The sequence below is a fragment of the Chryseobacterium bernardetii genome, assembly GCF_003815975.1.
Classification (GTDB): domain Bacteria; phylum Bacteroidota; class Bacteroidia; order Flavobacteriales; family Weeksellaceae; genus Chryseobacterium; species Chryseobacterium bernardetii.
In genome coordinates this window covers 1,384,118-1,499,460 of record NZ_CP033932.1, presented here as the reverse complement: position 1 = coordinate 1,499,460, position 115,343 = coordinate 1,384,118, and the positions used below count along the sequence as shown (strand labels likewise).

The 115,343-nt window shown below is 36.1% G+C and carries 94 protein-coding genes and 1 pseudogene (2 of these 95 running past the window's edge); 43 read left to right on the top strand and 52 right to left on the bottom strand.

What is annotated here, in order from left to right; genetic code table 11:
• Positions 1–882, top strand: partial view of a cation diffusion facilitator family transporter gene (locus EG339_RS06945; protein ID WP_123869555.1) — the 3' portion only. Its footprint begins 105 nt before the window's first position; the window shows 882 of its 987 coding nt (coding positions 106–987); the start codon falls outside the window, past its left edge; its stop codon occupies positions 880–882.
• 80 nt (positions 883–962) lie between these two features.
• Here EG339_RS06945 and EG339_RS06940 read toward each other — a convergent pair whose 3' ends face one another.
• A complete protein-coding gene (locus EG339_RS06940; protein WP_123869553.1) occupies positions 963–1,394 on the bottom strand; it encodes an exosortase F system-associated membrane protein in 432 nt (143 codons plus the stop codon).
• A complete protein-coding gene (gene xrtF / locus EG339_RS06935) occupies positions 1,381–1,911 on the bottom strand; it encodes an exosortase family protein XrtF (protein WP_123869551.1) in 531 nt (176 codons plus the stop codon). The genes EG339_RS06940 and xrtF overlap by 14 nt, the downstream gene beginning before the upstream one ends.
• 224 nt (positions 1,912–2,135) lie before the next feature.
• On the opposite strand from xrtF, the gene EG339_RS06930 reads away from it, so the two are divergent.
• From EG339_RS06930 to EG339_RS06910, 5 genes are all read left to right on the top strand, one after another.
• Positions 2,136–3,152 carry an aminoglycoside phosphotransferase family protein gene (locus tag EG339_RS06930; protein WP_123869549.1) on the top strand — a complete coding sequence of 339 codons (1,017 nt, stop codon included), beginning with the start codon at positions 2,136–2,138 and terminating at the stop codon, positions 3,150–3,152.
• 66 nt (positions 3,153–3,218) lie between these two features.
• The gene (locus EG339_RS06925; protein WP_123869547.1) at positions 3,219–3,635 is read left to right on the top strand and encodes a RapZ C-terminal domain-containing protein; all 417 of its coding nucleotides are present in this window, start codon (positions 3,219–3,221) and stop codon (positions 3,633–3,635) included.
• 37 nt (positions 3,636–3,672) lie between these two features.
• A complete protein-coding gene (locus EG339_RS06920) occupies positions 3,673–4,386 on the top strand; it encodes a nucleotidyltransferase family protein (RefSeq protein WP_123869545.1) in 714 nt (237 codons plus the stop codon).
• Between the two features lie 10 nt (positions 4,387–4,396).
• Complete coding sequence (locus tag EG339_RS06915) at positions 4,397–5,149, top strand: LOG family protein (protein ID WP_378113566.1); 753 nt, start codon at positions 4,397–4,399, stop codon at positions 5,147–5,149.
• Positions 5,150–5,207: 58 nt separating this feature from the next.
• On the top strand, positions 5,208–5,678 hold the full coding sequence (locus tag EG339_RS06910; RefSeq protein ID WP_225717216.1) for a DUF6702 family protein: 471 nt from the start codon (positions 5,208–5,210) through the stop codon (positions 5,676–5,678).
• A gap of 452 nt (positions 5,679–6,130) precedes the next feature.
• Here EG339_RS06910 and EG339_RS06905 read toward each other — a convergent pair whose 3' ends face one another.
• Both EG339_RS06905 and EG339_RS06900 read right to left on the bottom strand, forming a co-directional pair.
• A complete protein-coding gene (locus EG339_RS06905) occupies positions 6,131–8,299 on the bottom strand; it encodes a DUF5689 domain-containing protein (RefSeq protein ID WP_123869542.1) in 2,169 nt (722 codons plus the stop codon).
• 11 nt (positions 8,300–8,310) lie between these two features.
• Positions 8,311–11,055 (bottom strand): TonB-dependent receptor, encoded by a 2,745-nt coding sequence (locus tag EG339_RS06900; protein WP_123869540.1) that lies wholly within the window; start codon positions 11,053–11,055, stop codon positions 8,311–8,313.
• A gap of 412 nt (positions 11,056–11,467) precedes the next feature.
• Between EG339_RS06900 and EG339_RS06895 the strand changes: the two genes are divergently transcribed.
• From EG339_RS06895 to EG339_RS06885, 3 genes are all read left to right on the top strand, one after another.
• Complete coding sequence (locus EG339_RS06895) at positions 11,468–12,667, top strand: endonuclease/exonuclease/phosphatase family protein (protein ID WP_123869538.1); 1,200 nt, start codon at positions 11,468–11,470, stop codon at positions 12,665–12,667.
• Positions 12,668–12,716: 49 nt separating this feature from the next.
• On the top strand, positions 12,717–13,139 hold the full coding sequence (locus tag EG339_RS06890; RefSeq protein WP_123869536.1) for a DUF6146 family protein: 423 nt from the start codon (positions 12,717–12,719) through the stop codon (positions 13,137–13,139).
• A 317-nt stretch (positions 13,140–13,456) separates the two neighbouring features.
• Positions 13,457–14,956, top strand: coding sequence for a T9SS type A sorting domain-containing protein (locus EG339_RS06885; RefSeq protein WP_123869535.1), 1,500 nt, complete (start codon positions 13,457–13,459; stop codon positions 14,954–14,956).
• 69 nt (positions 14,957–15,025) lie between these two features.
• On the opposite strand, the gene EG339_RS06880 is transcribed toward EG339_RS06885, so the two are convergent.
• Both EG339_RS06880 and rho read right to left on the bottom strand, forming a co-directional pair.
• Complete coding sequence (locus EG339_RS06880) at positions 15,026–15,622, bottom strand: superoxide dismutase (protein WP_123869533.1); 597 nt, start codon at positions 15,620–15,622, stop codon at positions 15,026–15,028.
• A gap of 203 nt (positions 15,623–15,825) precedes the next feature.
• Positions 15,826–17,646, bottom strand: a complete 1,821-nt coding sequence (gene rho, locus EG339_RS06875; RefSeq protein ID WP_123869531.1) for a transcription termination factor Rho — start codon at positions 17,644–17,646, stop codon at positions 15,826–15,828.
• Between the two features lie 144 nt (positions 17,647–17,790).
• On the opposite strand from rho, the gene EG339_RS06870 reads away from it, so the two are divergent.
• From EG339_RS06870 to EG339_RS06855, 4 genes are all read left to right on the top strand, one after another.
• Positions 17,791–18,180, top strand: coding sequence for a DUF4293 family protein (locus EG339_RS06870; protein WP_123869529.1), 390 nt, complete (start codon positions 17,791–17,793; stop codon positions 18,178–18,180).
• Between the two features lie 175 nt (positions 18,181–18,355).
• Complete coding sequence (locus EG339_RS06865) at positions 18,356–19,279, top strand: M28 family peptidase (RefSeq protein ID WP_123869528.1); 924 nt, start codon at positions 18,356–18,358, stop codon at positions 19,277–19,279.
• 230 nt (positions 19,280–19,509) lie between these two features.
• Complete coding sequence (locus EG339_RS06860; RefSeq protein WP_123869526.1) at positions 19,510–21,348, top strand: ABC transporter ATP-binding protein; 1,839 nt, start codon at positions 19,510–19,512, stop codon at positions 21,346–21,348.
• A 21-nt stretch (positions 21,349–21,369) separates the two neighbouring features.
• Positions 21,370–21,717 (top strand): DUF1801 domain-containing protein, encoded by a 348-nt coding sequence (locus EG339_RS06855; RefSeq protein ID WP_123869524.1) that lies wholly within the window; start codon positions 21,370–21,372, stop codon positions 21,715–21,717.
• 50 nt (positions 21,718–21,767) lie between these two features.
• Here the strand turns inward: EG339_RS06855 and EG339_RS06850 are convergent, their stop codons facing one another.
• The 4 genes from EG339_RS06850 to EG339_RS24475 form a co-directional block, all read right to left on the bottom strand.
• On the bottom strand, positions 21,768–23,582 hold the full coding sequence (locus EG339_RS06850) for a hypothetical protein (protein ID WP_123869522.1): 1,815 nt from the start codon (positions 23,580–23,582) through the stop codon (positions 21,768–21,770).
• A gap of 250 nt (positions 23,583–23,832) precedes the next feature.
• Positions 23,833–24,153, bottom strand: coding sequence for a helix-turn-helix domain-containing protein (locus tag EG339_RS06845; RefSeq protein ID WP_123869520.1), 321 nt, complete (start codon positions 24,151–24,153; stop codon positions 23,833–23,835).
• 1 nt (position 24,154) lies between these two features.
• Positions 24,155–24,568: a transposase gene (locus EG339_RS06840; RefSeq protein WP_123869519.1), complete on the bottom strand. Its 414-nt coding sequence runs from the start codon at positions 24,566–24,568 to the stop codon at positions 24,155–24,157.
• A gap of 96 nt (positions 24,569–24,664) precedes the next feature.
• Entirely contained in the window at positions 24,665–25,063 is a 399-nt protein-coding gene (locus EG339_RS24475; protein ID WP_228458832.1) for a helix-turn-helix transcriptional regulator, read from the bottom strand.
• Positions 25,064–25,394: 331 nt separating this feature from the next.
• On the opposite strand from EG339_RS24475, the gene EG339_RS24470 reads away from it, so the two are divergent.
• Positions 25,395–25,532: a hypothetical protein gene (locus EG339_RS24470; RefSeq protein WP_228458830.1), complete on the top strand. Its 138-nt coding sequence runs from the start codon at positions 25,395–25,397 to the stop codon at positions 25,530–25,532.
• Positions 25,533–26,051: 519 nt separating this feature from the next.
• On the opposite strand, the gene EG339_RS06830 is transcribed toward EG339_RS24470, so the two are convergent.
• The 5 genes from EG339_RS06830 to rsfS form a co-directional block, all read right to left on the bottom strand.
• Positions 26,052–26,708 (bottom strand): phosphatidylserine decarboxylase family protein, encoded by a 657-nt coding sequence (locus EG339_RS06830; protein WP_123869515.1) that lies wholly within the window; start codon positions 26,706–26,708, stop codon positions 26,052–26,054.
• A gap of 4 nt (positions 26,709–26,712) precedes the next feature.
• Positions 26,713–27,585, bottom strand: a complete 873-nt coding sequence (locus tag EG339_RS06825; protein WP_123869513.1) for a phosphatidate cytidylyltransferase — start codon at positions 27,583–27,585, stop codon at positions 26,713–26,715.
• Positions 27,586–27,609: 24 nt separating this feature from the next.
• Entirely contained in the window at positions 27,610–28,191 is a 582-nt protein-coding gene (locus EG339_RS06820) for an LUD domain-containing protein (protein ID WP_164465418.1), read from the bottom strand.
• Between the two features lie 135 nt (positions 28,192–28,326).
• The gene (ftsH, locus tag EG339_RS06815; RefSeq protein WP_123869509.1) at positions 28,327–30,345 is read right to left on the bottom strand and encodes an ATP-dependent zinc metalloprotease FtsH; all 2,019 of its coding nucleotides are present in this window, start codon (positions 30,343–30,345) and stop codon (positions 28,327–28,329) included.
• 21 nt (positions 30,346–30,366) lie between these two features.
• Positions 30,367–30,732, bottom strand: a complete 366-nt coding sequence (gene rsfS / locus EG339_RS06810) for a ribosome silencing factor (protein ID WP_065400154.1) — start codon at positions 30,730–30,732, stop codon at positions 30,367–30,369.
• An 87-nt stretch (positions 30,733–30,819) separates the two neighbouring features.
• Here rsfS and EG339_RS06805 point away from each other — a divergent pair, with 87 nt between their 5' ends.
• Positions 30,820–31,536, top strand: coding sequence for a biotin--[acetyl-CoA-carboxylase] ligase (locus tag EG339_RS06805; RefSeq protein ID WP_123869507.1), 717 nt, complete (start codon positions 30,820–30,822; stop codon positions 31,534–31,536).
• Here EG339_RS06805 and EG339_RS06800 read toward each other — a convergent pair.
• From EG339_RS06800 to EG339_RS06785, 4 genes are all read right to left on the bottom strand, one after another.
• Positions 31,530–32,642 carry an LptF/LptG family permease gene (locus tag EG339_RS06800; RefSeq protein WP_123869505.1) on the bottom strand — a complete coding sequence of 371 codons (1,113 nt, stop codon included), beginning with the start codon at positions 32,640–32,642 and terminating at the stop codon, positions 31,530–31,532. The genes EG339_RS06805 and EG339_RS06800 overlap by 7 nt on opposite strands.
• A gap of 8 nt (positions 32,643–32,650) precedes the next feature.
• On the bottom strand, positions 32,651–33,781 hold the full coding sequence (gene tgt, locus EG339_RS06795; RefSeq protein ID WP_002982698.1) for a tRNA guanosine(34) transglycosylase Tgt: 1,131 nt from the start codon (positions 33,779–33,781) through the stop codon (positions 32,651–32,653).
• A gap of 69 nt (positions 33,782–33,850) precedes the next feature.
• Positions 33,851–34,216 (bottom strand): DUF4296 domain-containing protein, encoded by a 366-nt coding sequence (locus EG339_RS06790; RefSeq protein WP_123869503.1) that lies wholly within the window; start codon positions 34,214–34,216, stop codon positions 33,851–33,853.
• Positions 34,217–34,263: 47 nt separating this feature from the next.
• Positions 34,264–34,980 carry a polyprenol monophosphomannose synthase gene (locus EG339_RS06785; RefSeq protein WP_123869501.1) on the bottom strand — a complete coding sequence of 239 codons (717 nt, stop codon included), beginning with the start codon at positions 34,978–34,980 and terminating at the stop codon, positions 34,264–34,266.
• 337 nt (positions 34,981–35,317) lie between these two features.
• Here EG339_RS06785 and EG339_RS06780 point away from each other — a divergent pair, with 337 nt between their 5' ends.
• The 7 genes from EG339_RS06780 (at position 35,318) to EG339_RS06750 (ending at position 42,381) form a co-directional block, all read left to right on the top strand.
• Complete coding sequence (locus EG339_RS06780) at positions 35,318–35,887, top strand: DUF4271 domain-containing protein (RefSeq protein WP_262706903.1); 570 nt, start codon at positions 35,318–35,320, stop codon at positions 35,885–35,887.
• Between the two features lie 11 nt (positions 35,888–35,898).
• On the top strand, positions 35,899–36,639 hold the full coding sequence (locus EG339_RS06775; RefSeq protein ID WP_123869497.1) for a uroporphyrinogen-III synthase: 741 nt from the start codon (positions 35,899–35,901) through the stop codon (positions 36,637–36,639).
• A gap of 141 nt (positions 36,640–36,780) precedes the next feature.
• Positions 36,781–38,826, top strand: coding sequence for a S9 family peptidase (locus tag EG339_RS06770; RefSeq protein ID WP_123869495.1), 2,046 nt, complete (start codon positions 36,781–36,783; stop codon positions 38,824–38,826).
• A gap of 111 nt (positions 38,827–38,937) precedes the next feature.
• A complete protein-coding gene (locus EG339_RS06765; protein ID WP_123869493.1) occupies positions 38,938–39,276 on the top strand; it encodes a hypothetical protein in 339 nt (112 codons plus the stop codon).
• A 547-nt stretch (positions 39,277–39,823) separates the two neighbouring features.
• Positions 39,824–40,711 (top strand): hypothetical protein, encoded by an 888-nt coding sequence (locus EG339_RS06760; RefSeq protein WP_123869491.1) that lies wholly within the window; start codon positions 39,824–39,826, stop codon positions 40,709–40,711.
• Position 40,712: 1 nt separating this feature from the next.
• On the top strand, positions 40,713–41,552 hold the full coding sequence (locus EG339_RS06755) for a hypothetical protein (RefSeq protein WP_123869489.1): 840 nt from the start codon (positions 40,713–40,715) through the stop codon (positions 41,550–41,552).
• A 1-nt stretch (position 41,553) separates the two neighbouring features.
• Entirely contained in the window at positions 41,554–42,381 is an 828-nt protein-coding gene (locus EG339_RS06750) for a hypothetical protein (protein ID WP_123869487.1), read from the top strand.
• Between the two features lie 117 nt (positions 42,382–42,498).
• Here EG339_RS06750 and EG339_RS06745 read toward each other — a convergent pair whose 3' ends face one another.
• The gene (locus EG339_RS06745) at positions 42,499–42,984 is read right to left on the bottom strand and encodes an SRPBCC family protein (RefSeq protein ID WP_123869485.1); all 486 of its coding nucleotides are present in this window, start codon (positions 42,982–42,984) and stop codon (positions 42,499–42,501) included.
• Positions 42,985–43,185: 201 nt separating this feature from the next.
• On the opposite strand from EG339_RS06745, the gene EG339_RS06740 reads away from it, so the two are divergent.
• From EG339_RS06740 to EG339_RS06720, 5 genes are all read left to right on the top strand, one after another.
• Complete coding sequence (locus EG339_RS06740; RefSeq protein ID WP_123869483.1) at positions 43,186–44,724, top strand: sensor histidine kinase; 1,539 nt, start codon at positions 43,186–43,188, stop codon at positions 44,722–44,724.
• Between the two features lie 131 nt (positions 44,725–44,855).
• Positions 44,856–45,542, top strand: a complete 687-nt coding sequence (locus tag EG339_RS06735; protein ID WP_002982671.1) for a response regulator transcription factor — start codon at positions 44,856–44,858, stop codon at positions 45,540–45,542.
• Positions 45,543–45,624: 82 nt separating this feature from the next.
• The gene (locus EG339_RS06730; protein ID WP_123869481.1) at positions 45,625–46,272 is read left to right on the top strand and encodes a hypothetical protein; all 648 of its coding nucleotides are present in this window, start codon (positions 45,625–45,627) and stop codon (positions 46,270–46,272) included.
• Between the two features lie 19 nt (positions 46,273–46,291).
• Positions 46,292–46,654 (top strand): hypothetical protein, encoded by a 363-nt coding sequence (locus EG339_RS06725; RefSeq protein ID WP_164466420.1) that lies wholly within the window; start codon positions 46,292–46,294, stop codon positions 46,652–46,654.
• Between the two features lie 67 nt (positions 46,655–46,721).
• Positions 46,722–49,418: a TonB-dependent receptor domain-containing protein gene (locus EG339_RS06720; protein WP_185147670.1), complete on the top strand. Its 2,697-nt coding sequence runs from the start codon at positions 46,722–46,724 to the stop codon at positions 49,416–49,418.
• Between the two features lie 242 nt (positions 49,419–49,660).
• Here EG339_RS06720 and EG339_RS06715 read toward each other — a convergent pair whose 3' ends face one another.
• The 11 genes from EG339_RS06715 to EG339_RS06665 form a co-directional block, all read right to left on the bottom strand.
• Complete coding sequence (locus EG339_RS06715) at positions 49,661–50,158, bottom strand: cupin domain-containing protein (RefSeq protein ID WP_123869478.1); 498 nt, start codon at positions 50,156–50,158, stop codon at positions 49,661–49,663.
• Positions 50,159–50,182: 24 nt separating this feature from the next.
• Positions 50,183–52,465 (bottom strand): GH92 family glycosyl hydrolase, encoded by a 2,283-nt coding sequence (locus EG339_RS06710; RefSeq protein ID WP_123869477.1) that lies wholly within the window; start codon positions 52,463–52,465, stop codon positions 50,183–50,185.
• 16 nt (positions 52,466–52,481) lie between these two features.
• A complete protein-coding gene (locus EG339_RS06705; protein ID WP_228459716.1) occupies positions 52,482–53,348 on the bottom strand; it encodes an ROK family protein in 867 nt (288 codons plus the stop codon).
• A 423-nt stretch (positions 53,349–53,771) separates the two neighbouring features.
• A complete protein-coding gene (locus EG339_RS06700) occupies positions 53,772–55,910 on the bottom strand; it encodes an endo-beta-N-acetylglucosaminidase H (RefSeq protein ID WP_123869475.1) in 2,139 nt (712 codons plus the stop codon).
• Between the two features lie 109 nt (positions 55,911–56,019).
• Positions 56,020–57,447 (bottom strand): glycoside hydrolase family 125 protein, encoded by a 1,428-nt coding sequence (locus EG339_RS06695; protein WP_123869473.1) that lies wholly within the window; start codon positions 57,445–57,447, stop codon positions 56,020–56,022.
• A 34-nt stretch (positions 57,448–57,481) separates the two neighbouring features.
• Positions 57,482–59,713, bottom strand: coding sequence for a GH92 family glycosyl hydrolase (locus EG339_RS06690; protein WP_123869471.1), 2,232 nt, complete (start codon positions 59,711–59,713; stop codon positions 57,482–57,484).
• 130 nt (positions 59,714–59,843) lie between these two features.
• Positions 59,844–60,815: a glycoside hydrolase family 130 protein gene (locus EG339_RS06685; protein WP_123869469.1), complete on the bottom strand. Its 972-nt coding sequence runs from the start codon at positions 60,813–60,815 to the stop codon at positions 59,844–59,846.
• A 34-nt stretch (positions 60,816–60,849) separates the two neighbouring features.
• A complete protein-coding gene (locus tag EG339_RS06680; RefSeq protein ID WP_123869467.1) occupies positions 60,850–62,148 on the bottom strand; it encodes an MFS transporter in 1,299 nt (432 codons plus the stop codon).
• A 152-nt stretch (positions 62,149–62,300) separates the two neighbouring features.
• Complete coding sequence (locus EG339_RS06675) at positions 62,301–63,938, bottom strand: SusD/RagB family nutrient-binding outer membrane lipoprotein (RefSeq protein WP_123869465.1); 1,638 nt, start codon at positions 63,936–63,938, stop codon at positions 62,301–62,303.
• A 14-nt stretch (positions 63,939–63,952) separates the two neighbouring features.
• Positions 63,953–66,916 carry a SusC/RagA family TonB-linked outer membrane protein gene (locus tag EG339_RS06670; protein WP_123869463.1) on the bottom strand — a complete coding sequence of 988 codons (2,964 nt, stop codon included), beginning with the start codon at positions 66,914–66,916 and terminating at the stop codon, positions 63,953–63,955.
• Positions 66,917–67,291: 375 nt separating this feature from the next.
• On the bottom strand, positions 67,292–68,170 hold the full coding sequence (locus tag EG339_RS06665) for an AraC family transcriptional regulator (RefSeq protein ID WP_123869461.1): 879 nt from the start codon (positions 68,168–68,170) through the stop codon (positions 67,292–67,294).
• A gap of 249 nt (positions 68,171–68,419) precedes the next feature.
• Between EG339_RS06665 and EG339_RS06660 the strand changes: the two genes are divergently transcribed.
• From EG339_RS06660 to EG339_RS06640, 5 genes are all read left to right on the top strand, one after another.
• Positions 68,420–68,836, top strand: coding sequence for an OsmC family protein (locus EG339_RS06660; RefSeq protein WP_123869459.1), 417 nt, complete (start codon positions 68,420–68,422; stop codon positions 68,834–68,836).
• A 114-nt stretch (positions 68,837–68,950) separates the two neighbouring features.
• On the top strand, positions 68,951–69,556 hold the full coding sequence (locus EG339_RS06655) for a TetR/AcrR family transcriptional regulator (RefSeq protein WP_123869457.1): 606 nt from the start codon (positions 68,951–68,953) through the stop codon (positions 69,554–69,556).
• Positions 69,557–69,566: 10 nt separating this feature from the next.
• A complete protein-coding gene (locus EG339_RS06650; protein WP_123869455.1) occupies positions 69,567–70,835 on the top strand; it encodes an acetyl-CoA C-acetyltransferase in 1,269 nt (422 codons plus the stop codon).
• A 187-nt stretch (positions 70,836–71,022) separates the two neighbouring features.
• Positions 71,023–72,264 carry a beta-ketoacyl-ACP synthase II gene (gene fabF / locus EG339_RS06645; RefSeq protein WP_123869453.1) on the top strand — a complete coding sequence of 414 codons (1,242 nt, stop codon included), beginning with the start codon at positions 71,023–71,025 and terminating at the stop codon, positions 72,262–72,264.
• 282 nt (positions 72,265–72,546) lie between these two features.
• Positions 72,547–74,178 carry a glycosyl hydrolase family 28-related protein gene (locus EG339_RS06640; RefSeq protein ID WP_164466419.1) on the top strand — a complete coding sequence of 544 codons (1,632 nt, stop codon included), beginning with the start codon at positions 72,547–72,549 and terminating at the stop codon, positions 74,176–74,178.
• 166 nt (positions 74,179–74,344) lie between these two features.
• Here the strand turns inward: EG339_RS06640 and EG339_RS06635 are convergent, their stop codons facing one another.
• Genes EG339_RS06635 through EG339_RS06625 form a run of 3 tightly spaced genes read right to left on the bottom strand, consistent with a single transcriptional unit; the run spans position 74,345 to position 76,604 of the window.
• Positions 74,345–74,824: a cupin domain-containing protein gene (locus EG339_RS06635; RefSeq protein ID WP_225717189.1), complete on the bottom strand. Its 480-nt coding sequence runs from the start codon at positions 74,822–74,824 to the stop codon at positions 74,345–74,347.
• 19 nt (positions 74,825–74,843) lie between these two features.
• A complete protein-coding gene (locus tag EG339_RS06630) occupies positions 74,844–75,263 on the bottom strand; it encodes a Dabb family protein (RefSeq protein WP_164465416.1) in 420 nt (139 codons plus the stop codon).
• A gap of 12 nt (positions 75,264–75,275) precedes the next feature.
• Positions 75,276–76,604, bottom strand: coding sequence for a hypothetical protein (locus tag EG339_RS06625; protein WP_123869448.1), 1,329 nt, complete (start codon positions 76,602–76,604; stop codon positions 75,276–75,278).
• A 239-nt stretch (positions 76,605–76,843) separates the two neighbouring features.
• On the opposite strand from EG339_RS06625, the gene EG339_RS06620 reads away from it, so the two are divergent.
• Together EG339_RS06620 and EG339_RS06615 are read left to right on the top strand one after the other, a co-directional pair.
• On the top strand, positions 76,844–77,530 hold the full coding sequence (locus EG339_RS06620) for a response regulator transcription factor (RefSeq protein ID WP_123869447.1): 687 nt from the start codon (positions 76,844–76,846) through the stop codon (positions 77,528–77,530).
• On the top strand, positions 77,527–78,894 hold the full coding sequence (locus EG339_RS06615; RefSeq protein ID WP_123869445.1) for a sensor histidine kinase: 1,368 nt from the start codon (positions 77,527–77,529) through the stop codon (positions 78,892–78,894). The genes EG339_RS06620 and EG339_RS06615 overlap by 4 nt, the downstream gene beginning before the upstream one ends.
• A 27-nt stretch (positions 78,895–78,921) precedes the next feature.
• Here EG339_RS06615 and EG339_RS06610 read toward each other — a convergent pair whose 3' ends face one another.
• Both EG339_RS06610 and msrB read right to left on the bottom strand, forming a co-directional pair.
• Positions 78,922–79,680 (bottom strand): murein L,D-transpeptidase catalytic domain family protein, encoded by a 759-nt coding sequence (locus tag EG339_RS06610; RefSeq protein ID WP_123869443.1) that lies wholly within the window; start codon positions 79,678–79,680, stop codon positions 78,922–78,924.
• 129 nt (positions 79,681–79,809) lie between these two features.
• Positions 79,810–80,337 carry a peptide-methionine (R)-S-oxide reductase MsrB gene (gene msrB, locus EG339_RS06605; RefSeq protein WP_123872625.1) on the bottom strand — a complete coding sequence of 176 codons (528 nt, stop codon included), beginning with the start codon at positions 80,335–80,337 and terminating at the stop codon, positions 79,810–79,812.
• 78 nt (positions 80,338–80,415) lie between these two features.
• On the opposite strand from msrB, the gene EG339_RS06600 reads away from it, so the two are divergent.
• Complete coding sequence (locus tag EG339_RS06600) at positions 80,416–81,660, top strand: DUF445 domain-containing protein (protein ID WP_123869441.1); 1,245 nt, start codon at positions 80,416–80,418, stop codon at positions 81,658–81,660.
• 17 nt (positions 81,661–81,677) lie between these two features.
• Positions 81,678–82,571 (top strand): hypothetical protein, encoded by an 894-nt coding sequence (locus tag EG339_RS06595; protein ID WP_123869439.1) that lies wholly within the window; start codon positions 81,678–81,680, stop codon positions 82,569–82,571.
• A gap of 34 nt (positions 82,572–82,605) precedes the next feature.
• On the opposite strand, the gene EG339_RS06590 is transcribed toward EG339_RS06595, so the two are convergent.
• Both EG339_RS06590 and EG339_RS06585 read right to left on the bottom strand, forming a co-directional pair.
• Complete coding sequence (locus EG339_RS06590; RefSeq protein WP_123869437.1) at positions 82,606–83,643, bottom strand: quinone-dependent dihydroorotate dehydrogenase; 1,038 nt, start codon at positions 83,641–83,643, stop codon at positions 82,606–82,608.
• Between the two features lie 295 nt (positions 83,644–83,938).
• Positions 83,939–84,634, bottom strand: coding sequence for a pseudouridine synthase (locus EG339_RS06585; RefSeq protein ID WP_123869435.1), 696 nt, complete (start codon positions 84,632–84,634; stop codon positions 83,939–83,941).
• 326 nt (positions 84,635–84,960) lie between these two features.
• On the opposite strand from EG339_RS06585, the gene EG339_RS06580 reads away from it, so the two are divergent.
• The 3 genes from EG339_RS06580 (at position 84,961) to EG339_RS06570 (ending at position 89,058) form a co-directional block, all read left to right on the top strand.
• On the top strand, positions 84,961–86,502 hold the full coding sequence (locus EG339_RS06580; RefSeq protein ID WP_123869433.1) for a glycine--tRNA ligase: 1,542 nt from the start codon (positions 84,961–84,963) through the stop codon (positions 86,500–86,502).
• Between the two features lie 105 nt (positions 86,503–86,607).
• Positions 86,608–87,429, top strand: a complete 822-nt coding sequence (locus tag EG339_RS06575) for a hypothetical protein (protein ID WP_123869431.1) — start codon at positions 86,608–86,610, stop codon at positions 87,427–87,429.
• Positions 87,430–87,522: 93 nt separating this feature from the next.
• Positions 87,523–89,058, top strand: a complete 1,536-nt coding sequence (locus EG339_RS06570) for a hypothetical protein (RefSeq protein WP_123869428.1) — start codon at positions 87,523–87,525, stop codon at positions 89,056–89,058.
• 131 nt (positions 89,059–89,189) lie between these two features.
• On the opposite strand, the gene EG339_RS06565 is transcribed toward EG339_RS06570, so the two are convergent.
• A complete protein-coding gene (locus EG339_RS06565) occupies positions 89,190–90,512 on the bottom strand; it encodes a M48 family metalloprotease (RefSeq protein WP_228459715.1) in 1,323 nt (440 codons plus the stop codon).
• A gap of 96 nt (positions 90,513–90,608) precedes the next feature.
• Here EG339_RS06565 and EG339_RS06560 point away from each other — a divergent pair, with 96 nt between their 5' ends.
• Complete coding sequence (locus EG339_RS06560; protein WP_123869424.1) at positions 90,609–91,742, top strand: serine hydrolase domain-containing protein; 1,134 nt, start codon at positions 90,609–90,611, stop codon at positions 91,740–91,742.
• A 4-nt stretch (positions 91,743–91,746) separates the two neighbouring features.
• Complete coding sequence (locus EG339_RS06555) at positions 91,747–92,358, top strand: YdeI/OmpD-associated family protein (protein WP_123869422.1); 612 nt, start codon at positions 91,747–91,749, stop codon at positions 92,356–92,358.
• Positions 92,359–92,376: 18 nt separating this feature from the next.
• Here the strand turns inward: EG339_RS06555 and EG339_RS06550 are convergent, their stop codons facing one another.
• The 9 genes and pseudogenes from EG339_RS06550 to EG339_RS06515 form a co-directional block, all read right to left on the bottom strand.
• The gene (locus tag EG339_RS06550; RefSeq protein WP_228459714.1) at positions 92,377–93,156 is read right to left on the bottom strand and encodes a DinB/UmuC family translesion DNA polymerase; all 780 of its coding nucleotides are present in this window, start codon (positions 93,154–93,156) and stop codon (positions 92,377–92,379) included.
• A gap of 105 nt (positions 93,157–93,261) precedes the next feature.
• A pseudogene (locus EG339_RS24620) lies at positions 93,262–93,306 on the bottom strand (hypothetical protein); the annotation flags it as partial.
• 175 nt (positions 93,307–93,481) lie between these two features.
• Positions 93,482–94,501: a tyrosine-type recombinase/integrase gene (locus EG339_RS06545; protein WP_228459713.1), complete on the bottom strand. Its 1,020-nt coding sequence runs from the start codon at positions 94,499–94,501 to the stop codon at positions 93,482–93,484.
• Positions 94,485–95,513, bottom strand: a complete 1,029-nt coding sequence (locus EG339_RS06540; protein WP_123869418.1) for a tyrosine-type recombinase/integrase — start codon at positions 95,511–95,513, stop codon at positions 94,485–94,487. Before EG339_RS06540 ends, EG339_RS06545 begins: the two co-directional genes overlap by 17 nt.
• A complete protein-coding gene (locus EG339_RS06535) occupies positions 95,510–96,751 on the bottom strand; it encodes a site-specific integrase (RefSeq protein ID WP_123869416.1) in 1,242 nt (413 codons plus the stop codon). The genes EG339_RS06540 and EG339_RS06535 overlap by 4 nt, the downstream gene beginning before the upstream one ends.
• 861 nt (positions 96,752–97,612) lie before the next feature.
• Positions 97,613–98,257, bottom strand: coding sequence for a hypothetical protein (locus EG339_RS06530; RefSeq protein ID WP_123869414.1), 645 nt, complete (start codon positions 98,255–98,257; stop codon positions 97,613–97,615).
• Between the two features lies 1 nt (position 98,258).
• The gene (locus EG339_RS06525; RefSeq protein WP_123869412.1) at positions 98,259–99,233 is read right to left on the bottom strand and encodes a hypothetical protein; all 975 of its coding nucleotides are present in this window, start codon (positions 99,231–99,233) and stop codon (positions 98,259–98,261) included.
• 4 nt (positions 99,234–99,237) lie between these two features.
• Complete coding sequence (locus tag EG339_RS06520; protein ID WP_123869410.1) at positions 99,238–100,536, bottom strand: hypothetical protein; 1,299 nt, start codon at positions 100,534–100,536, stop codon at positions 99,238–99,240.
• Positions 100,537–100,612: 76 nt separating this feature from the next.
• On the bottom strand, positions 100,613–104,515 hold the full coding sequence (locus EG339_RS06515; RefSeq protein ID WP_123869408.1) for a carboxypeptidase-like regulatory domain-containing protein: 3,903 nt from the start codon (positions 104,513–104,515) through the stop codon (positions 100,613–100,615).
• Positions 104,516–105,616: 1,101 nt separating this feature from the next.
• On the opposite strand from EG339_RS06515, the gene EG339_RS24745 reads away from it, so the two are divergent.
• On the top strand, positions 105,617–105,844 hold the full coding sequence (locus tag EG339_RS24745; RefSeq protein WP_123869406.1) for a superinfection immunity protein: 228 nt from the start codon (positions 105,617–105,619) through the stop codon (positions 105,842–105,844).
• Positions 105,845–106,289: 445 nt separating this feature from the next.
• Here EG339_RS24745 and EG339_RS06505 read toward each other — a convergent pair whose 3' ends face one another.
• Both EG339_RS06505 and dinB read right to left on the bottom strand, forming a co-directional pair.
• Positions 106,290–109,349 carry a DNA polymerase III subunit alpha gene (locus EG339_RS06505; protein ID WP_123869404.1) on the bottom strand — a complete coding sequence of 1,020 codons (3,060 nt, stop codon included), beginning with the start codon at positions 109,347–109,349 and terminating at the stop codon, positions 106,290–106,292.
• A 17-nt stretch (positions 109,350–109,366) separates the two neighbouring features.
• Positions 109,367–110,515 (bottom strand): DNA polymerase IV, encoded by a 1,149-nt coding sequence (gene dinB / locus EG339_RS06500; protein ID WP_123869402.1) that lies wholly within the window; start codon positions 110,513–110,515, stop codon positions 109,367–109,369.
• A gap of 61 nt (positions 110,516–110,576) precedes the next feature.
• On the opposite strand from dinB, the gene EG339_RS06495 reads away from it, so the two are divergent.
• Positions 110,577–111,374: an XRE family transcriptional regulator gene (locus EG339_RS06495; protein ID WP_123869401.1), complete on the top strand. Its 798-nt coding sequence runs from the start codon at positions 110,577–110,579 to the stop codon at positions 111,372–111,374.
• Between the two features lie 49 nt (positions 111,375–111,423).
• Here EG339_RS06495 and EG339_RS06490 read toward each other — a convergent pair whose 3' ends face one another.
• Both EG339_RS06490 and EG339_RS06485 read right to left on the bottom strand, forming a co-directional pair.
• Positions 111,424–112,032: a hypothetical protein gene (locus EG339_RS06490; RefSeq protein ID WP_123869400.1), complete on the bottom strand. Its 609-nt coding sequence runs from the start codon at positions 112,030–112,032 to the stop codon at positions 111,424–111,426.
• Positions 112,033–112,034: 2 nt separating this feature from the next.
• Positions 112,035–115,343, bottom strand: the 3' portion of a protein-coding gene (locus EG339_RS06485) for a DUF6443 domain-containing protein (protein WP_123869399.1). The gene runs 219 nt beyond the window's last position; 3,309 of the gene's 3,528 nt are visible here — the last part of the coding sequence; the start codon falls outside the window, past its right edge — the gene reads right to left on this strand; the stop codon is at positions 112,035–112,037.

Sequence of the window (115,343 nt, the reverse complement as noted above, 5' to 3'; positions counted from 1 at the left end):
GCTGTATTCTCAGATGCTATGGAAAGCATTGTGAATGTCATCAGTGCATTTATGGGATTATACTCACTCCACCTCGCAGCAAAGCCTAAAGATGAAGATCACCCTTATGGCCATGGAAAAGTTGAATTCGTTACTTCCGGTATTGAAGGTGCTTTAATTGCCATTGCCGGTTTAATGATTATCTACGAAGGTGTCCACAGCCTTATTGTAGGAAAGACACTGAGCAAAATTGATCTGGGAATCTGGATTATCATGGCCACTGCTGTTATCAACTATCTTTTAGGCTATATCTCTATAAAGAAAGGGCAAAAAGAGAATTCGCTTGTACTTATTTCCTCCGGGAAACACCTGCAGTCTGATACCATCACAACCCTTGGAGTGGTGGCCAGTTTGGTAATTGTTTACTTCACCAAAATATATTGGCTGGATTCAGTTGTTGCTTTGATTTTTGGGCTTTATATCATATTTGTAGGTTATAAGATCGTTCGGAAATCTTTGAGTGGCATTATGGATGAACAGGATCCGGAAATACTGCATCAGGTTATCAGAATCCTTGAAGAAAACAGAGAAACAGAATGGATTGACGTTCACAATATGAAAATTCAGCAATTTGGAGCCTCGCTCCATATTGATGCCCATATCACCCTTCCCTGGTACTATGACCTTCGGGATGCCCATAATGAAATGGAAAAAGTCATCATTCTTTTAGCTAACAATATCAAAAGAAACATTGAATTCAATTTCCATATGGATGACTGTAAACCTATTTCATGCCCAATATGCCAGATTGAAAACTGCCCGGTACGCCAAAAAGAATTCGTAAAAAGAGTGAAATGGACCGCAGAAAATGTAACGAGCGTAGATAAACACACTATAGAATAAAATAAAGACTAAAGCAATTCTGGAAAGCAAAAAAAGCAAACACATTATTCAGTATTATTCGCTTCTCCAGCCTTTCCTGATTATCTTCCCTCTGTCTGTTTCCTATAATAAAACATGGGAACAATTAAAAGTATAATTAAAGGCTGTATCACAAATCTTCTCATATAAAAGGAAAAAAGATATCCTATTCCGAATTTATTCTGAATACAGAACAGATAGATAGGAAAAGCAATCGCAAAAACAATAACCATCAATAAAGCCCCCTGCATTGTCCACTGCATATTTTTAAATAATCCATGAATGATGAGACAGGAAAAAAAAAGATTAAGCACAAATCTGAACAAATGACTTCCTATTAATTTTCCCCATTCAAACGCAGGAAAACTAATATTTTTATTGGCTTCATGGAAATAACTCAAAAACGGATCATAAAATATCCTATCTTCAGCCACCCGTACTCCTATCAGGCCGAAGATTCCTAAAATAACAAGAAGCCAGCTAAGAATTTTCATGTTTTAAAGCAAAGAATTTAATCCAGATCAACCAGAGCAAAACAACACTCCCGTAAATAATTGCCGGAAAAACAAAGTCATGGAACATTTTACCATATTCCTTATGTTCCACCATTACAATATTTAGCCCTATAATCCTCAAAAGGTTCATAATATAAAGCAGAACCAGCCCTGCCAATACAAAAACAAATGTCTTGGAGCCTTTATAAAAAGCAAAAACAAAAGATACAAAAAGGATCATAACAGAAATTGCATTACACCCTTCTACCATCCTTGTTACATATTGTTTTTTTACATAAAACCATACCTGCTCGTTCCTCACATCATTGTAAAGTTGGGAAGAGTATCCTAAAACATTTTGTACAGCACTTACCTGGTTGGCAATAATTGCAGAAAAAGGATCTAAACCGGAATCCTTATTCGCATTCAGATAAAATTGATACACAAAAAGCAACACCAGATAAACAATGATGAAGCGCAGTAAAATTCCTAACACCGGCTTAAAGTCCTTTAACATACTGCAAAGATAAAAATTAGGCTGTAATAACCTGAATAAGAAGCAGGAAAGTTTCCACTATCGAGTGATAAATCGTGGATTTATTCCTCTTAAACCTTACCAATACAGCCATAAATACGAACATCATCTGCTATTTTAGCTTTCGGAACTTCCCATTCCCAGCCACCCGCTTCCATTCTAAAAACTATTCATGTTAAATTAGTATATTTGTTTCCATATTAATTATGACTTCTGAAAACGCAAATCGATTTTTTGAAAGCCAATTAGGCAAAAAATCCACTGAATTCATTACATTAGCTCAAAGCGGTTCTGCGAGGGTCAACTTTCTGGCCATAGCCGGTACTGAAAAATATATTATCACCTATAATGAGAATATTCCGGAAAATGAAAGTTTTCTTTATTATTCCGAGGTGTTTTCTGCGCTTCATCTTAATACTCCTACTATTCTTGCCATCACAGAGGACAGGAAAATGTATGTACAGGAATTTTTAGGAGCACAAACATTGTCAGAGGTGATTACAAAAGAACATGTATCACCCCGGGTACAATCTTTGGTAAAACAAACCCTGGAAAAGCTATTCAGGCTGCAGATACAAACCCAGGGAAAAATTGACTTTTCCAAAACATTTGAATATGAAAGCTATGATGAACTTCCGGTGATTCATGATCTCTATTATTTTAAAAACTTTGTTGCTGATGTTCTGGAGCTTGAGTATAATAAATCTACTCTGCTAAAAGAATTCAAGCAAATTGCGGCATTGGTGGAGAATCTCCAACCTACAGGCATCATGATCCGAGATTTTCAAGCCAGAAACATCATGGTTAATGAAAAAGATGAAGTTTCATTTATTGATTACCAGTCAGCAATGAAGGGCCCTTTGATGTATGATGTTATTTCATTTTTGTTTCAGGCCAAGGCAGATTTCCCTGAAGACTTTAAAAATAAAATGCTGGATTTTTATATTCAACTCTTTGAAGATCAAAAAACTCAACATCAACTAAAAAACTCGGTTAAGCCAATGCAGATGATGAGATTCCTTCAGGTGCTGGGAGCATATGGCTTCAGAGGATTGATTCAAAGAAAACAGCATTTCTTGGCAAGCCTTGAAAAAGGAATTGAAAATATCACAAGGTTTGCATCTGCTTGGGAGGAGATGAAAAATTATCCGGAACTTAATAAGGTTATACAGCAGCTGACACTTGAAGAAACTCAGAAGAAAATTGATACTATTTTAAAATAAAAGACCATACAATTTACCTTAAAAACTCTCAATGGTTCAATCCAGTAAATAAAAAATAAAGAAGAAATGCTACACATAGACATCCACAGTTTTTCGTATAAAAAAGGAGGAATTCCAAAAGACAATTCAGGAAACGGGGGCGGTTTTGCCTTTGACTGCAGAGGAATTTTAAATCCGGGAAGAATTGAAGAATATAAAAGCCAGACCGGAAATGACATTGGTGTTCAGGAATACCTTGAAACCAAAACTGAAATGCCAAAATTCTTAGAGCTTGTAAAATCTCTTGTATCTATTAATATTGAAAATTATCTGGAAAGAGGATTTGAAAACCTGCAGATCAACTTCGGTTGTACAGGCGGGCAGCACAGATCCGTATATTCTGCCATAAAAATTGCTGAATTCATCAGAGAAAAGTACCCAGACGGAACGCTGATAACTATCCATCACGACGAACAGCCACAACTGAACATGAGCAATCAGTAATGAGCAATCAGTACACATCATTTATAACTCCTATTATATGAAGGCTCTTATTTTTGCTGCCGGAAAAGGCACCAGGCTTAAACCATTTACAGACCACCACCCTAAAGCCCTGGCTAAAGTGAATGGTATTCCTCTTCTTGAAAGAAACATCAATTATCTGAAAAGTTACGGAATAAAGGATTTTGTGATTAATATCCATCATTTTGGAGATCAGATTGTTGATTTCTTAAATAAAAATGATAACTTCGGCTGTAGAATTGAAATCTCCGACGAAACCAACAAACTGTTGGAAACCGGGGGCGGCTTGATTTTTGCCAGAAGATTTCTTGATCACGGAGAAGATTTTTTAATTTTAAATGCTGATATTTTAACTGATCTCAATATTAATGCATTAGTGGAGTACCACAAAAAAGTAAAAGATTTTGCTACTTTAGCAGTATCGGACCGTGAAAGCTCGAGAAAACTCCTTTTCAATGATGATATGGTGTTAAGAGGCTGGCTGAATGTACAGACAGGCGAACAGAGGCTGGCTGAATTCAATAAAGGATTTAAAGCCCTTGCCTTCAGTGGAGTTCATTGTATTAACCCAGTTATCTTTGAAAAAATAAAAAGAAAAGGCAAATTCTCTGTTATGGAAGAATATCTTGATCTGATGCAGACTGAACATATACATGGTTTTCTGCATGACAACATTCTTATAGATGTTGGAAGACCTGAATCTGTAATAGAAGCCGAAAAACATTTTAAATAATTTTTTGCAAATGGAAATGGATGGAATTAGGGATGAAAGCCTGGTAAACCCGGAATTAGATATTAACGAAACTAAACTGCACAACAGCTTCAGACAGAAAACTTGGGATGAAACTATTACCAAAGACAGCTGGATGGTCTTCAAAGTTATGGCTGAGTTTGTAGATGGTTATGAAAAACTGGTAAAAATTGGACCATGTGTATCTATATTCGGTTCAGCACGTCTGAAACCGGAAAATAAATACTATGAAATGGCTGTAGAAATTGCTGAGAAGATTACCAGACTAGGCTTCGGAATTATTACCGGCGGAGGCCCTGGAATTATGGAAGCAGGAAACAAAGGAGCTTTCAATGCAAATGGAAAATCAATAGGACTTAATATTGACCTTCCTTTTGAGCAGCATTTCAATCCATATATCAACAGGTCTTATTCTATGAACTTCGACTACTTTTTCGTGAGAAAAGTAATGTTTATAAAATATTCCCAGGGATTTGTAGTAATGCCGGGAGGTTTCGGAACATTGGATGAGCTTACTGAAGCAATAACTTTGATTCAAACCAATAAAATTGGTAAATTCCCAATTGTTTTGGTAGGAAGTGAATTCTGGGGTGGATTATTAGACTGGTTCAAAGCTACCTTGCTGAAAGAAGGAATGATTGCAGAAGATGATCTTGATCTTTACAGAGTGGTAGACACTGCTGATGAAGCCGTAGCACACATTAAAGCTTTCTATGATAAATATTCTGTGAACGTAAACTTTTAATTGGCATATTATTTGTGAACCATAACTAGCAAGAATGATTGTAAATCTATTAATTAAGATGAAAAAACTTTTATATATATCAGGAATTTTAACATTTTTTGTGTTAATGAGTTTTATGTATGTAGACTTTTTCTCTTCAATGACCAAAGTGGATTATATTGATGGAAGCAAGACATTGAAGTTTACCACAAAAATGAATACAAGCCATATCTCTGACGCTATTAAGATCAATCCTAACACAGCAGGATTTGAAGCTGAAGTGAAAAAATATGTGAACAATAATTTTGATGTGTTTGTTAATGGTGCTCCCAAAACAATTACTTTTACGGGAAGTCAGATCAGCGGAGAAACTGTATGGGTATATTTTGAAACCGGAGGGGTTTCGGATATTAATACCTTAAAGATTAAAAATACGATCCTTTTAAGCACTTTTCCGAAGCAAATCAACCTGGTAAGTATAGCCTATAAAGGCAGCCAGAAAATGATGAACTTCCAACGAGGAAAAGAAGTGAATGAGGTTTCTTTTTAGATAAATAATTTTGTAATATAAAAACCACTGCTTTTGCGGTGGTTTTTTGTTTATGCTAAAAATTCTCTTAAATATTATTTTACTTGTTGACGGAAGTAATTGAAGGTAATATTAATTTTAAGGAATTAATATAATCATCATCAAAATAAATAGCACGTATTTCTTTGTACATACATGCTTCCAACTCTAACCAAGTTGCATTAGGACTAAATATATTTTTAATAACACCAGTCATTTGGCACATTCATTAATATACCTTGAAAAAAAGTTTGGTTTTTTAATGTAATTGAGACAACGCTATTTATCAACTTTCTCTCCTCTTCTTTCCCGTGCATCCCTTGCTCTTCCTTTTTCATAAAAATATAGTAAAATAAATAATTATAATAGCTACACTTATATTTCATAAAAAAGCCAGCTCTTCCGAGCTGGCTTTTACTATGTAGAAACAATAATTATTGTCCTTTAATTTTAAAATCATCTACTTCCCACGTTGCAGCCGCCGCTGTTGTAGAAGTGTACTTGAATGCTATTCTTACATTTTTGCCTAAGAAAGCGCTTAAGTCAACATTTCCAGAGCTTACCCAATCTCCGAATGCACCGGTATTGGTATCAAGTGTTGCCGGAAGCTGGGTCCAGGTAGTAGTCGCTACATCTCCTGTATAATTGTCTGTAGCATATACCTGTAAAGCATTTCCTGCATATCTTACATCGGTAGTAAAGGTTACTACTGCTTTAGATTTTCCAGCTAAGCTTACTGCTTTAGAGATTAACCAGTCTTCATTAGCAAAGTTATTTCCAGCACCACCAGCATTACCATTCATCATAGCATAATAATTAGTACCATTTCCTTGGTTTGATGTATTCCAGAATTGATTTGGTCCTACTTTGTTAACTGTTATCCAGTCTGTACTGAATCCACCAGCAGCAAAATCGTCTTTATAAAGAACAGGAAGCGGTGTATACACACTGCCATCACATCTAGGAGCATCAAAATCAATATTAGCTAATTTGGTAATCCATAATTGATAAACTCCATTATAAACACTCAAAGCCGCATAAACATCACCTTTTCCTCCTTTTACTTCATAACTTCCTGGAGAAACAGAACCAAATTTTGCCTGTCCGCTTGTTCTTAAGACAACAGTATTTCCTGAACAGTCTTCAAGAGTTCTGCTGGTAACTGAAGTTCCGTCAGTTAACGTTTTCCCTAAATCTCCGTTTACAAACTGAACATCTTTGATTTTAATCCATCTTCCGACATCAGCCATTGATAATTGAGAAATAGTTCTTTCTGTAGGCACCACAGCTCTTGGAGCAGTATTGCTATCGAAGAAATATTTATACATATCAGCTTCTTCAATCTGCCCAAACTGAGTATTATTGTTGAATAAAGATCCTAGTTGAATTTCTCCATTTACACTTCTTACATAAAGGTTTTTAAGTTTAATATTAACATCTTTTCCTAATCTGAATCTACTGTCAAGATATAGATTGGTTTTGTTTATATTCACTCTGATTCCTCCTGTTGCATCTTCTATATATACATATTTGTAAATGTTTCCTGTCTCGTCATTAGCAACAACCTGAGCAGTAAGAGAATAATCTCCTGTAATCTGCACCCAATTTGTAGTTCCTGCAGCAAGTTGCTTAATATCTGCAACCGTTTTAGGAGTTAATTTGCTTGGGTTAAAGTCACAAGGACTTTCAGTAAGTAAGTCTAAACGAGGGAAAGTTTTCATGTTAAGATCTTCAGTCCTGTTGATATACAACTGGTAAGTAGTAGCACTAGTTCCTGATTTGAATTTACTATAAATCCCTACAAACTGACCTTTACCTGAAGGCACAAGCTGATTGGCAAATGAAGCATACCCACTGTTTCTTACTACCGCTGTTTTTGCATATTTTGTACCTGTCCATCCTTCACCAATAGTTTTATCTACTGTTACACCATTCGGTGCATAAGTAGTACATAATGCTCTTGCATCAAATTCTACATCATTTACCTGAATTAAACATCCTAAATACTGATCAGCAAGATCACTCATATCTGCTAGCTTCATCACCTTAGGAATTATTTTTCCTTTTGGGCCACAAGATCTGAAAATATATTTCCCAACAAGCTTTTCAGGAATTCTTGATACAGAACCTTTAGACTCTGATCCTAATTTTACACCAAGCTGCACAAGGGTTCCATAGTTACCAACAGCAAGTCCGTTAAGCTTAACATACACTTTAGATCCCTGAGGATACCTTGTATAAGTACTTACCGCATCTACACTGATTGTAAATCCATGGGTAGGATTTTCAAGAGCATCCTGTATGTATATTGTCTTATAAATATTTCCTGTTTCATCACTTGAAGAAACATAACCTACCATATATAAATCATCCGATTCATCATTTGGAGTCTTATCTTCAGGAAAAACGTAGGTTTCACCACCATTAGTATCATACTTTGCTTTTACTTCAGCAAATGGCACTACAATACCTTTTTTATCGGCACAGTCGTATCCATCCAGATTAGGCTGGTCGTATTTATCATCGTGCACACATCCTGTTACGACAAACAGAGAAGCAGCTACGACGAAAATATATTTTAAAATTGAATTATATTTTTTCATTATAGTTGTTATTAGAATCTTAAATAAACATTAGTAAAGAAAGTTCTTCCTCTGTCATACCAAAGTTTTGGCCCGAAATAAGGAGTTGCTCTTTGGGCATCTGTAAGGGCATCACTAAAGTTTACATTTCTTCCCTGTTCAAATCCTCCGGTTACATAGTCTCTGTTGTTCAGGATATTATTTACAGATACACTGATTCCCATTCTGTATTTTCCAAACTGGAAAGATTTACCAGCATTAGCATTCAACATGAACTGATTATCAAATTTCTTTTGTTTAGTAATTTGTTCTATCAATTCAGGAGTTACACCAGGGAATGGATCATTGGTTTGTGAGTCAGTATACATATAAGGGGTCTTATTCAATGCAGAGAAATCAAGATACTGATCCATCAAATAGTTCGCAGACGCCCCAACCCACCAATATTTTGGAGAGTTATATTTTAAGCCGAATGAGAATGCTTTTTGAGGAGTTCCTGCTACCTTATAATCTTTAACATTTGCCTTGCCCCAAACATCAGTTCCTCTAAACCCGTTAAGGTCATCAAAAGTAGAAACTTCAGGATTGTTGGTGTATTTGTATTCTCCAATACTTGCGACCCCAACAGCATTTAATGTAGGTGTTACCTTAACATCAAATCCTAATTCAAGTCCCATGTATCTCTTATTTACACCACTCATTGCTTCGTTTACTAAAGTACTAAAAGAATTTCCTAAAGTGCCGTCATTTACATCAGCATAATATCTTGAAATTTCAGTAGCGTTCTGAATAGTAGTATAATAAGCAGATAACCTTAATTTTAGAATCTGCCCTCTTAAGATATAACTTAAATCATTAGAATTGATCATCTGATTAGTAACCCCAGGTGTTAAGTAATCAACCATTCTTGGGTTGATATAAATCTCATTCAAAGTAGGTGCTAAACTAAAGAAAGCTCCATTATAAACAATAAAGTTCTTTCCATTGATCTTATAGGTAATTTTTCCTTTGATCCCTGCATCTAAAGCGTCATATATTGCGCTTTTCCCTTTTGAATTATCTCTAAATCTTGCAAGACCACTTCTGAAGTTACCTTCTCTATAAGCCTCTGAATAAGAAGAGAAGATGGAAGCAATAACATTCCACTTATTGAAATCTATTTCAGATGAAATGTTTAAAGAGTAATGATTTCTTGTCAATTCGTAAGAATATTGAGTTCTGTCTCCTTTTCTTACTGTTACGTCAGTGTTATCTGCATCATATTGGGCATCTCCGTTGAATGCATTAAGATTATAAGCAAAATTAGCTCCTAATAAATCTTTAACTCTTCTGAAGTTGTCAGACTTTAAATTCTGATAATTGAAGTTGATGTTTAGCTTCCAGTTATCTTTTAATTTAGTATCAAAGTGAGAGGTGAAATTGAACGTTTTATCTTTATTTACATCTTCTACAATAGTATACACGGCACCTCTTGCTGTCCCATCCATTTTGGTAAGGTTAAGACGGTTTGTATTGTAAAGATAATTCCAGTCGATTTGTGATTGTTGTCTGAATTCATCTTCTGTTAGAATACCGTAGCTTGGTAGTTTTCTGTAGTAAGTTGGATTGGGATCAGAAGCGTGGAACCAGTCTAATCTGCTTCTTGCGTCGCTTCCAAACTGATAAGAAACAGTATTTGTCCAGTTAGAATTTTTACCAATTTTCAGATAATCTGTTAAGATAAACATCGGTTCAAAAACATTTCTGATTCTGGAGTTTCTTTTTTCTCCATCCTGCCATCCCCAGTATGAGTTGTAGTTTTTACCCATAATGTCATAAACCTCTTGGGTATTTGGAGCATTGGAAGCTCTGTAAGTTGGAGATCCGAAAGCCGTTAAGTTAATGGAATGTCTGTCACTGAATTTTTTCTCAATAGAGGCAAAATAAGCATATGCATCCTGATAAACACCATCAAGAATAGCTCGGTCTCCCCATCTTCTGCTTCCTGAGAAGGTAAACGCCCAGCCATTCTTGCTTAATCCGGAAGAGTAAGTAGCCATTGCTCTGTGCAGATAACTTCTGTTGGTAAATGAATAGGCTAAGGAAGTCTGCTTTCTATAGCTTGAAGCTCTCGTATTATAATATACCACCCCACCTAAATTACCAAAAGTATATTCTGAAGGAGTAATATTATCTACATTTTCGTAAGGATATCTTGTAACGTCATTCAGTCCTCCCCAGTTGTTGAAGTCAATTCTTCCATCATCATTTTTAGACATGGATACTCCATTAAAAAGTACATCCTCAAATCTGTTATCTACCCCTCTTGGTCTGAACCAGTAAGCCCCCAATTCAAAAGCTGAAACATTCTGGAAAGCATCTCTTCCTGAACTTAAAAGTCCTACAGTAGGCTGCATAGATGAGCCTCCTTCTTCAGTATCATTTGCCGAGTCGTCAATAACTATTACTCCTGCATCTGATCCTAAGTTGTAATTAAGTGTAATAACACCTAAATCTTTTCTCTTCTCATCTGCAGTTACATCAAACTCTAGGATTTTAGACTCAAAATTTGGTTTTGTAACTGTAATAAGATAGTGGCCAGGTTTTAAATCCACAAACTGGAAGTATCCAATTTTATCCACAGATGTATCATCCGCGGATTGTGCCAGATCTACTTCTGCTTTCTCCAAAGGCTTACCATCCTGATCTTTAACATACGCAAATACAGTAGTTTGCGCAAAGTAAAAAGAGGCAGGCATTAAAGTAAACAAAGAGATTAGGGATAGTTTTTTAATCATAATAAACTTATTTTTAACTCCTTCTTTATTTAAAGGGCAACAAATTTAGGACTATTTTCATTAAGTTAAACATTTTTAGCTATTTATTCTATTAATTTTTCTTAACGTCTATTCATTATCCTAAAAATACAGGCTAATTTTAATCAATCACAAAAAGAAGAACAGATTTTAAGGAAAGCATACAATAATCATTAAAGAATATTTTTTAATCCAATATAAACCGCTTATTTTTAAGCATTATATAAATAACAGACATCATTAATAATATCAAAATAATGAATGATAATACATTTCTTTCAGACTTTCCGTTTCAACCTTAACCTTTTATTAAATTAAACTCAGTTTATTTTAATCTTTATTCTTATATAAAATTAGTAATTTTACCCCTCAATTTTTTGAATATACTAAGAATATGAAAAAATATTTAATCATTGCCGCCCTATTTTGCTTTGGTTCTGCTTTCTCACAACAGAGGCAGGTAAAGAGAGCTGCTGTCGCATTCCTGAACGTAGAAAACCTTTGGGACACTATTCCTTCTGCAGATTATATTGATGGAACTTTGCCACGTTCCAACCCTAAATTCCACAGAAGTGTACCCGTGGATTCTCTAAAATACCTTGAGACAACAGAAGATTATAAAGGGGAATGGAGTGATGATCTTTTAATTGGTAAGAAGGTGATCAGAAAACAGTTCTTATCTGAAGATTTTACAGCCAACAGCCCTAAAAGATGGGGAACAAAATATTACAACCAGAAATTAGCGAATGAAGCTAAGGTTATTTCTGAACTTGGAAGACAGTATACCAATGATAATCCGGCCATCTGTGGACTGATTGAGGTGGAAAACAGACAGGTAATTGAAGACCTCATCAAACAGCCGGCCTTGGCAAAAAGCAATTACGGAATTGTACATTTTAATTCTTATGACGCAAGAGGTATTGATGTGGCAATTATTTACCAGAAAGGAAGATTCGCTGTTTTAGATTCTTATAAGAAAGAAATTAAAATCTATGATGAGGATGGAAAAAGAGAATACACCAGAGATATTGTAGTAGCTATCGGATTATTGGATGGAGAAAAAGTAGGAATCTTTATGAATCACTGGCCATCCAGAAGAGGAGGTGAAGCTATTTCCCTTGCTAAAAGAAATACTGCAGCCACTGTATTGAAAGAAGAAATGGATAAAGTTACTGCAGAAAATCCTGGCATCAAATTATTCTCAATGGGTGATTATAATGATGACCCGGTAAGCCCAAGTTTGAAAAAACATTTGGCTGCTGTGGGAGATCCGAGCGAATTATCAGACAAAACTCCTTATTATAACTTAATGTACAAATTATATAAGGCTGGTGTAGCGTCTCTTGCCTATAGGGATGCTCCGAACTTGTTTGATCAGATTATTGTTTCAAGAAATCTTTATTCACCTGAAAAGATTACGCCTACTTATACTATTTTTAAAGCTGAGATCTATGCTCCTGCTTACCTGGTAAACAAAGAAGGACAATGGAAAGGATATCCTTTACGTTCTTGGGATGGTGACCGATTCACTGGTGGATACAGTGACCACTTCCCTGCGGTTTCCGTAGTTCAGAAAGAATATATTAAAAAATAATACAGAAAGGCACTCTTATTGGAGTGCTTTTTTAATAAATAATAGAGTCATGAAAAAATTTGTCCTAATACTATTTATTGCCTTTGTTCCTTTCAGCTGTCTTTCCCAACAAAATACGCCTAAAAAGGATAAGGAACAGAATGAGATGAAACCGTCTAAAAATGAGGATGGAGAATGGGACCTGACAGTTATTGACACTGAATTTGATTATTTTCTCAATGCGATAGCCAAACCCATCAGTCAATATTCAGAATCTTTTCTGAAAACAAAGAATACATTCCTTGTCAATGAATGGAACAGCTATTACAGTTCCGGAAAATACAGGAATATCATAGAATCCGGAATAGACTATAATCCTAGAGAAAACTACGGGATAAAGTTTGAATACAAACTCTACCAGGTATTTGCATATGTAAGCTGGAAGTACGGTTTAAAAATGAATGGATTATCCGCAAGTGATGCGAGAAGATAAATCCCCAAAAGAATCAAATTATATTTACAAAAACCCTATTTTCCAAATAAAAACATAATTAAATACTATAATTATCTAATTATACGAAATAATTTTAATATTCTGTTCAGGTTTTAATATATTTGTATAGTACTGAATTTTGATATCTCAGTATTTATTCACCCTAACAAAATTAAAACCATGAAAAAAACATCCTGCACTGCATGCTTTTCAGCCATGCCATGTTCTATCGTACAGACATTCCGTTCTGTAAAAGTCAAATTATCGGATAAGCAATTTATCAATTCTCAAATTAATAATGCTAAAATCAATGAAATATGAGAAATACCATTAAACTTATCCTGCTTTCAATTTTATTATCCTGGAAACCGCTCTATTCACAAACAGGAAGCGACATCATTTTCTGCCTGGATAACAGTGGTTCTATAAGTGATGTAGCCTTTAATCAAATGACTGTCTCTACCATGAAACTCATGGAACAGGTTTTAAAATGTAATCGGGACAACAGGGTTGCTGTAGTACATTATGGAACAGATTATAAGGACATGAGCCCTTCTCTTCCCAGAATCTATATAGAATCTAATTTCACCAATGATCTGGCAACCGCCCAAACATTCTCAAGAAGATTAAAAAATGGTGACCATTTTCATAATGCAGTTAATTTAATAGGATCAGCTCTTGATCACTACCCTGATCCTGATATCGTGAGCCCGCAAAAAACATTAGACAAGCACCGTGAAAGGCCGTTAGTAATTATCTTATTTTCTGATGCTGAAAGAGCTAATGGCAACCTGAGCAGTGGCTCTTATCTGGTCAACTTCGATCCTCCCAATGGATTGCACGAAGACAATGCTTTTGTAGCCTTTACAAAATTTAAAATGGACAGAAATGCTAAATTTATTGTGGTACATGTAAGTGATTATTCGCCATATATAGAAGCTGCAGCCAATATTGCAAGCCGTGGAGGTTCATATAACGGACCTATTGAGCAATACAATGACGACCCTGACCACAATCTGCTTCCAAGATTCTATCTGAATAAGACAAATTTCACCTTAACCACTACGGAAATAGCTGACCTAAGCAATAGCATCTGCAGAATGAACACCGCCTATGTTGACTTCACTTATCAGGTCCGCTCATGTAAAACTCCTACAGGCTTTCCATTACAGGTAAATGGTAACTATGCCATTCCACAAGGGGCAAGCATTGTCAACTTTCAGATATCACTTTTGGATATAGCAACAAGCACAATGTATCCGACATCTGCAACAGTTAATTTTCCTAATCCAAATGAATTTGAATTTACCATCAACCAGGCAGATCTCACCAACCCGCCTTCAGGGCAATATAAATTTATTATTGAGCTTGTTTATTCCTTAGGAGGCAATAATGATGGCGTTCATGCCGAAAACAGCATCAACTCTCCATATGACTTCATGTACTGTGAAAATCTGCGCACTAGCACAAATACGTCTAACCCTGCAGCTAAGTTTGCAAAACCAAAAGATAAAGATTATCATATAGATCTTAATGCAGATCCTAACAACTCGAAATCTATGCTTAAAGAAAAAGTTCAGCAGAAAAATATCCAGATTTCACCAAACCCTAACAATGGGGTATTTATAATATCGCTTGACAAGACACGTTCAGGATCATTACAAGTTAATGACATCAATGGTAAGGTTGTATTTGAAAAGGCTTTTAGCAACGAAAAAGATATAGCTGTGGATATTCACTCATTACCATCCAATACTTACATTGTAAAAGTAAGCTCAGGTAACGAAGTGTTCACACAGAAAATAATAAAAAGATAAATCTTACTATTTCAAATTAAAAAAGGTTCAGAAAATTTCTGAACCTTTTATTTTTATAATAGATGAAAATTATTTGTTGAATAATTCTTCTACTTTGTCCCAGTTTACAACATCAAAGAATGCAGAAACATAGTCAGGTCTTCTGTTTTGGTAGTTTAAGTAATAAGCGTGCTCCCAAACATCCAATCCTAAAACCGGAGTTCCTTTAACATCTGCAACAGGCATTAATGGGTTATCCTGGTTTGGAGTTGAAGAAACAGATACAGATCCGTCAGCATTTTTTACTAACCAAGCCCATCCAGAACCGAATCTTGTTTTAGCAGCCTCAGAAAAATCAGTTTTGAATTTTTCAAAACCACCATAGTTTTCTATGGCAGCTTTTACATTTCCTACCGGCTCTTTGCTTCCTCCGGGAGTTAAGATTTCCCAGAATAAAGAGTGGTTGAAGTGTCCTCCTCCATTGTTTCTTACAGCTGGCTTATCTGTTCCTGTCTTGCAGATTTCTTCAATAGTTTTTCCTGCTAGATCAGTTCCTTCAATTGCTTTATTTAAATTGTCAATATACGCCTGGTGGTGCTTCGTATAGTGGATTTCCATAGTTCTAGCATCGATCGTGGGTTCTAATGCATCGTATGCATATCCTAATTTTGGTAATTCAAATGACATAATCTTTATTTTTAATGTTATACTTCAAAATTAGCCAATATTTAAGGTATTATCAAAGATTGGGGATTACTTTAATAAATCTTTAACATTGATATATTGATTTAGAATGAATTAAATTCTAAAAATATTTTTTAATCCGTAAATTAATAAACTAAAAAGCACGAATCCTGAGATCCGTGCTTTCTATTTAACAATAATTAAATTTATTTATTCATAGACATTAGGAATTCCTCATTGTTAAGAGTTCCTTTAATGTTCTTATCTACAAATTCCATAGCTTCTACAGGATTCATTTCAGAAAGGTATTTTCTCAGAATCCACATTCTTTGTGAAGTTACTTCATCCAACAGAAGATCGTCTCTACGTGTGCTGGATGCAACAAGATCAATAGCAGGATAAATTCTTCTGTTAGCAATTTTTCTGTCTAACTGAAGTTCCATGTTACCTGTACCTTTGAATTCTTCAAAGATTACTTCGTCCATTTTAGAACCTGTATCAATTAATGCCGTAGCAATAATTGTTAGAGATCCTCCACCTTCAATTTTTCTTGCTGCTCCGAAGAATCTCTTCGGCCTGTGAAGTGCATTCGCATCCACCCCACCGGAAAGAACCTTCCCGGATGCCGGCGTTACAGTGTTGTAAGCTCTTGCCAATCTGGTGATAGAGTCTAACAGAATCACAACATCATGCCCACACTCTACCATTCTCTGAGCTTTAGCCAAAACCAGGTTTGCCACTTTTACATGTTTTTCAGCGGCCTCGTCAAATGTAGAAGCAATTACCTCTGCATTTACACTTCTTTCCATATCAGTAACCTCTTCCGGACGTTCGTCTATCAGAAGCACCATCATATATACTTCAGGGTGGTTAGCAGCGATAGAATTAGCAATATCCTTAAGCAACATCGTTTTACCTGTTTTAGGCTGTGCTACGATCATTGCTCTTTGCCCCTTACCAATAGGTGCAAACAGGTCAACAATTCTTGTAGAAACTGTAGATCCGCTTCCTGCCAGGTTGAATTTTTCTTCAGGGAAAAGTGGAGTGAGATATTCAAAAGCTACACGGTCTTTGATAAATGCAAGATCACGCCCGTTAACTTCCGTAGGTCTTAATAATGAAAAATATTTTTCTCCTTCTTTAGGTAATCTTACAATTCCTTTAACGGTATCTCCGGTTTTCAACCCGAAATTTCTGATCTGTGCTGTAGAAACATACACATCATCAGGAGAAGAAATATAGCTAAAGTCTGAAGAACGTAAAAATCCGTAGTTGTCTGGTAAAATCTCCAACACCCCTTCAATGCTCACCATTCCATCAAAGTTGAATTCTTTTTTATGGTCTTGCTGTTCCTCTGCCTTTTCAGAATGTCTGTTCTGATTTTGGTTAGGATTCTGGTGTTGGTGTTGATTTTGATTTTTATTTTGGTTTCCACCGTTCTGTGGATGGTTGTGTCCCTTTTGAGGTCTGTTAGCCTGAGGTTGTTGAGGGTTGTGAGGCTTTTCTTCCGCCTGGGCAGGCTCTTGAGGTTCTGTGTTTTTAGGAGCTTCTGTTTTCTCCTGGGAGGTTTCTGCATTTCCTGTACTGGCAGAAACTCTTTTCCTTTTTTTCTTAGCCGGGTTAGCTGCAGATGCGTCTTCGCTGGCTGTTGCTGCTACTGTTTCAGTCTTAGGCTCTTCTGCTTTTATTTCTTCGGCAACCGGCGTTATTTCTTCTACGTTTTCCTCTACTTTTGGTTCTGCCGGAGCTTTTGCAGTTGCCTTAGGCTTTGCCGGGGCTTTCTTTGGAGCAGCTTTCTTTATAGGAGCCTTTGCAGTTTTTTCTGCTGGAGCTTCTTCAGTATTGGCGCTGGTTTCCGTGGCGTTGAAATAATCTTTTGCTACTTTAGGGTTGGAAGCCTGAAAGTCAAGAATTGCAAAGATTTTGTCATTTTCATTGCTGTTTCTTGCAACTTTAACGCCCAAATCCTTTAAGATTTTAGTCAGTTCCGTTACGGATTTTGACCTTAACGTTTCTATGTTAAACATATTTAATGTAAAAATGTAATTAATTGTGAGTAAGAAAAGTAAGTCCGGTGACTTTGGTTTTCAAGTACATTGTATAATGCAAATCTACACTTATTTTTGAATTGTGCAAAATTTATATTATTTTTGCCAAGAATTTAATATTCAATGCTACAGAGAATACAAACTATATGGACTTTATTAGCAGTTTTAGCTGCTGTTTTCCTTTTTATAACAGGACAGGATGTTGTAATTTCAGACAGTATTCCTGTACTTAACATAGGATGTATTATCCTTGTTATTATTGGATCATTAAGTATTTTTAGTTTTAAAAACAGAAAAAGACAAATTTTGCTGAATACGATCAGCATCATTATAAACGCTTTGTTGATTGGTGTATTGGCGTACTGGCTGCTAAGTTTATCCGGAGGAATTCAGTTTCCTGAGAAGGGTATTGAGCCGATTTTCCCATTAATCGCGGTGATATGTCTGCTTATAGCAAATGTATACATCCGTAAAGATGAGAGGCTCGTGAAATCTGTAGACAGGCTTCGGTAACCTTACAACGATTTTTTGAGTAAGAACAGTTCCTTTTAGGAGCTGTTTTTTATTTATACCTGCCTGTATTCCGCTGTTCTATGGAGTAATCTACCCAGATCAATTAATTTATGTAACTTCCCTGCAACATTTTAATGTAAAAAACGACAGATCCTATAATTTTTAATTAAAGACTATGAAAAAGCTAACATATCTTACTTTATCACTATTTTCTATATCCGCTTTTGCACAGGAGGTTTCAAAAGAAAGAGTAAAAACAGTGATTTCCACCCTGGCATCTGATGAAATGAAAGGCCGTGAAATAGGAACTCCTGAAAATGAAAATGCGGCTCACTATATAGCTAGTCTTTTCAAAGAAAACAACCTTAAATACTGTACAGGAAATTCTTATCTGATTCCTTTTGATTATAAGGGGAAAACTGCCTATAATGTTTGTGGTATAAAGAAAGGTAAATCTGATAAAACTCTTGGCTTTTCAGGACATTTTGATCATATCGGTACCAAAAATAAAAGTGGGGACAATATTTATAATGGCGCTGATGATGATGCCAGCGGAATTACCACATTGGTAGGGATCGCAGATTATTTTAAAGATAAGGACCCTGAATTTTCTATGGCATTCATGGCTTTCAACGGGGAGGAAAAAGGAATGCTTGGATCAAAAGCGATCTCTGAGGATAAAAATCTTGACAAGATATATAAAAATATGACTGCCCTTTTCAATTTTGAAATGGTAGCCACTGAATCTCAATGGGGGAAAAATGCATTATATATGACCGGAGACGGCTTTTCAGATCTTGACGAACTCTTCAATACCTATGCAGTAAATGGCTTAAAGATCAATGCAGATCCATATGCAGAGCAGCAACTCTTTTATCGTTCAGATAATGTAAGTTTCGTAAAAAAGAAAATTATTGCCCATTCATTTTCAACAGTTGATATGACTAAAGCTACTCACTATCACCACGTAAATGATGATATCAGCATTGTTGATGTAGATAATATGACCCAGATCATTAATAATTTCGGACAGACATTGGATAAACTTAATCCTAAAAACTTTGCTCCAAAATATAATGATCAGGTAAATTTTAACTAATTCGATCCTCATACAGTAACCGCCTTTCTGGCGGTTTTATTTTGACTTTATCTGAAAATATACTCTTTCTGTGCTCCAGATTCTGCAGTGTTTTTCACTTGTTTTTTACTTTATTTCAATGTGTTGTAACAAAAACACTGATTTTGAAACTTATCCATTAAAGTAAAACAGGATTAAGAACGTCTTATCTTCTAATTTTACGTAATTTTGCTATCCAAATTTTTCATTGAATGAATGAGTATAAAAAAATTCTGAGGTTCGCCAGACCCCATCAAAAATATATCTACGGAAGTTTGTTTTTCAATATTCTGTATTCCTTATTTCAGATTGCTTCCTTAGGGACTATTTTACCGGTTTTGGGAATGCTTTTCGGCACTATTAAACCTGAAAAATATGAAACAGCTCCTGTTTATTCCGGTGAAATCTTAGATTTTTTCACCTATGTAAAAGAATATTCCAATTACTATATCCAGACTTTGGTAAGTGCTCATGGCGCTCTAACTGTTCTTGCCTGGCTTTGTGTAATTACTGCCTTCATGTTCTTTTTAAGAAATGCATTCCGATATTTTGGTTCTTTATTGCTTATCAATTACCGTGTGGGAGTTACCAAAGATCTTCGTGGAGCCATGTATAGAAAAATACTTTCTCTACCCGTTTCATTCTTTACAGAAAGCCGAAAAGGAGATATGATGTCCCGTATGTCTAATGACGTTGGCGATGTGGAGGGGAATATTTTGGGAAGTTTAATAGAACTTATCAATGCCCCTTTCATGCTAATCAGTACATTGATTACTCTGTTTTTCCTGAGTGCAGAAATGACTCTTTTCTCCCTGCTGGTACTTCCGGTAATGGGAACAATGATCGCCTTAATCGGGAAAAGCCTTAAAAAAGATTCTCACGAAGCACAGCATGAACTGGGTACAATCTTCTCCATAGTAGATGAAACACTTAAATCATCAAAAGTTATTAAAATCTTTAATGCGGAAAAGATTATGGATAACCGTTTCATGAAATCAATGAACAAATGGATTTCGAGCTCTATCAGCTTAGGTAAAAAGAAAGAACTGGCATCTCCAATGAGCGAATTCCTTGGGTCTATTACCTTTTTGATCATTGCATGGTATGGAGGTAAACAGATTATTGTAGAACAAAGCATATCACCTGCCGACTTCCTTGTATTCCTGGGAATGTTCTTCCAGATCCTTCCGCCTGCGAAGAGCTTATCAACCTCTATTTCCAACGTACAGAAAGGAGAAGCTTCTTTGAAAAGGGTGCTTGAAATCCTTGATGCCGATGTGAAAATTGAAGAAATTGCTGAACCGGTTTCTATTTCAACCCTTAACAGAAATATAGAATTTAAGAATATCGGATTTTATTATGATAAGGCCAATCTGATTCTTAAAAACTTTGATCTGACAATTCCTAAAGGAAAAACAGTTGCTTTGGTAGGACAGAGCGGAAGTGGAAAAACAACTATTGCCAATCTTTTAGCAAGATTCTATGATGTTTCTGAAGGGCAAATTCTAATTGATGGTGTGGATATCAAACATTTGAAGCTACAGGAATACCGACAGCTTTTGGGAATGGTCACTCAGGAATCTGTATTGTTCAATGACACTGTTTACAACAACATCCTGATGGGTAAACCTGATGCTACCAGAGACGAGGTAATTGCAGCGGCTAAAATAGCTAATGCAGATGCATTCATTACAGGGCTTTCTGAAGGATATGATACTAACATCGGGGATGACGGGAACAAACTTTCCGGAGGACAAAAACAAAGGGTATCCATTGCAAGAGCCGTACTGAAAAATCCACCGATCATGATCCTGGATGAAGCTACTTCAGCTTTAGACACGGAATCTGAAAGATTTGTACAGGATGCTCTGGAAAAAATGATGGAGAACAGAACTTCCCTTGTGATTGCCCACAGACTTTCAACCATCCAAAAAGCAGACTGGATTGTAGTGATGGAAAAAGGAACCATCGTTGAACAGGGAACCCACCATGAGCTTATTGCAAAAAAAGGAATGTACAACAAACTCGTTGAACTTCAAAACTTTGATTAATTATTCTTAACTCAATATAAAATGAATCCCATACAAGAGTATTTCTACAGAATCGAAGAGCCTGAAAGAAGTACTCTTCTTTTTTTAAGGGATACTATTCTGGCTTCAGACCCAGAAAATATTACAGAAACTTTCAGCTTTGGTCTTCCCTTTATCAAGTACAGAAAGAAAATGCTGTGCTATTTTTATTACAGCAAAAAATATAAAAAACATTACCTCAGTTTTTATCACGGGGATAAACTGAATTATCCGGAACTGACACAGGACGGAAGGAAGAAGTTTAAAATCTTGTTAATTGATGTGAATAAGGATTTGCCGGTAGAATTCATATTAGATCTTCTGGAAGAAATCAAAACATATATTAAATAAAAAACTCCGGCACAAATAAATGTGCCGGAGCCTTCTTTAAAACTTTTTTATCATTGTGTGTTTATTCCGTTGAATTCTGCCTGCTGAATTGCCCAGGCCAGCATATTAGCAAAAAGGATTGAATTCTGAACCTGCATTGATCCTGCAGTATATCCGTTTCCAGCATATCCGTAGGCAGATTTCTGAACTGGTAAATATCCTCCTGTACTTGGAGCTACAAAAGGCTCTATTGTATTACTAGGATACTGATTTCCATTAGCGTTTTCATTACTTAAAAAACCACCATCACCAAACCAAACCAAATTTAAATTGCTATGTCTAAATCCAGTAATTCCTGAGTAGGTTGTAGTATTATTTATTGGCTGTGCATAGCTGTAAGGTATAACTCCATTGACATTAGAAGTAATAGCTACAGTTGTGGAAGCATCTTCTCCCCAGTTTTTTCCCCTCACATCCCCAAAAGGTCCGTTCAAAATCGGGTCATTAGCATTAGCCAGCGGATATACTGCACCCGCTCCGCCTCCAACATACCCAACCGTCAATGCCGGATTTGAAAACACGGCTCTAAGGAAGTTGAGAGAAACATTGCTATCAGTTCTGTCCTGGAATGCAATCACAACACCTTTTTTATTCATATAGTCTACCAGATAACCAGACTGGGTTGCATTCAAAGAACTGTTATCAAATCCGATGATTACAATATCAGGTTTATTATTCAAAGCTGTAAGTAGAGCAGCATCTGTTGGGTTAGCATTTAATGACGTGTGGGTATACCCTTCAGCTTTCACTTTACTTGAAGCCGTGGTTCCGAAATTTGTCGGAGAATCCATCAGACTTCTTGAAGGTCCTGTAAATGCACTATAACCATACATAGTTTCATTACCAATATGCAAAATTTTCTTTATAGGAATAACAACAATTACCTGAACAGTACAAGTTGTAGATACCCCGCCCTGGCTGTCGGAAGTAATAGTAAGTGTTTTCACACTTGTAGAAGCAGGTGTTCCGGTACCGTTTAACGTAACATTCTGATTTCCTGTAGAAGTAAATGTTCCTGACCCGCTGAATGAAATTCCATCTACAGTATTGGTAGTAATAGTATAGCTTCCCAGTGCTGTAACATTAACAGGAAGAGTAATTGTATTGGCTGCTGTTAAAGCTGTTCCTACTTTATAAACTCCGTTTACCGTAGCACTTCCACAACTCATTGTATAAGACCCTGCCGGACTTAATACATTCACTGTAACAGCAGGTGTACATGTAACATCTGTCCCGTTGGCATTAAGTCCTACAGTATCCACCTGTATCGCAGCAGGCACTCCCTGCCCCGGAACTTGGATAGTTTGCGTTCCTGTATTAAGAAAAACACCTGTTCCGTAGAAATTATATCCATTTGTTGTAGTCCCTGTAATTGTATAACTTCCAACTTTAGTTACGTTTACAGATACACTTAAATAATTGGATGCTGTAAGCTCTTTGGTCTGAACATAGGTTCCCATTGCTTTTGTGTTGGAACAGTCTACCGTAAAAACAGCTTTGCCCATTTGTCCGCAGACACTTTTCCATTCGTTGTCAGCAAGACTCCAGTAATTAATACAGTCCTCAGTAATATTATAAATTGTCAAACCATCATCCTTGGCAGTGTTAATTACAATAGCATTTCTTTGGGTTTCAGTAAGCCTGGGAATAAGAACTCCTTTATTATTGCTGGCTGAAACGACATCCAATACAGAATTGGCATTAGGTGTTGTGGTATTAATCCCAACAGCACCATTGGTACCTTGCGAATAAAACTTGCCAAAAGCGAAAAGTAGCGCTATCAGCAATACCTTGATCGGGGGAATTGTAAATTTTGTAGTCATCATCTTAAATTATAATTGTTTATGATTAAATTTTTAATAAAGTCATAAGCTTTATACAAATTTATCAATTGCAAGGGTTTCATTAATCAGTCTGATGTACGCAATACTACTCATGCGTAGCTAAACTCACAAAAAATCAATTATGTATATAAATAACAACAATTAATAATAATAACCCCGGTAGATTTTATAAAAATATAAGAGCTGATACATTACAGCCTATCAAACAAGGTATGCTAAGAACAAAAGCTTTTTATACCTTAAAAATAGCTTTCCATTTGGTAATCGTATTCCTGCTTATTTTAAAATGATGGCTAAGCTGAATGTTATTAAGTCCGTTCTTTTTCTGGTACCTGAGAATTTCCAGAACGGAGTCTTCATCATAGGAACGCAGCCTTTGATTATTAAACCCGACAGCATAATCAGGTTCTCCAAAAATCAGTTGGTTAAACTTCAGTACTTCAATCGCAGAATTCAACCTTTCAAGTTTATGCCTGATTGCAGTGTCTGTTAATTTTTCAGGAAAGCGTTCCTGAATAATGTCAGTATAAATTTGCTTGTAATCCGGAATCATACTATATTTTTTTCATCCATTTGTATAAAGTGGTTTTTGGAATCTTATACTTTACCACAACTTCATTGGCTGTCATTTTTCCAGTATTTATTTTTTCCAGAACAAAATCCTTCACTTCCTGGGTATAAATACTCTTTCTGAAAACCATGGTTTCTCCTTTTTGCCGGAATGTATTATCAATTCTTGATCCGGGTGAGTATAAAATCAGATGCCCGGTATAAAATCTAAAGAAATCAAATTTCAAAAGCTTACACCATTTCAACAGAATATCAGTATCAATACTTTTCTGTTCATACATCTTTTCAATCTCATCTTCTGTTTTGCCTAAAAATCTGGAGATCCTTTCTATTGAGATCTGGTGTTCTTCTACTTTTGATCTGATTACATCTCCAATATCAATATTCTTAATATTCATCCACTGTATTTTTGCAAAAATATTAACAATAAAGGCTAAAAGGTGCGCCGTATGCTACTCAACACTACGCATAAGTAGTAAAAATCAGAATATGTTTTAAATTTTAATAAGAAAACTGTTAATGTTGATCTCGGACGGAATATTAAGTTTCTTTCTTATTCTGTATTTTTTACTTTCTACAGCACGAATACTGTTATTTGTACATTGTGCTATTTTCTTGGTATCAAAATCAAGTTTCATTAATGCACAGAAATACAATTCAGAATGAATAAGATCCGGGTTTATTTTTAAAATACCTGAAACAAAATGGGGGAAAAACACCTGAAACTTTTCAAAAAAAAGAGGAGAATTTTTTTCGGCCAATTTAAAAATTTCCTGAATATTTTCTTCTGAAAGATGATTGATAAGCATCTGTTGCTTCATCAGCTCGCTATTCGTTTTTTCCAGTTCCTTAATAGTAGACTCTTTTACATTTCTATCGCTAATTAGTCCCATAATCCGTTCATCTTTATGAGTAATAAAAACAATATCCATGAAAAAATAGGCAATAGAAAACAAAATATTCAACAATTTTAAGGTTTTAAAATCATCTTTTTCTAAAAATCTGCTTCTGGGAAGAAAGTCAAAATCAAAATAAAGACATGCAATAAAGTTAATGCTGATTATGAGAGTGACGAAAATGATAGAAAATGGTTCCTTCTTATAATTGAGAAAGAATGGAACTGCAAATAAGAGACAAAAATAAAAATATTCTACACCACCGCTCTTATAAGTATAAATATTAAAAAAACTCACTATAAAAGTCAACAACACAAAAACAAGGATAATGAAAAGTTTCAAAATCTTTTTAAATCTTCTTGTTTTACCTTTTATAGCCATCAGAAGCAACCAGAAAAAAGTAATAGCAGTAAGAAATATTGAAATCAGCATATCCCCGAAAAAAGCTATGATGAAAACAGAATAAAAGAAAAATATGAAAAACAACGAAAACAGATACCGGTTAATAATATCCAGATAATTGCGGTCAGCATCAGCTTCCAATTTGTCTGGCTCACCATTAAGCGTTTTAAATAAAAAATTATAAATCATCTTATTGTTGTTTTTATATAGACCAAATAGGGATTTGAACAAATTAATGTGAAAATCTTCTATATTTTTTAATCAAATAAAATATACAAAGAAATCTCTCAGTAATTTTACTGTTAAAAAAATCAGGTAATTTTCTTTCTAAATTTACTAAAATTCCAATATTGAAATATTAAAACTGAAAAAAAATCATATGACAAAAATATTAACAGTGATCAACTTGCCTAAAATTAATGGGTTATATTTTTAAGCCGGCAAAATTATTGTTCTCTATAAAAGAAAACCCACGCATCACTACGCAATACTACTCACGAGTAGTTAAACTCACCCATCAGCAATACCCCTCAAATGAAAAAGAGGACCACATGGCCCTCTTAATATTTATGTTGTAATGATTTTAATTTTCTTTGAGTTTGGCGATAACATCCAAACCTCCTTTTGTAATATCCCCGATCTTACAGATGATCTCTGTATCCAAAGGCAGAAACACGTCCATTCTTGACCCGAATTTGATAAATCCGAACTCATGTCCGGCTTTTGCCGGATCTCCTTCATTACAGTAGAATACGATCCTTCTGGCTACATATCCTGCAATCTGTCTGAAAACTACTTTATGGTTGGTTTCAGTTTCAATCGCTACAGTTGTTCTTTCATTTTCTGTGGATGATTTTTCATGCCATGCCACCAGATATTTCCCCGGATGGTATTTTTTATAGATTACTTTTCCGCTTACCGGATATCTACAGATGTGTACATTCAATGGAGACATGAAAATAGAAACCTGGATGGCTTTTCCTTTAATGAATTCATTTTCTTCCACTTCTTTGATCATTACCACTTTTCCGTCCACCGGAGCGATTACATTCTCTCTGTGGTCAAGAATAGTTCGGTTCGGAACTCTGAAAAACCAGAATATAAGACAGTAAATAATCAACAAAGGTGCAATGATCAGTAAAGACCATATTTTAAGGAAATAGATGGCTAAAGCTCCCAATACCAGAAAAAGTATTGTTGCTACCGTAATGGTTCCTTTTGATTCTCTATGTAATTTCATGAGATTAAATAAATTTTTCTAAAATAAAGTACAAATATACGACAGGAACGCAGATAATAAAACTATCCAGCCTATCTAATACTCCACCGTGCCCCGGAATGATGTTTCCACTGTCTTTCACACCGAAATTTCTCTTTAACTGGCTTTCTACCAAATCTCCGAGAGGAGCAAAGGCAGCTACCAAAAATCCAACAAATATCCAGTTCCCTCTCAGTTCAGGCTGATAGTGCTCTACAAAATAAGACAGTACCAACGTCAGAACAACCCCGCCTATATAACCTTCCCATGTCTTTTTAGGAGAAATTTTAGGCGCCATTTTGTGTTTCCCGAAGAATTTCCCTACCAGATATGCAAATGTATCACTACTCCAGATCAGAATGAAGAGAAAAAGAACTTCTAAAGAGAAACTATCACTATAACTGGAGAATTTTGGTAATCCTAATGCAAAACTGAAGGGCAGGGCAACATAAATGACTGTAAAAATCAGTTTTCCGCTATCAAAGTATAATTCGTTAGGAAATTTAAATAAAGTAACTACAGCAATACCAATAAGGGCAAGTGCTAATATCTCACTCAATCTGAAATCGAAAAAGAAGTCGTGATGGAAGTATCTTTTTGAAAAAATGTAAAATATAAAAATAACCAATGGATACACTACCCATTTCTCATATCCTTTTCCGAACTTCATTATTTTTACACACTCCCAAGTCCCCACAATCAGTAAAAGACTTATCAAACCATGATAAAGATATTGTTGCTGAATAAGACCGGGAAAAATGCTGTTGATAAGTTGCGCCCCTAAAGGAGTCGAACAAAGAATGATAATAGCTACATAAACGAGACCTGAAATGGTTCTTTGAATGAGATTTTTGTCCAAAATTTAAAATTTAGTAGTGGGTGCTTAATCTTCAAGCAGCAATAAAAACAGTTTTGTATTGGAATTGGAAGAACTGTCCATTTTAGACTGGCTTCCACTGATGGAAGTAAGGTTCTTAATATTTCCGTTTCTTTTTATTTTCCCCATGGCATCATTCAGGTTGTTTACAATCTGTGAAACATTGGCGATGATGATAATTCTATCGGGTAGCCTTGAAGAATGATAGTGAAGAATGTTATTATGGGAAAGCATAATTCTGCCGTCATATGCAATCAGATATTCACAAGTGATAAATGCTGCATCATTGGATGGCTGTAATTCTGAAGTATAAGGAGATTTTACAACATTTAAGAAGTTCTGAAGTTCCTTATCCCAACAGAAAAGGTTCTTAATACCTTCTATTTTGATAATTTGATTTAAAGTTTGTAGAGCCTCCGCTTCATCTGCACAATAATTAAAAAATCCCCCTGAATGCGTAAATAATTGCGCAAACTTGTAATCGAGATCCGCATTTTTCAGCGAATCCCCAAGTTTCTCCAGGCTCTGTTTTTCCTCTTCTTCAGGCTGGTTGGTAAGTTTGCTTACAATCCTCTTGAATAAATTCAACTTAATCTATTTTTAGTCAACTTTATACAAAAATAGAAAATAAATTACAATAGATTCCAAAATATCTCCTTAAATATGAAAAAACCTGACAATTTTAAAGTTGTCAGGTTTTATATTTCCTATTTTGTAAGGGTTTTAAAGCTGTGTTGGGCTTTCTGGAGCCTGTATTTCGCTTTCTTCTTCTTTTTCTTTAATCTGAGGGGTATCCAACACATCCGGCTGATCTTTCTCAGGAATGGTATTGGTAACCGGCTTTTCTGTCAACTCAGGATCCCAGGCTCTCTTACCAAAGATTTCCTCAAGGTCTTCACGGAAGATCACTTCTTTTTCTAAAAGCTTATTGGCAAGAGCATCCAGCTTATCTTTATTTTCTGCGAGAATTCTTACCGCTCTTTCGTACTGATTTTCGATGATCGATTTGATCTCTGCATCAATCTTGGTAGCTGTTTCTTCAGAGTAAGGTTTTCCGAATGAATATTCAGACTGGCCTGAACTGTCATAGTAAGAAATGTTACCGATATTCGGGCTTAATCCGTAGATCGTTACCATTGCCTGTGCTCTCTTCGTTACTGTTTCAAGATCGGAAAGTGCACCTGTTGATATATTGTTGAAGATCACCTGCTCAGCAGCTCTCCCTCCTAATGTTGCACACATTTCATCCAACATCTGTTCTGTAGTGGTAAGCTGTCTTTCTTCAGGAAGATACCACGCTGCACCTAATGAACGTCCTCTTGGAACAATAGTTACTTTTAAAAGAGGTGAGGCATGTTCTACCAACCATGAGATAGTTGCGTGCCCAGCTTCGTGGTAAGCCACTCTCTTCTTTTCAGAAGGTTTAATAGCCTTATTTTTCTTCTCAAGACCTCCGATGATTCTGTCTACCGCATCAAGGAAATCCTGTTTTGTTACTGAAGTATGGTTATTTCTTGCTGCAATAAGTGCTGCTTCGTTACAAACATTGGCGATATCCGCACCGCTGAATCCAGGGGTCTGCTTAGCAAGGAATTCTCTGTCTACAGTATCATCAAGCTTGATCTTTTTCAGGTGAACATCAAAGATCTGCCTTCTTTCATGAAGTTCCGGCAGGTCTACGTAAATAGAACGGTCAAAACGTCCTGCTCTCATCAAAGCTTTATCAAGGATATCCGCTCTGTTGGTTGCTGCCATTACAATCACATTCGTATCTGTTCCGAAACCATCCATTTCAGTAAGAAGCTGGTTCAGTGTATTTTCTCTTTCGTCGTTTCCGCCTGAGAAATTATTTTTTCCTCTTGCACGTCCGATAGCATCAATTTCATCGATAAAGATGATTGCCGGAGATTTGGCTTTAGCCTGAGCAAAAAGGTCTCTTACTCTTGAAGCTCCTACTCCAACAAACATTTCCACGAAATCAGATCCTGAAAGGGAGAAGAAAGGAACTTTAGCTTCCCCTGCAACAGCTTTTGCCAATAAGGTTTTACCTGTTCCCGGAGGGCCTACCAATAGTACTCCTTTGGGAATCTTACCTCCTAATTTTGTATATTTTTCAGAGTTTTTCAAGAAGTCTACTACTTCCTGTACTTCTTCTTTAGCTCCTTCTAATCCAGCAACATCTTTGAATGTTACCTGAATTCTTTCTTTTTCGTCGAAAAGCTTCGCTTTAGATTTCCCGATTGAGAAGATCTGTCCCCCAGGGCCTCCGCCACCGCCCATCTTTCTGAAAAGAAGGAAGTAAAATAATCCCAGAATCGCAATCCAGATTAATGCAGATATAAGAATATCCGTAAAAGGACTCTTACCTGTTCCGTAATCTTTAGCTGTTTTAATCGCCGGGTTTGTTGCTTTAATCTGTTCAAATTTCTGAAGGAAAAGCTGAAGGTCACCATATTTCACAGAATAATCTGCTTTTGGCGCCATATCTAAAGCTGAAAAAGGGTTATTTTCCTTTCCTGATTTAACCATTGCTGATTTCGCTTCTTTGGTAAGGAAAACATCAGCTTTCTCTATGTCTTTGTATATAATAATATTCTGGACTTTCCCCGCCTGCATTTCTCTAAAGAAACCATCTTCATCAATAGTTTTTGCTGTATCGCCACCAAGGAAATTGGAACCGAAGAAAAGCAAAAGAGCTATGATTACAATAGGAAAGAACCAGTTGAATCCTTTGTTATTCATTTAGACTTTTTAAAATTTTTATTATTCATTTTCAATTCTGGTAATGACTGCGTCACCCCAAAGTTCTTCAATATCGTAATATTCACGTACATCTTTCTGGAAAATGTGAACCACTACTGAAACGTAATCTACCAATACCCACATTGCATTTTCTGTACCTTCTACATGCCAGGGTCTGTCTTTCAGGTCGTTTCTCACTTTTTTCTCTACACTTCCAGCTAATGCAGCAACCTGTGTATTTGAGTTTCCGCTACATATTACGAACGTCTCCGCTACTGAGTTTTCAATGTTTGAAAGATCGAAGATCATGATATCTTCTCCTTTTACATCCTGAAGTGCTTCAACGATTTTATCTATTAGTGCTTGTTTTTCTGCTGTTTTATTCATTAAAAAAATACTATAATCTGCAAATTTATTGTTTTTTCTTTACTTTAACCTTACTTTTACCTCCATAATGTCTTAAAGTTTTCTTAAATGAGCCAACTCTTCTACCTGAAAGAATGTTCTTCTACTAATGACGAAATATCAAAGTTTTTACTTTACGGAAATTCAGATTTTATAGGATTGCATACTTTTAATCAAACTAAAGGCCGTGGTCAGTATGGAAATGTCTGGACTCCTACCGCCGGAAAAAACCTGGCTTATACGCTGGCAGTGAATACTCAAAACATCCTGTGTTCCGACTTTATATTCAATTATTATACCGCAATTCTTGTCAGGGATTTTCTGGCCAATTTGGCTGATAATGACGTAAAAATCAAATGGCCGAATGATATTATCCTTAAAGGTAAAAAAATCGTCGGAATTTTAATTGAAAAGAAAAAAATTAATCAAAATAATTATTTCATTATCGGAACCGGAATTAACATCCTTCAGGAGAAATTTGATGAAATTTCGAATGCAGGCTCGCTCCTGACGCAAACAGGCAGGGAATTCAAACTTGAAGACCTTAGCTTAAGCTTTCATGAATTTCTTTCGGAAAAACTGAAAAATATTCCTTCTGACCAGGAAATCCTGGACCGTTTTAATACAAATTTATTCCGTAAAGATGAAATCTCAGTCTTTGAAATTGAAAAAGAGAGACAAAATGGCATCATTCGCCATGCAGATGAAAAAGGAGAACTCTGGATTGAACTGGAAAATGACGGCTTGTGTTCTTTCTACCACAAAGAAGTAAAACTCCTTTACTGATTAGCTCTTTTGATGTAAAGATAAAGGGTAAGCGGAAGGAATACCAGATTAGGCAGCCACATTGCTAAAGCCGGAGATAAACTTTTATTCTCTGAAACTACCTTTAAAGCTTCAAATGAAAAGACAAAAAGGAAGGCCAATGAAATCCCAATGGCAAGGTTAATACCCAAACCTCCTCTCTTTTTTTGAGAAGACAGGGAAAGCGCAAGAAAAGTCAGAATAACAATAGAGACAGGCATTGAAGTTCTCTGATGAAGTTCATTAAGATAAGAATTCAGGTTGCTGTTTCCTCTTGCTTTTTCTCTTTCTATAAATTTTAAAAGTTCGGGTGTGGTTTTATTCTGTCCCAAAAGCTCATTCGGGAAGAGTTCTTCAGGAGAATGACTATAATTCTTCCTGAGTTCAATTCCATTATTCAGCTTCTCCGTATTGTCTTTATTAATGGTTTTTTCTAGATAATTATTTAAAACAAACTGCTTTTTATCCTGGTCCCAATATACTTCACTTGCTTTTAATTCGTACACCATCTTTCTGTGGGTATCAAATTTTTGGTACACAAAGCTGGATCCTCTCTTTTCCCTTTTATTCCAAGAGTCTACGAAGATATATTCTGTTTTACTTAACTGTGAAGAAGCTGGAGCAGTTCCCAGGATCTTTTCTTTATTGGCAGCATTATAGGTATAAGCTTCCAACTGGTTTTTCTTGATATTCGCCCAAGGAAGTACCAAATGATACACCACCAAAGCTATTAAGGCAAGAAGGATTGAAGTATACAGATAAGGTTTTGAAAACCTGTGAAAACTTGCACCACTACTGATAATAGCTACAATTTCAGTATTATTGGCCATTCTGGAAGTGAAATAGATTACAGTAATGAATACCAGAATGGAAAGGAATGTTACCACCAGGTTGATGATCCAGAAGGGATAAAAATGAATCAGAAAATACCCAAGATCCAGTTTAGGATCAAGAGCCTTTGCATTTTCTATCCTTGGGATCTTCTGCTGAACATCAATAACAAGTACTACTATAGACAACAGCACCAGCATGAAACTGAAAGTTCCAAGGTATTTTTTAATGATATATCTGTCTACTATCTTAAGCATATGTCTTTTTACAGTCTTTGTCTAAGAACCGGTACTACAGAGTTTTTCCACTCATAGAAATCTCCTGCTATGATGTGCTCCCTTGCCACTTTCACCAGATCCAGATAAAAAGCAAGGTTATGGATGGAAGCAATCTGTTTTGCCAGATATTCTTTGGACACAAACAGGTGACGAAGATACGCTTTTGAATATTCACGGTCTACAAAGCTGGTTCCAAATTCATCCAGAGGCGAGAAATCCCGCTTCCATTTTTCGTTTTTAAGATTCATTACGCCTTGCCAAGTGAAAAGCATTGCATTTCTGGCATTTCTTGTAGGCATAACGCAATCCATCATATCAATTCCCAATCCAATAGATTCAAGGATATTCCAAGGAGTCCCAACTCCCATCAGGTATCTTGGCTTTTCTTTTGGAAGGATATCTGTTACTTCATCTGTAATTCTGTACATTTCTTCTTCCGGTTCTCCTACAGAAAGGCCTCCGATAGCGTTTCCTTCAGCACCTGCTTCAGAAATTACTTCTGCAGATATTTTTCTTAAATCTGAATAGGTAGATCCCTGAACAATCGGGAAGAGTCTTTGCTTATGTCCATATAATTCAGGGTTATTATTGGTCCATTCAATGCATCTTTTCAGCCAACGGTGGGTAAGCTCCATAGATGATTTTGCCTGGTTGTAATCACAAGGATAAGGAGTACATTCGTCAAAAGCCATAAAAATATCGGCCCCGATCTGTCTTTGGATCTCCATAGATCTTTCCGGAGAGAACATATGATAGCTTCCGTCTATATGAGACTTGAACCTTGCTCCTTCTTCCGTCATTTTTCTGTTGCTTGCCAACGAGAACACCTGAAAACCTCCTGAATCGGTAAGAATAGGAAGGTCCCAGTTCATGAATTTATGTAAACCACCGGCATCCTGCATTGTTTCCATTCCTGGACGAAGATAAAGATGGTAAGTATTTCCCAGAATAATCTGGGCTTTAATGTCTTCTTTTAATTCTCTCTGATGAACTGTTTTTACACTTGCAACAGTTCCTACCGGCATAAAAATCGGCGTCTGGATCTTTCCGTGGTCTGTAGTAATCTCCCCTGCCCTGGCTTTTCCTTCAGAGGTTTTTTCGATATTAAAAAATTTCATCTGTACACTTTTTTAGCTCGCTGCGATCAGCGATTATCATTGTCCGGGCAAAACCCGCTTCATCATTATTTATTTTTGAGGCATTCCCAATTCAGCCTGCTTCAGCTTATCTTTTACATATTTTTCCGCTTTAGGATCTTTTTCAAGTAAAATCTGCTGTGCATCATTTGCTATGCCTTCCATTTCTTCTTTAATTACGTAATATTTGAAACTTTCAACAAAGTCATCAGGTTTTATATTATGGGATTTTAAAATAAACCTTGTCCCTGCTTCCATATTCCTGTTCTGATACATAAAGTTAGCCTGATCATTCATCACAAGATCTGCAATAACTTCTGCCATCACATTCTGATCAACCAGATTTTTAGGCTTATCAATATAGTCACTACATGAAAACAGCCCCATAAAAACAAAAAAAAGGATCAGCTTTTTCATCAGCTTATTTTTATATTTTGTATTGGAAGAATTAGTCATGCTTTATTTTATAATCTATTGATAATTGACTTCCATTTTAAGTTTAAAACACCAAAAACAGCTTCATGGATAATTCCGCCGTTCATTTTGCTTTCTCCTAAAATCCTGTTGGTAAATATAATAGGAACTTCCACAATTCTGAAACCTTTTTTAAAAGCTCTGAATTTCATTTCTATCTGGAATCCATATCCTTTCAGCCTTACATTATCTAATCCGATTTCTTCCAATACTTTTCGTGAAAAACAGACAAAACCAGCGGTGGTATCATGGATAGGAAGTCCTAAAATGAATCTAACATATTTAGATGCAAAATAAGACAAGAGAACCCTTCCCATAGGCCAATTGACTACATTCACTCCTTTTGAGTAACGGGAACCGATGGCCATATCTGCATTGAGACAAGCTTCGAAAAGTTTAGGCAGATCATTAGGATTATGCGAAAAATCGGCATCCATTTCAAAAATATAATCGTATTTATTTTCAATGGCCCATTTAAAACCATGAATATAGGCTTTCCCTAAACCATCTTTAATATGTCTTATTGAAAGATGCAGGTAATGGGGATATTTCTTCTGTAATTCTTTTACTACATCCGCTGTTCCGTCTGGAGAAGAATCATCTACTACTAAGATATGAAAGCCGTCCTCCAATGCAAAAACCGCGGAAATAATATTTTCAATATTTTCCTTTTCGTTATACGTTGGGATGATGACGAGTTTTTTCATTTCAGTTTGCAAAGATAGTTTATTTAACCTTTTTATTTTATACAAAATAATCTATAATTTTGCAAAAATAATTTCCAAAGATTCCGGGATCATACAAAAATTGTTTTCAGCAGTTTTGAATACCCAATGTATCAATGGAAAATATGGTGTAAGATAGATTTAACAGATGAAGCAATAAAGAAATTCTATGCCAAGTTGTGTTATTTATAGTTAAATAAAAAAATAAAAAACTTAAAATTTGCCGTCATCACCAAACTACATCAATCATGTAAGAATACCTGAGAATAATGATTGGGTAATTTTTATACTTATAGGCTGTATTTTTTTATATGTTTTTATGATGAACATAATAGAAAGAGACGCAAGTCTTAAAGATTTTCTGCTTCAAAAATATTTTGATGCAAGCAATAACCTTCCAAGCTGGATTATTACGTCCTGCGTGATTGCTCTTACTTTATCGGTACTGATCTCTCAGTATATTCCGGTTGTTCCTAAATTTATTGCAGATCTGCAGGTTTTCGGATACCAACTCAACAAGTTTGGGTATACCTTACTGGCAGTGATGTTTTTTTATCTGATAAAATCAACATTAGGTTTTTTATTTTATCAGAGTATAGGGGATGGTAAAAAATGGACTATTTTTTATTTCACCGCCACCAAATTTTATTTTATCCTGTCTTTTTTACTGATAATTTTGTGTGTTACCCACTATTACTTCCCTATAGACAGAAATAAAATCTTTTTATATTATTTCTCCTTCTTTTCTTTTGTGTTCATTTTCAAGGTATTTTTCTATTTATTTCACAAGAACAAGATTCTTCCGGAGAAATGGTATTATAAATTTTTGTATATTTGCACGCTCCAAATTGCACCATTGTTACTGCTTTGGAAGTTGTTATTTTTTTAATAAAGTCAAAGATGAGAATAAAGTCTATATTGGTTTCTCAACCAGCGCCTAGTGAGTCTTCTCCATATCTGGATATAGCGAAGAAGGAAAAAATAAAGATTGATTTCCGTCCATTTATCCACGTCGAAGGGGTAGACAATAAAGAGCTCAGAACTCAGAAAATAGATCTGACGCAGTACACCGGTATCATTTTTACCAGTAAAAATGCTATTGACCATTACTTCAGACTTGCTGAAGAATTACGTTTTGCTGTTCCAGATACAATGAGATATATCTGCCAGTCGGAAGCAATTGCCAACTATCTTCAGAAGCACATTGTGTACAGAAAAAGAAAGATCAGCTTCGGAGAGAAAAACTTTTCAGACCTTCTTCCCCTGTTCAAGAAGTTTCCTACTGAAAAATATTTGTTGCCATCTTCAGATGTTTTAAGCCCGGATATTGTAAAAACTTTAGATTCTGCCAACATAGAATGGACAAGAGCAATTATGTACCGTACTGTATGCAGTGACCTGACAGATATCAACATCCAAGATTATGATATGCTGATCTTCTTCAGCCCGCAAGGAATTAAGTCTCTGCAACAGAATTTCCCAGACTTCAAGCAGGATGAAACAAAGATCGGAGTTTTTGGAAACACCACTTTGGCTGCAGCAGAAGAGGCGGGATTAAAAGTAGACCTAATGGCTCCTACGAAGGAAACACCTTCCATGACCATGGCCCTTGAAAAATATATTAAAGCACTGCACAAATAGTGTTTGATACAAAAAATACACTCAACCATCTTTTCAGTAAAGGAAAGATGGTTTTTTTTTAACTACATTTGAACAAAAATTAACATTGAATAGTATGTTGTGATAAAGCATATCAGGACGTACAAAAAATAAAATATTCTGATGAAAGCTCCACAGGCAAAAAAAATAGAAAAAATATTAGAAACACACGGTGACAAAAGAATTGATAATTACTTCTGGCTTAATGAAAGGGAAAACCCGGAAGTTATCCAATATCTTGAAGAAGAAAATGCTTACGAAGAGTTTATCATGAAAGATACCGAAGAGCTCCAGGAAGAGCTTTTTGAAGAGATGAAAGCGCGTTATAAAAAGGATGATGAATCACTTCCCTATTTCTTTAATGAATATTGGTACATTGTACGCTATGAAGAAGGAAAGGAATACCCTATCTTCTGCCGGAAATATAAGACGCTGGACAATGAAGAGGAGATTATCCTTGATGTTAATATTCTTGCAGAAGGAGAAGATTTCTTTGAGGTTGGAAGTGTTGCAGTAAGTCCTAATAATGAACTGGCTTCTTTTTCTTCAGACAATGTAGGAAGAAGGATTTACAGCCTTAACTTCAAAAATTTAAAGACCGGAGAAATTCTTTCGGATAAAATTCTGAACACTACAGGAAAGGTGGTTTGGGCTAATGATAATGAGCATATATTTTATATCAGAAAAGATAAAAGCCTTAGAGCATTCCAGGTGTACAGACATAAACTGGGAACCGATCCCTCTGAAGATGTTCTTATCTTCCATGAGAAGGATGACACTTTTGATGTGAATGTCTTTAAAACAAAATCTTTACAGTATATTTTTATCGCAAGCTCAAGTACTATTTCTGATGAACATCATTTTATTCCTGCTGACAATGTTTTTGCAGACTGGAAAGTTATTCAGCCAAGAATAGATGATCTGGAATATTCTGTAGAACATTACGAAGATGAATTCTATATTATCACCAACGCAGATGGTGCCACCAACTTCAAAATTGTAAAAACAAAGATTGATAACTGTGGTATGGAAAACTGGGTAGATGTTATCCCTCACCGTGCCGAAGTATTACTGGAAGGCTTTGAAATTTTCAAAGATTATCTTGTTCTTGAGGAAAGAGAAAAAGGGCTGTTACAAATTAAGATTATTGATGAAAAAACTCAGGAATCTTATTATCTTCCTTTCTCTGATCCTACTTATACAGCTTATATTGGGATCAACCTGGAATTTGACACTGAAGTTCTCCGATATGGTTACACTTCTCTTACCCAACCAGGCTCTACCTACGAATACAACATGAAAGATAAAACCACAAAACTTCTGAAACAGCAGGAAGTTCTAGGTGGAAAGTTCTTCCCGGAAAACTATATTTCTGAAAGAATATGGGCAGATTCCAGAGATGGCAAAACAAAAATCCCTATCTCTCTTGTTTACCATAAGAACACAAAGAAATCTGCAGATACACCTCTTTTACTATATGGATATGGCAGCTATGGACATACCGTGGATGCAAGTTTTTCAAATGTAAGGCTCTCCATTCTTGACCGTGGTTTTATTTACGCCATTGCTCATATCCGCGGCGGAGAATACCTGGGAAGAGAATGGTATGAAGACGGAAAAATGCTCTTCAAGAAAAATACCTTTTTCGATTTTATTGATGCAGGAAAATATCTGATTAAAGAAAACTACACTTCATCCAGACATATGTATGCAATGGGAGGAAGTGCAGGAGGACTTCTTGTAGGTGCTGTTGTTAATTATGAACCTCAATTATTCAACGGTATTGTGGCCCAGGTACCTTTTGTAGATGTTGTCACTACCATGTTAGATGATACCATCCCGCTAACAACGGGAGAATATGATGAATGGGGAAATCCTAATGATGAAGAATATTATCATTACATGAAAGAGTATTCTCCTTATGACAATGTAGAAGCCAAGGATTATCCACACATCCTTATCACCACAGGATTCCATGATTCTCAGGTACAGTATTGGGAACCTGCAAAATGGACAGCTAAACTTAGAGAATTGAAAACTGATAACAATATTCTGATCTTTAAAACAGATATGAGCTCAGGCCATGGAGGTGCCAGCGGAAGATTTGAGTCCCTGAAAGAAGATGCGTTAGAGTATGCGTTTTTATTGAAGATTGATAATAAAAGATAAAAAGAGTTAATCTTACTCCATAGGGTCTGAAGACAGCTTCTCTTTTAAAGGAACCAGAAGAAGAAATTAAACGTTAACAACATCAATTATTAATTATCATTTATCAATTATATGAACGAGTCTGAATATTGGAAAAAAATAGAACAGTTCTTCGAAGATAATTTCCAGACGGAGAAGAACCCTCCTATTGAGACTTTACTGTTTTTAATAGGACTACAGGAACTGGGCAGCGGGCAGCAGAAATACACAAAAGAGGATAAGGTAAATCTCATTCATATTGCAGTATGCAGGCTACTTGAGCCTTTTGGATATTATAAATTCACCCATTACGAAGATGGATGGCCACAGTTTGAAAAATTGGAAGATCTTCCAGAATTAAAGCCTAATGAGCAGACTTTGCTTATGAAAAAGGCGATTATCCAGTATTTCCAGGAAGAAGAGCTGATTTAAGTTCAAAACGCGGTTATTTAGAAATTTGATAATGAAAACACACCATCATTAACAAAAACTGTCTAAAATACCACATACCCTATACACATAGAGACAAGTTTTTAGCTTGTCTCTATTTTTTTTAAACAAAAACAACACTGACATTTAAAAATATTTCATTTTTTTACTTTTAATTAAAATTTTAAACTTTTTCATTCCCAAGCTATTACCCTGCATTTTTATGGAATTCATATTCATATCTTATAAATTCCCTGGATTTGTCAGGTATATTCCATATTAGATTTGTAATTTAGGAACTCCGAGACCACGTTCTTTTGATCTGTTACTACGGTCAATTTCCCTCAGAATATTATGGTCAGTTTCTTCAGAATGACACCCTGCGTGCAGTACTGAAAAAAGACACAGCAAAATGACATCCCGACTCGTTTATGAGCCGGGCAGGATAAAATTTGAAAAAAAATACAAACAAAAACTAAGGACTGAAAAACTATGTATTTCAAAAAAATTCTTCTGAATAACAGATTAAAATTTAAATAGAAATCAAACCATGAAAAAAATTAGCACTTCTTTAATGTTGCTTATTGTCAGCATGGCCTTTTCACAAGTAGGCATTACAAAAAATACTACTTTTGAACTCCACAACAAGGCCATTTTACAGGTAGACGGAAAGTATGAAGGAAAGAATTACGGTATGATGCTTCCTGAAGTATCCGCTCCTGAAAACCTTCCACTGTACAGCTCCGCTACTCCAGACAGTAAAATGACAGGAATGATGATGTTCGAAAAAACACACGCTACATTCTATTCCTATGACGGAGAAAAATGGAATAATGAGCCCACTGCCGCTGATTTTAAACTAAAACAATCCAGATTCCTGTCCACTGCAGATGAGGAAACCAGTGTAGTATGTGTACTTCTTGGATGCGGCCGGCATGTAGGGCTTGGCTTCAGCGCACCTGTTGATGGGAAACAATCCTACAACAGCCTTAATATCACAAGGGAAGCCGCAGTAGTGGCCGGAGGTGGAATTTATGGCGACAGAAGCTTTGATAATGCCAAATTCATTATTAATGAAGCCGGAGTTTATGACATTTACCTGAATGTCCCCTCCAAAACAGGTGGAGCCGTATCCCTAACCAGCGGGCCTCAGTATCAGCTGAGAGCCTATCTTAAACAAAGTAACGGAAGCTATAATGAAGTGAAGCTGACTACATTTTTCCCGGATTATTATGGCATTCTCGGAATTGGCGGAGATACCAATACCGCTGCTTTCACCACCACAAGAATCCGGCTGAATCCTGGAGATTATATTGTTTCGAGAATACATTCTCCATTGGCAACAGTATCTGTAGTGGTTACTCTTACTGCTGCAGCCAACGCCAATATCGCCAAATATTATCCACGAGAAATAATGTTCACCAAAGTAAGTGATTAGAATGACCAGAAAAACAATTACGCTCAAAGTTTTTATTATTGCAGCCATAAGCCCATTGGGATCTGCCCAGGTAAAAATGGGTAACAGACCTGAAACAGTTCACCCAAGAGCAGCATTAGAGGCAGAACACAATTCAAAAGGGATAATGCTTCCTGTTGTTGAGAACCACACTGAATTACCTAATTATAATGCAGCACACCCGGACCTGTATGAAAACAAACCTGAAGATAACGGTTTGGTATTTTATAACAAGGAGATTAAAGATGTAGTAAAATATGATGGTTACAGATGGATCGCTGCTACAGAAAGGAGTATCAAAAATTATAAGAATGTAAGCATCCTGGGATCTAATGCCAGTGATGTGTCTGTTGCCAATGTACTGGGAATTACAGGACGCCCTACCCTCCCCTTCAATATTTTAAATGATTTTGACAGAAATAATATAAATAATTTAGGAGTTACAGTAAACGCTAATGGAGAAATTACGATTCCGGCAGACGGGTTTTACAGAATTAACCCGTCTGTAAAAACAAGCAGTGCGGGAGGACTTTCTGTAGGAAATGCTGCCACCATTATTTCACTACAGGCTCTGTATGTAAATGCAGCCGGAGACGGATGGCAAAAAATTCATGAAAACAGCTTTCTGCTTTACGGACTTTTGGTAACAGCCGGCAGCGCAAATTCCGTAAACAATTTTTCCACTACAAAATACCTGCATGCCGGAGATCAGATCCGCCTGAGGGCAGGTATCCAGGCTGACACCGGATTAAATGTGGGAGCCGGTGTAAATTTTAAAATGAATGATAGAGATACTTTCATCTATATAGAAAAACTTAACTAAAATGAGAAAGAATATATATATCGCAGTCCTTCTAGTGACAGTCCAAATGGCATTTTCTCAGGTTACTATCGGGAGCGCTGCCAGCCCAAGCCCCAATTCGATGTTCAGTGTTGTGAATAAAGAAGACAATGCTGCGCAATCTAAAGGCATGATGATCCCAACAGTAAACAATGAAACTGAATTGCCACTATACAACGCCAGCCAGCCCACTCGCTTTGATAAGGACCCTTCTATGCAGGGAATGATTATGTACAGAAAAGATATTCAGCGTGTTGTAGTGTATGATGGAGAACAATGGAAACCAACATTTTATGAATCCGGCGGAAGAACTACCCGCGCCAGCATGAACCCGGCAACCCCTGAAAGTGATCTCCCATCTGTAGGATGTATTCTTATCGGATGTGGAGAAAAAGATGTTCCTTTTGGATTCTACAACAATATATTGGATGGAGATAAACTGGGGATCATTGATCCTCATGGAACTGTAAATAGTGACTTCAGTAATTTTACATTTAAGGAATCTGGATTTTATAAGATCCTTATCAGTTTAAAGGTAAAAACTTCAGGTCTCCACGTGAGTCCGCCTGTGATCTCTTTCAGAGCCTTAAAAAATGGAGCAATACTTGCACGAAACGATGTTCCTTTGAATGAAGCCATCCTGATAACAGCCGGAGCTAACAGAGTGGGAACAATGGAGTTTCTGGCAATGTTCGACAAAGGAGACAAACTTAAAGTTCAGGTTTCGGGCGGGGTTTCTATCCTGACTGTTGCTGATGTCTACAAAATTGTTCCTACAGACGGAACCTTCATCAGCATAGAAAAGCTATAAGCCTTAAATACAAAGAACATTTTTATTCCATATTTCATTAAATAGGGTACTTCAATTGAGGTACCCTATTTTCATATCATCAATTTAATGATCTTTCATCATTCTTTTATTCTCCTATCATCCGATGATTTCTTTAAGCTGGCTTAGGCCCATTTTAAAACCTTCTTCAAATCCCATATCCAGCATTTTTTTCATTACTTCTTCAGATTGATAATGAATGTTAACCGTTACTTTTGTGCCTTCTTCCACTCCTGTGAAACCAATCAGCCATTTTGATTTGGGAGCATCTTCATTCACTTCTCCTTTTTCATTACAGAAAGCGCTTGTCCAGTCAAAGCTTCTGTGTTCTATAATTTCTCCATACTGAGATTGCGAATATCCTTTTTCACCATTAGGCCCTGCCATAGCATACAGCCAAATGCCTCCTTCTTTAAAATCCTGTTTTACCGTTTCGCATTTCCAGGGTCTTGGGCCCCACCACTGATCCAATAATTCGGACTGGGTAAAATAGTTCCACACTTTTGAAACATCTGCCTTGTAAATATTCATTACATAAACACTCTTCGAGTCAAAATCTTTGTTGAAAATGATATTAGATTCCATACAGTAATAATTTTGATTAAAGGTAGCTCTTTATTTATAGAAAGGACTTTTCCTATGACAAGTAAACAATAATTCATAAATAATTGTTAAAAAAGAGTCTTTTAAGAAAAAAAACATAATTTTTTGGCTCGTTTTTTGTTTACGTAGTCTTAAAACAATTAATTTTAACATTCATTTTTCCAAAACATATATAATTAAATAATGAATAATAAATTCATCCCAATAATTTCGGTGTTTATGACGATCTCACTGATTGTCTTTGTTACGCTCCAATTTTATTGGCTGAAAGGCTATTACGGTGTACTGGAACAGGATTTCTCAAATAAAGTTTACTCCGTTTTGGAAAATACTGCAAAAACAATTGAAGAAATTGAAGCTGACAAATACCTGACTAAAGATAACAGAAGTACCATTCTTGCCAACAGCAAAAATCCATCACTTACTACTATTCAACAGGTAGAAGATTCCGGAACACAGAGACAGATTATCTATTCCAAGAATATTATTTCCAACGCGCAGCTGCCTATTTCCAAACAGGGAGATTCTGTAAAGCTTACTACTTTATATACTGATGAGGCAGCTTACAAAATAAAAAGAGACACTACCAACCGCGAAATTTTAACTTCGGATATTAATCAGGATATTGAAACCGGGGATTATGCCGTAAAAGAATTCGTAAAGGTATATGGCAACAATTTACCCATTGCACAGAGGGTAAACCCTGCAACGCTTGATTCGGTTATCACCAAAGAACTGAAGATCAGAGGAATTACAGCAAAATTCGGATATGGAATTGTGGATAAAGATAATAAGCTAACCAGTATTGCCAATAAAGCTTACAAAGAAAAAAAAGACAGCAATACCTATAGTTATCCTCTTTTCACCGATAAAAAGTATAATACTTTATATAATCTGGCTTTAGTTTTTCCTAAAAAAGAGTATGCTCTGGCAATGAATAACTGGCCGATGCTTCTGGGAACTTTCCTTTCACTGCTTACGATTCTTGGGATCTATATTATTTCCATTAATTATATGATGAGGCAGAAAAAGCTTGCTGAAGTGAAAACGGATTTCATCAACAATATGTCTCACGAATTCAAAACCCCTCTGGCAACTATTTCCGTGGCAACTGACTCATTGGCGAATGATAAAATTGCCACTAATCCGGATAAAGTAAAGTATTATTCAGAATTGATTAAACAGGAAAACCTGAGAATGAAAAAGCAGGTGGAAAATGTTCTGAACATGTCTAAACTTGAAAGAAATGAGGTAGAGCTATTCCTGAAAGAAACCAATGTAAGGGAACTGATTAAAAAAACAACAGAATCCTTCAACCTGATTGTACAGCAAAGAAACGGTACCCTTACCCAACAGTTCAATGCCACTCATTATAATTTTAAAATTGATGAATTCCACATCTCAAATATGCTGGTGAACTTATTGGATAATGCTAATAAATACTCCCCGGAAGCTCCGGAGATTCATGTAGAAACCAGGAATGAAGGGCATTGGTATGTTATCGAGATTTCAGATAAAGGAATGGGAATGGAAACCCAGAATAAAACAAAGATTTTTGAGAAATTCTTTAGAGAAGAAACAGGAAATATTCACAATGTAAAAGGACAGGGATTAGGACTTTCCTATGTAAAAAAAATTGTAGAGCTGCATAAAGGACAGATTATAGTAGATTCCCACAAAGGAAAAGGCAGTACATTTACTATTAAACTGCCAATGGATTAAATGATAATATATTGAAGATTAAAAGACGGATTCATCATTATCAATAATAAAATAGAAACCAAAAAACAAAATATAAGAAGAGAGAGTGAGACAGTTCATTCTTAATTGTTAATTATTAATTAGTAAAAGTTATGAGCAACAGAATATTATTAGTAGAGGACGATCAGAGTTTCGGGGCGGTGCTTAAAGATTATTTAACGATCAATAATTTTGAAGTAACCCTTGCTACTGATGGAGAACAGGGATTGAAAGAATTTACAGAAAATGAATTCGACATCTGTATATTTGATGTAATGATGCCTAAAAAAGATGGGTTTTCATTGGCCGAAGATGTAAAAAAGATTGATAAAAACACACCAATCATATTCCTTACAGCAAGAAATATGAGAGAAGACATCCTTAAAGGGTACCAGCTGGGAGCTGATGACTATATCACAAAACCATTTGATACGGAACTTCTTTTATACAAGATCAAGGCTATTCTTCAAAGAAGTTCTACCCTTGAAAATGAAGAGCAGGAACAGTTCAAGATCAGCAATATTTTCTTCGACTCTATGCTGAGACAGCTGAAGGTAGGGGATAAAGAATACAAACTTTCTCCGAAAGAAAATGAGTTATTGAAGCTTCTTTGCATTCACAGAAACGATTTCATGCCGAGAGACCTTGCGCTGAGAAAGATCTGGAAAAAGGAAAATTACTTTACCGCAAGAAGTATGGACGTGTATATTGCCAAGCTTCGTAAGCTATTGAAGGATGATGAAGGATTGGAGATTATTAACGTTCACGGTGAAGGATTCAGACTTCTTGTAAAAAATTAACTTAAAAATCGTATTATAAATATAAAATTAGCAAAACAATTAAAAATGTTTTGCTAATTTTGTTTCATACCCAATCAAGGATATGAAGAATACGTTTTTAGGTCTGATCTCTGTATCAATATTAGCTGTCTCTTGTAAGAAAGATGAAAAAGCAACTTATTTGAAAGATGAAGCTGGTTCTCAACAGTCTTCTGTAGCCATAAACAATACTCCAAAGGTTTCATTAATGGACCAGGCGGGGATTCAGGCTAACGCAGCTCCCGCTGCAATGGCCACTGCCCCGGGAATGAATCCTGCACATGGACAACCGGGACACCGATGTGATATCCCTGTAGGACAGCCACTGAACAGTCAGCCAGCAACTACTCCTGCTTCCCAGAACATTAGTGTAGGAGCTAACAATACCATCCAGATTGACCCAGGCACGGCAGCTCAGGCAAAAGTAGCGATGAACAACAATGCTCAACCTGTGAAAACGGCTCCGGGAATGAACCCACCACATGGACAGCCGGGACACCGTTGTGATATTCCTGTAGGACAGCCTTTGAGCAGTAAACCAGCTGCTGCTCAGCCTTCCCAAAACAATATACAGGTTACCCCTACTCCAACACCGGCCCAGGCTCAGGCAGCTTCACAAAACCTGGCTATGGGAGAAAAACCTAAACTGAACCCTGCTCATGGAGAGCCTTGGCACAGCTGTTCTCTAAAAGTTGGTGATCCTTTGCCATAAATTTTGTATTTTTGCACCTATGAAGCTATTTCACATACTGGCAATAGTATTTTGTTTGGGAATCTTCCTGATTCCTAAGGATAGCTTTTATGCTCAATCTATGCAGGAAACCTGCTGCAAAGCAGAATCCGGAAAGAAGAGTGACTGCTGTAAAAATCACTCCTCAAAAAAAGACAGCAAAAATGATTCTAAAAAATCATGCAATGATGACTGCTGTTCATCATGTATTGCCTGCTTTACTTTTATTGAGACTCCTTTTTCAAAAAACCTGCGCCTGGAACTTTCTTATTACAAAGCGAATAAGAATCCGCAGTTTCAGTATTCAGATCCTTATCTTTCCGACCGTTTAAAGGAAATCTGGCAACCGCCTAAAATAGGTTAATTAAAACATTATGAGTTCGTTACACAATATATCGAACCGTATTTTATTTAATCTAAACTTTAAACAAATGAAATTATATATTTCCAGGTTCATACTTGGTGCATTATTCTTATTTACACAATTTATATCCGCTCAAAATCTTCAGAAAAACCAGTTCAAAGTAAAAGGGAACTGTGAAATGTGCAAAACACGGATTGAAGGAGCCGCAAAAAAAGCCGGAGCTAAAACTGCCGTTTATTCTATTGACCTCCAGATGCTGACCATAGAAACTGATAAAGTTTCTGAAGACGACATCCTGAAAAAGGTAGCAGAAGCCGGCCATGATAATGAAAAATTCAAAGCTTCAGATGATGTTTATAAAAGCCTTCCGGGATGTTGCTTATATGACAGAGATTTACAGCCTGCACAGGCAGAATCTCATCATGACCATCATGCCAATGCTACAACTCCTGCTAAAAAGGACAACGAGTTTTACGTAAGGGGAAACTGTACCTCATGCAAAGCCAGAATTGAAAAAGCGGCTAAAGATGCAGGCGCAGATTCAGCGGAATGGAATGCAGAAAAGCAAACGGTTGCTTTACATTTTGATGCTTCAAAGACCTCATCGGATAAGATCCTGAAGGCTATTGCTGATGCAGGACATGATAACGAGAAATACAGGGCTTTAGATACTACTTATATCAGTCTTCCGGGATGCTGCCTTTATGACAGAGAATTTACTTTTGGAGAGGCCAACCCAAAGGCTCATTATGAAGAAGAAACGAAACATGGAGACCATGCAGCTCCGGCTGGCAATGATTCTCCCAACCAGCATGAGAAGAGCATTGATGGGGTTGTAGTAACGGGTTCCAAAGCAGCAACCTCTTTAAGTAAAAAGGAAGCCGGGCTGGTTTTTAATATTGATAAAAAGGAACTGTTAAAAGCAGCATGCTGTAATTTATCTGAAAGTTTTGAAACCAATGCCACTGTAGATGTGTCTTTCAGCAATGCTGTTACAGGTACAAAACAGTTGAAAATGTTAGGATTGGATCAAAAATATACAAGTTTAACAAAGGAACAGCTTCCTGAGATCAGGGGATTGGCTTCTGCTTATGGATTGAACTTCATTCCGGGAAGATGGATTGAGAGTATTCAGCTGACGAAAGGCGGCAGTACAGTAACCAACGGTTACGAAAGTATTACAGGGCAAATCAATACTGAACTGTTGAAGAATGCTAAAGAGCCGGAAGCTTCCCTGAACCTTTTTTCTGATTTTAACGGAAGAGCCGAAGCGAATATCACCAGCGTATCTCCTATCAATGATAAATGGTCGCAGACTTTCCTCCTTCACGGAAATGGTACATTTGGGAATACAGATATGAATCATGACGGATTTCTTGACAGACCTAAAGGAACGCAGATCAATGCAGCATATCTCCTGAATTATAATGATCTTGAAAAATCCGGGTTCGGATCTCATTTCGGGATTAATTTTATCCGCGATGAAAGAACTGCTGGACAAACTGCTTTCGATAAGAAGCTGGCTCAGGACAAACAGCCGGCCTATGGTGTTGGAATTGACATTTCAAGATTCCAGGTATGGAATAAAACAGGATATGTTTTTAAAGGAAAACCCTATCAAAGTATCGGCTGGATGAATCAGTATGTATATCACCAGCAGGACAGCTTTTTTGGATTGAGAAATTATTCAGGGCAACAGCATACTTATTATTCCAATTTAATTTTTGAAAGTATTATTGGAAATACCAACCATAAATATAAAGCAGGAGCAAGTTTCTTATACGATGGCTATAATGAAACCTATCTGCTGGATCATTTTAAAAGAAATGAAATTGTTCCGGGAGTTTTTGCTGAATATACTTTAACAGGTTTAAAATATACTTTAGTAGCAGGAACCAGGGTGGATTTCCATAACCTAGCAGGAACTCAGTTTACGCCAAGAGTAAATTTTAAATATGATTTCACACCACAAACTATTTTAAGGCTTTCTGCAGGAAGGGGATTCAGAACTGCCAACGTGTTTGCGGAGAGCCAGCAATATTTTGCTTCCAACAGGGTAATCAATATTTTGCCTAACGGAGGAGATATCTACGGTTTAAAGCCTGAAATTGCATGGAACTATGGAGCTAGTTTGCAACAGGAGTTTAAGCTTTTCGGAAGAAAATCTACCATTATTGCTGATTTTTTCAGAACAGATTTCCAGGATCAGGTATTAGTGGATTTAGACAGATCTCCTCAGCAACTTACATTTTATAACCTTGAAGGTAAATCATTTGCCAACTCTTTCCAGACACAATGGGATTTTACTCCTTTCAAGAACTTTGATGTAAGATTGGCTTATAAGTATTATGATGTACAGGCAGATTATATCGATGGAAGAAGAGAGGTTCCTTTTATGGCTAAACACCGGGGGTTTGTAAATCTTGCCTATTCTACCAATAAGAATGATAAAGGTGGTTTCTGGAGCTTTGATACTACTTTAAACTGGGTAGGAAAACAAAGACTTCCTGATATGTCCGGTAATCCTGCTGAGTTTCAGTTACCAGGATACTCTGATTCTTATGCAGTATTGAATGCTCAGATTTCAAGAAATTTCAACAAAAAGATAAGAGCCTATGTAGGGGGAGAAAACCTTACTTCATATTACCAGAAAAATGCAATTATCGATTTTAGAAATCCTTTTGGAAATTATTTTGATGGCGGAATGGTATATGCTCCCATCATGAAAGCGAATTTCTATGTGGGGCTGGATGTAACATTTTAAAGATAGGGACTGGAAATATCCTTCGCTAAGAGACTTTTTTAGCTATGATAAATTAATATAAACAAAACGTTATAGGTTTCAGAAATCTATAACGTTTATTTTTTTATCTTTTTATTTTCTTTGAAGTATAAATCAACAGTTGAAATAGTGCTTTTGAAAGCTTTCAGCAGCTTCCTTCTTCCTGCATCCAGCTTCCATGCCACAATAAAAAAGCAGCATCAATTCTAATGCTGCTTTTTTATTTATCTTCCGAAATCATCCTGAACTCTTACGATATCATCTTCGTCTGAAGGATTGGAAGCATCGGTATGCTGCCATATTTCAGCTACAATCCCCCAGCCTGACAGCCCTATTAATCTGTGTCTTTCTCCCTGCTGAAGTTTTACCTGATCTTTTGGGTGGTATTCTGCCACTTCTCCTTCTTCATCTGTAGTGCTTCTTTTGATTCCTACCGTTCCTTCCACTACCTGCCAGATCTCTGCTCTTCTGTGGTGATACTGCCAGCTTAGTCTTGCTTCAGGAGCTACAATAAGAATTTTAGGGCTTAGTTTTCCTCCTATTCTAAGGTTTTCCACATCAATCCCGTCAAAGTACTGGTTGGCAAAGTCCTGTGCCTGTGCTTCATCAATCACAAAGAAACCACCCCAAGGTCTGGTTTCATCTTTTGCAGCAATGGTAAATCCCTGGCTTTGTAGTGTCTGTTCTACTCTCTCGAATATTTCTTTTTTTTCCGTGCTCATATATCTTATTTCTCTTAATTACAATTATTTATCTGACTTTTCTTTTGACATTGAATAGGGAAAATCTTTTTCCTGTGATCCTCTGTCTGTATTTGGCTTACTGCCCATTTTAAAATCCAGAACGGCTCCATCCATTAAATTTTTATGGCTCAACCAGTTTTGGGAGTAAGGCTGTCCGTTTACATTCAATGACTGTACATATAAATTTTCAGCACTGTTTTCCGCTGCCTTTACTTCAATTTTCTTGCCGTTTTCCAGGTGAATAGTTGCTTCTTTAAACAATGGTGCTCCCAACACATACTGATCTGTTGCCGGTGTAACCGGATAAAATCCTAATGCTGAAAAAATATACCATGCAGAAGTCTGCCCGTTATCTTCATCTCCGCAATAGCCGTCCGGAGTAGCATGATATAGCTTATTCATCACCTGTCTTGCCCAATATTGGGTTTTATAAGGCGCTCCGGCATAATTGTACAGATAGATCATATGTTGTATAGGCTGGTTCCCGTGAGCATACTGCCCCATATTCATAATCTGCATTTCTCTGATCTCATGGATTACTCCACCGTAATAACTGTCATCAAAAACCGGAGGCAATGAAAACACTTCATCCAGTTTGGCTTCAAATTTATTTTTACCCCCCATCAGTTCAGCTAAACCATCAATATCCTGAAAAACTGACCAGGTGTAATGCCAGCTGTTCCCTTCTGTAAAGGCATCCCCCCATTTGAAAGGATTGAAAGGCTTCTGAAAATTACCGTCTTTATTTTTACCTCGCATTAAGCCTGTTTCCTTATCAAACAGATTTTTGTAATTATACGCTCTTTTTTTGTAAATATCAATTTCTGAAGCAGGTTTTCCTAATGCTTTTCCTAATTGATAGATTGAAAAATCATCATAAGCGTATTCTAAAGTTCTGGCTGCATTTTCATTAATTTTCACATCATAAGGAACATAGCCTAATTCATTATAATATTTTACTCCTGCACGGCCTACAGCTTTCATAGGACCTTCATTATCGGCACCATGTTTTACAGCCTGCCAAAGGGTTTCTACATCATATCCGCGAAGGCCTTTGATATAAGCATCTGCCACTACGGAAGCGGAATTATTCCCGATCATAATATCAGAATATCCAGGACTGCTCCATTCCGGTAAGAATCCGCCTTCTTTGTAAGCATTGGCCAATCCTTCCTGCATTTCCACATTGATACTTGGATATACTAAATTCAGGAAAGGATATAAAGCCCGGAAAGTATCCCAGAAACCTGTTCCGGCAAACATCCTTCCATCTGTGATCTTCCCGTTGTACGGACTCCAGTGTTTTATTTTATTCTGAGCATCAATCTCATATAATTTCTGTGGGAAAAACAAGGTCCTGTACAGTGAGGAATAAAAGGTTCTCATCTGCTGATCTGTTCCGCCTTTTACTTCTATTTTTCCTAAGGTTTTATTCCAGATATTTTTAGCATCGGTTTTTACCTGATCAAAATTTCTGTTCCCGATTTCTCTTTTAAGATTGATCTCAGCCTGCTCAAAACTGATGAATGAAGAGGCTATTTTTGCATAGACCGTTTCTTTATTTTTCAGTTTAAAGCCTACTATGGCGCCTGTATGATCGCTGGTAATTTCCAGCTTATCATTAATCAGTTTATCATCTTTCCAGGTTCTTGTAAGCTCAAAGTCTTTATCAAACTGAACTACAAAATAGTTTTTAAAGTTCTCATATTTCCCGGTAGAATATCTGGTGGTATAACCCAGGATTTTTCTTTCTTTCGGTAAAATTTTGATGTATGATCCTTTATTCAGAGCATCAATTACCACGTAAGCGCTATCTGTTTTCGGAAAATCAAATTTGAAAAAAGAAGCTCTTTCTGTCGGGGTAAATTCTGTGGTTACATTGATATCTGCTAAATAAACGCTGTAGAAATAGGGAGTGGTAACCTCAGCTTTATGGCTGAACCAGCTCGCTCTGTCGTCTTCTTTAAATTTTAACTTCCCTACTCCCGGCATAATGGAAAATGCTCCGTAATCATTCATCCAGGGAGAAGGCTGATGGGTCTGTTTGAATCCTTTTATTTTATCTGCATCGTAAGTATAGGCCCATCCGTCCCCCATTTTTCCGGTTTGTGCCGTCCAGAGATTCATTCCCCATGGAAGCCCTACTGCCGGATAGGTATTTCCGTTGGATAATGAAGGCTTGGATTGGGTTCCCATCAAAGGATTTACATAGTCTACGGGAGATGCATTCTGACCAAAAACCAGGGCTTGTAATAAAAGAAAGCAGGTAGAAAAAATAGACTTCATTGTATTGTTTCGTTTGTTAATTTATAAGCTTTTTTAATGCATAGCTGGCGGCTCCCAAAATGGCAGCATCTTCAAAAATAGCAGAAATTCTGACCTGCAAGTTAATATTATTATCTTTTAGATTCTGCATAAATCTTTGCTCAAAATAAGGATAGGCTTTGGCAATATTCCCTCCTATAACTAAAACTTCCGGTTTATAATGATTTACATATTTCACCACAAACTCTGAGAAAGAATCTGCATATTCATCAAATATCTGTTTCTGTATTTCGACAGGTTTATCCAACAGGTCTTTGGTTCCTGAGATCTGTTCTCCGGTGAGTTCTTCATAGCGTTTAACAAACCATCGTGTAGCCAGATAGTCTTCACAGATGGATTCTTTAAAAGGCGAATCCCACAGGTCTTCATCAGTCGCCAACTCTCCGTTATAAAATGTAGTTCCTAATCCTGTTCCGAGCGTAACGCCAAAAATCTTTTTAAAGCCCTGCGCACACCCACCAAATACTTCTCCTTCCATAAAGGCGGCCGCATCATTAACAAAATGAATCTGGTTTGGAGAAACGGATAGCCTTTTGGCCAGCTCCTCTTTTATGTTGACATGAAGGATATCAATAAACTTCCCCTGCTCCATCAGCGATATTCCGTTTTCATAATCGAAAGGCCCAGGCATGGCAATTCCTATTAAAAGATCTGCTTTCACCAGATTATAAGCTCCTTTTTCAATGGCTGAAGTCCATGCGGAGAAAATTGTTTCTTTGTTGTCAAAGGAATTTACATGTTCTCTTACATATGTTGAAGTAACAATTTCACGTTTTTCCGGATCTACCTGCGCGAGGGTAATATGTGATCCGCCAATATCAATTCCTAATATATTCTGCATCATTTTTTATTTTAAATTCTGTTGGCTGAAAAGGCAGGCCAATAAAACGATACCGTCCGTCTGCCTGCTTTACAGTCTATTATCTTATTTCCAGATAAAACATTCATTCACTGGATGTTATTTCACAACAATTTTACCTGTTGAAATTACTTTATTTTTGAGAATGTGATTTTGTAAATATAAGTCCCAAAGCCCAAACCCTGCGTATTCACTGTATTATTATTTTGATTAATATTTTTGCTTTTCAATAATGTTCCTGAATATTCACTTCTACGTAATCCAATTAAGCAGCTGTGCTTTCATTTGAAGTACTGCCTGAAATATTAGTGTCTATAAAGGGAGTAAGAAAGGCGTTTTTTTTCATTGATACTAATTTTTTGAAATGGGAAAAAAGCCATTGGGCCTAAGCCCAATGGCTGATTTATATTATTTTATCATTAATTTCTCTGTCTGTTTGATACTTCCATTCTGCGATTCAAACTGAAGGATATAATTTCCGGATGAAAGCCCGGATGACTCATACTGGTTATTTCCGGCATTCAATGATTTCGTGCTCATAATTCTTCCATAAAAATCAAAGATGGTCAGTTTTCCTTTGTTGTATTCATCAGGAACTGAAACCGTAAATGATGAAGATTTGCTGATTGGATTCGGATATATTTTGATTAAGCTCTTAGTATTAACTGTGCTTTGGATAGCGGCAGTTTTTGATACCATTGAAGTTCCAGCAGCACATGGCAGATCTGTTCCCCAATTGGAAGCATCCACTCCTGTTAAACTTAGGCTAACCCCATTTCCAGAGCTGTCCTGAACGGTAGCACCGCTTCCTTCATTGAATTTCCAATACGCTGCAAGAGAAGTAGCCGGAACAGATACATTACACATATTCTGACTGATCTCCGTCTGACTTAAGGCACGCTTCCACACTCTGACCTCATCTATCTTACCATTGAAGTTTCTGGAAGTATTGTATAGATATCCTACGTTGAATGCTCCATTAGAAACTACGCTTCCGGTTTGTGCCTTACTTGCATCCAACACTCCATTGATATAAAGTTTCATAGAACTTCCATCATAAGTTGCAGCCACATGATACCAGGTATTGGCATTCAACGCTGTAGTGGAGGCCAGTTTCTGCTGTACATTATTGATGCTTAATACAAACTGAAGCTTATTATTGGCAAGGCTGGCATCACCCAATCTTAATAATGCTGAATTAGCATCACCTGCCTCTGTTCCCATAATAGATGAAATATATGGGGAAGCTGATTTGAAGGAGGAAGGCTTGATCCAGCCTTCGAAAGATAATGCTGAACCACTTAAATTCATATTTCCTGCCGCCCCAGATTCAGTGCTTCCATCCAAGGAAAGGGCATAAGAACCTGTAGGTGTTGTTCCTGATCCGCTGTTGAATCTCGGAGCGAACATATAAGTACTTTTTACACTGCAATTTGTTCTGATTCTCCAGTCGTATTCAGTGTTAGCAGTTAATCCTGAAATGGTTACTGAACTAGCGTTAATGGCTGTAGCAACACTCGTCCATGTTGTGGAAGTGGCTGGTTTATAGTCAATATCGTAGGTATTGGTTCCCACTGTAGTCCAGTTTAATTTTGCACTTGTTCCGGTAAGATTACTGGTATATAATCCGATAGGTGCATCACAGTTGGTTCCTTGCGTCCATGATTGTAAAGTACCGCTTAGAACTGTTGCTTCACCATATAATGTTTGAGTTCCTGCTGAAAGCTGTGAGGCTTGATTGGTTCCTTTAAGATCATACCAAAGATATAATCCGTAGCCTCCGTTTTTGGTTTGCGTTGCAAGGCTTGTTGTTGTAGAATTGGAAGTATTCCCCAGCCAGACTGCTGCCGGGGAGATCTGAGCTTTTGTAAGAGGCGGAACATTAGGGGCAGAGAATGTACCATACATGGCATTCCAGCTATAATTAATATTGTCCCCTACTCTGGCTCCGTTCCAGGAAAGCCTTGAAGCGGCGTCTCCATAATAGTAGAATGAAATAATTTTATCCGGCAGCAATGCTCTTAATTCCTGAACAAGCATGACGAAGGAACTGTCATTAGGCTGTCCTGTTCCGTTATTTCCATAGTCTGAATATTCATCATCAAAATCAATTCCATCTAAACCATAAGTGTTGACTGTATTGGCTAGCTGTAATGCAAAATCTTTAGCCGCCTCACGGGTAGGAAAATTACAGATCCCGGCCCCCTGATGGTTTCCAAGAATGGTTAACACCACTTTCATTCCTTTCTGTTGCAGTGGTTTTATGTAGGTATCTGCATTGGTAAGAACTTTGGTGACATTATTATTAGAATACAGATAGGCTCTTCCACGGCTGGTATCATAATTAATATTAGCCGCAAAGATATTTACCACATTGAACAGATAACTATTCGATGTTTGCAGTTTATACGCTCCTGCATTCAGGATGTTGTTGTTATTCACTTCCACGTAGCATATTCCTTTAGGATTAAGCTGTTGTGCGTTAAGGAAAGCACCGGATTGTAGCGCCATGGCCATCAGTGCAGTAAGGATTGATTTTTTTTTCATTGTATAATTTTTTAAGGTGTTTTGGTGTGTGAATTTGATATAGCACTCCCCTGATCCTTTCTTTTTTGAGGAAAGTATCTTAAGTAAATAAGCCATATAAACTAATGAGCTATGTCAGTAAATCAGGGTTTTCGTTAAAGGTTTTCCAAAGCAATTCTCCAAATAAAGTATTGGCCCATGCGAACCATTCTCTGGTGAATTTTTTGTCGTTGTCTTTATGGAAGGATTCATGCATAAAGCCTGTCCCTCCGTGCGTTTTCTGTAAGGTATCTATACACCATCTGATCTCACTTTTATCTTTTGTAGTGAGCGCTTTCATAATGATACTCATTGGCCAGATCATATCAAGCCCAATATGTGGGCCTCCTATCCCTTCTGCCAGCTTTCCTTTGAAAAAGAATGGGTTATTTTCAGACCAGACGAATTTTCTCGTATTCTGATACACAGGGTCGTCCGCTTTCACCGCATCCAGATAAGGTAATCCCAGCAAACTTGGACAGTTTGCATCATCCATCAGGTTATAACTTCCAAAGCCATTTACTTCAAAAGCGTATATTTTCCCAAATTCAGGGTGATTGTAAATTCCGTATTTTTTGATGGCTGCATCTACCTCATCAGCAAGGCTGTTCAGTTGTTGAGCCAACGTTCTTTCATTTTTAATCTGAGACACCATTTCTGCAGCCTGACGTAAGCTTACTACTGCAAATAGGTTGGAAGGAATCAGAAACCCATAAATCGTAGCATCATCACTTGGACGGAACATAGAGCTGATAAGACCTACAGGTTTTGTTGGGTAGCCGTATCCGCCCATAGGAACTCCATCTGTCGCCCATGATGTTGTACGTTCAAATTTGTAAGGTCCTAAGTCTTTTTTCCTTTGCTGCTCGATGAAAGTCTGCAAAGTAAGTTTAATTCCCTGTAACCAGTCCGCATCAAAAGGTTTGGTATCTCCTGTTGTTTTCCAGAAGTGATATGCCAAACGGATAGGGTAGCAAAGCGAGTCTATTTCCCATTTTCTTTCATGGGTTCCCGGCTTCATATTGGTATGGTCATACTCTTTCCACTTACTGATCTTTTTATCATCGTTATAAAACGCATTGGCATAAGGATCTTTAAGGATGAATGTTGTCTGTTTATGGATAACTCCGGAAATCAATTTATGAAGTTTTTCATCTTTTTTAGAGAACTGCAGATAAGGAAAAACCTGTGCAGAACTGTCTCGAAGCCACATGGCATCAATGTCTCCGGTAATTACATACGTATCCGGTGTACCGTTGGTTTCACTGTAAAAAACAGTAGTATCTAATGTATTCGGAAAGCAGTTTTCAAAAAGCCAGCTCAGCTCTTTGTTTTTTACTTTCTTTTTAAACGCTGCAATAGCACTTTCTACGGATTCGCTGGTAAAATGTCTTTTGTCTTTAGGAACACGGACAACAGGAAAATCGTCCAGCACTAAATTTTTAGCAAAAACATTTTGAGTAAACAGCAATCCGGCTCCTGCCAGCGCACTTGTCTTAATAAAATCTCTCCTTTCCATTGATACTTTTATTTCGTTTAATTTTTATTAGTCTTTATTTTACAGGCTTACTTCCCATTACAAATCTCAGTTCGCCACCGTTCATAATGTCAGAGTGATTCAGTTCCCAGCTTTTGTATTCTTTTCCGTTCAGGAACATTTTCTGTACATAGATATTTTTATCGGATATTTTGTCTGCAATTACCGTAAATGTTTTACCGTTTTCCAATTGTAATGAAGCTTTCGGAAACTGTGGTGCTCCAATGGCATATACTGGTTTCCCTGGTGTCACAGGATAGAATCCTAATGATGAGAAGATATACCATGCTGACATTTGTCCGCAGTCTTCGTTATTGACAATTCCGTCCGGTTTCGCCGCATACATGTTGTCACGGATAAATTTCACCATTTTCTGCGTCTTGTAAGGGCTTCCCGCGTAGTTGTACAAATAAGGAACATGATGGCCGGGCTCATCTCCGAATCCTAAAGACCCAATGAATCCTGAAATATCAACGTGCTGTTCTCCTTCCATATGAAGCGCTTCTGTAAAGGTTTTATCCAGTTTTTCTTCAAATCCTTTTTTTCCTCCATACAGATTCATCATTTCATCGATCTGATGCGGAACAAAGAAGTCATAGGCCCAGATATTTCCGGAAACCCAGTGTGGCTGAAGTTTCTTCCAGTCATTAAGGGCAAAGTCTGCTAAGAACTTACCGTCTTTCTGTCTTGGCCAGAAGTGATTATTTTCTTTATTAAAGGTATTCAGGAAGTTCATTGAACGTTTTCTGTACACTTCTGCTTCGTCTTTCTTCCCCAGTTTCTCTGCTAACTGCTGGATACACCAATCGTCATAAGAATATTCTAATGTTGCAGAAACAGAAGCTCCGTTCTCTGAAGGGGTATAACCTAATTTAATATAATCGTTAAGACCTCCGCCTCCATCGCTGCTGCTCATTTTATCCGTAAGAGAGGCATCTTTCATCGCAGCAAATGCTTTTTCAGCATCAATCCCCGGAACACCCTTTGAAATGGCATCCCAGATTACAGAAGCACTGTGATAACCTAACATACAGAAGTTATCATACCCACACAGTTCCCAGATCGGCATATGATCTTTACGGTCTGTGTATCTGCTGATCAGAGAATTGGCAAATTCTTTTGTATGCTTTTGATCCATAATGGTCAACAGCGGGTGGGTTGCCCTGAATCCGTCCCAGTAAGAATAGGTACTGTAGTTGGTAAACCATTTCGTATTCATATTTTCCTGAGCGGCTACATAATCTCCGTTCACATCCATATAAAGATTCGGAGCGATAAATGTGTGGTAAACACCTGTATAGAAAATTTTTCTCTGACTGTCTGTTCCTCCGGTTACCTGGAATCTTCCGATAAGATCTCTCCAGGTCTTTTGTGCGGTTTCTTTTGCTTTTGCAAAGTCTACATTTTTAGCTTCCGTATCAAAATTTTCCTGAGCATTTTCTGTGCTTACCGGAGATAGGGAAACTCTTACTTCGATACTTTCATTGGCTTCTGTAGCAAATCTTACAAAGGCTTTCGCGTCTTTTGCCAATGCAATTTTTTCGTTGTCTTTTATTTTCCCTTCAGCATACACTCCATAAGATTTAAACGGCTTGGAAAATTCCATCACGAAGTACGCAAATCTTTTTCCGCCCCAGCCGTTGCTGTAGCAATATCCTTTAATTTTGTTATTGCCTTCCACACTTACCAGTGTGTGATAAATATTTCCGAAGATTTTATTGGTAGGATCAACAATAATATTGGCCTCATCAGTCTTCGGGAAAGTATATTTATGGAATCCTACTCTCGGAGAAGCGGTAAGTTCTGCTTTAATTCCATAGCTGTCCAGCATTACGGAATAATATCCCGGTGCTGCAGTTTCTTTATCATGAGTGAATGTTGAACGGTATCCTGTTTCAGGCTTATCTTCTGATCCCGGAACCATTTTTACCTGCCCTACTGTTGGCATCACCAGAATATCTCCAAGGTCGGCCCAGCCTGTTCCGCTTAAGTGATTATGACTGAATCCCATGATCGTCTTACTGCTGTAATGGTATCCGGAACACCAGTCCCAGTCTCCGCTTTTGGTATTCTGATCCGGACTCAGCTGAATCATTCCGAATGGTGTAGTAGCTCCCGGAAACGTATGTCCATGTCCTCCTGTTCCAATGAACGGATCTACCCAGGATAAAACATCATTTTTATTTTGCTGGGCATTGGCAACAGAAATCAGGGTTGTAAAAAAGCAGATAAGCAGTTCTTTTTTCATGATAAGAGGGGTATCGGAATTTTTTATTATTAAGTTGGTTTAAAAATAGGAAAACCATTTATAAAATTCCCAGAAAATACGGGAGAAATTAAAATGATTAGCCTATTTTCCTAAACTTTATATTACTGTATTAAATTGAATTCTTTTTCATAAAATCAATAATTTCTGAGATATACCCAAAGGCAATAGCAACTACGGTATCAGCAGCACCGTAATATACTGTTACTTGATCTCCTTCCGTGAGTGCTGCGCAAGGGAAAACCACATTAGGCACGTCTCCTGTAAGTTCATACAATTCGGCCGGCGCCAATAGATAAGGCTTCGTTCTGTATAATACTTTTGTAGGATCTTCAAGATCCAGCAAGGCAGCCCCCATTGAGTATCTGAATCCTCTGCAGGTATTGATGACACCATGATAGAAAAGCAGCCATCCTTCTTCTGTTTTGATAGGAACGGGCCCACCGCCAATCTTCGTACACTGCCATGCACTGTCTTCGAAAGGGGTTACTTTCATCACGCATCGGTGTTCTCCCCAGTATTTCATATCAGGGCTGTAGCTTATATAAATATCTCCGAAAGGTGTATGCCCGTTATCACTCGGACGGCTCAGCATGGCATATTTTCCATTGATTTTTTCAGGGAACAAAACCCCGTTTCTGTTGAATGGAAGAAAGGCATTTTCACACTGAAAAAATTCTTTAAAATCAAAAGTATATCCAATTCCTATGGTTGGTCCGTTATATCCGTTGCACCATGTGATCCAGTAACGGTCTTCAATGAAAGTTACGCGGGGATCATATTTGTAATCGGATTCAATCATATTGGTATTTCCGGCCTGCATTTCAATAGGATCATGGTTGATATCCCAATTGATTCCATCTTTACTGAACCCTGCAAAAATGTTCATCTGTACGGCTTTATTGTCGCAACGGAACACTCCGGCAAACCCATCTTCAAACGGGATTACCGCACTGTTGAACACACTGTTTGAAGTAGGTATCGCATATCTGTTAATGATCGGGTTTTCGGAAAACCTCCACATGATATCATTACAATTTTCCGGGCGATCCTGCCAAGGGATCATTACTGATTGAGCTGTCATAAAGTATTTTTACTTTTTTATTTAAATTTGTTTATTAATTGATGGATTCTTCTTTCTGGTTTTCTGAATAAGGGAAGGGAACGAACAGGGTTACAAGGAATGCCGGGATTGTAGCAATCAGTACCCAGATAAAGAACATCTTATACCCGATCCAGTCGCTGATCATCCCACTGAACATGCCCGGAATCATAACTCCGAGATTCATAATTCCTGTGGCAAAAGCATAGTGGGCTGTTTTATGTTTTCCAGGAGCAATTTGCTGCATCATATAAAGCATTAATCCTACAAACCCAAATCCATAACCGAAATATTCCACTACTACCGCAACTCCTACAGGTAAAAGGTCTACAGGCTGATAATAAGCCAGTAATGCATAGACTACGAATGGAATATTGAATGCACAGCACAGCCATATCAAAGACTTCTTTAATCCTCTGGCCGAAATAAAATATCCCGCGAGAACAGACCCCAGGATGAATGCTGCAGAACCATATGTTCCATAGATAAGTCCGATATCTGATGTTGATAGCCCTAATCCGCCTGAAGTTCTTGGTGCTTTAAAAAATAAAGGCGCAATTTTGATGGCAAAACCTTCTGCGAAGCGATACAGGATAATGAACAGTATTGACCACAGAATGTTTTTTTTAGTAAAGAATGAGGTAATGACCTCCAATAATTCTTTACGTACATTTCCTGCTGTTTTCTCACCTTTCTGTTCTTCGTTATTTTCTTTAGGCAGGATCAGATAATGATAGATGGCTAATGCAAAAAACAATATTGCATAAATAGTCATAATCATCATCCAGGCATTGGTAACTCCTTTTGTTTTTTCTAAAACACCGGCCACATAAACCAAAGCTCCACTACTGATAATCTTGGCAAGGTTGTAAAATGCTCCCTGCCAGCCAATATACCTGGCTTGTTCTTTATTGGTAAGAAAACCAATATAAGTTCCGTCTGCCACCACATCATGGGTGGCTCCACAAAATGCCACTACTGCAAAAAGAGCAATGCTGTATTTGAAAAAATTATGCAGAGGAAGGCTTAATGCAATCAGGGCAAACAGAATTCCTATAGCAAACTGGGTAGTAACAACAAAGAATTTTTTGTTTTTATAGATTTCCAGAAAAGGGCTCCAGAGTGGCTTCAATGTCCATGAAAACATAATTAAAGCGGTCCAGAAGGTAATCTGTGAATCCGAAACTCCCATATCTTTATACATAATTCCTGATACCGCATTAATGGTTACAAAGGGTACACCCATTGCAAAATATAATGTGGATATCCAAAGAATTGGCTGAATCCGACGGGTTCCGGAGTTGTTTTTTCCCATATTTAAAAATAAAATTCAAAAAGAAAAGAGAGCATCTCAAGGTTCATTCCGGCTAAAAAACGAAACTATAATTTTTTTGGAGATCCTACGCCAATCTCCTGCCTGAATGATTATCCTTTATGAGATGTCTCTGTATTATTAAAGTAATTTGATTATTTTTTATCCCACCAAAGCTTTGTTGCTCCGTTATCAGGACCTCCTAATTGCTGAACTGCCTGTGCATAATTAAAAGTAGAATTCTTGGTATCATTTGTAAATGGAATTCTTCTGATCATCTGATCTGTACCAATTAATCCGCCGCTATCATTTTTTCTCACTTTGAATAAAACCGGATATCCTGTTCTTCTTTGTTCAGCCCATGCTTCAGGACCATCCGGGTAAAGAGCCAGCCATTTTTGAGTGATGATTCTTTCAAGTTTCTTTTCGTTAGAATCGCTGTTGTTCCAAGCGATTGTAATGGTACTTAATTGAGAATCTCCGGCAAGGATATTATTGGCTGCATTTTTAGGATCGATATAAGGAGCTTCTGTTGAAACGTTATCAGCAAGATAATTAGCTACATCTGGACTTTTCCCCCATTCTCCAAAAGATTGAGTAATACCTGCCTGGTAATTAGCTTGTGCATCCCCTGCACCTGAATAGCCTCTCAAAGCTGCTTCAGCTTTTAAAAACCAAGTTTCGGCAGCAGTAAATAATTTGAATTTCCCATTACTACTTGAGAAATAATCTCCACTTGCAGATCTTGCAGCAGGTTGGGAATAACCACCATAGGTTGGTTTCCCATTAATTAAATCAATTCCTTGGCGTATTCCTAGATATTGTGGTTTACCATCTATAAAAGTTGCCGGATCTGTTGTTGGATTAGCATATGAAGGAAGCCTGGGATCTTTGAAACCATTCATATAAGCTATTATTGGAGCTCCTATATAACAGTCACCCCACGAATAGATAATAAAACTTAATTCGTGCTGTCCAACACTTATCAATGCATTATCTGTATTATCAGATATTAACCCTGCGGAAGAAGCAAAGACTTCCTCTGCATATTTTTTTGATTTTACAGGATCAGCATAACTCATACGCAAAGCAAACCTTAGCTTAAGAGAGTTGGCTAATTTTGCCCATTTGGCGATGTCTCCACCATAAATCAAATCTGATTTTTTCACCACAGATTTATCTTCTACATTCTGAGTTGCGGGAGTATTTTGTACTTTTTGCAAATCAGAAATAGCAATGGTAAGGTCATTAATAAAATTGTTGTAAGCGTCTTGCTGAGAATCAAAATCTGTAATACCGTTTGCATTTGGGGTGTCATATTTACTATACACTACAGGCCCATGACGGTCTGAAACTCTTGCCGCCATAATAATTTTCAATATTTTTTTAACGGCAAAAGTGGCTGTGAAATCTATCCCGGGATAGTTGTTTTTTGCAGCGTTATCAATGATAATAGAATTATTAAAAGTATCCTGCTGTTTCGAAATGATCCTATTGTTCCAGTTATCCATCATTAGATAAGTAAGATTATTTGTACCTCCATTAAATTGTGATGCTGTACTAAACATTCCACTAAACATATCTGCATTGAGATTGGTCGCTAACTGATAATCTGCTTGAAAACCTCTTTGCATGGCTTTCATAGGATCTACAATTGCCTTAAAGTCTGCATAAAAATTTTCCGGACCACCAACTTTCTCTTGATTAAACTGCTCAAAATCTCCGGTACAACTGGAGGCAGAAAGAAGCACTGCCATTCCAAGCATATAGGTTTTTATATTAATTATTTTCATTGTAGTATTATAATTTAGAAGTTAGCTTTTAGTGATAATCCGATAGATCTGGTAATAGGTATACCAAAAGAATCCACTCCTACACCACCAGGGGTGTTTCCTGAAACCTGCTCAGGATCAAACGGCGCTTTTTTATAAAAGAAAAACAGATTTGTTCCCACGATACTTACCGTTGCATTCTTCAGGTAGCTAGAATTGATATCAAAAGTATACCCTATGGATGCCTGGCGCAGCCTTACTGTGGTTGCGCTGTAGATATAGGCTTCATCAATTCCTGCACCTTCCTGATTTGCTCCTACGGCTTTATAATAAGCTTGTGCATCAGTTAATCCAGTATAGGCTGCTCCTGCATTTGGTGTTCCTGGTGCATATATAGCATTAGGGATAGACACTCCGCCTGCATCTCTGGCAGAAGCACTGTTCTGGCTTACCCCAAGCAAATCATTTGCTTTTTCTGTAAGAGACAGAACCTGACCTCCGAATTTCCCATCAATAAGAAAAGATATTCCCAATTTTCCAATATTAAAGGAGTTATTAAACCCTAACATAAATTTAGGATTCGGATTACCCAAATAACCAATTTGTTGTTTATCTGCTATAGGCTTTCCCTGGGCATCTACTAAAATTCTTCCCTGATCATCCCTCAGGAACTTAATACCATAGATATCTCCGAAAGATCCACCCACTCTAAGTTTTGTATAAGCTCCACCACCAGTAAGCGCAAGGAGCAAATCGTCCTTAACATTTAATCGATCAGGAAATAATTCTACAATTTTGTTTTTGTTTGCAGAACCATTTAAACTAGCTGTCCAACCCAATTTTTCTGAATCTAATATTTTATAGGATAGAGAAGCTTCAAAACCTGTATTTTGTATCTTTCCAGCATTTACATAATATGAACCAGACGGCAAACCTCCTAAGTTAGAAGAAATGGTAATAGGTAAAAGCTGGTTGGTCGCATTTGAATTGTAATAGGTGATATCAAAACTTAAACGGTTTTTTAACAATCTTAATTCAGTACCCACTTCAAAAGTTTTATTGAGCTCCGGCTTTACAAATAATTCTTTGAAAGCAGGATCTGTAACAAGTGAATATTTAGGATATATAATCTGACCGGCATCAACAATATATCCGTAAGCAGTATTATATGGATCGGTTGCGGTTGTCAAATTGGGAGGCAGTCCTAATCCTACAGTAGCATAAGATCCTCTTATTTTCCAAAAGTTAATAGCTTCAGGAAGTTTAAAAATTGAAGATAATACAGCATTAGCCCCCACAGATTCATAATCATATCCATTAGTTCCTGTATAAGCCAAACTGGAATCCCAGTCATTTCTAAAAGTCATATCTACAAAGAACATATTCTTATATCCCAAAGATGCACTTGCAAAAACCGACTGGATCTGTTTTTTAGTACTATAAATTATATTATGAAAGCCATCTCCTACACCCCTGTTTACATTCCATTGCAGGTTACTTACAGTAAACAAATTTGGAGCTGCTAAATAAGCATTATCAATTTCTGTAACTGTATTTCTTGAAGTATTGATACTTCCTCCCACTGTAAAATCTAATGAAATGTCTTCACTTAATTTTGGACTCCCTACTAATAAAACGTCTCCGTAAGTAGATGTGTTTTCGTATTTGTTTTGAAGGAATCTTCCATTTTCTCCATTGCTCGTTATAAGATTTGGATCAGAATATGCCGAAACACCTCTTTGGCTATCCGTAATATTCCAGCTATAGTTACCTCTTACTCTTGCTGACAACCATGGATTGATTTGATATGCCAATGATAAGGCACTATAAGTATTTTTATTGTTAACAGTAACTTTATTTCTGTTTAATATCCAGTAAGGGTTTTGTGTTGCAGGATTTCCGTTGAATTTTCCATCTGCTCCTATAGCCCACCAATTCTGAGCAGGTAATAATCTTGTTTTATCTATAAAAGAATAGTTACTATTATTATATTGATCAAAGTCTACTCCTCTTGGCAGCCAGTATAAACTCACCAATGGTGAAAAAGAAACACCGGGAGTCTGTCTATTGATACTGTTTTGTAAAGAGCCAATAAAATTAGCATCCAAGGTTAATTTATCATTCAGATATTTACTTGAGTTTCTAAAAGAGACATTGTACTGATCGAAATAAGAAGAAGGAATAATCCCTTTATTCGTAGTATTTCCTATTGAGAAATAATTTGTTGATTTTTCGGTTCCTGACTGGAAAGAAAGGCTATTAACCCATGTTGTACCAGTTTGTAGAAAATCTTTGAGATGATCCTTAGAAGCTCCTTTCGCCCCCCAGCTTTCATTGGAAATGCCAGGAGTTTGTCCAGAGACTGCCGGATCATAAGACAGATAACTATGCTGTAATTTAGGAAGGCTATATGCCTGATCTACTGTAAAGCTAGTATTGTAACTTATAGAGCTTTTACCTACTTTTCCTTTTTTTGTAGTAATCAGAATTACACCATTCCCTCCAATAGATCCATAAAGAGCAGAAGCGGAAGCTCCTTTTAAGAAGTTGATACTTTCAATATCATCTGGATTGATGGAACTTAAAACATCTCCTGCATCTGGCATTGTAGAGTATTGGCTGGCCTCTGGAGCCTTACCAACACTATTAATAATGGGAATACCATCTATTACGTATAAAGGCTGACTACTACTGGCTGATTTATTTCCTCTCATTAAAACCCTAACCGAACTTCCTACACCGTTAGTTCTATTGATCTGTACATTGGAAACTTTTCCACTGATAGAGTTTAAAAAATTGGGCGTTTTCACTTCTGTAAGCTCATCTCCTCCAATCTGCTGACTGGAATAAGTAAGTGCGCGAGCCTGTCTTTTAATCCCCAAAGAGGTGACTACGACCTCCTCAATACTGGTTGTCTTCGTAGTGTCGGCTGATTTTTTCTCCTGTGCATTTGCAGTAAGTGAAAAAACTAACAGAACGGGTATAACTGCTTTTCTCATAAGGTATAGATTCGTTAGATTTAATTGAGAATCAATGACATCACTTTATTTTCAATACAAATTAAATTATTGTTTTTTTCAGCAAAATTTTGCTGTTTATGTATTAAATTATTTAAAGTTTTGTTAAGATTTAATTCACATTAACAAATCTAAATTTTGTAAACAGTCCGATATAATACTATTTTATCATAAAACGATATTATTTTTTCATATAATTAACAGAAACACCAATAACAAACTAAATATCAATGTATTAAATCAAAAGACAACAACCCAAAAAAGAGGAATTATTTGTAATTTTTCAAGCTTGGATAGGAAAAATATAATTGTTTTTAAAGGATTATGATTGATAAGTTTGTAAATAACTGGAAGATATTATTCTATTTTCTTCACTCCCTTAAATTGTTCTCTAAACTCGGTTGGAGTGGTCTTTTTAATAGATTTAAAAACTTTATTGAAGTTTGCAATATTATTAAATCCGGCCTCAAAAGCAATTTCAAAAACAGTAAGATTCTTTTCCATCAGCCACCGGGCAGCATAGCTTATACGGATTTCATTAAGGTAATTGATAAATGTTTTTCCTGTTCTTTTTTTAATGAATCTATTGAAGGTTACATTACTCATATTGACCAGTGAAGCTACGTTGTCCAGGGTGATTTTATTTTCAAAATGCTTATGGACAAAGTCATGGATTACCTTCATTTTATCATTATCATCAAAAGTTTCGGAATCAATACTGTAGGAAGATAAAAGTACTTTATCTTCTGCAACAGCCAGTTCATTAAGAATCTTCATAATTTCTATAAAGGATTCAAAACTGTTCATTTTTGACAGATTGAGAAACGAATCTTTTAGTTTTTCAGCGGTTTCCCTAGAAAATAAGATCCCCCTGATTGAGTCTTTAATAAGATTATTGATAGGTTTCAGGATATTTTTCTGCATCAGCGTCTGATTAAAAAAGTCCTGATTAAACTGTATGGTAATTTCGTGGGTCTTTTTATATTTACATCTATAATTTGCCCAGCAATGAGGTAAATTGGGGCCAACTAACACTAATTCTATATCTCCAATTTCACCTGTATGATCTCCGATCATTCTGCGATACCCTTTACCTTTGTACACGAAGTTAATTTCTATTTCCGGATGATAATGATAGGGAAAATCAAAAGACTCTTTAATCCTGTCAAATACCAGAAAACTATCCTCAGGAGATAGTGGAGTTATTTCTCTAAGAATATTTTCCAGGCAGTTCATACAGGCTGTTTAAAAAGTTATAATACCGGTCGCAGTACAAATATTTGTAAATTTGATAAAATAATATCAATGTAAAAACATATTTGATGTTTTTTTTACCCAGCTTTGATATGCATCTCAGAATAAAATCCGGTTTATACAATTTAATCTGCCTCAAATAAAGCTTTTTTGTATCTTTATACAGGATAATTTTCATCATGGAATTATTTTTACATCAATATCAATTAATATTAATCAAAATCCAACAGTATGAGACGTAACGCAACAGCCGTTTGGAACGGTACAATTAAAGAAGGAAAAGGACATATCACTACGCAAAGCACTACTTTAAACCAGACTCAGTATTCTTTTAACAGCCGTTTTGCAGATGGTGTGGGTACCAATCCTGAAGAATTACTGGCCGCTGCCCATGCCGGATGCTTTACCATGAAATTAAGTGCTGAACTTTCCCAGGCAGGTTACGCTCCTGAAGAATTAACCACCACTTCGGTAATTACCCTTGACCCGAGCATTGGAAAAATTACAAAGTCTGAATTAACCCTTACGGCAAAAATTCCTGGAATTTCTGAAGAAGATTTTCAGAAATATGCCAAGATCGCAGAGGAAGGATGTCCTGTAAGCGCAGCATTCAATTTTGAAATCACTTTGAATGCCACTTTAGCTTAAGGAGATATTTTATACAATAAGTCTGGGATCCTTTAAGTTCTCAGACTTAATTTTAAAATAAAATATACCGTTTGGTATATTTTTGTATATTTGCATCGTACTTAAGTATTTAAAATGTCAAAGGCAGAAAAGACAAAACAATTTATCATTGAGAAAACAGCAGCTTTGTTCAATACCAAAGGCTATAATGCTACATCCCTTTCAGATATAACTCAAGCTACCGGGCTCACCAAAGGAAGTATTTATGGAAACTTTGAGAATAAAGATGAGGTAGCCGTTGAAGTATATAAATACAATGCAGGCCTGCTGAGTAAGGTAATGAGCCATTCACTTGGTGATCAGTATCCAACCTCAACGGAAAAACTCCATGCTTTTGTAGCATTCTACAGGAAAAACTGGCGCTCAGTCTTTTCAAATGGAGGGTGCCCACTGATGAATGCTGCCACAGAAGCTGATGATTCTTTTCCTGTGCTTAAAAAGTATGTTCAGAAATCATTTACAGTATGGACGGAAAAGATAACAGCAGTCATTATTCAGGGACAGAAAAACGGTGAACTGAAATCTTCGGCGAAAGCTGATGAGTATGCTTCACTTTTTATCATGCTCATAGAAGGCGGAATTTTGCTTTCAAAAACTATGGATGATGAAAAATTTCTGAATCAGGCTTTGGATAAGGTCAAAGATATGATCGATCAGGAACTCACAATTCTTCCATCATAAATTAAATAATATGGAAACAAAAAAAGTGGCTATTGTAGGATACAACAGAATCCCGTTTGCCAGAATGAATACCGCCTATTCCGAAAAAGGGAACCAGGATCTTTTACTGGCTGCCCTGAACGGGCTAATAGACCGCTATCAATTAAAAGGTAAATTACTTGGAGAAGTTGCCGGCGGTGCGGTTATCAAACATATCTCTGAGAGTAACCTCATCAGGGAAACCGTAATGAATACCTCTCTGAACCCTGCTACTCCCGCATGCGATCTTCAGCAGGCATGTGATACAGGAATTGAAGCGGCTATCTATATCGGGAATAAAATTGCCCTTGGACAAATAGAAAGTGGTATTGCCTGTGGTGTAGAAGCAATGAGCAATATTCCTTTCGAATCTTCTCCCCGATTGAGAAGGGCGCTTCTAAAAGCCAATAAAGAGAAATCTGCATTTGGAAAACTCAAACAGCTATTAGATCCAAAACTCAAAGACTGGATGCCTGTTCCTTATAAAGGCCAGGAACCTAAAACAGGTCTTGTGATGGGAGAACATACAGAAATAACGGCCAAATTCTACAACATTTCAAGAGAAGATCAGGACCAGCTTTCTTTTAGAAGTCATCAGAATATGGCGAAAGCTTATGATGAGGGATTTTTTGAGGATATGATAACGCCTGCTTTCGGCCTTGATAATGACAATAATCTGCGTCGCGATACCAGCCTTGAAAAATTATCTCAGTTAAAACCGGCTTTTGATAAACAAAATGGAACGCTCACAGCAGGGAATTCTACACCTTTTACAGATGGTGCTTCCGCTGTTTTATTAGCCAGTGAAGAATGGGCAAAAGATAATGGTCTTCCTATCCTGGCTTATATCACATTCTCTGAACTTGCAGGAATAGAATACGTAGAAAACAAACAGAATCTACTATTGGCTCCTGTTTTTGCGGCAGAAAGAATGTTAGAAAAAGCGGGAATGAATCTTGAGGATTTTGATTATTATGAAATACATGAAGCCTTTGCCGCTCAGGTTCTGGCTACTATCAAAATCTGGGAAAATGATGATCTGGCCAAACAGTTCGGATTACAAAAGGCCCTTGGAAAGATCAACAGAGACAAATTGAACGTAAAAGGCGGAAGCCTGGCAGCTGCCCATCCTTTTGCAGCAACAGGTGGAAGGATAATAGCCACATTAGCCAAACTTCTGAACCAAAAAGGAAGCGGAAAAGGCTTTATTTCGATCTGTGCAGCTCGTGGACAAGGTATAACAATGATCTTGGAAAAGTAGTAATCAACTATTTTTACATAGAAATATTCATTATGCTATAAATAATATACCTGTTTATTCGTCTGCAGCGAAAGAAAAATGATAATATTGCAAACGGAAAACAGAATGATAAAAAAAGTAGTGAAATAAATATGGGGAAAAACCTTTTGCCTCATAAAATCTAATCAGTTTTAAACAATCAACTAATATGAAAAGAGTTGTCATTACAGGATTGGGAGCCGTGACACCCTTGGGAAATAATGTCGAAGAATTTTGGCAAAACAGTATTAACGGAGTGAGCGGAGCAGGGCTAATCACTCATTTCGATTCAGAAAAATTTAAGGTACACTTTGCCTGTGAGGTAAAAGGTTTTGATCCAAAACTACATCTTACCCACAACGAAATCAAAAGAAGTGACCTTTTCACACAATATGCAATGTACGCCTCTGCAGAAGCTATACAGGATTCCGGTTTGGACCTTGAAAATATGGATCCTTTCGATTCAGGAGTGATCTGGGGAACAGGACAGGGCGGAATGTGGACTTTTGAAAAGGAAGTAATGGATTTTGCCAATGGCGATGGTACTCCACGTTTTAATCCGTTCTTTGTTCCCAAGTTTATTGCCAATATGGCTTCAGGAATGATCTCCATGAAATATGGACTTCGGGGAATCAACTACACAACAGTTTCTGCCTGTGCAACAGGAAATACAGCATTAATGGATGCTTTCAACTACATCCGTCTCGGGAAAGCAAAAGTGATCATCAGTGGCGGCTCAGAAGCTGCAGTTACCCCGGCTTCAATTGGCGGTTTCTCTATTATGAAAGCCATGTCCACAAGAAATGATGATTTTGCAACAGCAAGCCGTCCTTATGATGCAGACAGAGATGGCTTTGTACTGGGAGAAGGCGCTGGGGCATTAGTTCTTGAAGAATACGAACATGCTGTAGCAAGAGGAGCAAAAATCTATGCTGAAATAGCCGGAGCAGCAATGACTGCAGATGCATACCATATGACAGCACCTCATCCTGATGGTATTGGAGCTATTAAAGCAATGCAGGTGGCAGTGAAAGAAGCAGGAGCCAATATGGAAGATATTGATTACATTAATCCACATGCTACTTCTACACCAATTGGAGATACAATTGAATTAGCAGCCATCAATAAAGCGTTTAAAGGAAGTAAAAATCTTGATATCAGCGCTACAAAATCCATGACCGGGCACTTATTAGGTGCTGCGGGAGCAGTGGAAGCAATTCTTTCTATTAAGGCTATTGAGAATGGGATTATTCCTCCAACCATTAATCTTCACAAGATTGATGAGAGTATTCCCAAGGATCTCAATATTGTATTTGGTGAGGCGAAAGAAAGAAACATCAATTTCGCATTGAGTAATGCCTTTGGATTTGGAGGCCACAATGCAACTGTAGTTTTCAAAAAATTCAGATAGCCCTGAAATAAAAAATAAATTATTAATCCCTGTGCTTTTGCACAGGGATTTTTATTTTGTCTTAAGAATAACCTTTAAATTAGTTTCTATCTATCATTTCCTAATTCAGAAAATCTTAAAAAATTAATTATAATACGACTTCGTTTGTCGCTATCCGTCAATACTTTTGTTTTAGTAAAATTTCTTGCAAGAATTTACAAAACAATCGTGTAAACAGAAAAAATGATATACAACTTAAACTTAACGACAACAGAAGATTTCTTTGTATCAAATTGCCCAAATTTGACCAATTACCCAGATGTAATTACATTATTGGATAGTTTTACCTATGAAATTGTTAACTATATAAAAGTTACACAATGGCTTGATAAAACAGACATATCAACCAATGAGTCCGACCTTATTGATGGAATTATTTTCAGAAAAAAAGCAGCAAATGTTTATTATGCTCGTGAATCTGTTTTTAATAAAACATCTTTGAATATAAAATGGTTTGGAGCAAAGGGAGATGGAGTAACAGATGACACCAGCGCATTTAATAAAATTTCAGATTTTGTTTTTGAACAAAGAAAAAGAAATGTTCCTATTTCTTCAATTTATATTCCCAATGGAAGATTCAAAGTTACAGATACATTCTATCTTCCTTTGCGCGGTTACTTATATGGTGAAAGTTCTCTGAATTCTATTATTATTGCTGATATAGATAAACCTTTGTTAAGGATTCTACAATCTAAAACAAATTTAGATGCCTTCCATGAACAAACAGGAAAAACAATAATCAGAGATTTATCCTTGGGAGGAAAATATTTCGATGAAGATCCTGATAAGTTTTGTGCTAAACCTAATGGTTTTAAACCAGACAAAACAGGAATACTGATTTCTAAAATGCTGAGAGTAGAACTCAATAACTTATTCATCAAAGGGTTTGAAGGATATGGAGTTTTGTATGACGGTACTTATTATCAAACGTTAAGAAGCTGTTATTTTACGACTAATGCTGTAGGTGTTGAGGCCAGAAATATGTGTACAACAATTTTGTTTGACAATTGTGAGTTCAGAAAGAATTCAAGGGGTATTCATCTTAAAAATAGTTTCAGCAACTGGATTAGGAATTGTATTTTCGAAGAAAATATCGCAAAGTATCTAAGCTCCCCAACAATTAATGATCCTTTAAATTATCTTAATACGTCATCTTCCAGTATCATTTTTGAAGGTGCAAGCTGCAAGAACAATACGATTAGTGAATCCTATTTTGAAGCAGATTTACAGAATATCATTTTTGATGATTTTGTGTCTGGGAATATCGTACGAGGGTGCTATTTTAATGGCGCTGGTATTCATCAAACAACACCTGATTTTCCATTATTCAGAGTAGCTGTATTTAAAGAATTTGCTTCTGAAAATTTATTTGAATCCAACACGTATTTAGAAGCAGATAATAAAATACCGCCAATCAGATTTAAGTTTTATCCGCAGGCAAAAAATAACGTCTTCAAATTTTTACTTGAGGGTTATTTAGAAAGATTTATTGATGATAATCACGAAGACTTTCAAAATTCATATATAAATAATGGTCTTATTTATAATATGCCTATCGGTCTAGCAGATTCTGCCAATCAAAAATTTGAAAGAAATAGACGCAATCAAATCAGACCCTATGTTCAGGAAGCACCAACTAAGGTTTTTGTAAATGATATTCTGATTAAAAATGGAAGAGTTGGATCCTGGAACGGAAGTTTCTGGTTAGAAAATGATGGATCTTTGCTTGGTATCAAAAGATTTGGAAACACTGTTGATAAAGATCCTAACGGCTCAGTGACAGGTATGGCTTATTTTGATACACAGCTTAATAAACCTATTTTCAAGAAAAATAATTTAGCAGATTGGGTAGATTCAAATGGAAATCCAGCGTAAATAAACTTGTTTCTATATTTTAATTAGTAAGATTAAATATCAAAACCAGAGCAAAATTTGTTCTGGTTTTTATTTTAATTTAAACACGTATCATAAAAAAGCAGCCAATAATTAGCTGCTTCAAAACATAACGAATCTATATACTCTTTAAGAGTTCTATTAAGAATTATTCAGCATCACGTATGAAAAAGTCATCGGCATTTTCTGAAATAGGAATGTACAACCTTTCCCATTCTTTGCTTTTCACCATATCCCAGCTATGCCCGGTTCCTTTAAGGTCTTCGGCAAGAAGTACAACTCCCGGTTTAATCATAAATGTGGAGCCGTCTGTTACTTTAAATCTGATATTTCCTTTAATGGTAATAACATACTGTCTTCTGGGAGCGGGATGGGCATTTTTTTCCCATTCTTCAGTCTTATTACTCATCCAGAAAGTAGTTGTATTCATATGTTTAAGCGTTGGAATCTTTCCTTTTTCGAAGGTACAAGAGCCATCCGGATTATTTATTAACCTTATGGCAGGAATAAACTCTGTGGAAGTTTCCGCAGTTACGCTTACATTTTTATGATCTTTATGCTGTCCATTCATAAATCCTACGGTGCTTACTACTAAAACAAGGCTAAGCCCTTTAATGATATTTTTCATTATAAATTTAATTTTATTTTTAATTATATACAGTATCGTGAACTAACATTCTCTCAAAGAATGGTTTATATTTTTGTACCAGCGCAAGATGTTCAGGAAGCTTTCCATAGGCTTCCAGTTCTTCCAGGCTATCAAATTCCATGGAAGCATTGTACGTGAATGTATTATCCAAAACATTTCGTGGGCTTGACGCTGCCGGTTTTCCGTAACGGAGGTTTTTCTGATAAGGAAGCTTTTTAAGACCTTCAAAAAAATTTTCAAATTCTTTAACCTCTGACTCTGAAAGATCTTTCCGCAGCCAGAATAATAAATAATGGAAGTACATCTTTTTCTTTTTTATGGGATTAAACATGGGTAAAGCAGATGCAAACATATTCCCGGAAATAAGTAACAAAGCTGAAGCCTGTACTGACCTGAATAAAAATTTTCTTCTTTCCATGACCATGTATTTTTAATTAAAATCAATTCTGTATTTAAGGACAAACTGCCATTTTCTGTCTGAAACAACAGCGTTATTTGAAGGGTCATTCGTATAGACAGGTCTATTTTGAGCATCAAAGGTTAGTCGTGAAGACATTCCGTTCATCAGTAGTGATATTCCTGCATCATACACTACCGCATTATCATGAAGCCCTTTCAGATCAGACAGCTGCACTCCAACAGCAGGCTGAAGCTGCAGATTTTTCTTTTCTTTATTTAAATAAGGAAGCGTTCCTCCCAGCTGTACATAATACGTATTCCCCGTCCCGATTACAGGCATTGCATTGCCGGCACCGTTGAGGCTGGCCTGGGTAACATCTACTGCTGTTGCCGGATTGTTTGTTCCTACGTAACGGATATAATTAGGGCCATAGTCATTATGCATTGCCATTCCGTAAGCACTTACTGAAGTTCCTTTCTCTTTATTTAAAGGCGCATCATAAAATAAGTCTACAGCAAAGCTCTTCATATCGTCATTCACCGTATTTTTGGCAGCATCCTGATGCCATAACGCATTGTGAATATAATCAAAACCGGCCCCTAAACTCAACACATTCTTTTTTCCCACATAAGTTCCTGAATTAAAAGGAGTTGAAATATTTTCTTTATCAAAAAAAGCATACCTGAAATAGCCTGAAAAATCTTTACCCGGAGAATTTTTGCTGAAGGTGGCTACATTAAATTTAGGATCTGAAGTTGCCATTGTGTAAGGATCTGCAACCACCAAGCGATAATCAAATCTACCCAGTTGCCCTTTAATATATGCACTGAGTTCACGCACGGTATAATCAGTAGCACCTGCGTTGGATGTTGCATAAGCCGGCAAATCATACAGTAATGTATTCAAAGGGCCTGTGGTGAATCTTGAAAGTCCTCTCCAGGTAGAGCGCCCTGCTCCAAAAGCTATTTTATCACTGAAATCATACTCTGCATAAGCATCCAATAGGTCAAAGTAATTACTCCCTTTTGCATTGGCATTCACATTGGTAGTTCCTCCCTGCAGTACAAACATTAATTTTTCAGTTGGCTTGTACGTCATTTTGACACGGACTCTTCGAAGAGAAAGGTCTGAAACATCTGATTTAGCTTCGTTATTGATAAGGCTTCCTGGATTCAGTTGAGTATATCTTGCCCACAATTCAGCATAACCACTCAGGGAAATGTATCGTGAATGTTCATCATTAAAATAATGCGTCAACCCTGGGTTATTAAAGTCATTTTTTTTCTGAGCTTCTAATTTCCCCATCATTCCCAATAGGGCAAACAAAGCGATTCCGGTTCTGAAAGATCTTGTCTTCATATTTTTCTGTTCTAATCTTTTGTTGATTTCAACAGGGCAAAATTAGATAGGGAAAGCCGGGACCATTATTAGAAATCTATTAGAAACCTTATAGAAAACTATTAAAACAGATAAACCATTGTTATAAAAAAGAAAATAAGAAATACCTTTGTAAAGGACTTAAGGCAATCTGGAAATCAATATTTTAAAAACAAAATACTGAACTGAATATCAGCCATCAAACTCCATAATATTTCCTTATGAGAATTTTAATAATAGAAGATAATTCACGTGTTTCAAGCCTGTTAAAGAGAGGCCTGGAAAGCCAGGATTATCAGGTATATATTTCAGAAGATGCAGAAGACGCTGTTGTTCTGCTTAATAAATTAACTTTTGATTTGGCTATCACAGATATTATGCTTCCTAAAATGAACGGCATAGATCTGTGTAAATTCATTAAACAAAAATATCCTGATTTACCCGTTATTATGCTTACAGCATTAGGGACAATTGATGAAAAAGTAGAAGGGTTTGATGCCGGAGCAGATGATTATATGGTGAAACCGTTTGAAATAAGAGAACTTTTTGTAAGAATAAAAGCTATTCTTCAGAGAAGCTCAAACAAAAACAGGGAAACTTACCTTTCCGATCTGGAATATCATGATCTTAAGATCAATAAAAAAATTAACCGTGTCTTCAGAAATGGTAAGGAAATAGAACTTACTCCGAAAGAATTCAAACTGTTGGTTTTTCTTGTGAGCAACGCAGAAAGAATTCTTACGCGTGAAGAAATTGCCGATAATGTCTGGGGAAATCATTTTGATACCGGAACCAACTATATTGATGTTTACATCGCTTATTTACGGAAGAAAATTGATAAGAATTTTGACACTAAACTTATTCATACCAAACCGGGAGTAGGATTTATTTTCGCTTCGCAATTATGAAAATAGCAACCAGAACAGCATTAAATTATTCTATCCTTACAGCAGGTATTCTTTTTATGTTTGCTTATCTTCTGTATGTAGTCTCTGAAAAAAACAGGGAGGATGAATTTAACGATCGTTTGGGTTACAAAGTAATCTGGCGCTCTGAATTTATCTTTGATGCCCGGATCAGTAATGAAAAGATCCGTGAGCTGCATCAACGGAACCAAAAATTATTGAATGAGGCAGATATCAGTGTTTACAACAGCAGAAAGCAACTGACATTTACTGATATTCCGCCGCTGAAAAGCAATGAAAAATATCTCGATAAGATCATTAGATCCAGCAAAAACAGAATATTCTGGCAGCAGGGTGACCGGCAGTATATTGCCATTAAGTTCAAATCATCGGGAGAAGATTATTATATTATCGGCAGTGCTGTGGATGTAACAGGAAATGCTCACATCTCGGAATTTAAGAAAGATATTATGATCATTTATATCTGTTCTATCATCGTTATATTTATCATTGGATTTCTTTTCTCATATTATACTTTAAAGCCTTTAAAAGATATTATCCTTCAAATCCGCGATATTTCAGAGCATAATCTCAACAAACGTCTTGATATCCCAAAGGCTAAAGATGAGATTTACGAACTTACCGAAACATTTAATTCTACTTTTAACAGATTGGAAAAGTCCTTTAACAATCACAAACAATTTGTTACAACTATTACCCATGAATTTAGGACACCACTTTCCACGCTTATCGCAGAGCTGGAACTTGCCAAAGAACTGAACGTAACTTTGGATGATTATAAACTTTCCATTGATAATGCTCTCCAGGATGCTAATGATGCTTCAGAACTGTCTTCAGCACTTTTAGATTTTGCCAGGGCCAGCTACGATATATCACAGATTAGTTTTTCTAATCTTCGCCTGGATGAAATTTTAGCAGAAGCTAAACTGGGATTGCTGCAAAAAAACGGAAATTATAAAATTGGCATCAACTATATAAGCAATGACGAAGAGGAAAGCAGTTATGACGGATACGGCAATCCTTACCTGCTCCAGGTTGCTTTCTCTAATCTTATGGAAAATGCCTGTAAATATTCCCAGGATAAAAGCTGCCGTGTAGAGATCGAAGCTAAAAGTCAATCTATAAAAATACGTTTCATAGATCATGGGATAGGCATATCTGAAGAGGATCTTTCAAAAATTTTTGAATTGTTTTACAGAGGCTCCAATAAAAGTTTTGAAAAAGGAAACGGGATTGGGCTTTCTATTGTAAAAAGAATTGTGGAAATTCATGGAGGAACCATTGAGGTAGATTCTAAGGTTTTCAAAGGAAGTATATTTACTATCAATTTTCCTTCAAAAAAATAAAAAAGCAGTCTGAACGACTGCTTTTTCTTATGCTTTTAACCATTCCGAGGAGGAAAGGTAGTTTTGATCAGGATAATAGATGAACAATAAGTTTCTTCCTTTTATCGTATTAATCATTGATTGTGACAGCTCTCTGGGTACTGCCGGGCACCCCCAGCTTCTCCCGATTCTTTTATGCACAGCAGCAAATGCTTCGCTCACATAATCAGCTCCGTGCATTACGATGGCTCTCCTATACGCAGCATCATTAAACCCTTTATCCATTCCAAGCAATCTTAATGAATACCCATTATCTCCCTGATATGTTGCATCCGTGATATAAAATCCTATGCTGCTCTGCCGCGAACTTTCCGTATTAGAAAAATTCGTGGCAAATTCTTCGCCTGTATTTTTACCGTGGGCAACGAGTGAGTTGAACAATACTTTTTTGTCATTAAGATCAATCACCCAAAGTCTTTTAGTATTGGAAGACATAGAAAAATCGCAAACGGTTAATAAGTGCGATTCATCCGTAAGCAATCCTGCTTTTTTGAGATTTTCAAATCCTGTTAATGCTTTGGAAAACACTTCATAGTTCAGTTCATGCTCGGGATCAAATTCAATTGATTTGTATAATGCTTCTGATGAAGATACTGTTGCAGCAGTATTCTTCTCAGATTTCGTGTCAGTTACTCTTTCCGTCTTCGTTATGTTGACGTTTTCATTCTTTACCACCGCTCTTGGAGAAATGTAGAATGAAGTTGTCACCATGTAAACAAGGCCTATTACGCCATAAAATCCTTTCATTCAATAATATATTAGTTCCAAATTAGTGGGGCAAAATTATAAAAACATCGCTATCAGCCACTTATAAATCTACAAAGTTTAACTGAATTTAAGAAACTTTAACGTCCTGATTCTGTGAAATAAAGCGCATTATTTTTGTGAATCAGCCACAAATTCCAGGCTAATAGAATTCATACAATACCTTAACCCGGTAGGCTTTGGACCGTCATCAAAAACATGTCCTAAATGGGAGTCGCATCTTTTGCAAAGGACCTCTACTCTATCCATTCCATAAGTCTGATCTCTTTTATAATACACGCCTTCTTTATCAGCCTCAAAAAAGCTTGGCCATCCGCAGCTGCTTGAAAACTTTGAAGTGGAACGGAATAGATGATTGCCACAAACGGCACAGTAGTAGTCTCCTACCTCATCAAAATCATTATACTTTCCGGTAAAAGCTCTTTCTGTAGCGGCTTCCCTTGAGATAGCATAAAGATCCGGAGCCAGAATTTTCTTCCATTCATCATTAGAAATATTCAGCTTTGCAGTATCGGTTCTTGAGTAATATGGATTGTTTTTTGCTTCTGTATTGTTCATAGAATTGGTTTTAATAGGTTGCGGTTTCTGTAAACACCCATGCAGAATAATTAATATAATGAGTGAAAATAAAAATCTCATCATAAATTTTAATTAAGTATTTTCTGGCCACAAAAGTGATTGGATGATTTGATAACCAAATTTAGTAAATTTGAGAATATGAATGACGAAGCAAAAAGAAAACAACTGAGAAAATATAAGGCTTTTGCTACAGGACTTTTTGTTCTGATGGCCCTTATTTTCATTGTAACAACCATTATGCAGAAAACCAATTCCTCTCACTGGATTGGGTATGTACGTGCTTTTGCTGAAGCTGCCATGGTAGGGGCCCTTGCCGACTGGTTTGCAGTTACCGCTTTATTCCGCCATCCACTTGGGCTTCCGATTCCTCATACTAATCTTATTGAGAACAGTAAGCAGAGACTGGGAGATAATCTGGGGAGCTTTGTAGTCAGCAATTTTTTATCTCCACAAAATATACGCCCATATATTCAAAAACTTAAAGTTTCAGGTTTTGCCGGAGAATGGCTTGCTAAAGAAAAAAACCAGGATATCCTGATCCGGAACCTATCGGATATTGTTCTTGATATTCTCAATAAGCTTGATGATTCCACCGTAAGCCAGTTCATCAGTAAAAAAGTATCGGAAATGACGGATGATATCAAACTGAACAAAGTAGTAGGCAACGGGATTCATTATATTCTGGAAAAAAATGACCACCAGAGGATTATTACGAATCTTTCAAAACAGATTAAAGAATACATTATTCAGAATGATGAGATGATTAAGGACCGGGTAAAAAGAGGGAGCTACTCTTTCATTCCATCCTTTGTTGATAATAAAATTGCGGATAAGATTGCGGATGGGCTGTCTGAATTTTTTAAAGAGATAGAAGAAAACCCGAAACATGAAGTCCGAGCATTGGTGACTCAAAAAATTCACGAATTTTCTGTAGACCTTAAAGAAGATCCTAAATGGGATGAGGAATTCAAAACTATTAAAAACGGACTTCTTAAAAATGATAAGCTTGAAGAATATTCTAATGATATCTGGGTTTCTATCAAGAAAACGTTAATGAAAGAACTACAGGAAGACCATTCTGCCTTAAAAAATTATCTTTCGAAAAACCTGAATGAGTTTTCACAAAACCTGAAAACAGATGAAAAGCTTCAGAATAAAATTGATCATTGGGTTCGGGTAACAGCTTATAAATATATCCTTAAAAATACACATCAATTCGGAAACCTCATCAGTACTACTGTAGGCAATTGGCAAGGTAAAGAACTGAGCGAAAAGCTCGAATTGGAAGTAGGTAAAGATCTTCAGTTCATTCGTGTTAACGGGACTTTGGTTGGCGGATTAGTTGGGTTAATTATCTATACCATTGCTCATTTTTTTATATAAAACAGCAATATACTGCCATGAAAAATATTCTCACTCTATTATTAACCTTCAGTCTGACATTTCTCTTCTGCCAGAAAATTGAATTAAAGCAGGTAACAGATTCTTCCCAGATCTTTAAGGGAGAAATTGCAGGTGCTCGTGTTACTTTACAACTTCATTATGATGGTATTCCGGATTGTAATTTATATCAGCATTTTGTAGACGGGTGGTACTATTACGATAAATATCAGAAGAAAATCCCCCTGACCGGGCTTTATGACTATGGTAAGCTGTTCTTATATAATTTCGGATCTAAGCATAAACAAAGTTCTAAACTGTTTAAAGAAAAAATCAACTCGCCACAGAATGTTGAAAGCGTTACAGTAATTGCAAAAGAGCTTTCTCCAAAAGAATCCATTTTATTTGGGCAGGATCAAGCCCAGAAGAATCCTATTCCCGGGAATTTTTATCTTGAGAATAAAGATAAAGCTCAGCCTGCAAAGCTATTTACCGGTAATGATATGATTTACCGTTACAATAATTATCTGATTCTACCCAATAACAAGAGAATCAACACCTTTGATGTTATTAATCTATATGGCGGAAACGAACTGATTTCTTACGCTTCGGGAGACAAAGGAAACCGGATTTTACTATATTTTGACCACGCTTCCAACCTAAATGCGTGTGGAAGATGCGGAGCCAGCGAAGGTGAGAAAGGCTACAGGATTCTTTATTTTACCAAAGACTGGAATTATAAGCACTATGAAGAATTCCTTACTGAAAGTTGCCTGGAAAATATATATGACACTACGCAGACAAAATCAAAGGACGGTAAAACGATACGGTATACAATAAAAAAATCTGATTCTTCTCCTGCTCATACACTAACAGTTGATATTAAAAATGCCACTGTTATTAAATCAAAATAAAAGAGAGTCCACATTCTGAACCCTCTTTTTATATTTATCTTGGCAATCTGCTTGCCCTTTTTAAAATCTCTTTGTTAATGTCATTAATCAATTCCGGTCCTTCATAGATAAATCCGGTGTACAGCTGAACCAAACTTGCTCCGGCATCTAATTTTTCAATAGCATCTTTTGCTGAATGAATTCCTCCTACTCCAATAATCGGGAATGCCCTATTACTTTTATCCGAAAGGTATTTGATCATTTTTGTACTTCTTTCCCTAATAGGCTTTCCGCTTAATCCTCCGTTTCCTATTTGTGCTAAAACATCAGGAGACGTTTTCAGCCCTTCTCTGTTTACAGAGGTATTGGAGACTATCACCCCATCTATTTTTGTTTCTGCAATCAGTTCTACAATCTCATCTAGCTGAGTATTATTAAGGTCCGGGGCAATTTTTAACAATATTGGTTTCTGTACGGATTTTGACTGATTGATTTTCTTTACTTCTGTAATCAGCTCACGAAGGTATTCCACATCTTCCAGTTTGGCGTGGCTCCCTACATTCGGGCAACTTACATTGAGTACAAAATAATCTACGTATGGATGAAGGCCTTCAAAACAATCCAGATAATCCTGTGTATAGTTTTCAGGTTTTGTATCTGTATTTTTCCCTATGTTACCGCCGATGATTATTTTACCTTTGTTGGATTTCAGTTTTTCAATAGCAGCCTGAAGACCATCGTTATTGAACCCCATTCTGTTGATGATTCCACCATCTTCAATAAGGCGGAATAATCTTTTTTTAGGGTTCCCTGCCTGAGCCCTTGGAGTCACCGTCCCGATTTCTACAAACCCGAAGCCTAAGTCTCCCAATTCATTGAACAAAACAGCATTTTTATCAAAACCGGCAGCCAATCCTACAGGATTTTTAAATTTCAATCCGAAAACTTCTCTTTCCAGACGTTTGTCCTCAATAGGTTTGGGGAAAAATAATTTAGTAAGAAATCCAAAATTCTTAAGCATCGAAAAAGTAAAGTGATGTACTTCTTCGGGATCAAATTTGAAAAGAACCGGACGAATGAGCGATTTGTACATTGAAAAAAAGTTTTACAAAATTACTCATTTTAAAATTAACATATGATTACTCTATGATATTTTATCAAAATGTCTGATATATACCATCTATAAACCCGATCTACGTACTCTACAAAAACAGTGATTTTTTTAACGCTATGATCTTCAACATAATAATCCTGAAACATTTTTTGTTCAAGGGTGTTTCACTAAGTAAAGAATCTATTCTCATTTGCTGAACGAAGTGCTGCTGCGATTAAAAAGTCATTTATTTAAAGTACTTTGCATTCATAGTGTTAAAAATTTAAATATACAATTAAGAATAGGTACTCAAGTCAAATTTCAAAATATCCCCTACTCTTTTGAACTCTTCATCTATAGTGGCATTTACGGTAATTCTTTCGTTAGAAATAGGATGATTGAAAATTAATTGATGGGCATGGAGCGTCATTTTGTTAATTTCAAATGTTTGAAGCCACAATTTATTCTGTTTATTGCAGCCATGTTTACGACATCCTAAAATTGGATGTAAAATATGTTTAAAATGCTTTCTTAGCTGATGGAACCTTCCTGTTTCAGGAATTGCTTCTACCAAACAATATCTCGACGTCTGATGTTTTAAAAAAGGTAAATCGATTTCTGAAGTCTGCAAACGACGGTAGTATGTAACTGCATTTTGCTTCACTTCATTTTCATTAACCAGGTCGTAATCAATGGTTTCTTCTTCTTTTGCCCAGCCTCGTAGAATAGCAATATACTTTTTCTCCACTTCTCTGGTTGCAAAACGGTCACTCATTATTCTAAGTGTATCTTTATCTAATGTGAATAACAAAACTCCTGAAGTTTTACGGTCTAAACGATGCACAGGATAAACTTTTTGCCCAATCTGGTTTCTCAGTTCCTGGATGGCATACGTATCAGCTTCTCCTGCATAGAAAGATTTATGAACCAATAATCCGCTGGGTTTGTTAATAGCAATAATATGCTCGTCACGATAAAGAATTTCTAACATGGGGCAAAAGTAGAAAATTTCAATTGATTCTTGTTTCAGTGGGTATCCTTAAAATTTTAACAGGTAACTGCTATTCTGAACCTAGCGGGTTTGTAAGCGCGTAGAAGTCAATAGCCCTGATTGAGTGGTATGTTTGAGCTCTTTTCTTTTTTTCGGCGGCGGCAAAGCCGCCGCCGAAAAAAAGAAAAAGCGAGTAACGAAAGCAGGTTAAGGCTCCTAAAAAATGAGAATAAAAGAATTTGAAGGATTATTAATAGCTTTTTTTGCTGAATTTCATGATTTTGGAATCCAAATTCATATTTTTGCACATCAGACGTAAAAAAATTATGGCAAAGCAAGAAGATGTTTTCAAGAAAGTAATTTCTCACGCTAAAGAATACGGATTTATTTTCCCTTCCAGTGAGATCTATGATGGTTTATCCGCTGTTTATGATTATGGACAGAACGGGGCTGAACTTAAAAATAATATCAAACAATACTGGTGGAAAGCTATGGTACAGCTTAACGAGAATATTGTGGGTATTGATTCGGCAATCCTTATGCACCCAACAACATGGAAGGCATCAGGCCACGTAGACGCTTTCAATGATCCATTGATTGATAATAAGGATTCTAAAAAACGTTTCAGAGCAGATGTTTTAATTGAAGACTACTGCGCGAAAATTGAAGATAAAGAGAATAAAGAAATCGAAAAAGCGGCAAAGAGATTTGGGGAAGCTTTCGATAAAGATCAGTTTGTTGCAACCAATCAAAAAATTATTGATTACAGAGCAAAAAGAGAGGCTATCCTTTCAAGGCTGGCAAAATCTTTAGAAAATGAAGATCTTGCAGATGTAAAAGCATTAATTGAGGAGCTTGAAATTGCTGATCCGGATACGGGGTCTAAAAACTGGACAGAGGTAAGACAGTTCAACTTAATGTTCGGAACAAAGCTTGGTGCTTCTGCAGACAGTGCTATGGATCTTTACCTTAGACCGGAAACGGCACAGGGTATTTTCGTTAACTTCCTGAACGTTCAGAAAACTTCCCGTCATAAGCTTCCTTTTGGTATTGCACAGATTGGTAAAGCATTCAGAAATGAGATTGTTGCAAGACAGTTCATCTTCAGAATGCGTGAATTTGAACAAATGGAAATGCAGTTCTTTGTAGCTCCGGGTACAGAACTTGAATTCTACGAAAAATGGAAACAAACGCGTCTTAAATGGCATCTTGCTCTTGGCTTGGGAGATGAAAACTACAGATTCCACGATCATGAGAAATTAGCTCACTATGCGAATGCTGCAGCTGATATTGAATTCAATTTCCCATTTGGCTTCAAAGAATTGGAGGGAATCCACTCCAGAACTGATTTTGATCTTAAAGCTCATGAAGAGTTCTCCGGAAGAAAGCTTCAGTTCTTCGATCCTGAAAGAAATGAAAACTACGTTCCTTACGTAGTGGAAACATCTGTAGGGTTAGACAGATTATTCCTTTCTATCTTCTCTCACTGCCTGAAGGATGAAGTATTGGAAGACGGCTCAGAAAGAACGGTTTTATCTTTACCTCCTGCTTTAGCACCTGTAAAAGCGGCTATTCTTCCATTAATGAAGAAAGACGGTTTAGGAGAATATGCTGAAAAAATCTTCAATGACCTGAAATATGATTTCAACTTGATCTACGAAGAAAAAGACAGTATTGGTAAACGTTACAGAAGACAGGATGCTATTGGTACTCCTTACTGTATTACCATTGATCACGATTCTCTTAATGACCATACAGTAACTCTCAGAGACAGGGATACCATGACTCAGGAAAGAGTTCCGGTTGCAGATCTGAGAAGAATCATTGATGAGAAAACCAACTTCAGGAATCTACTTTCTAAAATATAATCTAAAAGCCCTGAAAAATCAGGGCTTTTTCATTTTCAAAAAAAAAGATGTTCGTATTGTGAAAATGATTACTTTTGAGGCTATTAAAAAAACTAATTATAAACCATGAAGAAATTAATCATTTCATCACTAGCTATTGCAATAATCGCAAGTTGCAGCTCTTCAAATGATGACAGCACAAATGAGAATAATAACACCCCTACCCCCTATCTTCTAAAAAAATCAACCGAAATTACCCAGGATGGCCAAAGTTATACTATAGAATATAAGTACAACGGAACCAGGATTACAGAAGCATTTGATGTTGCTGATAATGAAAAAACGTTATACACTTATGACGGTGATAATATCGTAAAGACTGAGGTATTTACGAAGAGTGGCGCATTAAAATTTATGAGAGAGTTTTCTTATTCCAACGGAAAACTGGTCTCTGAAAAAGTAACAGATAAACATCAAGCAGGAACCCTGGTTTACACTGAAACATTTCAATACCTGAGTGATAGCCACATAAAGCACAATGCTTTTCAAACTGTCACGTATAATCCAACTACAGGAGCATATTCAGATATAAAATACCAAGATAAGGATATCTATCTTGATGCTAACGGAAACCTGCTTTCAATCACTTACTCTAATAACGGAACAACATACAGTACTACATTTTCCTATGACGGCAATAACCATCCTATGAAAAATGTAAAAGGCTATATAAAAATGGACATGCTCTCTCTTGCAGATGGAGAGGTAGGCTACAGTAATCTGGTAAAAGCAGAGGGAAATTATGCAGGCGCTGTAAATGGAACAACTAAGACCAGCGCAGTTCATACTCTTAATACCGCTAATTATCCAACCAAGTCAGTCATGACGTATACAAGTTCTGCCTTTGGAACGAATAAACATACATACCTTTACGAATATAATAAGTAACGGTTTTACTTTATTGAAATACCAGCCCTGAGTTTTCAGGGCTTTTATTTTCATCAGTATTCATAATTTATTATTTTAGTCCAAAATTCAATCATGAAAAAAATAATTTTATTAATGTTTGGCCTTATCCAGACATTTGTATTTTCCCAAACTCAGGATTTAACAACATTAGCGGCAGGAGACCATGTAGGAATGAATGCCCTGTTTGATGATAAAGACAACCTTTACGGCTATGTTTCCATCTATTCTTACGGAAAATCCGGAGATAAAACTAAGAAATTTGAATATGTTATACTGGATAAAAACCTCAACCCTGTTGCCAATAAGGAATTTGAAGGTGACATCACAGCTGCTTCATATAGAGGGTATGTAGATTTCAAAGGACAAATTATTCTAAAGCCATCTATGATGGATTATTCCCTGATAAAAAGCAGAGAAGTCTTTACCCCTGTTTCCATGGTCATCAATCCTAAAACCAATACTATTACCCGAAAAGTATATTATGATTATCTTGAAGATGGAAGCTTCAAAGAGATCAATGAGCCTAAAAGCTGGAAGGAGCAGAACAAAGAAAACCGAAGTGAGAAAAGAGAAAAAGGCTATAATTATGTTTCTGCTGTAGCAGAAACTAAAGAAGGAGGTTATTTTGCCGTAGAATACAAAGACTACGGAAAGTATGTTAACAGCAACAGCCTGATGAAGTTTGACGAGAATAAAAAAGAAGTATGGCGGTATAAGTACAATACAGACGGAACCAAGAAAGTTTTTTCCACTTTAACTCCTTTGGAAAAAGATGAAAATTATCTCTATTCTATCCTGAAGAAAGTAGACAATGATAAAAAAACATTCACTCTTCTTGTGCTTGATATGAAAACAGGAAAGCAGGTTTCCAATAATCCTATCACAGGAATTACAGATAGAACCATAGAAAATATTGACAGTTTTATTTCCAATTACAGCCCTATTGACAATGATAAAACTTTTGATGACAAAATCGTATTAACAGGAAGGAACTATGCTTCCAATGATTATGATATTGGCTTTTCCAGATTAATGATTAACAAGTCAAATTTTAGTGTTGATACAAAGACTCTTAGCTATAAGCCGGATTTTGTACCCTTTTTACCTAAAATTGACGGAAATGGCTATGTAGAAAGCGGATATTATCTGCTTACTAAAGACTTATATTTCATGAGTGACGGAAGTGTAGGTATTCTTTCTGAGAAATATAAACCTGCCGGCCAATATAATGCTCCAAAAACAACAGATCTTGTCTATCTGTACACAGATAAAGATTTCAAGATCAAAGACCTTAAAGTATTGGAGAAAGAAAAAACTAAATGGGCCGTAAACAGCGACTATCTGTTCTCACAATACCTCAACGGCGGAAAAGATGTGGTTTTCTTCTATCGTGATTATCAAAAAGATGAAGCCACCAAACAGAAAAAATGGAACCTGTTCATCAATACGGTTATTGATGGAAAATTCAAGCAGGAAATTATTCCTATTTCCGAAAAAGACAACTATCAGGTAATGCCTTATGTGGCCAAAGAAGGCTATATTCTTCTTCGCGAATACAACAATAAAGATAAATACAATAAGATTCGTCTGGAAAAACTGAACTATTAATTAATACAGGTCTTTATTCCTGCATTGGTCGTAAAAAAGCTATCTCAAATATTGAGATAGCTTTTTTACAGAATCCAAAGGATTTTAAACCTCATTAATCTCGCAGGTTTCACTTTACCTGTACTGTTATTTTATGTTGTGGTAGCCCCGGTATCCTGGTAATAGTCTGAAATATTTTTGATCTCCTCCAGACTTAGGTTCCACATAAAATTCAGGAATTGCTGGTAACTCTCACTCTGGTTTTTAGGTTCTACCCTATCCAGGTAGCGGTTCAGATTATAATTCTTCCGGGCTTCATAAATTTTTGAAAAGCATTTGCCAAGCCAGCTTTTATAATATTTTTCCTCTTCTCCATCCTGTAGAAACTGCATCGCTACATAAATACCTAATCCGTAATCTTCAGAGTGGAAATAATTAGGTAGAATTTCCATCCTTGCTGTTTTTTTCAGTGCAAGATATGCTTCTGAGGGTTTCTCCGGATCTACGGAAGTGTTCAGTTCAGGAAAAGTTTTTTTAAGCATCTCTATTCTTTTAGTCATTTCAGGATGCGATGCTAAAGAATCTTTATTCAGTTTTTCTTTATAAAAATTATAATTGTAGAGTGAAAAGTCTTCTTTCTTCATCCATTTTTCCTTGAAAGCCTGTTTAGGAAGGTCAAACAGCTTTTTATAAGTTTCTATTTTAAGTTCTCTGGGAGAAATGGTATCAAATGTCTGAAGCTTTTGTAATCCGTTAATGAATTCATTTTTCTTAAAATCGCTGTTTTTAAAAATGACATATCCCAGATAATCTGCCTGCATTTCAAGTTTCCTCTTCTCCATTCCTTTTTTATAAATTCTGTTTTTAAGAACATCAAATGCTTTTTCATTGCGTCCCAAACTGCGCTGATCTGTTGTTTCCTTGATATTTTGTACTGTAGATTTATCTAATTCATTCTGTTCTACAGTATTCAGAACAGATTTCAGGGTATGATCCTCTATCTTGTGTCCTAACTCATGAGAAATTACCCCAGCTACCTGAGCTTCATTATCCATCCAGTTATACAGCCCCATATTGATAACAAAAGTTCCATCTGCAAGGCAGTAAGCATTAGGAGTATTGTCTCTTGCGATTAGAATTTTAAGATCCTGAGGAATTTTTGGATTATTCTTTCTGAGACGTTCTACTAAAGATTTGATAACGGCATCAAAGTCAGATTTAAAAACAAAGTCTTTATTCTTCACCTGGTTTTCAAAATCAGTTCCGAATTCTTTATAAATTTTAGACATTTCAGAACCTGTTCTTCCTGAATACTGCAACTTCAGCCCTTTGATCAGGCTTTCATTATGAACTGCAAAGTTTTTTAAAAATTCTTTCCGTTGAAGATAATCCGCAGTATCTATCGGTTTATAGTTCTGGGAAATTCCTGCTGCCGAAAGCAGGAAGCCTATCAATGCAATAAGTTTTCTGATCATGTTTTTCATCAATTAAACAAAAATAATGTATTTGATGATTCATTTTTATTTTTTCACCCAAATTATTTTAAATTTGTTAAGACCGATTCACACACAATGAGAATACTAAAGTACATGATAGGCGGTGCGGCAGTAGGAGCAGCCACAGCTTACTTTTTGGGATATGATTATTTATTCAGTGGAATTTCCAAAACCTATCTTAAAGGAAGATCAAGTGCCCATATTGATGATGGAAACCTTTTTCCCGGTAATCCTATTGCAGCAGGATCATCCAAACAATGGGAAGAACATCCTGAATATAATAAAAAAGAGCTACCTAAAGTTTTAGTTGACGACTTAAAGCAGTCTAAAACGGCATCTTTTATAGTGATAAAGAATGGTAAGATTCTTCATGAACAATATTGGGACGGCTATAATCAGCTTTCACCAACCAATTCTTTTTCTATGGCTAAAGCTGTTACTGTTATGCTTTTGGGAAAAGCGCTGGAAGAGGGACTTATCAGCAATATTGATGAAAAACTTTCGGATTTTTATACTGAATTTAAAGAAAAAACTTTCGGAAGCGAAGTCACTCTTAAAAATCTGGCTCAGATGGAGTCCGGCCTTGAATGGGATGAAAATTATAATAATCCTTTTCTGCCCAATGCCAGAGCCTATTATGGGAAAAATCTTGTAAAAGCTATATTTTCCAGGAAGTTTAAAGAACAGCCGGGAACTAGGTTCGAATATCAAAGCGGAACAACACAGTTACTTGGTTTTGCCTTAAAAAAAGCATTGAAGAAGCCTCTGGCAAGCTATCTTTCTGAAAAATTCTGGGTCCCTTTAGGAATGGAACAGAATGCCAAATGGAGTACAGATGATTATGGAATGGAAAAAGCATATTGCTGCATTCATTCCAACACCAGAGATTTTGCCAAACTGGGACTTCTTTTCCTAAATGACGGTAAAGTGGGAGACCAGCAAATCCTTAATGCAGATTTTATCAAGCAAATGAGAACCCCTACAGAAAAGTCTGACAATATTTATGGAATGGGGCTTTGGATTAATTATGACAATCCTGTTAAACATTATTATTTCCTTGGACTTCAGGGGCAGTATATCATTATGATTCCGGACTACGATATGGTGATCGTAAAAACTGGAAGCTATGCCAACAACCCTAAAAATGACAGAGGAAGGCCAGACCAGGTGAAATTCCTTGTGAATGAAACCGTACAACTATTTCAATAAAAATATGGAAAAATACAGCTCAAAAATAGATACCTATATTGAAAAGTCCCAGGATTTTGCTAAACCTATTCTTAGTTACATTCGGGAAATTGTTCATGAATACTGTCCTGATGCCGAAGAAACCATAAAATGGAGTTTTCCGCATTTTATCTACAAAGGTAAAAACCTTTGTGCTATGGCCTCTTTCAAACAGCACTGCACATTCGGATTCTGGCTGGAAAAGGAAATGAAAACCATGCAGGAACTCACACAGGATATTGAGAAAAACTCTATGTTCAGCCTGGGAAAAATAACAAAGATTGAAGATCTTCCTTCAAAACCTCAGCTAAAAAAAGCTATTAAAGAAGCCATGGAACTTACAGATATGGGGGTTACCATGAAAAAAGCAGCTCCATCCAAAACAGAAATGGACATTCCTGATTATTTTTTTGCTGCATTACAGCAACAGCCAGGAGCATTAGAAGTTTTTGAAAAATCGTCCCCGTCATTTAGAAAGGAATACATCACATGGATTACTGAAGCTAAAACCGAAGCTACCAGAAACAAAAGAATGACCCAGGCTTTAGAATGGATTGCAGAAGGAAAAGGGAGAAACTGGAAGTATGAACGGAAGTAAAAAAAGAATATACCTCTTTTAATGAAACCTGAAATTAGCTTCAGGCAACGTATTCTTTTTAAGGAACGCCTCATATTCCGGAGATAATTGAGCACGGCCAAATGTATTTTCACCACTCATGCTTCCCAAACGGACCTTATCTTTCCCGAATTTCCTGTTCATGGCATCCATTGCCTTCATTACAGGAAGATGCTGGTTTTGTATATCTTCTTCAAAAAGGCTGATCTGTCTTTGGTCTTCCGGCACAAAGTCATTTACCATTACGCCTGCCCTTTTATAATGAAACCCGTCCCTGTAAACGGCTTCAAAAAGTTCATTAACCACTCTTCCAATCAATATGGATGAATTGGTTGGATTGGGAAGAATTTGTGTCATTGCATTTCTATATTCAGGAAGATCCTTTCTGAATCGGTTGGTCTGCACAAAGACTGTTATCATTTTACAGCAGGTATTCTGCCGGCGTAATCTTTCCGAGCAGTACATTCCAAAAGTTTCTACCCGTTCTCTTACGGCTTCTTTATCAGTAAGCATTTCCATAAAACTTCGGGTAACAGCAATTGATTTTTTCGGAGACGGAGCATCCAGTTCAAGCTGACGGATCCCTTTTAATTCATTAATCATCCTCACGCCATGAATTCCCATTACTTTTCGAACCCACATTTCAGGTTTCTGAAGAAGGTCCCAGGCTTTATAAACACCGTTGTCATTCATTTTAGCTGCCAGTTTTCTCCCTATTCCCCAAACGTCTCCTATATTCAGCCATTTCAGTGCTTTTTCTATCTTTTCAGGGGTATCCATAATATAAACTCCATTAAATTTCTCCGGAAAATCCTTTACAATCCTGTTGGCTACCTTACATAAAGTCTTGCTGGGAGCAATGCCTATACTTACAGGAATATTTTCCTTCTCCCAGATTTCTGTTTTGATTTTAGAACAATATTCATGGATATCAATATATTTAAACCCTGTTAGATCGAGAAAAAGCTCATCAATATAATCAGAAGCTTTTGATAAACTCAGTTATCAAAACTTAAATATAATCAAAAGCTAAAAACTAAATTAACTAACAATCAATACATTATGATATAAACTCTGTCTTTAGCTTTTGATTTTAACAAAAAAATTATCCTAAACCTTTTAAAAATTCCTTTAAATAAGAGTTGTTCTCCCAGGATCTTCCATTATAACTATTTTGAGGTAATACATCAACATATACAGCTTCTAACGCCTCGCGTTTTTGTTTTGAATCTGCTCGAGCATATATTTCTGTTGTTTGTATACTTGAATGCCCAAGAAAGTCCCGGATTGTAATTAAATCTATCCCGGCCTGAAGAAGGTGCATAGCTTTAGAATGCCTTAAAATATGTGGGCTTATAACAGATGGTATAATTTCTTTATTAATTAGCCTGGCTTGATTTGCATACTTCTTTAAAATATATGTAACTCCTGCAGTAGTAAGCTTTTCACCTATTCTGTTAAAAAACAAAGGTCCCATTTCCTTCTCTCGTCTATTAAGACCATAATCCAAAATATATTGCTTCAAAAGCTGTACCTGCTCCTCTTGTAATATTACAAAGCGTTCTTTATTTCCTTTTCCTAATAAACGAATGGTGTATGGTTTTTCCAATCTTAAGCAAGAAGGAGATAGATCTATCAATTCCTGAACGCGTGCACCGCTATCATATAATAAAGCTATCATTGCCAAGTCTCTGCTTGAATTATGGTTATTGGTGGAAATTTGTTCCAGAAGTAATTTAATAGCATCAATTGATAAATAGTTAATCGTTTTAGTAATACCTCTTTTTAGTCTTATAGAGCGTATATTCTGCCACTCGGATATTCGTGTGGGTTCTTCATATTGTAAGTATTTACAAAATGATCTAATGGCTGCATATCTTTGATTTCTTGTAGATATATTATTTTTATGTCTTGTTTCAAGCCAAAGTAAAAAATCCAATATAACGTCTCTATTAAGATGCTTTAATTGTAATGTATCCGCATTAATTGACTTAGCCTCTTTCATAAAAGCTAGTAGCATCCCAAAACTATCTCTATATGCTCTTATAGTATGTTTAGATGCACCGTACTCTCCAACAAGGTACTTTATAAAGAATTTTTCTAAATGTTTACCAAAATCCGTCATAATCATTTTTTTTAATAAATTTCATTTCTGGAAAAACAAAAGACATGATCTTTTGTTTTTCTATTAAATCGGGAAACATTTGACTTGTCCATCTAACATATTGCTCTGTCGATTTAATATGTTTATGTCCAAGAAATATTGAAATCAGAGGAAGACTACAATGTATACCCATTCCTTGGCTTATTAACTTCTGAAAACCATGGACAGCAGCAGTATGTCTTAAATCGTGAATTCTAGGCCGATTAACATAAGTATGCCTTGGTATGTCTGCACAATAAAGAACTTTTTGAAACCAAAATCGGACATTAGTTTTGTGACATGGTTTTCCCAATTGTGTCACAAAAAAATATTTTTCGTTGGAATTTATCTTATTTACAGGAATAAGCTCTTTAAAGTTTTTGTATTCTTGTAAAACAGCAAACAAAGAGTCAGTCATAACTGCCAATCTTTGTTGTTCATTCTTGGTTTTGTTAATATGAATTATTCTTTTATTGAAATCCAAATCTTCATTTTTAAGAGATAAAGCCTCGCTAATACGCATTCCTGTACTATAAAGCAATCTACATAGAGCAGGCATTGCAAACATAGGAGTGATGTTTCTATTTTTCGATATCCTTAGTTTATCCACAGTTTCAAAAATCAGTTTGATTTCTTCAGCAGTAAATATATAGGGTATATAGTTATTTTGGCGGCCAGCCTTAGGAATTCTAGGTATATAACTTCCTATTTCTAAACTGCACAAATATGAACAAAAGTGTTTCCAGGCAATATATTTATGGTACAAATTCCTATCATTATCATTAATTCTTGTGCTTTTCCATAGCAAGATAACATCTTCAGTAATTTGTAGATCTGTAATATTATATTCTTGAAAAAAACGATCAAATTCTAGCATGAAATTTTTTAACATATCAGATTTTAATTGTCCTTTCCGCTCCTTCTCTAAAAGAAAACTGTTTATATATGGTGCGAACTCACTCTCATAAATAAACTCTTTTTTTCTATGTATCATAATAACCCTTTTCCTTTTTGTATGTAAAAATTATTGCAAACCATTGGTACATCCAATGAACATTTTAGTAACTCTTGCGAATCAAGATGAACGTAAGGCATGGTGCTAGCTGTATTACAATGTCCTAATGCTTCTGAGATAATAGGTAACGCTGTCCCATTTTTCAGTAAATTGGTTGCCAAACTATGGCGCATGGAATGTGGACCATGACGTTTCTTTGCAAATTCAACATTAGATTTTATAAAATATTTCTTGAATATTGCATTCAAAGCTGTTCCTCCTAATGGCAGATAAGGCGCACTTGCCCTTAAAAAAATGTATTTTGAAATAGATTTAGGTCGACTATGCCTTATATAATCTATGATAGCCTCTCCAACATCAGTTAATAACGGCAGCTCAATCATTTTTTTTGTTTTAAATTGCTCCATTAAAATCAAATTAGTCTCCCAATTAATATTTGAGAATTGTAGTAATCTTATATCTGAAGATCTTAAACCTAGACGTGTTGCTAAAAGAATCATTGCATAATCCCTTTTTCCTATAGCATATTTTCTATCCACAGATTTTTCAATACAGACAATTTCGTCAAGAGTATAGTATGATGGTAATTTACGGCCAGATCTTGCTTTATAATTTGCAAGAATATTTGCTGTACGAAAATTTATTATTTTTTTTGAGTATAAATCTGAAAGGAGCGATCTCAATACAGTTGCTGGATGATCTTTATAACTCTGTAAAGACATAAACTGTAAAATATATTCAGATGTAATGTCTTCAGGTCTATATATTTTATCTTCTAATGCTTTTTCACAAAATTTTTGAAGTGAGCCATAGTAATAGCGTTTGGTAGTTGATGACAGGCGTCTTTCATTTACATATGAAATTAGAAAGTTCTTTACATAAAAGCCTAAAGAATTATCTGGAAATAGAGTTTCAAAATTTTGTGTTTTCTTTTTTATTATCCATTTTCCTTCAAGCATTCCATTCAATAAACCTATGTAACGTGCATCATATCGAAAATTGTCTTTTTTATTAGATCTACTATTTCCTGGAATATCGCGAAATTTTAAATATTCTTCACCTACATTCTTATCATAAACAACAATAAGTTTCATTTCCATGAAATGGGAAAGCCGCTTAAACTGATATATAAGTTTTTTCTTTAAATTATCTGAAAAAATATTTTCATCAATATATTTTTCCAGTTGTTTGTGAAGCTCACTAAGTTTTTGTTCCATAATAAATATAATTTTAAGATTAATACAAATTTTATATCGGAAAAAACTAGCTTTACTTGCCTCCTATACACTTTTGAATGTTACATGATTAAAAATATTAAAAATTCACTATCACAATTTTTTTATTCAGTAATAAATTTTATATTTGCTAAATAAAAATACGGTATAGGGGATAAAAGAAAGTTCTTTTTCCATATATTGAAATCGAAAATATAATCCGTCGGTGGTCGAATACTTGACGGATTTTATTTTATGCAAACATATTAAAAAAATACAAAATCCCCATATTTTTTATCAAAAATTACACATATCTAAGATAACATTAAAAATATTATACAAATTACACATATTACCTATATTATGTATATTGGTTATATTCCTTATACTATAAAATTTATGTGCTTAAACATAAGCTAATGATTACAAATCACTTGTATAAGTAAATCAACCCAAAATCAGGTTAATATAGGCAGCAAATGCCACTCAATCCCAGTTTTCAACTTATACAAATACAATTAACTATTTCATATAAAGGAATCTTTGTTGTAATACTCTTTTAGGAGTTGGTAGATAAGGTACTATTTCCATTTCTATTGTATCTTTTCTTAGTACTTTGTACATATAATGGGGCGATGAGTGGAGGTTTTATATTTTGCAACACAAATTTCTATAACCTCTTATATTTTCAAAAGTCAAGACGACTTCAGCGTTAATTTCAGATGAAAGAACTGTTTGAACTTCTAAAAATCAGGCAAAGCATTAAATTTAGAAAATTTATCTTTATCTGTTCTGACTTAAGTATTCAATAAGTTCTGTTTAAATTTCATAAAAACCCCCAAAGCTTAGCTTCAGGGAAATATCTTAATCTTCAATTTTTTGTCCACGATAAGGTGTTGTTGAAATCCACGGAAAAGCATTGATAGTATCTTTAATGTTGTAGAAGAGTGAGGCTTCCATCTTTTCTTTTGTCAAGAAAACAGAGAAATATACGGAATCTGTTTTCAGGTCATTCTTTTTTAATAAAAAAACAAATCTTGTTCCACCGTCGTCTTCAAAATATTTTTGTTTATGAACCTTAAAACTAATTTTTTTTTGTTTAAAATAATTCTCAAAATCCTGTAGTGCTTTGAACTTCCTTTCTTTTTCATCCTTATATATTTCTACATAGTCTCTATATAGTATAGTATTATTATTTACTAAATAAGCTTCGTATTGTCCATTGAAATTATTTTTGATATACTTATAAAAAATACGATAATCAAAATGATCAAATTCTGGTATTAGAGACTTTGCTTTACCTTTTTCTTTTCTACTAGGTCCTATAGGAGAATAAAGATAATAATCTGGATAAGAGGGATTGAATGTAGAATACTTATAATACCCTTTCTTTATCTCATTAATATCAGGATTTAAGACAACTAAATCATCATGTATTACCTTTACATCGGTATTTTTGCAAGAATATAATATTATTAATAAAAATAAAGTTAAAATCGGGTATCTCATATTATTTCTTTTTTATTTCTTCTGTCAATGTTGTCTGGAGCTCCATAAAACTCTCTAAAGCACTAAATTTAGACAATTTATCTTTGTCCATCCCAGATTCCAATACTTTACTTTGTTTTCGTCCTTCCCATTCCTTTGTTCCGCTACCATCCTGTATTTCAATCAATTTGTTAGTATAATTGCTATTGTAAACATCTGAAATTATTACTGGTCCTCTATATTCAAAAAGGCTGTCAGTAAGCTCATATTCAGAATCTACATCACAAAGGAAAGCAACCAGCCCTAGAGATTCCTGCAAAACCTTTACAAAAGGTCCTAATTCCAGCTCGTAAGGGACTGCTGCTAAAGATACTGTATTTTTTACAATGTCAAGATACTTTTTTTCTTTATGGGCAATGGCATAGATAAAATTCATTTCACTGCTTTGGTTAAACAGGCAGACCTCCTTTATTTTTTTGAAAAATTCGGCATTAGGATTCATTTTAAAATCTTCAAACCCTTCTATCCTTAGCAGCCCCTGATCTATGATTTCCTGATGCAGCTGTAATCCCTGTGATTTGAACCGAGTTTTAAAATCATTCTCAGTACGTATCTTTTTTTCTATCCTATCATCTGTAGCACTGGTAGGGCTTCGTTGTACAATCTGGGCATAATATTTCAGTTCCTGGTAATGCCCCTGTACTATTTTCCCTCCACGGTCTATGTAAAGTGTGCAGGTCTTTATAATCCGATCACGGTATGGATTAGCACGACTAGCATTATCTCCGCTATATATATTTCCCTTATTATCTTCTATCCAGGAAATTGCAGTGAGGTGTGCATTAAGAAGGTCCTGATACTCCTCTCCAATGTCCATTTTAATTTTGCTCTGTACTTTGGTAAAACCCAGGCAAAAGCAAGTATTACTGCTTTCCTCATAATTATTAACATCTGATTCCGGTTGGTTTAGCACCAATGTTTCTGGTAAATATAGCATGGCTTTAAGGTTTTAGGTTGGTTTTGTTTAAAAGTTGTAAGTCGTATAAAATAGCATCGGGATTATCATCCTGAAAACTATGGATAGCTCCGGCATTGTTTTTTTCTACGGCAATAGAGCCTAGTAAGAAAGGGCCCCTGTAATTGAACAGTTTTTTAGAAAAAGATACCGCCCCCAATACATCGTCAAAAATATACCCGAAAATACCTTGTATTTCTTTAAATACCCCAAACTGTTTATTCTTGATAATTTCAGTAAGGAAAGGATAGTCATGGGCAGCTGATTTGCCAGCAATAGTAGATAGGAGATTATCATCTTCTTTATTAGCCAGGGCAAAAGAATAAGAAATATCTGAAGTTCTGTTGAAAATACTGGCTTCCCTCAGTATGGATGCAGTCCTGTTGTAGAAATCCTTTAAAGAGCTGTTGGCCTCAAAATCCATATCCCTGATATTATCCAGCAGGATAAGCTTTTTCTGCAAGAAGATTTCATCATGAAGCTTTTTTCCTTTACTTACAGACCCCCAACTGCTTTGGCTGACAGAAGATTTGCCTTTACCTGTATTGCCCCTAAGAATTTCCCTTTCCGGACCGGATTGTAAATTACACCTGTAAGCAAACAGATCCATTCTGGCATCAACGAGTTCTCCTCTGTTGTCCATCCATACATTAAGCAGGTACATCCAGTTATGAAAGCCTTCTTTACTTCCATTTCCTATATTGTACGCTTCATATTTTATAGCTGCAGTAAATCCTGTCAGAAATGTATTGGAATTATTGTTTGCCTTTGCATTGATTCCGTAACATAAGTATCCTATATACTGACTGTACACATCAAATTCTTTCCACGGTTCTGGATGAGACATATCCATATCTTTTGTAGAAAGTTCCTGTCTCCATTTTTCCAGAATAGACTTATAATCTCCTAAAACCACGTTACTTGTGGACAGTAATTCGTCATATTTTTGATGTTGAAAGTTCTGGACTTCAGTTTTAAATTCCTGCAATTTAGAGCCCAATATTTTTTCAGTTTTAGAATCAATGATATGAGCTTTTACCCTGTAGGTATCGGATGAAAAAATTGTATTTTGTAAATCAGACTTTGGTGGTTCTTTCAGAATGATTTCTATTTCTTTGGTTACAGGGTCTGCTTCATATACTTTATTATTTACAGAAATCAGCAGCTTCTGTGTTTTAGCATCAAAATTTTCAGTATTGACTACTACGCCATGGGTAGCTTTTCTTTGTTTCTGTACACTTTCGGGAAATTGTATCAGCTGAATATCGGCTATTTTTGTTTCCATTATTTCGTTGTTTTTAGCTGTTGGCTTCCGGTGGCTGTCAAAAGCCAGCCACCGGTTACCAAAGCCAGGTTACTTATTAAAGTTTATGAAGTGCAATGAATACATCAGTGGTACTGTTTTCAGAGATTACCACTTCACTGTTTTTATATCCATCAACGGCAAATTGAGTTTCAGGGAAAACATTGTTGGCATCTATATTCAGCTCATATTTCCCAACAGGGATTCTTTCTATGAGCCAATCTCCTTCTACGTTAGAAAAAGTAAAAGTATAGGTACTTCCATCCTCCCGTTTCAGTACAATTTTAGCGGTCTTTCCTCCAGCACCTTCAATAAACCCTCTCAGGTTTCCAAACGTCTGGGTTTCCCCTCCTCCCATTTGAGCGTCAACAGGTACAATCTGCGAAGATTGCGGAACTTTTGTAGGGTCTTCATAATCCGAAAGGTTATCATCAAACGGAAGCGCTTTTGTCACATTCAGACCAATAGACTGCGCCTGAAGAATAGTAAGAGCTGTTGGCAACCTTGTCGCCCATGCCTTACCATATTTCTCGCCTTCCGTTTTACGCATTTCTTCTACAATGGATAAGAATAAAGGATCATCAATTACAGGAACTTCTCCTGTATTCCAGATCTGCCCTGTGGCCAGGTAATGCCTTACGGCTTCTTCAAAGCCTGGTCTTACAGTGACAATTACCCTTGCCATTCCCGACTGCATAAATGCCCTGAACGTAGGATCATTATCATCAAACTGGTACATCTTATCCCAGTTATTCCTGTTTCCCCAATAGTACGGATAGAAATAATAACTCATGATTTCCCATTCGAAAGCCTGTTCCATAAACTTCACAAAAGCAGTATAGCTGTCCAAAGTGGAATCCAGCTTTACCTCTGTATTGAGGAAGCTCTCCTCTGCGGAATCTGTTTTATAATATTTATTTTTCCCAAAAGTAAGTGCTGCCGAAGGATCCTGGTTTATCATATAAGAAATACAGTTTCTTCTCAAAATCGTATTTTCTATCTGTCTGTAGAATCCCGGATTAGAACCTTTGATCTGTACTCCCTGAGCCTGTATAGCCGCAAGATCCTGCTCGTATTGGGTTTTCGCTTTTTCGTAGGCAGCAATGATTTTGTTGAAAACCTTTTGCAAATATTTAATTTTTCCTTCTCTGTTTAATTCACAGGTAATAGTAACGTTAGCTTCAAAAGAATAGAACCTATCCGTTGAAATACTTATAGGTAATAAATTGGTAATACCTACTAAATAGCCTGAAGTATTAAAGTTCCCCGGAGCACTGCTGTCTGTAATTACTTTTTTGTCTCCGATACTTACGTTTAATAGTGCTCCTGTGTATTGTTTTCCACCATAATTAATGGTATATTCTGTTGTAACATATCCTTCAGGAATTTCCAGATCTTTTTGTAAGCCTACCGCACTGGTGTTTGAATTAGACGCTCCTTCCGGAACCAAATCTTTTCCGTATGAGAACCCTTTAGATAAATATATTTTACCGGCAGGAATGGAATCTACTTCTACATTGTAAACCCCGGACCAATATTTAAGGATGACATCTCCTGACGTTCCGTCCAAAGCCATATAGTTTTCCATTTTGTTTATAGATGATGTTCTCGGGTCTACAGGCTTTATAAGCATATTCTCTGCATTTTTAGAAATTTTCATTCCCAGGCTATGCAGTTTTGCCGGTTCAGGAATCATAAATTCAAACATCATTCGTTTGCCATAGTTGTAGATCTGGTTTTTATAGACCTTATCGACCCAGCGATAAACACCCACAACATGTTTGTCTCCTTTTCTGTTGTCAAACTCATGGATGTTGCTCTCTTCAAACTCTTCAATCATTTTCTCAGTACGTTCTTTATGTACTTTGGTAACAACTCTGTCAGTAGCTTTTTGGGTAATTTCTTTTGCTTGGGTCATGGCCTGACGGGTATTCTCTTCTTTGGAATTATGCGTCGAGAACCCGCCTGCAACACCATAATTAATAGAGCCGCTAGGATATGTATTATGACCGTTTACATAAGCAGAAATATTAGCATCCTTTATATCCTGTAAAGCTTTTGAGATTTCGCTTTGAAGCTCAAAACGATCAGTAGAAGAGGTGTCCCGCAGCTGTTCTTTCTCCGTATCTGAGGATTCCATACTGGTAATTTCACTTCTGGAAGTTTTCTTGGTAGATTTTTCTCTGCGCTCCCTTGCCATAACGTTTTCGATGTGGGCTACCTCTCCCTCTACATAGCCTTGCAGCGATTGCTCTACTTTAAGATAATCTGCTACCCCGATATTTTTCATCCCAAATCCCGACGGGATGAATGCTCCCGGGTTGACAGGGGTAAGAGGGATCTCTGGATCTACAGGCTTTTCTACAGGTGCAAAGGCGGCACTTCCTTTAAAAACAGCTTGTTTCAGAATTCTGTCAATATCAGAAGGGTCTCTGGATAGTGTTACATTCAGAATATACGTTTTTCCATCATCTAAAACCACCTCTCCCTGTAAAACAAAACCTCCTGTATTTAGGGTCTGAGAAGCAGGAATGCCTGTACCATTATAAAAAAGGTAGTTGATCCCATTGACAACCTGGAATATATTGGAAGACGAAATTTCCGTTCCGTTGATCGTAACTTTATACGTTCCGGACACGATAGTATGGGTATAATTATCAACTGTTAACATGATAAACCAGTCTGAATATCCCCTGTTATAAGTTTTTACGCTATAAGGAACAAACCCGTTTTTGTTTAAAGAATCTGCAACAGGGACTAGGACTCCGCCCACTGAGGCAGAAACCTCAGGATTAAGCTGTGTATTGTCTAATACCTGTTGTTGTAAGAGTTGATTATTTCTGGCAACAGCCTGCAGCAACTCTGAAAAAGTAGAAATTCCCTTTAAGGCTTCACTTAGTGAAGCAGTTTCAAAGATTCTGTTTAATGCCGCTTTATTTTCCCCGTTCAAAGCACTTTCTAATGCTGTGCCATCAATTTCATTTCTAAAAGTAAAACTGAATTCAGGAAGCGAAGGAACAGGAATATAAAGTCCTAAAAGCTCTTCTTTTAATTTATATAATTCATCTTTCAGCTCGGTATTCCTTGCAAATAATTCAGGGTCTGAAATACTTAGGTCAGTAATATACTTAATTCTGTTTTCAATGATGGATTTCCGGTTTTCTGTCTCTGATACCTGAGCCTGATATTCTGTCTGAATTGGTTTTATACTAGCCTGGTAACGGGCCTGGGCATCATTATAGGATTGCTGGTATTCTTTCTGGTAAGCTTTTGCTAATTTCTCTAATGAAGCAGTTAATACCTGATTGGCCTGTAGGTTGAAATTTGCCTCTGCAAATTTCATGTTCTTTTCATTGTAGAGTGTATTTGAGCTGCTCTCTACAATTCTGGACGTAGTGCCATTTGCTGCAGAACCAACATCTGTTTTGAATAATTCTTTTGGAAGTACTACTTTAGCATTAATGATATTTTGATAAGTCTCATCTTTTCCGTCATAGAAGTTAAGAATATGAGATAGGTGTAATAACTGCATGATGAATTCCTTAGCATAGAAATCTTTTTGGGTAACAACCTGGTAAACCAGGTTATCCCATAGTATAACGTCTATTGCAACAGTACCATATGCTGATTTACAGGTATTAATTTTACTGTCAAAATCTGTTTTGGAGGCTGTGGCTTTATTCCTGGCTACCCATACCATAGTTTCATAAAAGTTTCCAAACAGTACTTTTAAGTTGGCTTCTGTATATATATCCAATGGAATAGAATGACTGTCAATTTTGGAACAGATAGCTGAGAGTGTCCTCTCAGTAGCTAAATTAAAATCAAAAACACTTGAAGATTTTAGCTTGGGATCTCTGAAAATAAATCTTTTATTCAGGTCTTTAGGATTGGGAAGTTCAGCATTACGCATCGTAGCGAATCTGAAAAGCGTCTGTGACGCATTGCTATTTATTGACATTTGTGTAAATTTGTATAGTTTTATAAATGGTTGAAATTTGGGACTCTTTTTAGTAGAGCTATCCTTGGTTTCAGCCTTATTTTTTTAGGTGGTTTTCAGGCTGATTATCTCCACCGTGAGTTTTAAAATCTAATTTCATTTCTGTGTCATTTATATATTGCAAATATCCATCGAGGGAGCGACAAAACTTGACGCATTATAATTTTATTTACAAAAACAATGAGGATATCCTAAAAGTCAGGCATATCTTTTTGAGAATTAATATTTGAATATACTTCCTGTATAGAGGTACGTACAAAATCGACCAAATGAGAGGCTGCCCAAACTTTTTGGGAAGTCTCATTAAATATTCAAGCTGAATTAATTTATATTTTATTTATACCTTTAGATTTAATAATATTCTACATTTAACCGAGTACTTTAGGAGTTAAATGCTGATAATTTCACCATCCGAATTCTGCTTTTATAATCCAGCAGAAAGATATTTTCCTTCAGGAGTACAAACTTTAGCTACGGTTCTCCCGTATCGATCTCGATCTGTTTTATTTTACAAGAGCTGTGAGGGATTACTTCCTCTCCATAGAACCACCTACCCAATACTCTTTAGAACAGCCTGTGAAATAGCACCTCAGTACGTTCTTCTCAATCTGATCAAAAGTAAATATCTATGGTATGGAGAAACAGCCTATAATCAAACATCCTATAAATGATTATGGTAAAAATATGAGGAAAAGAACATTTTAAAAATAATAAAAAAGCAGTTCCTAAAGATGGTATATTTACAATACACTTATCACAATTACTCTAGGATTTACCTGTAATTTATTCTAAAAAAATTATAATTACTTCTTCACTTTTTGATAAGAGACAATTTATTCCATTATATAACATTTGATTTTATATATTTGCTTACAAATTAAAATAACGTCAAGCGTAAGCTATCGTTTTGGTACATAAAGCCGCGAACTTTAAAATGATAACCAAAAATGATAGACTTACGCCCATGCTTATATGGCGTGGGCTAAGTCTTTCTGGTTATCGGGTACTTCGCGGCACCTATGTACGGATTGATATTAGTTCCACGCTTTTTTATTAACAGGCATGATACAAGTTTTGACCGCAACAACTACCCAACAGGAAGAAGGAGGAGCATTATTTTTAAAAATAATTCTGTTTATATATTTCCTTCCTTCAATGATAGCTTTAATTAGATTACCATTTATAAAATTTAAATTCATTACGGTGTTAATGATTAACACATTTTTTGGATGGAGTGTTTATGGATGGTGGATAGCCTTTTACAAAGCAACATCAAGCGCAAAAGGATAAATTTGTAACCTAAATTTATGTAAGAATACAAGACCTCTGATATAATATGGTAAAGGTAATTTTGAAAGTACACAAAACTGAAGTTGACCCAGTATTGAGTAAGCTCGTAAAACTGGGAATTAAAAATATAAAAATTAAAAAAAAACGAAAAAGCTTCAATCTTTTTCGCTATAAAAACACTTTTGAAGATACTATTAACAAATTGCATGATTAAATACTATCATTCAATTTTATTATTGTCATTGAGTTCTAAGACTCCAGTGACAATTATGATATAATCTCTCAAATTGCATATTAATATGACACCTATATTCAATGTACTTCTCAAGTTACCTATTATCTTAAAGATAAAAGATATTCATCTAATGCTTATAAAGATACTGTATGGGGTAAAAAAGAATGGCTAGGTAAAAACGCTATTCCTAAACCTTTGCATATGTATAAATCAAGATGAACGAAATTTGCTTCTTAATAAACCACTCTCATGAGCCTGCGGGTAAGGTTTTCTATAAGTCATACTGACATCTTCTTTAATCTGTCTGTGGATATCATATTGCTTCTCCTTATCATAAGCATATCTAGGATCAGGAATCATTGGCATTTTGGCCATCTTGTGAATGGTAATGGTTGGAAAATGAAAATCAACTTCTACTGTTCCTAATAATAAATAGCATCCTCCGCCTTGAAAGTCGTATTTTTTCAAACTATCAGGAAAATGGGCTGTATCAAAATAATCACCATTCACATCGATCCATGTACCAAAATACATGGTCCCCTTTTTCGTTGGGACATGTTTTCTTGCAATAAGATAAGCTAACATTTTTACTTGTCTCTTATGATATTGAAGTAAATCTTTTACAAAAACAGATCCTCTATATTTGGTCTTTAGTAAATCAAATGGGCTGCAAGAAATAGGAAAGCCTATCAGCTCGATTTCATCAAAAGCATCCTCAAACTGTTCTCTTTTTAATTGTGGAAGCTTGAATTCTTGAACAGGCTCCTCAATCAGCATAAGTCCTCTTTGTTCAGGTTTAAAATTCACTAATAATATCCGGGCTTCAACCAATAGCTCATTTTTGGGCTTACCCGTAAATCTGAATGCACCAATAAAGATCAGAATCTGTACAGTTTCAATACCAATAGGAATGCGTCTGATAAAATCTTCCAGAGACTTGTACTCTCCATTTTGCTCACGTTGTTCAACAATACCATGAGCAACTTTTGTTTCCAGTCCTTCCAGAAGCATCAGCCCCAAGTAAATATCTGTTCCTTTAAGGGTTGTTTGATATTCACTGGCATTAACACACGGAGTCTGAATATTCCCTCCTGACATTTTTGCTTCATGAATATATACTTCTGTACGGTAAAAGCCTCCCTGGTTATTAATCACAGAAACCATAAACTCCAGCGGATAATATACCTTTAAATAAAGACTCTGGTAGCTCTCCACAGCGTAGGAAGCTGAGTGAGCCTTACAGAAAGAATATCCGGCAAAAGACTCAATCTGTCTGTAAGCTTCAGCAGTTAATGGTTCAGAATGCCCAAGCTTTCTGCAGGAATCAAAAAAATTCGCTTTAACCTCTCTGAGTTTCTCAATTGAACGGCCTTTTCCACTCATTGCCCTGCGTAAAATATCTCCATCAGCTAGAGATAGTCCTCCAAAATACTGTGCAATCTTCAGAACATCTTCTTGATATACCATAATGCCATAAGTTTCCTTCAGGTGCTCTTCAAATATGGAATGAAAATATTCAAATCGTTGAGGATGATTGTGCCTGAATATGTATTCACGCATCATGCCACTTTGGGCAACTCCGGGACGGATGATAGAGGAAGCAGCAACCAATGTTCTATAATTATCACATTTTAACCTTCTTAAAAGTCCTCGCATTGCTGGAGATTCAATATAAAAACACCCAATAGTTCTTCCTATCGATAGATACTTATTGGATTTCTCTTCATCCTTCGATAATTTTGTATTTCGAATATCTACGGTAATTCCTCTTGTTTTTTTAATGAGATTCACAGTGTCATTAATTGTTCCCAATCCTCTTTGGGAAAGAATATCAAACTTTTCCAAACCGATGTCTTCCGCAACATTCATATCGAATTGAACAATTGGAAATCCTTTGGGAGGCATTTCTAATGCTGTATAATTGGTGATTGGTTCTTCTGAAATCAATATTCCACAAGCATGCATGCTTCTTTGGTTAGGAAATTTTTCCAATAACTTACCATACCTCTGCGCCAATTCCACTACAGAATTTTGATCATGCCTTTCCATTGATTTGCTTGTCAAGTCATCCAGTTCTTCCTTCGGTAGGCCAAATACTTTTCCAACTTCCCTAAAAATTGATTTGTACTTAAACTCAACATTAGTTCCACAAAATGCAACATGGTCTTTTCCATATCTGTCGAAAATATATTCTAAGATTGTATCTCTGTTTTGCCAACTCCAGTCAATATCAAAATCTGGAGGGGTCTTACGATTAAGGTTAAGAAACCGTTCAAAGTAAAGATCAAGTTCCAGAGGGCAAATGTCTGTGATTCCTAGACAATAACTGACAATGGAATTGGCACCACTTCCTCTTCCCACATGCATAAACCCCATGCTATTGCTATAACACACAATATCCCAAGTAATAAGAAAATAGGAACAAAAGTTAAGCTCATCGATAACCTTCAGTTCTTTTTCTACTCTCTTTTTAGCAATTTCATGGTTTAATCCATATCTTTTTTCCAACCCTGCATAAGCTAATCTGCGGAGAAGTTTCAAATCATCTTCTTTTGATTTTGTATAAAATTTCTTGTTCTTAACTTCTTTAAAATCAAATTCAAAATAGCATTCAACAAGAATATTCTTTGTATTTTCAATAATCTGAGGGTATCTTTCAAATGCTTTTACAATTTGCTGCTTAGCAATAAAATATTCAGATCTGCGGCAAGCATCTCTTTTGGTAAGTTTAGAAAGCAAAGTATTATTATCAATTGCTCTTAGGATCTTATGCAGTTCATATTCTTCATCAGTACTAAAAGTGATAGGATGAAAAATAACCATTTTAGAAATATACCTTTCATATTCAGGACGGATCAGGAAATTCAATTCCTCCATTCTTACTCCTATATATTCATTGGCTTTCAATTCTGAGGGAATATTACTCATCGGATAAACAATTAATACCTCCTTAAATTCAGGAGCTATTTCAGATAGTTCTTTATCATCACAGTTATGACCTGTAATGACTTTGTTGATCTCACCAATTCCTGAAAATCTTTTGGCAATACCTACATAAAGAAGTTTACCATCCTTTCTAACTTCAATCCCGGGAATGGGTTTTATATTAAACTTTTCACATTCTTTTTTAAAATCATAAATTCCGGTTACTGTATTGATATCAGTCAATACCAGTTCTTTGGCTCCTGATTCATACGCTTGTTTTACCAATTCCTCGATGGATAAAGTTCCATAACGAAGGCTATGAAAAGAATGACAGTTAATAAACATGTTGAAAAGATTTAAAATTATTTTCCGAAATCAAAACCGGATGCCCGTCCTACAGCATCGGATCCGAAACGGTTTTTGATATAATCCATGGTTTGATATAAACTCATCTGCTCCTCAGTATCTTCAAACAGATTCATCTGGTGATTTCCATGAACAAGACCTGTAAAACGAAGCCCTACCAAACGAAGCCTCATTCTTCTGGTATACGCCTTATTGAACAGTTCCAGAGCAACTCTTGACAAGGTGTGATCTGCAGAAGTATAAGATACTTTGCATTGCTTGGTTTCCGTATCGAAATTGGCATATCTTATTTTTACCACCACTGTAGAAGTCAGCCATTTTTCATGTCTCAATTGATAGGCTAACTGTTCTGCCATTCCTGAAATCAATCGTTTTAGCTCGATAATATCCATAGTATCATTGGAAAAAGTCCTTTCAGTTGAAATAGACTTTCTTTCAGAATAAGGAATAACAGGATTCTCATCAATTCCGTTGGCTTTTTTCCAAAGTTCTTTCCCGTTGGCACCAATCATTTGCTGCAGAACAAGTACCGGCATTTCAGATAAGGTATGAATCGTCCGGATCCCTATTCTTGATAGCAACTGGAAAGTCTTGTCACCCACCATTGGAATTTTTTTAATGGATAAAGGATTTAAAAATGGTTGCACTTCCAATTCTTTGATTTCCATTCTGCCTACAGGCTTAGCTTCTCCTGTACCAATTTTTGAAACAGTCTTATTCGTTGATAGTGCAAAGCTTATTGGAAGGCCTGTCTCTTTAGTAATGGTCTCAGCGATTTCTTTTGTCCATTGATAGCATCCAAAAAACTTATCCATTCCTGATAAGTCCAGATAAAACTCATCAATACTTGCTTTCTCCATCAGTGGAACTTTCCCCTGTATAATTTCAGTTACGGTATGAGATAAATTTGAGTACATTTCATGATCGCCCCGGATCACTTTTGCATCAGGACACAATCTCACTGCCATACGGATTGGCATTGCTGAACGAACTCCAAACTTTCTTGCTTCATAGGAACAAGAAGCAACTACTCCACGGTCTCCACCTCCTATGATAAGAGGAATACCTTGAAGCTGAGAGTTATTACGTCTCTCACAGGATACAAAGAATGTATCAAGATCCATATGTACAATTGCCCGGTTCACGTTACAAAATTAGAGACTATTTGTCCCAAAATGATTATATTTGCTGGTACAATTTGTCCCAATGTCAACTTTTGCAGATAATATAAGGTTTTTGAGAGGTAAGCGAGGCCTATCCCAACATGCTTTTGCTAGTGATATTCTGATCATCAGCAGAGATCGGTACTCCAAATACGAAAGTGGTCGCTCAGAAGCGCCCTACGACGTTTTAATAAAAATTTCGAAGTACTTCAATGTAAGTATTGATCTACTTCTTACTGTTGATATTCGAAAATATCCATTGGAAGATATCCTGAAACTTCCTGATAATAGAATTGTCTTACCTGTTGTGGTAGACCAATTAGGAAACAACAGCATCGAAATCGTTCCGCAGAAAGCATCAATGGGCTATTTATCCGGCTACAGCGATCCAGAATATATTGAAGGATTGCAAAGAATTACACTTCCTTTTTTAACTAACGGAAAATACAGGGCTTTTCCAGCTCAAGGGGATTCCATGCCTCCTTTTAAAGATGGATCTTATATTATCGGAAAGTATGTTGAAAATATTGAAGATCTAAAACCTGGCAAAAGCTACATATTTGTTACCTTCAATGATGGGATTTCTTATAAAAGATTCAATGCTAAGAAGAAAAAATCAATTATCGTAGCAGCTGATAATCCTTTTTATCAGCCTTATGATATTCCATTAGAAGACATTGTGGAGATATGGCAATATGCTTCGGGTATATTTCCAGAGGATTTTGAACCTGACAACAGAGATCATAACGTAAAAGACATGTTTCTGGAACTACGAAAAGATATTCAGAGATTAGAAAATGTAGCATTTAACGTCAACAAACAATCTCATAAAAAAGTCTAACCTGCCTTTTAGCTGGTTAGACTTTTAAAACTATTGATTATTTACGTCATTACTCAGTATAACTGTCTATTATCCTGTTATAGTATGTCCACTGATTTTCATTAAATCCGATACTATCATCCAAATCTTTTATATACTCTTTTATAGGAAGACATGGATTAAAACTTGTAAAGAAACTCGAAAAATATTCCTTCATATCTTGAGTTTTAAACCCAATAATAGCTACTTCCAAATCTCTTGACCCTGCTATAGCCCATTCATCAGAATTACTTGAGAACAAAGCAATATCATTTGAACTGTAACCTATGGAGTCTATTACATTATTATCCGGTTCCTTATAAAGAATATCTTCAAATTCGTTAAAATCGGTTGAAGTACTAAAGCTAAAAACATTATACTTATTGAATGATAGGAAATAATTTTCTGGTGAAGGATTGATAGTATAAAATATTATCTTTTCAGATTTTATACTTATTAAAAACATAACCAAAGTATCAAAAAACGAATTATCAAAAATATAATCAAAATCAAAAGCTAAATAATATTTTAATTCATTATTAAATATATTATTCTCTATCTCTTTATCAGAATTGAATAATCGTAGAAACCTACTTCTATAATCTTCAAATTCTTGTTTATTTTTTACAAAATCAATCATTGTTATGGTTTTAATCTTATTTTAATGTCTGTTTTTCCTTTTCCATCAGGACTTTTTCTAAAATCTGCTGTTGGGCTTCCTTCTTTACTATTCCGTCTCACCGTATAAGATTTTCCGTCTTTCGAATAAGTAGTTCTCTCTCCATCTGAAGAAGTTGTTTTTTCAAATCCGGATTCTTCTAAATTCTTTTCAAACTCTCCCTGAGAGATATTCGTTTCCCTGTTGTTAACAGCTCTTTTACCAGTCTTTGATTCATAAAGCGAATTTTCTCCATCTTCTTGAGGAACATCTGTTCCATTCACATCTTCTTCAGCTGCATCTTCTGTTTTCATGCTACCATAACCAGCACCAGGATCTGCAATGGTAGTATATCCTGTAGTTGGTGTACTAAGATGATTGTATGTCCACCAAACCCCCGCTGTTGCCAACATTACAGCTGCTACTATATCTGCGGGTCCAGGTGCCGGAGAATCAACTTGTGAGACATATAGGGCCATCATTGCTAAACTACCAGGTCCAGAATTCTTGTTTCCTGCTTGACCTGTAAAGGTTATTTCCTGAATCTGAGTTTCACTCTCTCCACTTGGAAGTACATTAATTGCACTAACTCCCTCTGGACATTCAGGCGGGCACTTTCCAATCAATTCACCTTGCATACCTGTTGGATCAGCAAACTTTATTGGGTTATTCCAAACGTAACTATATGCTTCATGAGTATATTGACTCCTTGGATCAATTACACTCCATCTTCCCAAATCCGGCATATAGAATCTTGCGCCATAATCATACATTCCAGTCTCCTGCAATTCCTTACCATTGTATTTGTAACTATACAATCCTCCAAAATTAGAAAGACTAAACATTCCTGAGATGTGGTTTAACCCAAATGGATAATAGTCGTTTGTATCTGTTACTTCAAGAACTCCTGCACTGTTTTTGGCAAAACTTACCCTGGCATTGTCTAAATGATCTTTATACTGGTAAATATAACGGTTTTCTGTGAAACTGTAAAAACCTTCCGCTGTAGGTACAAAATCCAGTATCCATCTTGGGGGGAGTTCCAGATCAGGAAAAACTTTACTGATACTTCCATAAGCCTGTTGTTCAAAAGCAGACTCTGTACGACAGGTTATACATATTCCGTCACCTTCTCTATAAGTATACTGAAACCCATCTAAATAATCAGTTGTAGTGTAACTGGTTGAACCTCTTACAGGTCTGCTTGAATAGATTTTTCTAAGCTTAGTTCCGTCTGCACGGTAAAGATAGCTCAGACCTATATACATAGGAAGCCCAAACTTGTTATCCTGAATTGAATAGGAGTTGGGTAAATTTAAATAATTATAAACAATAGAATAGATCCCCTTATCATTCATAGTGGTCATATTTCCATTTGCATCATAATCAATCATATTATTCCCGCCTTCATACCCTGCATCATTCATGGCAGATTCTATAACTTGATTCAAACGGTTTCCTGTGTATTTATACTCCAGGTTATCTACCAAAGTAGAGGTTCCTCCCGATACAGGAATCGCATTTCTTTTCAAGGTATTGATATTTCCGTTCAGGTCATAAGTAAGGTATTCATCAAAATTACCATTAGCAGGATTAGTGGCATTAGGTTCTGAGTAGAAGCCATTTTTTAAACGATTCAGGGAATCATACTGATAATTATATCTTTTCAAAATATCTTCTGAAGAATTTCTCCAGTCTATCTCTGCAATATTTCCATTAAATCTGCCAGGTGAATTTGTGGAGTTTAATGGATTATTGTACTTTATTTCATATCCAAATAATTTTCCATTCAGATTAGAAGGATCATTGATTTTAGTCAACCACCCTCTGATATTATATCTGTAATCTACTGTTTGTAAAGGATTAATAATATCCGTTCCACCTATTTTTTTAGATTCAAGCTGGGTAAGTTCATTATACTTGTTCTGGGTAAGGATTTCAACAGCGTTGGCGTCTACCTGGTGTTTATGTACGAGCAGTCTGTTTTGGTTATCATATTCAAAATTTTCTGTGATTACCCTTTCCTGATCTGTTTCCAGCCTTTTATGCTTAGTGATTACAGTTTGGACTACTCCTACAAAATCCAGCCTAGATTCTGTTTTAGTATAACCGCCCAGATGATTAATAGAATGTGTACCAATTATTCTGGCCTTATTGTCATAATAAGTATAATTCTTTGTCCAGCTATCATCTTCAATATTTTTAACAAAACTCATTACTGGTAAATTCTTAGTACTTAAAATATTACCAATAGAATTATCTGTTAGTGTATTTGCACCCAATATGCTAGATGGAAAAACAGGATTAAAACTATAGGATTGATAAGTGTCATAATAGTTTATACTTAGTATAGTCATACTCTCTGTTGGAAAAGCATTTTTAGTGTAATACACATCCATCCCATTTATTGAAAACGGAGCAGTACTTCTTTCTTCATTATTCCCAGGATTAGCTGTCATGTTATTTATGGCAGTTTGCAAATCTACTCTAGTAGATGTATTAGCAAAAAATCCTGTATAGACAATCCTTCCAAATTTATCATACTTATTAAATAACCAACCTTTCTTTTTAAAGCTATTTTCTAATGTTCGTAAAGCTGGATCTTGAGTTAGTACCTTTCTGTTTTGCTTATCATAGATAATATACTCCCACCCTTTACCTGGTATTTTCTTTTCTACCAATCTACCTTTGTTATCATACTTATACTCATAATAAAGTTTTTCAAGTGTACTAGGCTCAACAGTTGGTGCAGAGGCAAGTGGTGGAATTACATATACTAATCGGTCATAATCATCATAAACATAATAAGTATCAGCATTTTCAGTAGAGCTCAATATCTTTCTAACTAATATTATTTGCTCTTTACTATTTTTAAATTTAATGCTTTTATTTCCATCCTCATCAATTATAGTGTTTTTATATAATTGATTTGCATCATAATATTGAAGAAGCTTTACCGAAGATTTATAAACTTTATTTATCGGATCCCATTCTGTAATTGTTTCGTATTTTCTTACATAATCTTCAAAAATATTAACATCATAACCAAATTGTACTGATTTCCCATCCCAAGCAATTCCTAGCGGTTTTTCCTGTTTTATTCTGTTTAAAGGTGAGTTTTCTATTACTGTTTCAGAGTATATTTTCTCACTTCCGTAAATTTCCGGATCAGTAGCATTACTTAAGGGACTAGAGTAAATAGCTCCATTCTGTGTAGAACTTTGTGGAACTGGAAGAAAGTTTTTGATTTTCCTTCCAGAATTATCATATTCTATATGTTTTACTATATCTCT

What these genes read in the sequence shown, in the direction of transcription:
- EG339_RS06940 (WP_123869553.1), bottom strand. Translation starts at nt 1,394, where the DNA reads ATGAAAATTCTTAGCTGGCTTCTTGTTATTTTAGGAATCTTCGGCCTG.
- xrtF (WP_123869551.1), bottom strand. Translation starts at nt 1,911, where the DNA reads ATGTTAAAGGACTTTAAGCCGGTGTTAGGAATTTTACTGCGCTTCATC.
- EG339_RS06930 (WP_123869549.1), top strand. Translation starts at nt 2,136, where the DNA reads ATGACTTCTGAAAACGCAAATCGATTTTTTGAAAGCCAATTAGGCAAA.
- EG339_RS06925 (WP_123869547.1), top strand. Translation starts at nt 3,219, where the DNA reads ATGCTACACATAGACATCCACAGTTTTTCGTATAAAAAAGGAGGAATT.
- EG339_RS06920 (WP_123869545.1), top strand. Translation starts at nt 3,673, where the DNA reads ATGAAGGCTCTTATTTTTGCTGCCGGAAAAGGCACCAGGCTTAAACCA.
- EG339_RS06915 (WP_378113566.1), top strand. Translation starts at nt 4,397, where the DNA reads ATGGAAATGGATGGAATTAGGGATGAAAGCCTGGTAAACCCGGAATTA.
- EG339_RS06910 (WP_225717216.1), top strand. Translation starts at nt 5,208, where the DNA reads ATGAAAAAACTTTTATATATATCAGGAATTTTAACATTTTTTGTGTTA.
- EG339_RS06905 (WP_123869542.1), bottom strand. Translation starts at nt 8,299, where the DNA reads ATGAAAAAATATAATTCAATTTTAAAATATATTTTCGTCGTAGCTGCT.
- EG339_RS06900 (WP_123869540.1), bottom strand. Translation starts at nt 11,055, where the DNA reads ATGATTAAAAAACTATCCCTAATCTCTTTGTTTACTTTAATGCCTGCC.
- EG339_RS06895 (WP_123869538.1), top strand. Translation starts at nt 11,468, where the DNA reads ATGAAAAAATATTTAATCATTGCCGCCCTATTTTGCTTTGGTTCTGCT.
- EG339_RS06890 (WP_123869536.1), top strand. Translation starts at nt 12,717, where the DNA reads ATGAAAAAATTTGTCCTAATACTATTTATTGCCTTTGTTCCTTTCAGC.
- EG339_RS06885 (WP_123869535.1), top strand. Translation starts at nt 13,457, where the DNA reads ATGAGAAATACCATTAAACTTATCCTGCTTTCAATTTTATTATCCTGG.
- EG339_RS06880 (WP_123869533.1), bottom strand. Translation starts at nt 15,622, where the DNA reads ATGTCATTTGAATTACCAAAATTAGGATATGCATACGATGCATTAGAA.
- rho (WP_123869531.1), bottom strand. Translation starts at nt 17,646, where the DNA reads ATGTTTAACATAGAAACGTTAAGGTCAAAATCCGTAACGGAACTGACT.
- EG339_RS06870 (WP_123869529.1), top strand. Translation starts at nt 17,791, where the DNA reads ATGCTACAGAGAATACAAACTATATGGACTTTATTAGCAGTTTTAGCT.
- EG339_RS06865 (WP_123869528.1), top strand. Translation starts at nt 18,356, where the DNA reads ATGAAAAAGCTAACATATCTTACTTTATCACTATTTTCTATATCCGCT.
- EG339_RS06860 (WP_123869526.1), top strand. Translation starts at nt 19,510, where the DNA reads ATGAATGAGTATAAAAAAATTCTGAGGTTCGCCAGACCCCATCAAAAA.
- EG339_RS06855 (WP_123869524.1), top strand. Translation starts at nt 21,370, where the DNA reads ATGAATCCCATACAAGAGTATTTCTACAGAATCGAAGAGCCTGAAAGA.
- EG339_RS06850 (WP_123869522.1), bottom strand. Translation starts at nt 23,582, where the DNA reads ATGATGACTACAAAATTTACAATTCCCCCGATCAAGGTATTGCTGATA.
- EG339_RS06845 (WP_123869520.1), bottom strand. Translation starts at nt 24,153, where the DNA reads ATGATTCCGGATTACAAGCAAATTTATACTGACATTATTCAGGAACGC.
- EG339_RS06840 (WP_123869519.1), bottom strand. Translation starts at nt 24,568, where the DNA reads ATGAATATTAAGAATATTGATATTGGAGATGTAATCAGATCAAAAGTA.
- EG339_RS24475 (WP_228458832.1), bottom strand. Translation starts at nt 25,063, where the DNA reads ATGGGACTAATTAGCGATAGAAATGTAAAAGAGTCTACTATTAAGGAA.
- EG339_RS24470 (WP_228458830.1), top strand. Translation starts at nt 25,395, where the DNA reads ATGAAAAGTTTCAAAATCTTTTTAAATCTTCTTGTTTTACCTTTTATA.
- EG339_RS06830 (WP_123869515.1), bottom strand. Translation starts at nt 26,708, where the DNA reads ATGAAATTACATAGAGAATCAAAAGGAACCATTACGGTAGCAACAATA.
- ftsH (WP_123869509.1), bottom strand. Translation starts at nt 30,345, where the DNA reads ATGAATAACAAAGGATTCAACTGGTTCTTTCCTATTGTAATCATAGCT.
- rsfS (WP_065400154.1), bottom strand. Translation starts at nt 30,732, where the DNA reads ATGAATAAAACAGCAGAAAAACAAGCACTAATAGATAAAATCGTTGAA.
- EG339_RS06805 (WP_123869507.1), top strand. Translation starts at nt 30,820, where the DNA reads ATGAGCCAACTCTTCTACCTGAAAGAATGTTCTTCTACTAATGACGAA.
- EG339_RS06800 (WP_123869505.1), bottom strand. Translation starts at nt 32,642, where the DNA reads ATGCTTAAGATAGTAGACAGATATATCATTAAAAAATACCTTGGAACT.
- tgt (WP_002982698.1), bottom strand. Translation starts at nt 33,781, where the DNA reads ATGAAATTTTTTAATATCGAAAAAACCTCTGAAGGAAAAGCCAGGGCA.
- EG339_RS06790 (WP_123869503.1), bottom strand. Translation starts at nt 34,216, where the DNA reads ATGAAAAAGCTGATCCTTTTTTTTGTTTTTATGGGGCTGTTTTCATGT.
- EG339_RS06785 (WP_123869501.1), bottom strand. Translation starts at nt 34,980, where the DNA reads ATGAAAAAACTCGTCATCATCCCAACGTATAACGAAAAGGAAAATATT.
- EG339_RS06780 (WP_262706903.1), top strand. Translation starts at nt 35,318, where the DNA reads ATGATGAACATAATAGAAAGAGACGCAAGTCTTAAAGATTTTCTGCTT.
- EG339_RS06775 (WP_123869497.1), top strand. Translation starts at nt 35,899, where the DNA reads ATGAGAATAAAGTCTATATTGGTTTCTCAACCAGCGCCTAGTGAGTCT.
- EG339_RS06770 (WP_123869495.1), top strand. Translation starts at nt 36,781, where the DNA reads ATGAAAGCTCCACAGGCAAAAAAAATAGAAAAAATATTAGAAACACAC.
- EG339_RS06765 (WP_123869493.1), top strand. Translation starts at nt 38,938, where the DNA reads ATGAACGAGTCTGAATATTGGAAAAAAATAGAACAGTTCTTCGAAGAT.
- EG339_RS06760 (WP_123869491.1), top strand. Translation starts at nt 39,824, where the DNA reads ATGAAAAAAATTAGCACTTCTTTAATGTTGCTTATTGTCAGCATGGCC.
- EG339_RS06755 (WP_123869489.1), top strand. Translation starts at nt 40,713, where the DNA reads ATGACCAGAAAAACAATTACGCTCAAAGTTTTTATTATTGCAGCCATA.
- EG339_RS06750 (WP_123869487.1), top strand. Translation starts at nt 41,554, where the DNA reads ATGAGAAAGAATATATATATCGCAGTCCTTCTAGTGACAGTCCAAATG.
- EG339_RS06745 (WP_123869485.1), bottom strand. Translation starts at nt 42,984, where the DNA reads ATGGAATCTAATATCATTTTCAACAAAGATTTTGACTCGAAGAGTGTT.
- EG339_RS06740 (WP_123869483.1), top strand. Translation starts at nt 43,186, where the DNA reads ATGAATAATAAATTCATCCCAATAATTTCGGTGTTTATGACGATCTCA.
- EG339_RS06735 (WP_002982671.1), top strand. Translation starts at nt 44,856, where the DNA reads ATGAGCAACAGAATATTATTAGTAGAGGACGATCAGAGTTTCGGGGCG.
- EG339_RS06730 (WP_123869481.1), top strand. Translation starts at nt 45,625, where the DNA reads ATGAAGAATACGTTTTTAGGTCTGATCTCTGTATCAATATTAGCTGTC.
- EG339_RS06725 (WP_164466420.1), top strand. Translation starts at nt 46,292, where the DNA reads ATGAAGCTATTTCACATACTGGCAATAGTATTTTGTTTGGGAATCTTC.
- EG339_RS06720 (WP_185147670.1), top strand. Translation starts at nt 46,722, where the DNA reads ATGAAATTATATATTTCCAGGTTCATACTTGGTGCATTATTCTTATTT.
- EG339_RS06715 (WP_123869478.1), bottom strand. Translation starts at nt 50,158, where the DNA reads ATGAGCACGGAAAAAAAAGAAATATTCGAGAGAGTAGAACAGACACTA.
- EG339_RS06710 (WP_123869477.1), bottom strand. Translation starts at nt 52,465, where the DNA reads ATGAAGTCTATTTTTTCTACCTGCTTTCTTTTATTACAAGCCCTGGTT.
- EG339_RS06705 (WP_228459716.1), bottom strand. Translation starts at nt 53,348, where the DNA reads ATGATGCAGAATATATTAGGAATTGATATTGGCGGATCACATATTACC.
- EG339_RS06700 (WP_123869475.1), bottom strand. Translation starts at nt 55,910, where the DNA reads ATGAAAAAAAAATCAATCCTTACTGCACTGATGGCCATGGCGCTACAA.
- EG339_RS06695 (WP_123869473.1), bottom strand. Translation starts at nt 57,447, where the DNA reads ATGGAAAGGAGAGATTTTATTAAGACAAGTGCGCTGGCAGGAGCCGGA.
- EG339_RS06690 (WP_123869471.1), bottom strand. Translation starts at nt 59,713, where the DNA reads ATGAAAAAAGAACTGCTTATCTGCTTTTTTACAACCCTGATTTCTGTT.
- EG339_RS06685 (WP_123869469.1), bottom strand. Translation starts at nt 60,815, where the DNA reads ATGACAGCTCAATCAGTAATGATCCCTTGGCAGGATCGCCCGGAAAAT.
- EG339_RS06680 (WP_123869467.1), bottom strand. Translation starts at nt 62,148, where the DNA reads ATGGGAAAAAACAACTCCGGAACCCGTCGGATTCAGCCAATTCTTTGG.
- EG339_RS06675 (WP_123869465.1), bottom strand. Translation starts at nt 63,938, where the DNA reads ATGAAAATAATTAATATAAAAACCTATATGCTTGGAATGGCAGTGCTT.
- EG339_RS06670 (WP_123869463.1), bottom strand. Translation starts at nt 66,916, where the DNA reads ATGAGAAAAGCAGTTATACCCGTTCTGTTAGTTTTTTCACTTACTGCA.
- EG339_RS06665 (WP_123869461.1), bottom strand. Translation starts at nt 68,170, where the DNA reads ATGAACTGCCTGGAAAATATTCTTAGAGAAATAACTCCACTATCTCCT.
- EG339_RS06660 (WP_123869459.1), top strand. Translation starts at nt 68,420, where the DNA reads ATGAGACGTAACGCAACAGCCGTTTGGAACGGTACAATTAAAGAAGGA.
- EG339_RS06655 (WP_123869457.1), top strand. Translation starts at nt 68,951, where the DNA reads ATGTCAAAGGCAGAAAAGACAAAACAATTTATCATTGAGAAAACAGCA.
- EG339_RS06650 (WP_123869455.1), top strand. Translation starts at nt 69,567, where the DNA reads ATGGAAACAAAAAAAGTGGCTATTGTAGGATACAACAGAATCCCGTTT.
- fabF (WP_123869453.1), top strand. Translation starts at nt 71,023, where the DNA reads ATGAAAAGAGTTGTCATTACAGGATTGGGAGCCGTGACACCCTTGGGA.
- EG339_RS06635 (WP_225717189.1), bottom strand. Translation starts at nt 74,824, where the DNA reads ATGAAAAATATCATTAAAGGGCTTAGCCTTGTTTTAGTAGTAAGCACC.
- EG339_RS06630 (WP_164465416.1), bottom strand. Translation starts at nt 75,263, where the DNA reads ATGGAAAGAAGAAAATTTTTATTCAGGTCAGTACAGGCTTCAGCTTTG.
- EG339_RS06625 (WP_123869448.1), bottom strand. Translation starts at nt 76,604, where the DNA reads ATGAAGACAAGATCTTTCAGAACCGGAATCGCTTTGTTTGCCCTATTG.
- EG339_RS06620 (WP_123869447.1), top strand. Translation starts at nt 76,844, where the DNA reads ATGAGAATTTTAATAATAGAAGATAATTCACGTGTTTCAAGCCTGTTA.
- EG339_RS06615 (WP_123869445.1), top strand. Translation starts at nt 77,527, where the DNA reads ATGAAAATAGCAACCAGAACAGCATTAAATTATTCTATCCTTACAGCA.
- EG339_RS06610 (WP_123869443.1), bottom strand. Translation starts at nt 79,680, where the DNA reads ATGAAAGGATTTTATGGCGTAATAGGCCTTGTTTACATGGTGACAACT.
- msrB (WP_123872625.1), bottom strand. Translation starts at nt 80,337, where the DNA reads ATGAGATTTTTATTTTCACTCATTATATTAATTATTCTGCATGGGTGT.
- EG339_RS06600 (WP_123869441.1), top strand. Translation starts at nt 80,416, where the DNA reads ATGAATGACGAAGCAAAAAGAAAACAACTGAGAAAATATAAGGCTTTT.
- EG339_RS06595 (WP_123869439.1), top strand. Translation starts at nt 81,678, where the DNA reads ATGAAAAATATTCTCACTCTATTATTAACCTTCAGTCTGACATTTCTC.
- EG339_RS06590 (WP_123869437.1), bottom strand. Translation starts at nt 83,643, where the DNA reads ATGTACAAATCGCTCATTCGTCCGGTTCTTTTCAAATTTGATCCCGAA.
- EG339_RS06585 (WP_123869435.1), bottom strand. Translation starts at nt 84,634, where the DNA reads ATGTTAGAAATTCTTTATCGTGACGAGCATATTATTGCTATTAACAAA.
- EG339_RS06580 (WP_123869433.1), top strand. Translation starts at nt 84,961, where the DNA reads ATGGCAAAGCAAGAAGATGTTTTCAAGAAAGTAATTTCTCACGCTAAA.
- EG339_RS06575 (WP_123869431.1), top strand. Translation starts at nt 86,608, where the DNA reads ATGAAGAAATTAATCATTTCATCACTAGCTATTGCAATAATCGCAAGT.
- EG339_RS06570 (WP_123869428.1), top strand. Translation starts at nt 87,523, where the DNA reads ATGAAAAAAATAATTTTATTAATGTTTGGCCTTATCCAGACATTTGTA.
- EG339_RS06565 (WP_228459715.1), bottom strand. Translation starts at nt 90,512, where the DNA reads ATGATCAGAAAACTTATTGCATTGATAGGCTTCCTGCTTTCGGCAGCA.
- EG339_RS06560 (WP_123869424.1), top strand. Translation starts at nt 90,609, where the DNA reads ATGAGAATACTAAAGTACATGATAGGCGGTGCGGCAGTAGGAGCAGCC.
- EG339_RS06555 (WP_123869422.1), top strand. Translation starts at nt 91,747, where the DNA reads ATGGAAAAATACAGCTCAAAAATAGATACCTATATTGAAAAGTCCCAG.
- EG339_RS06550 (WP_228459714.1), bottom strand. Translation starts at nt 93,156, where the DNA reads ATGGATACCCCTGAAAAGATAGAAAAAGCACTGAAATGGCTGAATATA.
- EG339_RS06545 (WP_228459713.1), bottom strand. Translation starts at nt 94,501, where the DNA reads ATGACGGATTTTGGTAAACATTTAGAAAAATTCTTTATAAAGTACCTT.
- EG339_RS06540 (WP_123869418.1), bottom strand. Translation starts at nt 95,513, where the DNA reads ATGATACATAGAAAAAAAGAGTTTATTTATGAGAGTGAGTTCGCACCA.
- EG339_RS06535 (WP_123869416.1), bottom strand. Translation starts at nt 96,751, where the DNA reads ATGGAACAAAAACTTAGTGAGCTTCACAAACAACTGGAAAAATATATT.
- EG339_RS06530 (WP_123869414.1), bottom strand. Translation starts at nt 98,257, where the DNA reads ATGAGATACCCGATTTTAACTTTATTTTTATTAATAATATTATATTCT.
- EG339_RS06525 (WP_123869412.1), bottom strand. Translation starts at nt 99,233, where the DNA reads ATGCTATATTTACCAGAAACATTGGTGCTAAACCAACCGGAATCAGAT.
- EG339_RS06520 (WP_123869410.1), bottom strand. Translation starts at nt 100,536, where the DNA reads ATGGAAACAAAAATAGCCGATATTCAGCTGATACAATTTCCCGAAAGT.
- EG339_RS06515 (WP_123869408.1), bottom strand. Translation starts at nt 104,515, where the DNA reads ATGTCAATAAATAGCAATGCGTCACAGACGCTTTTCAGATTCGCTACG.
- EG339_RS24745 (WP_123869406.1), top strand. Translation starts at nt 105,617, where the DNA reads ATGATACAAGTTTTGACCGCAACAACTACCCAACAGGAAGAAGGAGGA.
- EG339_RS06505 (WP_123869404.1), bottom strand. Translation starts at nt 109,349, where the DNA reads ATGTTTATTAACTGTCATTCTTTTCATAGCCTTCGTTATGGAACTTTA.
- EG339_RS06495 (WP_123869401.1), top strand. Translation starts at nt 110,577, where the DNA reads ATGTCAACTTTTGCAGATAATATAAGGTTTTTGAGAGGTAAGCGAGGC.
- EG339_RS06490 (WP_123869400.1), bottom strand. Translation starts at nt 112,032, where the DNA reads ATGATTGATTTTGTAAAAAATAAACAAGAATTTGAAGATTATAGAAGT.